Annotated in this window: 89 protein-coding genes, 1 pseudogene, 2 riboswitches and 1 other annotated feature (1 of these 93 running past the window's edge); of the genes and pseudogenes, 14 read left to right on the top strand and 76 right to left on the bottom strand. The window is 52.6% G+C overall.

Annotated features, from left to right (window positions below; genetic code table 11):
• The 11 genes from ABE504_RS03295 to ABE504_RS03245 form a co-directional block, all read right to left on the bottom strand.
• Positions 1-4,387 carry the 5' portion of a family 16 glycoside hydrolase gene (locus tag ABE504_RS03295; RefSeq protein ID WP_430084408.1) on the bottom strand. Its footprint begins 26 nt before the window's first position, so only the first 4,387 of its 4,413 coding nucleotides appear in the window; its start codon is at positions 4,385-4,387; its stop codon lies off the left edge, out of view.
• Between the two features lie 2 nt (positions 4,388-4,389).
• Positions 4,390-6,069, bottom strand: a complete 1,680-nt coding sequence (locus ABE504_RS03290) for an S-layer homology domain-containing protein (protein WP_430084405.1) — start codon at positions 6,067-6,069, stop codon at positions 4,390-4,392.
• A 507-nt stretch (positions 6,070-6,576) separates the two neighbouring features.
• On the bottom strand, positions 6,577-8,862 hold the full coding sequence (locus ABE504_RS03285; RefSeq protein WP_430084402.1) for a helix-turn-helix domain-containing protein: 2,286 nt from the start codon (positions 8,860-8,862) through the stop codon (positions 6,577-6,579).
• A 106-nt stretch (positions 8,863-8,968) separates the two neighbouring features.
• A complete protein-coding gene (locus ABE504_RS03280) occupies positions 8,969-10,510 on the bottom strand; it encodes an extracellular solute-binding protein (RefSeq protein WP_430084399.1) in 1,542 nt (513 codons plus the stop codon).
• Between the two features lie 54 nt (positions 10,511-10,564).
• Positions 10,565-11,449 (bottom strand): carbohydrate ABC transporter permease, encoded by an 885-nt coding sequence (locus ABE504_RS03275; RefSeq protein ID WP_430084396.1) that lies wholly within the window; start codon positions 11,447-11,449, stop codon positions 10,565-10,567.
• Positions 11,450-11,491: 42 nt separating this feature from the next.
• Positions 11,492-12,403, bottom strand: coding sequence for an ABC transporter permease (locus ABE504_RS03270; RefSeq protein WP_430084759.1), 912 nt, complete (start codon positions 12,401-12,403; stop codon positions 11,492-11,494).
• Positions 12,404-12,773: 370 nt separating this feature from the next.
• Positions 12,774-15,866 carry a right-handed parallel beta-helix repeat-containing protein gene (locus ABE504_RS03265; protein WP_430084393.1) on the bottom strand — a complete coding sequence of 1,031 codons (3,093 nt, stop codon included), beginning with the start codon at positions 15,864-15,866 and terminating at the stop codon, positions 12,774-12,776.
• A gap of 82 nt (positions 15,867-15,948) precedes the next feature.
• Entirely contained in the window at positions 15,949-17,025 is a 1,077-nt protein-coding gene (locus ABE504_RS03260; RefSeq protein WP_430084390.1) for a hypothetical protein, read from the bottom strand.
• Positions 17,026-17,190: 165 nt separating this feature from the next.
• A complete protein-coding gene (locus ABE504_RS03255; RefSeq protein ID WP_430084388.1) occupies positions 17,191-18,891 on the bottom strand; it encodes a hypothetical protein in 1,701 nt (566 codons plus the stop codon).
• A 113-nt stretch (positions 18,892-19,004) separates the two neighbouring features.
• Entirely contained in the window at positions 19,005-20,618 is a 1,614-nt protein-coding gene (locus ABE504_RS03250; protein WP_430084386.1) for a response regulator transcription factor, read from the bottom strand.
• Entirely contained in the window at positions 20,593-22,365 is a 1,773-nt protein-coding gene (locus tag ABE504_RS03245) for a histidine kinase (RefSeq protein ID WP_430084383.1), read from the bottom strand. Before ABE504_RS03245 ends, ABE504_RS03250 begins: the two co-directional genes overlap by 26 nt.
• A 161-nt stretch (positions 22,366-22,526) precedes the next feature.
• On the opposite strand from ABE504_RS03245, the gene ABE504_RS03240 reads away from it, so the two are divergent.
• Together ABE504_RS03240 and ABE504_RS03235 are read left to right on the top strand one after the other, a co-directional pair.
• Positions 22,527-23,450, top strand: coding sequence for an ABC transporter permease (locus tag ABE504_RS03240; protein WP_430084756.1), 924 nt, complete (start codon positions 22,527-22,529; stop codon positions 23,448-23,450).
• Positions 23,451-23,476: 26 nt separating this feature from the next.
• Complete coding sequence (locus tag ABE504_RS03235) at positions 23,477-24,355, top strand: carbohydrate ABC transporter permease (protein WP_430084380.1); 879 nt, start codon at positions 23,477-23,479, stop codon at positions 24,353-24,355.
• A gap of 137 nt (positions 24,356-24,492) precedes the next feature.
• Here the strand turns inward: ABE504_RS03235 and ABE504_RS03230 are convergent, their stop codons facing one another.
• From ABE504_RS03230 to metA, 12 genes are all read right to left on the bottom strand, one after another.
• Positions 24,493-26,121 (bottom strand): cellulase family glycosylhydrolase, encoded by a 1,629-nt coding sequence (locus ABE504_RS03230; protein ID WP_430084378.1) that lies wholly within the window; start codon positions 26,119-26,121, stop codon positions 24,493-24,495.
• Between the two features lie 224 nt (positions 26,122-26,345).
• On the bottom strand, positions 26,346-27,326 hold the full coding sequence (locus ABE504_RS03225; protein ID WP_430084376.1) for a DUF1861 family protein: 981 nt from the start codon (positions 27,324-27,326) through the stop codon (positions 26,346-26,348).
• Positions 27,327-27,373: 47 nt separating this feature from the next.
• Complete coding sequence (locus ABE504_RS03220) at positions 27,374-28,933, bottom strand: extracellular solute-binding protein (RefSeq protein ID WP_430084373.1); 1,560 nt, start codon at positions 28,931-28,933, stop codon at positions 27,374-27,376.
• Between the two features lie 77 nt (positions 28,934-29,010).
• Positions 29,011-29,877 carry a carbohydrate ABC transporter permease gene (locus ABE504_RS03215; RefSeq protein WP_430084371.1) on the bottom strand — a complete coding sequence of 289 codons (867 nt, stop codon included), beginning with the start codon at positions 29,875-29,877 and terminating at the stop codon, positions 29,011-29,013.
• Complete coding sequence (locus ABE504_RS03210) at positions 29,871-30,590, bottom strand: ABC transporter permease (RefSeq protein WP_430084368.1); 720 nt, start codon at positions 30,588-30,590, stop codon at positions 29,871-29,873. The genes ABE504_RS03215 and ABE504_RS03210 overlap by 7 nt, the downstream gene beginning before the upstream one ends.
• A 301-nt stretch (positions 30,591-30,891) precedes the next feature.
• On the bottom strand, positions 30,892-32,550 hold the full coding sequence (locus ABE504_RS03205) for an extracellular solute-binding protein (protein ID WP_430084365.1): 1,659 nt from the start codon (positions 32,548-32,550) through the stop codon (positions 30,892-30,894).
• Positions 32,551-32,589: 39 nt separating this feature from the next.
• Positions 32,590-34,179 carry a response regulator transcription factor gene (locus ABE504_RS03200; RefSeq protein ID WP_430084362.1) on the bottom strand — a complete coding sequence of 530 codons (1,590 nt, stop codon included), beginning with the start codon at positions 34,177-34,179 and terminating at the stop codon, positions 32,590-32,592.
• Positions 34,142-35,995, bottom strand: a complete 1,854-nt coding sequence (locus ABE504_RS03195) for a sensor histidine kinase (RefSeq protein ID WP_430084359.1) — start codon at positions 35,993-35,995, stop codon at positions 34,142-34,144. Before ABE504_RS03195 ends, ABE504_RS03200 begins: the two co-directional genes overlap by 38 nt.
• A 508-nt stretch (positions 35,996-36,503) precedes the next feature.
• Complete coding sequence (mqnC, locus tag ABE504_RS03190) at positions 36,504-37,640, bottom strand: cyclic dehypoxanthinyl futalosine synthase (RefSeq protein ID WP_430084357.1); 1,137 nt, start codon at positions 37,638-37,640, stop codon at positions 36,504-36,506.
• Positions 37,641-38,034: 394 nt separating this feature from the next.
• On the bottom strand, positions 38,035-39,192 hold the full coding sequence (locus tag ABE504_RS03185) for a trans-sulfuration enzyme family protein (RefSeq protein WP_430084354.1): 1,158 nt from the start codon (positions 39,190-39,192) through the stop codon (positions 38,035-38,037).
• On the bottom strand, positions 39,189-40,358 hold the full coding sequence (locus tag ABE504_RS03180; RefSeq protein WP_126142226.1) for an aminotransferase class I/II-fold pyridoxal phosphate-dependent enzyme: 1,170 nt from the start codon (positions 40,356-40,358) through the stop codon (positions 39,189-39,191). Before ABE504_RS03180 ends, ABE504_RS03185 begins: the two co-directional genes overlap by 4 nt.
• 41 nt (positions 40,359-40,399) lie before the next feature.
• Positions 40,400-41,344 (bottom strand): homoserine O-acetyltransferase MetA, encoded by a 945-nt coding sequence (gene metA / locus ABE504_RS03175; RefSeq protein WP_430084351.1) that lies wholly within the window; start codon positions 41,342-41,344, stop codon positions 40,400-40,402.
• A 115-nt stretch (positions 41,345-41,459) separates the two neighbouring features.
• A riboswitch (SAM riboswitch) is annotated at positions 41,460-41,585 on the bottom strand.
• A gap of 230 nt (positions 41,586-41,815) precedes the next feature.
• Between metA and ABE504_RS03170 the strand changes: the two genes are divergently transcribed.
• Positions 41,816-42,043, top strand: coding sequence for a hypothetical protein (locus ABE504_RS03170; RefSeq protein ID WP_430084348.1), 228 nt, complete (start codon positions 41,816-41,818; stop codon positions 42,041-42,043).
• 393 nt (positions 42,044-42,436) lie between these two features.
• Complete coding sequence (gene corA / locus ABE504_RS03165) at positions 42,437-43,372, top strand: magnesium/cobalt transporter CorA (protein ID WP_430084345.1); 936 nt, start codon at positions 42,437-42,439, stop codon at positions 43,370-43,372.
• Positions 43,373-43,477: 105 nt separating this feature from the next.
• Here the strand turns inward: corA and ABE504_RS03160 are convergent, their stop codons facing one another.
• Positions 43,478-44,485 (bottom strand): HRDC domain-containing protein, encoded by a 1,008-nt coding sequence (locus tag ABE504_RS03160; protein ID WP_430084342.1) that lies wholly within the window; start codon positions 44,483-44,485, stop codon positions 43,478-43,480.
• Between the two features lie 196 nt (positions 44,486-44,681).
• On the opposite strand from ABE504_RS03160, the gene ABE504_RS03155 reads away from it, so the two are divergent.
• Both ABE504_RS03155 and ABE504_RS03150 read left to right on the top strand, forming a co-directional pair.
• Positions 44,682-44,975: a DUF3055 domain-containing protein gene (locus ABE504_RS03155; RefSeq protein ID WP_430084339.1), complete on the top strand. Its 294-nt coding sequence runs from the start codon at positions 44,682-44,684 to the stop codon at positions 44,973-44,975.
• Positions 44,976-45,028: 53 nt separating this feature from the next.
• Positions 45,029-45,325, top strand: a complete 297-nt coding sequence (locus tag ABE504_RS03150; RefSeq protein WP_430084336.1) for a hypothetical protein — start codon at positions 45,029-45,031, stop codon at positions 45,323-45,325.
• A gap of 75 nt (positions 45,326-45,400) precedes the next feature.
• Here the strand turns inward: ABE504_RS03150 and ABE504_RS03145 are convergent, their stop codons facing one another.
• Positions 45,401-46,888: a tagaturonate epimerase family protein gene (locus ABE504_RS03145; protein WP_430084333.1), complete on the bottom strand. Its 1,488-nt coding sequence runs from the start codon at positions 46,886-46,888 to the stop codon at positions 45,401-45,403.
• A gap of 177 nt (positions 46,889-47,065) precedes the next feature.
• Between ABE504_RS03145 and ABE504_RS03140 the strand changes: the two genes are divergently transcribed.
• On the top strand, positions 47,066-47,926 hold the full coding sequence (locus ABE504_RS03140; protein WP_430084330.1) for a helix-turn-helix domain-containing protein: 861 nt from the start codon (positions 47,066-47,068) through the stop codon (positions 47,924-47,926).
• On the opposite strand, the gene ABE504_RS03135 is transcribed toward ABE504_RS03140, so the two are convergent.
• The 38 genes and pseudogenes from ABE504_RS03135 to ABE504_RS02950 form a co-directional block, all read right to left on the bottom strand.
• Positions 47,927-51,463 (bottom strand): carbohydrate-binding protein, encoded by a 3,537-nt coding sequence (locus ABE504_RS03135; protein WP_430084328.1) that lies wholly within the window; start codon positions 51,461-51,463, stop codon positions 47,927-47,929.
• A gap of 97 nt (positions 51,464-51,560) precedes the next feature.
• Positions 51,561-53,162: an extracellular solute-binding protein gene (locus ABE504_RS03130; RefSeq protein ID WP_430084326.1), complete on the bottom strand. Its 1,602-nt coding sequence runs from the start codon at positions 53,160-53,162 to the stop codon at positions 51,561-51,563.
• A 69-nt stretch (positions 53,163-53,231) separates the two neighbouring features.
• Positions 53,232-54,101: a carbohydrate ABC transporter permease gene (locus tag ABE504_RS03125; RefSeq protein ID WP_430084323.1), complete on the bottom strand. Its 870-nt coding sequence runs from the start codon at positions 54,099-54,101 to the stop codon at positions 53,232-53,234.
• Positions 54,102-54,162: 61 nt separating this feature from the next.
• Positions 54,163-55,089 (bottom strand): ABC transporter permease, encoded by a 927-nt coding sequence (locus tag ABE504_RS03120; RefSeq protein WP_430084320.1) that lies wholly within the window; start codon positions 55,087-55,089, stop codon positions 54,163-54,165.
• Positions 55,090-55,248: 159 nt separating this feature from the next.
• Positions 55,249-56,904: an extracellular solute-binding protein gene (locus tag ABE504_RS03115; RefSeq protein WP_430084317.1), complete on the bottom strand. Its 1,656-nt coding sequence runs from the start codon at positions 56,902-56,904 to the stop codon at positions 55,249-55,251.
• 37 nt (positions 56,905-56,941) lie between these two features.
• Positions 56,942-58,474, bottom strand: coding sequence for a response regulator transcription factor (locus ABE504_RS03110; RefSeq protein ID WP_430084314.1), 1,533 nt, complete (start codon positions 58,472-58,474; stop codon positions 56,942-56,944).
• Positions 58,455-60,296 (bottom strand): sensor histidine kinase, encoded by a 1,842-nt coding sequence (locus ABE504_RS03105; RefSeq protein ID WP_430084311.1) that lies wholly within the window; start codon positions 60,294-60,296, stop codon positions 58,455-58,457. Before ABE504_RS03105 ends, ABE504_RS03110 begins: the two co-directional genes overlap by 20 nt.
• Positions 60,297-60,539: 243 nt before the next feature.
• Positions 60,540-61,415, bottom strand: a complete 876-nt coding sequence (locus tag ABE504_RS03100) for a 5'-3' exonuclease (protein WP_430084308.1) — start codon at positions 61,413-61,415, stop codon at positions 60,540-60,542.
• 162 nt (positions 61,416-61,577) lie between these two features.
• The gene (gene ssuE, locus ABE504_RS03095; protein WP_430084305.1) at positions 61,578-62,123 is read right to left on the bottom strand and encodes an NADPH-dependent FMN reductase; all 546 of its coding nucleotides are present in this window, start codon (positions 62,121-62,123) and stop codon (positions 61,578-61,580) included.
• 25 nt (positions 62,124-62,148) lie between these two features.
• Positions 62,149-65,442, bottom strand: a complete 3,294-nt coding sequence (locus ABE504_RS03090; protein ID WP_430084302.1) for a phospholipid carrier-dependent glycosyltransferase — start codon at positions 65,440-65,442, stop codon at positions 62,149-62,151.
• Positions 65,443-65,532: 90 nt separating this feature from the next.
• Positions 65,533-65,760, bottom strand: a complete 228-nt coding sequence (locus ABE504_RS03085) for a DUF7667 family protein (RefSeq protein ID WP_126142206.1) — start codon at positions 65,758-65,760, stop codon at positions 65,533-65,535.
• A 145-nt stretch (positions 65,761-65,905) separates the two neighbouring features.
• Entirely contained in the window at positions 65,906-66,094 is a 189-nt protein-coding gene (locus ABE504_RS03080) for a hypothetical protein (RefSeq protein WP_430084299.1), read from the bottom strand.
• A gap of 255 nt (positions 66,095-66,349) precedes the next feature.
• Positions 66,350-67,525: a DNA sulfur modification protein DndB gene (locus ABE504_RS03075; RefSeq protein WP_430084296.1), complete on the bottom strand. Its 1,176-nt coding sequence runs from the start codon at positions 67,523-67,525 to the stop codon at positions 66,350-66,352.
• The gene (locus tag ABE504_RS03070) at positions 67,525-68,679 is read right to left on the bottom strand and encodes a DNA sulfur modification protein DndB (RefSeq protein ID WP_430084294.1); all 1,155 of its coding nucleotides are present in this window, start codon (positions 68,677-68,679) and stop codon (positions 67,525-67,527) included. Before ABE504_RS03070 ends, ABE504_RS03075 begins: the two co-directional genes overlap by 1 nt.
• Positions 68,680-68,771: 92 nt before the next feature.
• Positions 68,772-69,950 (bottom strand): aminotransferase class I/II-fold pyridoxal phosphate-dependent enzyme, encoded by a 1,179-nt coding sequence (locus ABE504_RS03065; protein WP_430084291.1) that lies wholly within the window; start codon positions 69,948-69,950, stop codon positions 68,772-68,774.
• Positions 69,951-69,977: 27 nt separating this feature from the next.
• Positions 69,978-71,075 (bottom strand): site-2 protease family protein, encoded by a 1,098-nt coding sequence (locus ABE504_RS03060; RefSeq protein WP_430084288.1) that lies wholly within the window; start codon positions 71,073-71,075, stop codon positions 69,978-69,980.
• Positions 71,076-71,081: 6 nt separating this feature from the next.
• Positions 71,082-71,447, bottom strand: coding sequence for an arsenate reductase family protein (locus ABE504_RS03055; RefSeq protein ID WP_430084285.1), 366 nt, complete (start codon positions 71,445-71,447; stop codon positions 71,082-71,084).
• Positions 71,448-71,574: 127 nt separating this feature from the next.
• Positions 71,575-72,516: an RluA family pseudouridine synthase gene (locus ABE504_RS03050; protein ID WP_430084282.1), complete on the bottom strand. Its 942-nt coding sequence runs from the start codon at positions 72,514-72,516 to the stop codon at positions 71,575-71,577.
• Positions 72,513-73,082, bottom strand: coding sequence for a cob(I)yrinic acid a,c-diamide adenosyltransferase (locus ABE504_RS03045; protein WP_126142198.1), 570 nt, complete (start codon positions 73,080-73,082; stop codon positions 72,513-72,515). Before ABE504_RS03045 ends, ABE504_RS03050 begins: the two co-directional genes overlap by 4 nt.
• A 1-nt stretch (position 73,083) precedes the next feature.
• Positions 73,084-74,706 carry a cobyric acid synthase gene (locus ABE504_RS03040; protein ID WP_430084279.1) on the bottom strand — a complete coding sequence of 541 codons (1,623 nt, stop codon included), beginning with the start codon at positions 74,704-74,706 and terminating at the stop codon, positions 73,084-73,086.
• A complete protein-coding gene (gene cobD / locus ABE504_RS03035) occupies positions 74,696-75,814 on the bottom strand; it encodes a threonine-phosphate decarboxylase CobD (RefSeq protein ID WP_430084276.1) in 1,119 nt (372 codons plus the stop codon). The genes ABE504_RS03040 and cobD overlap by 11 nt, the downstream gene beginning before the upstream one ends.
• Positions 75,815-75,836: 22 nt before the next feature.
• Positions 75,837-76,661, bottom strand: coding sequence for an adenosylcobinamide-GDP ribazoletransferase (gene cobS, locus ABE504_RS03030; protein WP_430084273.1), 825 nt, complete (start codon positions 76,659-76,661; stop codon positions 75,837-75,839).
• Positions 76,628-77,632, bottom strand: coding sequence for an adenosylcobinamide-phosphate synthase CbiB (gene cbiB, locus ABE504_RS03025; protein ID WP_430084270.1), 1,005 nt, complete (start codon positions 77,630-77,632; stop codon positions 76,628-76,630). Before cbiB ends, cobS begins: the two co-directional genes overlap by 34 nt.
• A 290-nt stretch (positions 77,633-77,922) precedes the next feature.
• Positions 77,923-78,483 (bottom strand): annotated as a pseudogene (gene cobU / locus ABE504_RS03020) (bifunctional adenosylcobinamide kinase/adenosylcobinamide-phosphate guanylyltransferase); the annotation flags it as partial.
• Between the two features lie 813 nt (positions 78,484-79,296).
• Complete coding sequence (locus ABE504_RS03015; protein WP_430084267.1) at positions 79,297-80,484, bottom strand: nicotinate-nucleotide--dimethylbenzimidazole phosphoribosyltransferase; 1,188 nt, start codon at positions 80,482-80,484, stop codon at positions 79,297-79,299.
• A 20-nt stretch (positions 80,485-80,504) separates the two neighbouring features.
• Complete coding sequence (locus ABE504_RS03010; protein ID WP_430084753.1) at positions 80,505-81,281, bottom strand: heme ABC transporter ATP-binding protein; 777 nt, start codon at positions 81,279-81,281, stop codon at positions 80,505-80,507.
• Between the two features lie 2 nt (positions 81,282-81,283).
• The gene (locus ABE504_RS03005) at positions 81,284-82,324 is read right to left on the bottom strand and encodes a FecCD family ABC transporter permease (RefSeq protein ID WP_430084264.1); all 1,041 of its coding nucleotides are present in this window, start codon (positions 82,322-82,324) and stop codon (positions 81,284-81,286) included.
• On the bottom strand, positions 82,324-83,340 hold the full coding sequence (locus ABE504_RS03000; RefSeq protein WP_430084261.1) for an ABC transporter substrate-binding protein: 1,017 nt from the start codon (positions 83,338-83,340) through the stop codon (positions 82,324-82,326). The genes ABE504_RS03005 and ABE504_RS03000 overlap by 1 nt, the downstream gene beginning before the upstream one ends.
• Before the next feature lie 156 nt (positions 83,341-83,496).
• Positions 83,497-83,666, bottom strand: a riboswitch (cobalamin riboswitch).
• Between the two features lie 33 nt (positions 83,667-83,699).
• Positions 83,700-84,227, bottom strand: coding sequence for a hypothetical protein (locus ABE504_RS02995; RefSeq protein ID WP_430084258.1), 528 nt, complete (start codon positions 84,225-84,227; stop codon positions 83,700-83,702).
• Positions 84,228-84,287: 60 nt separating this feature from the next.
• Positions 84,288-84,554, bottom strand: a complete 267-nt coding sequence (locus tag ABE504_RS02990) for an aspartyl-phosphate phosphatase Spo0E family protein (protein ID WP_430084256.1) — start codon at positions 84,552-84,554, stop codon at positions 84,288-84,290.
• A 150-nt stretch (positions 84,555-84,704) separates the two neighbouring features.
• Entirely contained in the window at positions 84,705-85,907 is a 1,203-nt protein-coding gene (locus ABE504_RS02985) for an aminotransferase class I/II-fold pyridoxal phosphate-dependent enzyme (RefSeq protein ID WP_430084253.1), read from the bottom strand.
• Positions 85,908-85,922: 15 nt separating this feature from the next.
• A complete protein-coding gene (locus tag ABE504_RS02980) occupies positions 85,923-86,414 on the bottom strand; it encodes an Lrp/AsnC family transcriptional regulator (RefSeq protein ID WP_126142244.1) in 492 nt (163 codons plus the stop codon).
• Between the two features lie 189 nt (positions 86,415-86,603).
• Positions 86,604-87,515, bottom strand: coding sequence for a cysteine synthase A (gene cysK / locus ABE504_RS02975; RefSeq protein WP_430084750.1), 912 nt, complete (start codon positions 87,513-87,515; stop codon positions 86,604-86,606).
• A gap of 78 nt (positions 87,516-87,593) precedes the next feature.
• A complete protein-coding gene (locus ABE504_RS02970; RefSeq protein ID WP_430084250.1) occupies positions 87,594-88,811 on the bottom strand; it encodes an MFS transporter in 1,218 nt (405 codons plus the stop codon).
• Between the two features lie 123 nt (positions 88,812-88,934).
• Positions 88,935-89,435, bottom strand: coding sequence for a hypothetical protein (locus ABE504_RS02965; protein WP_430084247.1), 501 nt, complete (start codon positions 89,433-89,435; stop codon positions 88,935-88,937).
• Positions 89,436-89,571: 136 nt separating this feature from the next.
• Entirely contained in the window at positions 89,572-89,991 is a 420-nt protein-coding gene (locus tag ABE504_RS02960; protein ID WP_430084244.1) for a DUF350 domain-containing protein, read from the bottom strand.
• A gap of 91 nt (positions 89,992-90,082) precedes the next feature.
• A complete protein-coding gene (locus tag ABE504_RS02955) occupies positions 90,083-90,763 on the bottom strand; it encodes a PspA/IM30 family protein (protein ID WP_430084241.1) in 681 nt (226 codons plus the stop codon).
• Positions 90,764-90,858: 95 nt separating this feature from the next.
• A complete protein-coding gene (locus ABE504_RS02950; protein WP_430084238.1) occupies positions 90,859-93,222 on the bottom strand; it encodes an endonuclease MutS2 in 2,364 nt (787 codons plus the stop codon).
• A 170-nt stretch (positions 93,223-93,392) separates the two neighbouring features.
• On the opposite strand from ABE504_RS02950, the gene ABE504_RS02945 reads away from it, so the two are divergent.
• The 3 genes from ABE504_RS02945 to ABE504_RS02935 all read left to right on the top strand — a co-directional run bounded on the left by ABE504_RS02945 (position 93,393) and on the right by ABE504_RS02935 (position 95,064).
• Positions 93,393-93,761 (top strand): phage holin family protein, encoded by a 369-nt coding sequence (locus ABE504_RS02945; RefSeq protein ID WP_126142182.1) that lies wholly within the window; start codon positions 93,393-93,395, stop codon positions 93,759-93,761.
• 165 nt (positions 93,762-93,926) lie between these two features.
• On the top strand, positions 93,927-94,304 hold the full coding sequence (locus ABE504_RS02940) for a cupredoxin domain-containing protein (protein WP_430084235.1): 378 nt from the start codon (positions 93,927-93,929) through the stop codon (positions 94,302-94,304).
• An 88-nt stretch (positions 94,305-94,392) separates the two neighbouring features.
• The gene (locus ABE504_RS02935; RefSeq protein ID WP_430084232.1) at positions 94,393-95,064 is read left to right on the top strand and encodes a DUF559 domain-containing protein; all 672 of its coding nucleotides are present in this window, start codon (positions 94,393-94,395) and stop codon (positions 95,062-95,064) included.
• A gap of 268 nt (positions 95,065-95,332) precedes the next feature.
• Here ABE504_RS02935 and ABE504_RS02930 read toward each other — a convergent pair whose 3' ends face one another.
• The 4 genes from ABE504_RS02930 to pheS form a co-directional block, all read right to left on the bottom strand.
• Positions 95,333-95,893 carry a CvpA family protein gene (locus ABE504_RS02930; protein WP_430084229.1) on the bottom strand — a complete coding sequence of 187 codons (561 nt, stop codon included), beginning with the start codon at positions 95,891-95,893 and terminating at the stop codon, positions 95,333-95,335.
• Positions 95,894-95,899: 6 nt separating this feature from the next.
• Positions 95,900-98,593: a cell division protein ZapA gene (gene zapA, locus ABE504_RS02925; RefSeq protein WP_430084226.1), complete on the bottom strand. Its 2,694-nt coding sequence runs from the start codon at positions 98,591-98,593 to the stop codon at positions 95,900-95,902.
• A 93-nt stretch (positions 98,594-98,686) separates the two neighbouring features.
• Positions 98,687-101,149 carry a phenylalanine--tRNA ligase subunit beta gene (gene pheT, locus ABE504_RS02920; protein WP_430084224.1) on the bottom strand — a complete coding sequence of 821 codons (2,463 nt, stop codon included), beginning with the start codon at positions 101,147-101,149 and terminating at the stop codon, positions 98,687-98,689.
• Between the two features lie 27 nt (positions 101,150-101,176).
• Positions 101,177-102,211 (bottom strand): phenylalanine--tRNA ligase subunit alpha, encoded by a 1,035-nt coding sequence (gene pheS, locus ABE504_RS02915; RefSeq protein WP_430084221.1) that lies wholly within the window; start codon positions 102,209-102,211, stop codon positions 101,177-101,179.
• A gap of 69 nt (positions 102,212-102,280) precedes the next feature.
• Positions 102,281-102,533: a binding site (T-box leader), on the bottom strand.
• A 200-nt stretch (positions 102,534-102,733) separates the two neighbouring features.
• Between pheS and ABE504_RS02910 the strand changes: the two genes are divergently transcribed.
• Positions 102,734-103,162, top strand: a complete 429-nt coding sequence (locus tag ABE504_RS02910) for a MarR family winged helix-turn-helix transcriptional regulator (protein WP_430084218.1) — start codon at positions 102,734-102,736, stop codon at positions 103,160-103,162.
• 20 nt (positions 103,163-103,182) lie between these two features.
• Positions 103,183-104,838 (top strand): MDR family MFS transporter, encoded by a 1,656-nt coding sequence (locus tag ABE504_RS02905; protein ID WP_430084215.1) that lies wholly within the window; start codon positions 103,183-103,185, stop codon positions 104,836-104,838.
• A gap of 47 nt (positions 104,839-104,885) precedes the next feature.
• On the opposite strand, the gene lepB is transcribed toward ABE504_RS02905, so the two are convergent.
• On the bottom strand, positions 104,886-105,437 hold the full coding sequence (gene lepB / locus ABE504_RS02900) for a signal peptidase I (RefSeq protein ID WP_430084212.1): 552 nt from the start codon (positions 105,435-105,437) through the stop codon (positions 104,886-104,888).
• Positions 105,438-105,549: 112 nt separating this feature from the next.
• Between lepB and ABE504_RS02895 the strand changes: the two genes are divergently transcribed.
• Together ABE504_RS02895 and glsA are read left to right on the top strand one after the other, a co-directional pair.
• Positions 105,550-106,470: an aldo/keto reductase gene (locus tag ABE504_RS02895; protein ID WP_430084210.1), complete on the top strand. Its 921-nt coding sequence runs from the start codon at positions 105,550-105,552 to the stop codon at positions 106,468-106,470.
• A 21-nt stretch (positions 106,471-106,491) separates the two neighbouring features.
• Positions 106,492-107,445, top strand: a complete 954-nt coding sequence (gene glsA, locus ABE504_RS02890) for a glutaminase A (protein ID WP_430084207.1) — start codon at positions 106,492-106,494, stop codon at positions 107,443-107,445.
• 71 nt (positions 107,446-107,516) lie between these two features.
• Here the strand turns inward: glsA and ABE504_RS02885 are convergent, their stop codons facing one another.
• The 8 genes from ABE504_RS02885 to ABE504_RS02850 all read right to left on the bottom strand — a co-directional run bounded on the left by ABE504_RS02885 (position 107,517) and on the right by ABE504_RS02850 (position 114,149).
• Complete coding sequence (locus tag ABE504_RS02885; protein ID WP_430084204.1) at positions 107,517-108,257, bottom strand: AAA family ATPase; 741 nt, start codon at positions 108,255-108,257, stop codon at positions 107,517-107,519.
• A gap of 78 nt (positions 108,258-108,335) precedes the next feature.
• Positions 108,336-110,006 (bottom strand): copper resistance CopC/CopD family protein, encoded by a 1,671-nt coding sequence (locus ABE504_RS02880; RefSeq protein WP_430084201.1) that lies wholly within the window; start codon positions 110,004-110,006, stop codon positions 108,336-108,338.
• Positions 109,999-110,406: a DUF2203 domain-containing protein gene (locus ABE504_RS02875; protein WP_430084198.1), complete on the bottom strand. Its 408-nt coding sequence runs from the start codon at positions 110,404-110,406 to the stop codon at positions 109,999-110,001. The genes ABE504_RS02880 and ABE504_RS02875 overlap by 8 nt, the downstream gene beginning before the upstream one ends.
• Before the next feature lie 72 nt (positions 110,407-110,478).
• Positions 110,479-110,943: a nickel-responsive transcriptional regulator NikR gene (gene nikR, locus ABE504_RS02870; RefSeq protein WP_430084196.1), complete on the bottom strand. Its 465-nt coding sequence runs from the start codon at positions 110,941-110,943 to the stop codon at positions 110,479-110,481.
• 126 nt (positions 110,944-111,069) lie between these two features.
• On the bottom strand, positions 111,070-112,746 hold the full coding sequence (locus ABE504_RS02865) for a diguanylate cyclase (protein WP_430084193.1): 1,677 nt from the start codon (positions 112,744-112,746) through the stop codon (positions 111,070-111,072).
• Positions 112,747-112,901: 155 nt separating this feature from the next.
• Entirely contained in the window at positions 112,902-113,276 is a 375-nt protein-coding gene (locus tag ABE504_RS02860) for a response regulator (RefSeq protein WP_430084190.1), read from the bottom strand.
• A gap of 102 nt (positions 113,277-113,378) precedes the next feature.
• Positions 113,379-113,753, bottom strand: a complete 375-nt coding sequence (locus tag ABE504_RS02855) for a gamma-glutamylcyclotransferase family protein (RefSeq protein WP_430084188.1) — start codon at positions 113,751-113,753, stop codon at positions 113,379-113,381.
• A 108-nt stretch (positions 113,754-113,861) separates the two neighbouring features.
• The gene (locus ABE504_RS02850; protein WP_126144708.1) at positions 113,862-114,149 is read right to left on the bottom strand and encodes a CD3324 family protein; all 288 of its coding nucleotides are present in this window, start codon (positions 114,147-114,149) and stop codon (positions 113,862-113,864) included.
• Positions 114,150-115,343 lie beyond the last annotated feature (1,194 nt).

Genomic DNA, 115,343 nt, shown 5'->3' with positions numbered 1-115,343 from the left:
ACGCTGCCGGTAAGCTGTCATTCAAAGCGCTCCAATCGCTGACCACAAACACACGAACGTGATAATCCGCGTTGTCGGGATCAGTCACATCGAAGTGCCCGGCTGCCTGTTGTCCCCCAGTGAGATCGCTCTCTACTGCCGTATAAGCAACGGGTGTCGTGCCTTTGAGCAGTTGGAAGAACACAATTTCCGAACCCGCATGATCCGCGGCGCCAGCCGTGCGATTCACCGTCACGTTCGCGGTCAGCCCGCCTGTTCTGCTAAGCGTGCCTTGCAGGGTAAAAGCGGGCTGTTCCACCGGAGGATCGACCGGAGGTACGACGACGTCCGAGATTTCCGTTACTAGGAAATCATCGATTCTCGCAAGCTGGTTCGCCACGCGAATCCCGGATTTGCCTTTCGTCAGCGCAGGCGGATTGCCCGAGAAGAGCGTGCCGTTGTCGATCTCGTCGAAAATGAGATTGTCATCGACGTAGCCCTTGATCCGGTTGCCGTCGACAACCAGTCGCAGTTGATACCAATTCCCGACAATGTAGGGGTACGGGATTTTTTTGCTGTCGAGCTCTTTGAGGCTGCCATTGACGACGCGACCGAGCGCGATATAGCCCGTGCTGCCGCCCGGCAGGCCGTTGGTGCCGTTATGGATGCGCAGCATATAGAAGTTTTTGCCGTCATCGGACGCGCGGGCAATGATGCCCGGCAGCGCCGTGCCGACCTGCGCCTTCACTCTGGCGCGGACATCGTAATTCGTCCAGTCGCTTTGGCCGACGGTGAAGGCCATGCTCGTTGTGGTATATTTTTCAAGCACCTGCCCCTGATCCTCCGTCACCACGCGCAGATGCGAAGCGGCTGCATTCGGTGTGGCGCCGTTGTTCCAGCCTGTAACACTGTCGGCGTTAAAGCTGCCGTTTTCAAAATCCTCTTGGTAGAGCACCGCCCCGATTGGCGCTTCAGCGTTCGCTACAAGATGGAGCGTGTAGACGGCGGATGTTCCCGCTTCCGAGGTGACGGTGACGGTCGCCGTTCCAGTCCCGTTCGACATAACGCCGTCGGTGATGTTAACCGTCGCTACGTTGCTTGCTGTCGCAACCGCTTCTGCCACTTTCACATATTTTGTTCTGGACGGCACATGGATCGTGTAATCCGTCTGTCCCGGCACAAGGGTAATGCTGGAGGCCGGCATTTGGCCCGGCGGCGTCAGCGGGTCAGTGACCAGCGAAAGCCTTAAGGAGCTGAGCGACGTATCGGCGCTCGCTTGCTTGAGCCGTACCGTGTAATAGTTCGCACCGTTGCCTTCGCTGGATAGCGCAGCAAGGGTGTAGGTCTTCTCTTGTCCGACCGTATCGAAGGTCACTTGACCGGAGGCGGGAGCAACTACGATGCTGCCGGTTCCATAAGCGGAGCCCGTTACGGTGACGGTGTTGGTCGTCATCGGCACAAGCACGGTATAGCTGTTAATCCCTGGATCGAAGCCATTGATCGGAACGCCATCCACCTGGATACCGCCCAGCTTCGGTACGAGCGGATACACCTTCACATCGTCGAAAATCGCCAAAGCTTCATGGCTGCGCAGCCCGATTTTGCCGGAGGTGCGGCTTGCATCCGTTACTTCGAGGACCTGTACGCCGTCGACGAAGGCTTTGATCGTTGAGCCTGCCGCTTCCAGATTGAGCTTATACCATGTTGACGAATCGATCGGTGCAGGTAAATCATACGTGCCGAGCACCGTCGTCGTGCCGCTGATCCGTTTTTCCAGGATCGCTTGATTCTGCGTGCTGGTCCGCTGCAATTTGAAATAATACTGGCTGTTGTACGTGCTCGCTCTTGCCAGCAAGCCCATCTGCACATTGCCGGTGTAGGAGCTGTCCGCCACCTTTACGCGAGCTTCAACCCCGTAATCTTTGAGATCGTCTCCGAAAATCGCAAAACTTGGCGTGGACGGATATGTGCTCACCGGAATCGCGTACGTATTGTTCGTTACGCTGTCTGTCGCGAACGTCCATGGCGTAGAGGCGCTGCTGTAGCCCGTCATCACCCAACTGGAGGTATCTCGGTCGGCGACAGATTCGAAGCCGTTTTTGTACATGGCTTCCGCAAAAACCTTCACTTCATTGATGGACAGCGGTCCATCGTAAGTGGAGCCCGTCACCGTAAGCTTGACGTAGCGGGCTTTCTCATTGAACCATTCCAGGCTGTTGCCAACCTGCGGAACGTAGGAAGGATCAGAGCTCTTGTCGACGACTGGCGTGTACGTCACGCCATCCAGGCTCGTCTCGATTGTGTATTTGTAGCCTCTTGTCGCGCTGCTCGTCCATTCGATGCCCATGCCCGCAAGGGAATAGGCTTTGCCCAGATCGACCTGAACCGTTTGCGGATAAGCGTTCGTTGAAGCTAAGGCTGCCGTCGCCGCGTTGCCATCCACCAGGTTGGCGCCGCCGGTCATGCCGGAGGATACGGTTACTGTTTTGCCCGCAGATACAATGTTCTTAATGCTCGGATCCACGGCTTCCAGCTCGATCAGCATCACCGCGTTTTTCTCCAGTGTCTGGCTGAGTGTGAGACTGTCTGTAACGTTTACAATGCCCTCATCCACAATTTGCAGATCATCGATTTTGTTGTAAGCATAATTGCTGTGCGTTTCGTCGACGAGCACTTTTTTGTAGCGCACGCTTTTGCCTTGGAAGCCGGCAGGCAGGTTTTTCACCTGAATTTCGACATTCGCGGACGCGCTGCCGTCGCCTTGCTTGTTCCACACCATCATCGTCGCTTTCGTATCGCTGTTCTTCGTCGCCAGCATGCGCGTGCCGTAAATGTCCGTGCTGCCGCCGCTCGTGTGAATGCGCGTATCCCCCAGCTGACCGAACATGCGCATGGTGTTGAAGTACGGCGTGAAGAACGTGTGGCCAAGCACCTCATAATAGTGAAGTTTATCGGCAGTGCCAATCAGTTGGAACGTATTGATGTCCGCATTGCCCCACAGGATGTCGACACGGGCGATCGCCGGAGCGTTAGGCCCCAGATCGAACTTCAGCCACGTCCAGTAATCGGATTGCGTGAACTGCGTAGCCTCATCTCCATCAGTCACAGCTGCAATCGCGGGATCACCCGCCGTATTCGGAATCGGAATCGGGTTATTGCTGCTGTCGAAGAAGCGGATTTCTTTGATCTTCATCGGCTTCGACGTGGACGCGGATTCGCGCCAGCCTCTTAAATTCAAGTATTGCAGGGATTTCGGGTCGCTGTTGGTAAAAGATTGCCAATTCGTCGTATCCCCGCTGCTCAGCGCGTAGTCGACATCGAACTGGTTTTTGAAATAGGCGTTCAGCGTGTGCACCGCCACCCAGTTCATCGGAATGTCGGTACCGCCGCGTGCAAAAAAGTACGCCGCATCCGTCATAAATGCCGCCTGCTTCGAGAGGCCCACGTTATTGGTCGGATCGCTGAGACCGCCGCCGCCTTTCCAGCCATACTCGCTCACAATCGTCGTCGCGTTCGGATAGAACTGGTGCAGGTACGTTTTCATCTCGATTTCCTGCGTCTCGTTCATCCGCACATCCTCTTGATAACGATGCCAAGACACAAAATCCACCTGATACCCCTTCGCATACGCGATGTCCACGAACTGCTTCTGCTTCTCAAAGTTGTAGCCGGATAACACCGGTCCTCCAACCTTTACCGGCTGCCCTGCAAGCCCCTGGGTATTCACCCATTTGACCGCTTCGGACATCCCTTCATACATGCGCATATAGCCTGGAATATCGTCTTTCGTATGTCCATAAAACGCCGGCTCCAGGTTCGGCTCATTGCCGACCTCGATGTATTCGAGTTCCGGATTTTTTTCCTTCAAGGTCAAAATAATCTTCTTCATCGCCTTATCGAATTCCGGCCAATTCATCGTCGTTTCGCCAGCCAGCAGGCGGTTCTTGCCGGGGTTCGCGTCACCGCCGTACGAGTACGCCAATGAGATCAGCAAGGAATCCGAGAACTGCGACATGAAGTCGTACGTCTCTTTGCGCGCACTCAGCAGGTCCGGATTGTCGGCATTCCGCGGATCGTCGATGGAATAGGCCAGGTAGTCGCTGTTCGCGTTGTCCTTGTTGTAGTACCAGTTGATTTTGACAAAATCGCGGACGACTTTCGTCTTCAGCCCTTTCAGTTCATCTACGACATGAACGGGCAGCGGCGTGTAGTTCGTGTTGTTAAATTGCTCCGTGCGGACGAGCGGCCCTTCGGAGACCGCGTAGTCTGCTTCGAATGTGGCGCCTGCGGCATGCGCAGCTTGCGGCGGCGTGAGCACGGCAGCGGTAGATGCGATCAGGAAGGCGGCTGTCAGCGCCGCAATCTGTTTTTTGAAGCCTCGCACGCGCGAGGCTGGTTGGATTCCCATTCTTAGTTCCCTCCCGAAGATTGATAGATACGGTAGAGCAGTACGGCTGTTTCCGCGCGGCTCGTACTGGCCAGCGGCCTCAGGAAGCTGCCGTCGCCCTCGATGATGCCCAGGCGGATCAAGGCGCTGATACTGGCTTGGGCGTAGCTGGCCACGTCGCCGGCGTCTTTGAATCCGGCCAACGATGATTGGGTCGTGACAGCAGGCAGTTGGCCTGCGGCTTGCAGCGCCCGCGCTGTAAGCGTCATCATTTCCTGCCTGGAAATGGTTGTCTCGGGCTCGAAGCGGTTAGCGCCGGTTCCGTCGGTGATGCCGAGCGCCCGCGCCGTTTGAATCGCATCGGCGTAGTAGGTGCTGGCAGGCACATCGATGAAGCCTTGCGACGACTGCGCAGGGAAGCCCAGCGTCCGCATGAGCAGGAGGATGAAATCGGCGCGCTTAATCGCCGTTCCCGGCGAGAACGTGGTCTCGGAGGTGCCAGCGATGATGCCTTTGGCGGCGAGCGCTTCGATCTGCTTCTGCGCCCAGCTGTAGCCGGTAAGGTCGCTGAACGACTTCACGACGTAGACAACCGCATAGCTGCTAAAATGCGTCGTCGAGAACGTGACCGTTCCCGTACTCTCATCGTAGCGGCCACTCGTTACTGGCGTTGGCTGTCCGCTGTCGTTGATGTACCAGACCGTGATGCCGTCCGGCTGACTCCGCTCCACCTGCGTCGGCTGGTAAGGAATCGCCACGTGCACCGGCGCCTTGGGGTTGTTCCATGCGGCGGCTTTGCCATCCAGCATGATAGTAATATCGATAACCGGCCGATCGCCGATCGCCGTTTTGACGTCGTCGGAGAAGCCGTCCGTACCGACCTGCTTCACCATAACGGACACGTTCGTCTTCCCGGCCGTTTCTCCGTGTGTGAACATATCATTCGGCAGCGTGATCGTGCCGAACTCGGTTTGCAGCGCCAGCTGGCGTGCTGCGCTGCCTTCGGTCAGCAGCGGCGCCGGCAGGGCCGCTTCATAGGCGCGTGCGCCCTCGACTTTCGGGAAGTCGAGTGTCAGCGTGCCTCCCGGCGCTCCTGCGAGCGCTTGCTCGATCGCCGCTTGCGTGGCGGCGGCTTTCGCAACGCCTGCTGCATCGGGCGAGCTCGCAGTTGCGAGCTTCAGTGTCGCATCGCCAGCAGCAGTGCCGTCCCCAGTGCCGGGGCCGGAGTTGTCGCCCGGATCCGTTCCCGAATCTGTCCCGGGGTCCGTTCCCGGGTCTGTCCCTGGATCCGTTCCTGGGTCGGTTCCAGGATCTGTTCCCGGGTCTGTCCCCGGATCCGTCCCCGGATCGGAGCCCCCATCCCCTTTTGCCGCAACCTCAAACGTAATCGCTGCATAATCGTCACCCTCGCCTGCCTTCACGGTATAGCTCCCCGTCGGCGTATCGGACGGCAGCGTCACCACCATTCCCGACAGCAGCTCGCCTTTGGCCAGTTGATCCATGATCAGCAGTGTGCCGTTCGGCCTGAACACCTGCACGATGACGTGCTGCAAGCTCGTCGTCCCTTGGATCAAGACGGCATCACCCTGCTGCTTGGACGGGATCGCCGTCAACGCCGTTGAGGGGCCAGCAGCCTGTATCCAGCTAGCTGGAACCAACATCACCAGAAGCAGAAGCATGCTTATCCATCGTTTTCTTAACACTCCAAAACCTCCTTTTCACATACGTATAGTTGGTTATTATGCAAAACCGCCGTGCCTACGAACGCCTTCCTCCATATGGGAAGCGCTTTCGCAACTTCTTATTCAGCTTCACAGCCCACTACCTGCAACTATAGGGGATTTTGATTCTCGCCAATGAGTGTGCGTTGCGTGGCCGAGAGGCATCAAAACCTGCAAATAAGCAGGGATCTTCCTCGTTACCCTCCTGATTCTATGAAGAGCCTGCAATTCTGCAGGCTTTTCCGACAAACACCCGCTTCTGAAGCACGCTCAGCCCCAAAAACTGCTTTCTCGCAGGAATTTCGCTGAAAACGCCACTTTTGCGGAAAATTCCTGCTTTTTCGCAGGAACTAGCCCGTTCACCTCGACAGGTACCTAAGCACTTACCCTAATCACAGTCATTCGCCTGCGCCCACCAATCTTCCCTCACCCACGCCTCGACAAAGGGAACCTTATTCAGCCCCTCATTCGAGCTCCCAGCCATCTCATCTACCTCTCCGGCTTCTCCCGATATTGCCCCGGCGTAATGCCCTCCATTTTGCGGAAATAGCGGATGAAATTCGCCGGATTGTTGTAGTTCAGCTTCTCCGCGATGTCCGTCACCGTCATGTTCGTCTCCCGCAACCAGCGCTTGGCGACGCCTAGCCGGTATTGCGCCAAATACTCGGCAAAGTTAATGCCGGTCTCCTGACGAAACACGCGCGAGATGTATTGCGGGTGGTAGTTAATGCGCGCAGCGCATTTTTCCAGCGTCAAATCCGTGTCGAACGCTTCCTCGATCAGCCGCTTCACCTCGTCCGAGATCGTCCGGAACTGCGTATCCCGCCGTTCCTCGAGCAGACCGATGCTCGGCTCTACGATCCGCTCGTAGAACCAGGCCTCGATGTCGCGCGCAGCGTGTAGATGCAACAGCTCGTCGAAGAGCGTCCGCTCCCGCTGGTTCAGCGCGTACAGCGAAATGCCGGCATCCTGCAGCAGACGAATCAGATCCACGAGCAGCCGAACGAGCGACAGCTGGTAATCGTTATGATGCTCAGCCGACTTCGAGGCGTTGTCGATAAAATCGGTCAATGCCTCCCGCGCCCGCGCCTTATCGGACGACTGAATCGCGTCGATGACCTGCGCAGCGGACTCCTTCGGGTACGCCATGTCTTTGCTTTTTTTCGGCTGCACATCCTCACTGAACAAGACGGCTTCGCGCCCGAGCTGCACCCGGTATTTCAGCGCCGCTACGCACTCTGCGTACCCCTGCTCCGCTTCCATCCACTGCGTAAAGCTGCGGGAGATGCCGACGCTGGCCTCCACGGACAAATACCGCTTGACCTCCTCCTGCACGGAAGCCGCCATGTCGTACACCCGCTCCTTGAACGCTTCTTCGGAGACGGCTTGCGCGCCGGTAATGAGCAGCACCGCATCCTGAAAAATGATCGGCGCCAGCCGCGACTCGCTCGGTACCAGCTCCGACACCATGTTGCCGATGGCATAGAGCAGCAAGTCTCGATCCTTCTCGTCGAACCGACTCTCCGTCAGATCGTCGATTTGGAACAGAAGCACCCGCATGCGATCCCACTCGAGCGTATAGCCGTAGTACTGCAGCCGCTCCTGGATCTCCGACGATTTGGCTTCGCCGGTGACCATTTTGCGGACGAGCAGCTCGGTCATGTGCGCCTGTTGGCCTTCCAGTTGAAACTGCATCCGCGACTGCGTCGAGAGCAGCGATTGAATGCCTTCGGAGATAACGCCGAATTCGTCCTTTGCTTCGCGCGACGTTTTCGCGCCGGCCAGCGAGCGGTAGATGCTGCGGACAGGCCTATACACGCTGCGCGTCCCCAAGACGGCAATCACAATCGACGTGCACAGCGCGATCAAGCTGACCCAGAGCGATGTCCAGGCAATGCTTTTGGCCCGCTGCGTCATTTCGCTGATCGGCAGCACCGACACATACGTCCAGCCGTTATACGTCGATTTCCGGTAGGAGACCGACATGTCGTCTTCTCCCACCTTCGCCTTGAACAGCCCCGTCGCTTCCTGTGAGGCGACAATTCGCCCCATAAACTCCTCTTGCGACAGATCCTTGCCGATCAGCGAACGATTCTGGTGAGCGACAAGCTTACTTGTCTCATCTACGATGTAAATCTGCCCCATATCGGCATCTTCCAGATCGATCAGGTTGTTCGTTTCCTTCCCCGACAGCAGAATCGCCATAAGTCCCTGGGGATTCTGGGAATTGATCGGCCATTTTTTCACATTCATGATCGTATAATTATTGCTCACAATCGGCGACTCCGTATCGTAGCGACCGGAAAGATCGAGACTGACCCACTTGGAACCGGGCTGCATGGTCGTAAAGCCGCGCAGCAGCTCTTTCATTTTGACCTGACTGTCCTCGTTAAAGCCCGAATTGCTGATCAGCCAGTCGTTCTCCAGACTGAACAGGAACACGTCCCTGATCCCCAGCTCGAATGTCTGAATCCCGAGCAAATTATCGTAGAGATCGTTGATCATATCCGTATCCATGATCGTAAGCCGTTTGCCGATCGCTCCCGCCACCAGCGGTGTATTGAGCATCTGTGACGCCGTGTAGTCGATCGTCTTGAGCGTCTGCTCAACACGCAGCTGCGTCTGCCGCAAAATCTGTGCGTTGCTCTCGTTCACCTTTTCCAGCACCGTATGAGAGGAATATGTATAGGAGTACCACCCCAGAATCAGTACGGGAAAAGCCCCCACTACGAGCGTCAGCACGATTAATTTGCGTAAATAGGAATGTGACTTCATGCCCCGGTTGTCTCCTTCGTCAGGTTAATCTAGGTTTATGTCATGCTTCCAGTATACCAAAAAGGGTCTGCGTCATGGGGGCGAACACAGACCCTGACAGCGATTGTTATTTCTTGACGGCTTTGTTGTACTCGGCGGTATACTCGTCAATCACTTTGCTGCCGCCCTGCTGCTGCCACTGATCAAGCACTTTGTTCCAGCCGTTCTCATCAATCGAGCCCATGATGAATTTCGTTCTCGCATCTTCAATCAGCTTGTCAAGCTCTTTGCCTTTATCGCTGTACGTATCGGAGATGAACGCATTGACCGGATTCTCGATCGCGATCTTTGCATTTTCTTTCCAAACGTTGTCGCGTTGGTGAACCAGCTCAGGTCCAAACGTCGTTACCTGGTCTCTCAGCACAGCTAGCTGGGAAGAATCACCCATGCCGTACTCGACGAGCAGCTTCGGATCAGTCGTTTTCTTGTATTCGCCGTTTTCCACCGTATATTGACGGCCTTCAATTCCGTTGTAGAGCATATTCTGCATCTCTTTATCGGACAACTTGTCAAAATAGTTCAAGATTGCTTTCAGCTCAGTTTCCGTTTTCACCGTTGTTTTCGGAATCATGAAGATGCCGTAAGAACCGCTGCCCGCCACACTGCGAAGCCCCTTAGGCCCTTGCAGCGCTCCGATCAGCGTCACCTTCGCTTTCGGATCCACCTTCTTCGCCTGCTCTTCAATGCCGTTCGCATCGTTCAGGTTCGCCACCCAAGCGCCGGCCGTTCCTTTGTTCATCACCTGACGGCCGTCTTTGACAACAGCGAAGTCGAGGTTCATCAGCTTCTCGTCATATAACTTCTTGTAGAACTTCATAGTCTCCAGGTAAGCCGGCGACATGTGCGCTGGGAGCACTTTGCCGTCGCGGAATTCCCAATCCGCTGGTCCGCCGTGCCAGATTAGCATATCTCTCCAGCCTGCAGGCGTTTGCTGTTCGACAAGGCCGATCGTATCGTTTTTGCCGTTTTTGTCCGGATCGTTATTCGTAAAGGCTTTCAACACATTGTAAAACTCATCGATCGTCTTCGGCTCTTTGAGACCAAGGTTATCCAACCAGTCTTTGCGCAGCGTCACACCGTCCCGTGCCAAATCGCGCTCCCGATAGATGCCGTACACTTTGCCGTCAATGGAAATCGCGTTGAGGGCGATCGGATTCATCCGGCTCAGGTTCGGATAATCTTTGAGATAAGGCCCGAGCTCCCAGAACATGCCGGAACGAACGGAGTTGATAATGAATGGCGCTTTCTGGTTCAAAACCGTAATGACCGTCGGCAGCTCACCCGAAGCGACTGTTGCACTTAACTTATCTGTATAGGTTGCCGATGGCACCCAGTTCAGCTTTAATTCCGTGTTGGTTACGCTTTGTATCTTTTTGAAAATCTCACCGTCCGTCGACATCGGCTCCGGGTTGAAGCTCGGCAGCATGATCGACATTTTGTAAGGCGCCGACGGGGTCGCTGAAGCAGCGGCCGCAGGTGCTGCCGTGCCGCCTGTGCCGGCAGCCTCCTTGCTTCCTTCTCCGCAGCCTGCGGCTACGCCGGCCGTCAAGGTCAGTACGGCAATCAGTGCGATGGACTTGCTCGTTGTCAGTTGTTTCAAATGTTTCATGTTTACGTCCTCCCTTTATCTATGATACATCTATCGAGAAACTGTGGAAACAGTTTACCCTTTAACGGAACCGAGCAAAACGCCTTTGGCGAAATGCTTCTGCAAAAACGGATACACCAGCAGGATCGGCAGCGTCGAGATGACAATGACCGCCATCTTCACGCTCTGCTCGGGCGGCTGGACGAAATCGGCGCCCAGCGCCGTCGAATCCCCGAGGCCCCCGCCGTCGGACATGATGACAATTTGCCGCAGCAGCACCTGAATCGGCCATTTGGCCGCATCGTTGATGTACAGCACGGCGCTGAAAAACGTGTTCCAATGCCCGACCGCGTAGAACAGCGAGAACGTTGCAATCGCCGGTAACGACAGCGGAATCGCGATGCGGAATAAAATGCCCGGATCGGAGCAGCCGTCGATTTTGGCTGACTCCTCCAACCCATCCGGCAGCTGCTGGAAGAAGTTGCGCATAATAATCAAATTGAACGCTGAAATCGCGCCTGGAATGAGCAGCGACCAGTACGTGTCCATCATGCCAAGCTGTTTGATGACCAGAAACGTCGGGATCATGCCGCCGCTGAACAGCATCGTGAAAATAACCGCCATTTGAATCGGTCTGCGGTAATCCAAATCTTTTCGAGCCAGCGGATAGGCCATTAAACAGGTCATGACAATATTGATAAACGTACCTGCAACCGTAATAAAAATCGTAACGCCCATACTGCGCATCAGCGTACTCGTGGAGAAGATGAATTCATAAGCGCTGAGCGAGAACTCCGTCGGGAACAAAATAAACCCTCTTTGCAGCAGTTCCTTCTGAGTCGCAAACGAGCCAGCGATGATGTAAATAAAAGGGATAAACGTGATCAGCGCGAAAATGAGCAGCAGCGTCACATTGGTCACGTCGAACAAGCGACTGCCAAATGAGCGATCCTTGACCATGAGATGGCCTCCTTTCTAACTTTGTGAACCTTGGTAGATCCTCTACACGACGCCTTCTTCTCCCATCTTTTTGGAAAAAAAGTTCGAAGCGACGACAAGCACCAAACCAACCACCGATTTAAACAGACCAACAGCCGTACTGTAGCTGTACTGTCCGTCCGAAATCCCCGTCGAGTATACGTAGGTATCGAACACCTCGCCGACTTCGCGGTTCATCGCATTCAGCATCAGCCAGATTTGCTCGAAGCCGGTGTCGAGGAAATGACCTAAGCGCAGGATGAGCAAAATCACGATCGTTGAGCGGATCGCCGGCAGCGTCACGTGCACCATTTGCTGCATGCGGCTTGCACCGTCTATGCGGGCGGCTTCATACTGCTGCGGGTCCACCCCCGCCAGAGCAGCCAGGAAGATGATCGTGCCCCACCCGGTTTCCTTCCAAATGACTTCCGCGGTAATAAACGCCCGGAACCAATCCGCGCTAACCAGGAATTGAATTTTGTCCCCGCCTAGCGCTTTGATCGCCTCATTCACCAGCCCCCCTTCCGTTGTAAAGAAGAGATACACGATTGAGACAATAACGACCCAGGACATAAAGTGGGGGATGTACACCAGCGTTTGAATCGTCCGTTTCAGGAATTCCTTGCGCAGCTCATTCAGCATAAGCGCGATGACGATCGGCAGCGGGAAAAAGAACACAATGTTGTACAGCGCCAGCACGAACGTGTTGCGCAGTAGCCGCCAGAACAGCGGATCGCCGAAGAAACGATCAAAGTGCTTCATACCAACCCATTGGCTGTCCCAGAAGCCGAGGAACGGTTGGTAATTTTTGAACGCGATCAGCACGCCATACATGGGAATGTATTTAAAAATAAGAAAAAACAAGATGCCGGGGAGCAGCATCAGATACAGCCACCGATTCCGCAGCATGCGTTTCATTTGCTGCTTGCGATACATCGCTCTCTCCTGCTTGGCCGAGAGCCTAACTGCGGCTGCCGCAGATTGCGTCTGCATAACGGGCACTTCCTTTCTGCCAAACTGTTGTGTCGGCTATCATGATGGTAACGCGCTGCTTGCTACCTCTGCATCATAGGGAACGCCTGCCGTTGCCGTCCATAGTCATTCCTGCACGTCTTGACTGAGGTGCTGAAAAGCCAGGCAGGACAAGGGTTCTCGCCGCGTTGTAGTCATCATCAAACCAGGGATAGTCATTGTTTTACCTCGGGAAAAACGCAAAAACGCCTGCCCGTATCGTTCCCGCGGTGGGTTCGATAGGGACAAGCGTTGTTTTTTGTAACTGAAGTTCGTTCGTGCCGGCGTACATGTACTACTGAACTTCTGTCACACTTACATTGTCGATCGAGAATGGTTGATTATAGGACCTTGCTCCAATTTTACCGCTGCTAAACGTTGTATCCGTAACAGTGATTTTGGCTATACCGTTCACATACCCGGTCAACGTAGATCCGTTCAATTCCAGCTTCAGCGTGTATGTGGTGTTGGACGTGATGGAAGAATCGCTAACTTGGCTGAGCAGGGTAAAGGTTCCGCCCACTCGTTTGTATAACTGCACTTTGCCGGGCAGATTCAGCCTGAACATATAGAAGTTGTTGTTGTCGACGTAGCGGGCCAAAATACCCGATCCGGTGTCTATCGCATTATTGTTCAGCTTTATGTCCGCTTTCACAGCATAATTCGTCCACGAAGCATGCCCCGTGCTGGTGATGGCTTCATTACTTGAACTCGTTTGTTTAAGAACTTTTGTGCCGTCCGTTACCACTGACCAAGTACCGTTCACTGGCGTCCAGCCCGTGGAGTTCCCATCTTCGAAATCGTCGCTGAACAGCGCTGGCTGTGTGACGTGGAAATAATCAAAATTCGCTGTAAGCCCCGTTCCTGCAACAGCGAGCAAACCAACTTTGAGATCGGTCAAGCTGGCTGTTTGCGCCGTTCCGATCTGCGTGTACGCCATACCGTCTGCGGAATAGTACGCGCTGTAGCTGTTACCGCTTTTCACAAGGCGCAGATAGGATACTGTCGAAGCGATGGTATCGGCTACCTCCGTATGTGTGCGCACGCCAGCGATCTGCTTGTCGAACTGGAATTGATTCCCGCTGCCGTATAACCGGGTTACACGCAGATACGTAATATCATCCACATAGACAATCAATCCGCCTTGAGACCATTGGGAGGATGGCTTGCCGTCGAGCTTCGTTTCGATCGTCCAATCGCCTGCAGGCGCTCCGGTAAGCAATACGTTTTTCGCATCCGCTCTCCCCGCCAGGTCTCCCGCTTCGCCAATGATCTGCATATAGCCGGGATTCGCACTTAACGACCACTTCGCGTTATTCTCTCTGATCCACCGCCACTGTGCCGTCAACGTCGTGTTGTTGAATTCGTCGTTTGATCCCTCGACAAACACAGGTCCCGTACCGCCCGGCGCCGCACTGTACTGGTACAATTCCAGATCGTCGAAGTATACATCACCGGTGACGCTGCCTTTGTACAGGTAAATGGTCGCACTCGTATTCGAGCTGCCCGTCGTGAAGGTAAGTTCTTTCCTCGAAGATGTGGATGAGGTCACATGGACATCGATGGCGGTTCCACCGTAATTTTTCACACCAAACACCGCATCTCCGCCGCCCGCACTAACACCCCATGCATACAATTTATAGATTGTATTCGGATATAAGCCCACGACGGTTTGCTCGATCCCCGCGTTAGCTCCCGTCACTTTCGCCGCATACGTGCCGGAATGCGCGTTCACCGTGCCGATCGAGGATCCATTGTAATGATTCGGCCAATAGGTGAAATCCCCCGTTTCAAATCCGGGATTCTTCAGCAAATTCACGTCCTCCGGCGGCGTCGGCAGTGGCGGAAGGTTATTCGGGTCGAGCCCTGGTCCTCCGTACGCACCGATATTCGGAGCGGCTGCAGCGGATACCGTATTGCCGTAATAGTCTCTGCCGCCATTATTCGCTACCACTTTCCCCGTGCCAATCGCTGGAGACGTATTCAGCAGATTATAGCCGATTAAGGAATCTCTGCCGATCCCGCCGGAGCCAGGAGAAGCGAGCTGCGGATCTGTCGTGATTTTATACGGATCGGCCGGCTCTGTCGTCGGATGGTTGCCGTAAAAAACGTTATGCTCGAAGACATTGTTCGTGCTGGTGGCAAACGTGTAACCGCCCGTTCCTAAATTGTAGATGATGTTATTGTAGAAATACGTATTCTTAGCATACCCGCCCCAATTTGAATGGTTGATGACCTTAGCTTGCGACGCTTTAGGCAAATAGATGGTATTGTTGTACACCGTCGTCGTATCCGGCGTTCCGTTGAAGTTGAACACAGCGCCGCCGTCGTTCTGACTGACGTTGTAGCGAATGACGGTATTCGTGTTAAAATTACTCGTCACCGTGCCGTCGTTGACGACCAAGAAGCCGCCTCCAGCATTGTTATGGCTGTAGTTATATTGAATGATCGTTCCGTCGCTTTTATAATCTGCATCATAGGCCATGGCGTCACCGCCTGCTGCCGTATTATAAACCTCATTGAATTGAATCACATTGTTCTTGGCCGCAAATACCCAGAGCGGCACATGGTAACCGCTTGCTCTTACGTGAGTGTCATGGACAACGTTGTTCTCGATCAGACCGTTCGTCGTATTTAATACGAAAGCTCCATCGGCGGCTACGTCATAGATCAAGTTATTCGTCACTTTCAGATTCGAGGAATACGAGGTTTGGGCACCGTTCAGATAGATGCCAACACTGTCCACCGTATAGATTTTGCAGTTGTTGATCGTCACGTCAGCAACATGATAGTCCCAAGTCGTCCCCCAGACGATAATGCCGCCGTTGTGAGCGTAGTCCGTGCCGACATCGCCCTTCACGTTGTGAATGTCCAAATTTTCCAATACAAAATGCTGGTATACCTTCGGATTTGTCCAGGTACCGCTGCTGCCGTCCAGATGGATCCCTCTACGCACTCCTTTGGTCGCTGCATCGTTGGTGATCTCCAGATTTCGAATTTCCCACTGCTCCTGATTGTAAAAATAGAGTGTCGACGCAGCGCCGGCACCGGCAATCAACGGCTTGCTGCCCGTGCCGTACTTGTCGATCTTGATCGGACTGCCTGCCGTGCCTGAGCCCTGCGGTGACAGCGTGCCGGTCCATACGCCGCCAGACTTGAACAAAATCGAATCGCCCGGCTGGAAAGTGATGCTGTTTACTTTGGCAAGTGTCTGCCAAGGCGCCCCTGTGGATGTACCGGCATTCGCATCGTTCCCGCTAACAGCATCCACATAATACACGGTGCCCGCTGCATGGACAACAGATGGGCCGGTCAGCGGCATGAAGCACGCCACCGCCATAGCCAAAACCAGGATCATGCTGAAAAGCCTGACATTCTTCCACTTCACTTCATTTCCTCCTCACATGGTTTAGTTATCTAAAAAGCGGCTCTTTCATTCCTTTTCAGAGACCGCTTTCAAGAACGATCGATTACTGCATCACAATCCTATCGTAGTTTTTAGGGTTAATTTCAACCTTAGCTTCGTCGGCGAGCTTAGTTAAGTAGGCTGAATAGGCCGTGTCTACATAACTTTTCCGGACATCATTCTCGGCTTTGTCAAAGCTTTTATACCCGGATGCTTCCCGTCCCGTTATCTGAATAAAAACATATTCGCCTAGTATGGCTTCATCAAAGACACCGCTAATCTCGCCTGCCTGAAGGCCGCCGGCCAGTATGGAGAACAGTGTCGGTTGCGTTTTGAAATAGCTGCCGGCTGTATTCGCATTCAATTCTTCTTCGGTATATCGAATCGAATGACCAGCGCTATCGGCTTGCTGCACCTTAGCCGCTTCACTCATCGGTATGCCTTGATCCGCACGCTGTCGGATGGCATCCAGCCGTTTTTTTGCCGCCTGCTTCTGTTGATCGCCGCTGCCGCCTGATTGGGCATCTCTGTATGAGACCGAAATCTTCTGGAACCGAATCCTATCCTCGTCAATAAACTGGGTATCCTTCACCTGCTCATAATATCGCTTTAATTCCTCATCGCTCGCTTTCAGTTCGCTCTCGGACAGCATCTCTTTGAGATTGATCCGAAGCTTAGATATGTAAACATTTCGAAATGCGCTCTCATCCAACTGAACAGGACCGTAAATCGGTCGATTCGCTTTCAGCGCTGCTTCTCTTTGTCCATTCTCCTTGTCCATCTCGCGCTGTAAATCCTCATCAGAAGTTCCCTGGACCAGACCGTGCTGTTCAGCGAGCTCCAGTTCTACCTTAAACTTGACGATTTCGTCTAAGGCTTTCTTCTTAACAGCAGCCTCAGGCGTCTCCCCGTTGTAGCTAGTCTGCCAGAAATGACTACCGTACTCCGCTCCATACAAGCGGCGAAAGCTATCGATGACTGAAGCTCTTTGCCGCTCCAACTCGCTTCTGAACGCCTTCACGGTGACCGGGCTTCCGTTCACCTCCGCAACTAGAGCCCGATCGGATAATCGGCCCGCCAACGTCAAATAGATGGACAAGCTAGAAATTGAAATCACGGCTAGAATTGCAGCGATCTTCATTTTACGCTTCAACCTCATCACCCCGATTTCATCATATTACAGCGCTTACATTTGGATAAGAGATAAAGTTTTAAGATCGTATGAGAAAATGTTAAGATCCGAAATGTTTCAAAAAGAGCCCGTTTCCATACGAAAAGGCCCGCTGACCACCAGCGGACCCCCCGTTTATTTTTTCGTTTTTTGATAGGCTTCATTGACTTCTTTTGTGATATTCTCGCCGCCCAGACTCATCCATTCCTTGACAAAGTTGTCGAACTCGTCGACAGGCTTTTTACCGTAGATGATGCTCAAAAATGTATCGCCTTCCAGCTTCACCAGAATACCTTGTTTGGATTGCATCGTCGGCGTGCTCGATCCCATGTAAGCTTGCGGAACATAGATGCCCGCTTTCCAACCGTCATCAACAATGCGCGCGGCAATAAGTCCGTCTTTGACTCCCCCAGCCACTTTTTTCTCGGATGGCGTTACAGGCGTCTCCCCTCGGGCTATTTTGGCCCTGATCGTCATCCCCAAGAATGGATCTGTCGGTGCCATTAAGAAATACTTGGAAGGGTCCACTTTTCCACCCGGAATATCTTTGTCTATGGATGACAAGGTTCCGTCCGATTTAATCGTATAATCGTAATCCTTGAACCAACCGTTCACGAACTCGCTGTTCTCATCCGGATTGACCCCGGCAAATAGACGGTTCAAGTACAGGAACAAAGCATCTGCATGCTGGAAGCCTTTCTTGACAAGCAAACCGCCATTTAAGTAAGTGGTGTCTTTGGCCACAGCTTTACCGTTAAGTGTTGGGATCGGGTAGGGCTTCATGATGGATCCCGGGATATTTTTCTGCATATCCGTTTGCGGCCAGCCGGACATCCAGGAAGGCGCCACCACGACACCCACACGGCCTTGAGCAATCAATTCACCCAATTTATTCTCGTCTTGAAGCCCTGCTTCCTTGGAGATGTAGCCTTTGTTATACCAGTCCTTCAACTTAGCCAGACCGTCCTTCATCGCAGGCAGCGTCGAGCCATGCACCAGTTTGCCATCCTTCTCCAACCATTGGTACGGCACCGTGCCATAAGGGCCGAACACCCACGTCGTCTCGCCAAGCCAGCTCGCGAACGGATTCGGTGAAGAGCCGCCAGAACCGAAGCTGACACCGAGCGGAATCACGTTATCGCTGCCACCCGGCTTCTTGTCCAGAAAAGCTTGCATCAAGGTTTCCAGTTCTTCAAAGGTTGTAGGAGCTTTCATCCCCAGTTTATCAAGCCAATCCTGTCTGATCCACATGACCGCATTGTCGTTCCCTGCGGTTCTAAAATTCGGAAGCGCCATCTTCTTTCCGCCGATGGTAACTTGTTGCCAGTTCAGCGGGCTCGAGTTGTAGATTTGCTTCACTTTTGGAGAAGCATATTTCTCGAAGTCAGCCGTGATATCCTCATATTTACCCGATTGCATCAGCTCTTCCATCAACGCCCCATCCATGGTCATGAGCACGTCAGGCAGCGATTCATTAGCGGTCAGCATCAGCCGCAATTTCGTATTAAATTGATCGCCCGGCACCTGCCACAAAAATTTGAGGTCGATCCCCAGTTGATCGTGCGCCCATTTGGTATGAACGTTGTTTTCCATGGTCTCCCCATTTTTGAATTTCATGGTGGAATCCGTTGCTTTGACGGTTGTAATCGTCACCGGCGGATCAAACTTGTAGGTCCCCTGCTGTATCGCTTGGACTGCGGCTTCCTGCTGTGTGTTAGGCGCAGGCGAATTCGCTCCTGTCTTTTCTCCGGCATCGGTGCTTTCGGAACAAGCGGATAGCCCCAGCGAAAGCACAGTGACTGCCGCAAGCGCGATCATCGATATTTTTTTCCCCATCTTTTTCAACAACCTCCCCTTAAAATTGTGCTGTTCTGCTCCTTTATCTTATTACAGCGCTTACAGCCCGATAAGAGATAAAGTTTTAAGATGGCATAGAAAAATGTTAAGGTTTATGGGGTCAAGCGGTCCCTGTATTCCTGCGGCGTCACACCATAATACTGCTTGAACAATTTACTGAAATACGGCGGATTTTGAAAACCCAGCTCACTCGCAAGCTCATAGATCTTGATATCCGTCGTGCCAAGAAGTACCCGCGCTTTGTCCATCCGGTAGCGCATAATGTAATCGCTGATGTTTTCATTCATCTCCTGTTTGTACAGCGCGGATAAATAAACCGGATGAAGTCCGACATGGTCTGCGATCGTTTGCAGCGAAACATCATGCGCAAGGTGAGCTTCAATGAATCTGTGAATTTTGGCGATCAACTGGTTCTTGCCATCCCTAAACTCCCGCGTACTCCCAGCTTCAATGCCATCCAGCAGCTTGGTCGCCCACTGCAACATCCGATCCGAACGACTGAGCGTGCGTAAGTCCGCCGTCATATCTACTTCCCAGCCGGACAGCTCCAGCAGCGTCTTATTTTGAAGGTGCGCCGTATACAAGAATGCATTCATCAAAGTATAGGCGACCTCCATTGCATGCTCTTCCGTATCCAGCTGCTTCGCTTGCATCTCCTCCATCACAGCGTTCAGCTTAGCTCTCGCATCCTGAAAGCGTCCAGCCTCCAGAAGTTGAGTAAAACCTGGCGGACTGTACAGCGCAGACAACGATTTGGACTGAGCGCGCGGCTCCAAAGCCTTGATAATCACGCCCTGCTCACTTCGAGGAATTTTCCGGAACTCGTTCAATGCCTTGTAGTAGAGTTCCACGACTCCCTCGGGAAACTCCCCATGCTCGCTAATCAATACCGATATGCAGCCCTTCAGATACCCCGACACTTTCAGTTGGAGGTCGTGAACCGCTTTATCGAGCATTTTCTCCTTCTCCAAAGCAACTTCACGGTCTTTCTTCTTGCTCTGAAGCAGAAAAATCATATAACCGAAGGCGTCCTTACAAGTCCAGGTGTCATAATCCGCATGCAAAATTTCACAGGCAATATTGTGGACGGCGAATTCATACAGCAACGCATCACCCGGCGTCCGCCCGAATCCATCCTCCATGCGGATCATCATCACGGCACACTCGGAGCCCGTCATAAAGGGGAGTCCGTACTCGTGTATCCTCTCATTCAACGCGTTAGCCGACGTGCTTACCCCGGCGAGGAGGTCGTTCAATAAATTCGATTTTAACAGCGGCAGATTGACGTGCAAGGTTTGTTTGGCCTGTTCTAACGAACCGATTTCCTCCCACTCCTGCTGGATGACTGTTCTAACCCTGGCGACCTCCGCTAGCAATTCTTCGTCTTTGATCGGTTTAAGCAAATAGTTCACTGTCCCATACCGAATCGCCTGTTGAGCATATTCGAATTCCCCGTAGCCAGACAAAAGGATGCATTTCGTATGCGGATAGTGCTCTTGAATGTGCTTGCATAGCTGCAGCCCATCCATCCCAGGCATCCGGATATCTGTCACGACAATATCAATGGGCGTGTGTCTCAACAGCTCCGCTGCCTCCAGCCCGGAAGCCGCCTGAAACACCTGTTGCACCCCAATGCCTGGCCAATCATTGGCAATCATACTTTTCAGAATGACCGGTTCGTCATCTACCAGCAAAAGTTGTGTCATAACGGTCTCCCCCCTCAGCATCATCTTCCTCATCTTTCCAACTGAGCCTTACACACAAGCCTGATAACTGTTTCGAAGGCTCTATGCAAATACCGGCCCCAGGCCCGAATCGTTGTTTGAGCCGTTGATGAACGTTCCACAGCCCACAGCCAGTACTTTCATCCATGGGCTGTTCAAGACGGCGCATATACGCCATGATGCGATCTTCCGTCATGCCCATGCCGCTATCTTCGACTTGCAAGATATTCCACCCGGATGATTCGCGCCGTCCGGATATCCGCACACTTCCTCGCCCAGGCTTTGGTTCGATCCCGTGCATCACCGCGTTCTCCACGACGGGCTGCACAATCAGCCTCATGACCGGAGCGTCCAGCATGTCCGGCGGTACATCAATCTGGTAATCGAGCCTCTCGAGCCGCAGCGCGTAAATTTGCAAATAATGCCTGACAAGGTCGATTTCCTCTTTTAACAGCGGCATCTGATTCTCCACCCGGGTCGTGTAACGATAGTAACCGCCAAGATGGTAGGCCATCTCTTTGATCGTATCCGTTAAGCCTGCTTTCGCGCAGCCGGCAATGAAGGATAAGCAGTTGTACAGGAAATGCGGATTGATCTGTGACTGCAACTGCTTTAAGGTCGCCAGGCGGGAACGGTTCTGTTCCTCGTAGACATTTTGGATCAAATGCTGGATCTCCCGTCCCATATCGTTAAACCGCTGCATCATGTAATCAAACTCATTATGAAACCGCTTGTTGATCCGGAACGCATAATCCCCCATCTCAAAATGCTTCAAGCCCTTCATGATGAGCGAAATCGGCTTTTGCACGTGCAAATATAACAAATAGGACGCCACGAAACCAAGGACAACCAGTACCAACATGCTCGCGTAGAATAAGTTTCTGCTTTGGACAATTGGCGCGTGGAACACACTCAGCGGAACGTAGTCGATTAACCAGGCGTCAAGCGCCGGAAGGTAAGCATAGCTCAAATAGGTCTGCTCCCCCTCAAACGCCAAAGATCGGTGCCCGATGTCGCTTAATTCGCCTTGCAGCAGCGATGCGCCAAGACCGGCAACAGCTGTATCCCCTGTTTCGGAGTTCGAGAACACGTGACCTGACCGTGTCAATAGGAAGCAGCCGCCCGGACTTTCCAACTTGTAGTGCTGCAGCATTTTACGGATATTATCCAGACCGAATCTCACCTCATAGACCGCGTTGACCGGCGTTGAATTCTCTTTCGAGAAATACGGATCCCAAATCAGCAGTTGATAAAAAGGAGCTTCATTGCCGCTTCCCGGCTGAAATTGCCACTTGCCATTGGCGGCTTTGTCGAGGTCGCCCCCATTATAGCCCTCACTCAGATTCGTCGATATGCGGGTCTGCAGATCTGGCAAATAAACGGATATCGTATTCGTCCAGTTGCTGGAAAAACTTTGTAAATACAGCTTCTCTTTCAGCTGCATTTGCAGATCGATCATCCTGTAATAATCCTTCGTCAGCATACTTACTTGCAGGTTCAATACGGATGAGTCCCGCGTCAGCACACTGGAGGACAAGGCAAGACGTTCGGCGCCAAGTTCGATTTGGCTTTTCAGAAATAGCAGTTGGCTTTCGTTGTAATTCGATATTTGCTTATCAATCACATGAAAGCTCGTTTGGCTAAAATACGTGTAGAGAAGCACAATGGGAAGCAAAAGAATAAGGATAACCCCCGTTATTTTCACAAAAATCGGCCTGTTCCCTTGCATAGGCTTGCCCCCTCTTAGCCTTAAAATATTGATAGTCACCTTGAATATGTATTCTACAAAAAAAAACGCTTCCATCTTACAATGAAGTACATTAGACGTCAACGTGGGGCCCCAGAAGAGCAGGAGGAATCTGAATGAAGAATAACGCAATACAACCATCTATGACAAGTCCAGCAACGAAAACAAGCACCAAAAAATTTCGACCTTTTCGCAAAACATGGCGGCTTCACTTAATGCTGCTGCCCGCCTTCCTGGCCGCGCTCGTTTTTAAATACGCCCCAATGCCAGGCATCATCATGGCGTTCCAGAATTTTAAGCCCTGGCTCGGTATTACCGGGTCTGCCTGGGTCGGCTGGGACAATTTCCGCATGATTTTTACGATGCATGGGTCGGTGCAAGTCATTCTGAATACTTTGCTGATTTCCGTGCTTAAAATTGTATTCGGCTTGCTTGTGCCGGTTGCCTTCGCTCTGCTTCTCAATGAATTCCGAAACATGGCGTTGAAACGGACGGTACAAACGTTCGTATACTTGCCCCATTTTATGTCCTGGGTGATCTTGTCCGGCATTTTGCTCGATGTGCTCTCGCTGGATGGCATTGTCAATCGGCTGCTTACCTTCCTGCATCTAGAGCCTGTTATGTTCCTGGGCGATGGCAATTGGTTCAGGGTCACGGTTATCGTGAGCGATTTGTGGAAAGAGTTTGGCTTCTCCGCCATCGTCTTCCTGGCCGCGCTGTCGGGCATTAACCCGGATCTGTATGAAGCTGCCGAAATCGACGGCGCTGGCCGCGGCCAGCAAACGCTTCATATCACGCTGCCTTCGCTGCTGCCCATGATGTCTGTCGTATTCACCTTGTCGCTTGGCAGCATGTTAAGCGCGAACTTCGACCAGATTTACAACTTGATTAATCCGCTCGTGCTGCAGCAAGGGGATATTATCGACACATTCGTCTTCCGCAATTTCCAGGCGGGACAATACAGTCTGGCCGCGGCGGTAGGCCTGTTCAAGTCGGCCGTCGGTTTCATTCTGATCGGATGCGGCTATTACGGCGCCTACAAGTGGACGAATTACCGTGTTTTTTAAATTGAGTATTCGCGGAGGTAACCCTGATGTATTACAAAAATCCGTCCTACAAGGTCTTTTACGCGATTAACGTGACCCTTCTTCTTCTCGTTTCCATCCTCTGTATTTTGCCGATGGTGCATATTTTCGCCGTTTCCCTCAGCGGGAAATCGGCGGCCGAAGGGAATCTCGTCACCTTTTTCCCCATTGATTTCAACCTGGAAAGCTATGTGAAGACGTTTGAGAACGATAATTTTATCAACGCGCTGCGGATTTCCTTAATGAGAAGCGTCGTCGGCACAGCGCTCGGTATGATTGTAACCGTGCTGGCCGCCTTCCCTTTGTCTCGTAGCAGCATCGACTTCAAACCGCGCACGTTCTATGTTTGGTTTTTCCTTATCATTATGATTTTTGACGCTGGACTAATCCCTCACTACTTACTGATTCAGAAGATCGGATTAGTCGGCTCTTTCTGGGTATACATTTTTCCGCATCTGCTGAGTGTATGGAATATCATTCTCATGATGAATTTTTTCCGAGCGCTTCCGAAGGAGCTCGACGAAGCCGCCATTATGGACGGAGCTACTTCTTTTAAAATTTTGACCTCCGTCTATTTACCGATTTCCATGCCGGCGATCGCAACGCTTTCCTTATTTTCACTCGTCGGACAGTGGAACAACTGGTTCGATGGGATCCTGTATATGCGATCACCAGAACAATGGCCGCTCGCCACACTGCTGCAGACAATTATCGTTGCACAAGATTTGAGCAAGACCGGCATTGATTTCGAGGATTTGGAACTGTTATCAAACCGCGGGGTGAAAGCGGCTCAAATCTTCATTGCCATGCTCCCCATTCTCGCCGTGTACCCACTCTTGCAGCGTTACTTTGTCAAAGGCATTGTTCTCGGGGCCGTTAAAGAGTAAGCGCATAGATACGAATAAGAGGCTGACGTCGATATGCATCGACGCCAGCTTTCTTTTAGCATATCAGAACGTATATCCTCGAAGTGGCTCTATGCCATCAGTAAACGCTCCCGTCCTTGAAAGGACGGCGAAACCGTTTATCTTTGCCCGATTTCAAGCCACTCAATCCCTATGGGATTCCGCTCTGCCTGGATAACCAACTTCCCCCTTCCTGAGTTCGGAAGCTGGTTAGCTTTGAGCTCAATTTGCTGCCACGCGCCTTCTTTCCAATCGACTGCTACACGGCCGATTTCCTTCCCATTCACCGAAAGCTTCACACAAGCGCCTGCTTCTAGCATGGCCCCCATCTTCAAACGAACCGTGTACGCCGCCGATTCTGACCTTTCCATCGTAAAGTCATAAGCAAGCCAATCACCTTCTGCCAATTGAACAAACAGCCGCTTGTCGGTCTTCCCCTGTCCTTTCCAGTAATTAGGAAACATCTCCCCGCACTCGTAGCTGCGAATATCTGTGCCATCGTTCGTCCGAAATACCGACTGACGGTCCTCTCGCACCGCCGCTCCAAAGCTGATGCCCTCTCCTTGATAACCATAGAAGACGGCTGGAATCCGAATCGGAGCTCGGCGGAAAAGGGAGCGAACGACATCCTCGTGATAGACACAACGATCCAAAGGAAGACCTTCTAGAAACGACCACAACATGCGCTCAGCCGTGGCGGCGTCCGGACGTTCTCCACCCTCCAGATAGTCGATTATCAAATGCCAATCGGCCGGCATAGAGATGGAGCAGGGGGCATTGGAGGCATCCAGCTTCTTCCACGGCCAGAAATTCCACGAAATGCCGTGATCTTCGAAAAGCTGAAAAGCTCCGGCGTACCAATCCTTTCCGTTTTCCCCGCCCTCGCCCATAAAAATAGGGACGTTCCACTCGTCTCGCTTATCCAAATAAGGACGCAAGCTTTCTGTATCCGGAGCGCTCCAGTATTTATGAAATTGAAGCATCAGATTATCATCGATTTTTTCCGTAAAAATAGACCAGTCCGTCGCCCAATGAGCACCCTCCAGAATGATCAAATGACGCTGATCCACTTCTCGGATTGCCGAAACGATCTCCTTATACAGGGGAAGTAAACGGCTGTTATAGGTCGAAAACCAATCGGGCAGCGGCTCATTGAGCAGATCGTACCCCGCCACAATCCATTCGTCCTTGTACCTGTCTGCAAGAAACCGCCATAACTGGACGGTAAGTCGCCAACAGGCATCATCCGTAAAAAGATCAGGATGATCCTTTTCCGAATCATCAATATTCGTGCCCGTTTGTCCACCTGGCGCGCCATGCAGGTCCAGAATGACATAAAGACGATGCTCCTTGCACCAGTCGATCACCCTGTCGATATACGCTAGACAATTCTCTTTGATCTGCAGCGTTTCTCCATCCTTCAGCAGAAATCGCGCATTGACCGGGACACGTATCGAATTGAAGCCCTCCGTCGCAATCCGCACGATGTCAGCTTTTCCGATGTATCGCTCATAATAAAGCTCCCAGAAATGCTCCGCTTTCCTAGGACCCATTAAATCCTTGATCATTTGCTCAATTCTTCGCGGGCGATCCCCTTGCTGTGGAAACTTCCACATATATCCTTCTGGGAGCAGCCAATTGCCGAGTCCGACACCCCGCAGCAACACTTCCCTGCCTTCCCCGTTGACCAGCCTGGTTCCTTCCGCCCTCACAAAGCCAATAACATCACTTGCAAGTTGATTCTCCACAGATCCTCACTTCCTCCCCACGCTATCTGGCTAAAAAAGTAAAATGTCACCTTTATTTTATTACAGCGCTTACATGACTGATAAGAGATAAGATATTAAGATGATCTATGAATTTGTTAAGACAAAAAAACGCTTATCCACGTATCATCCCTCCGAAGGGGATGATCGTAGATCAGCGTTGTGATTTTTGCATGTAATTCATGCGTACATGAAAGCACGGAGTACTAGGCTCTAGCCAATAATGACCCGTGACCTGCGAAGGGATAATCAATGGTTATGCGCCCTGTCTGACAGTCGCCTATGCCGCTGTACAGATCGGCTTTCCCGTCCGGCCGCATGACAATGCCTGAGGCGAAGACACAATCTGTCAAGTAAGGCTTTTTGGCCGGCCCAGGCGGGTAGCAGGAACGGCTGCCGATGAGATGAAGATTCGCGGACTCGCGAGTGACCGGATCGAACACAAAAGCCATGTTCAGGTATACCCTTTGAGTTCCTCCGCATTCATCCTGATCCAGATAACAGATATGGCCAATAATACCGATCTTGCCGCTATCCAGCAAATACGCTTGATTGACGCCTCCCCATTCGCCTTCCCCGAAAATGCCGTAAAGATATGGGGCATTGGCAATCACATCGGCGGTCAGCTCATCCAAACTGTTGATGGTGGTGAAGCCGATCATGGACTCACTGCCATACTTGACTCTCAAATTGCTGTTGCGCGGACGAGAAAAAACGCCAATCTTGCCATCCGCCAGGGGAACAAGACGAATGTCCTTCATTTTGTCCGGCCCAGTCGTGAAATAGTACAAATCATGGAGGTTTGTTCCCCGGAAAAAGTAGCCGAAGAACGTGCTGTATGATCCACGATCGTATTGCACATGTGTCCCGCCCAGCACCAACTCATCGCCAATTTCCGTGATATAAGGATCCTCAAGCGTATAAATCATACTATTTTCCACGACTGTCCATTTATCCTGTCCCGTCTCCTCGAACAGCCGAACCCAAGAGCGAGCCCACTCCTCCCGGCGTTCCAACCGCCCGAACATATAGCGTTTCCCGTTCCTAGTGAACGGAATGGATACATTGTACACATCAAAGCCATCCGCACCATGAAATCGCAGTATAACACTTTCGTAGATACGTTTCTGAACTTCAAAATTCGCTCTGCGCTGTTTCAAGGTCAACCGTACCCACCCCACATTCATCTGAATATTATTCCTCTTGTTCGTCGGTCAGACCCCTATATCGTTTGCTATTTCCCCAACTTGTTCATAGCTTCGATATATTCCTTCTCCGCATCTGCTGTGGCGGGGTACCATTTCTTCTCCATGAAGCTTTTCAATTGCTCCACGGTAATCTCACCTGTGATGTACTTCTGCTCTTGCTCATCCTTCTCCTTGATCAGATCGGGAATTGTGTTGCCGAGGTTCAACAACTTGGGCGAACGGACAGCGGGTACATTCACTGTCGTCATCTTCTTTTGAGCAGTAGCCCACTGCTCCTTGAACTTGGCCAACTTCTCGGGCGAATCGGCATTCTCGATAATGGCCCCCTCCCCGTTGATCGCGTTGGCCAATGTCATGTATGTGCTGGTTAGTGAATTCACCTTGGTGGTTTGCTCCGTACTGCGGACAAGAGCTTTGCTTGAGGGATCATAGCTGTCGTAGGTCAGATCCTTCAGCCCGATTTGAAACAACGCATTGGCTTCCGGCGTATTCCCCCAGTCCAGGAAACGCAGCACTTCATCCGCATTCTTGCTATTCTTGCTGATCATCCAGCCCCCCCAGGTGGCAACGGTCACTAGACTCCTCGCTTCCCCCTTGCTGTTTTTCAGTGGGGCCTGAAACGTAAACTTCTTGTCCGCATCCTTGTCCCGGCCCAGATCGGCCATGACCCCATATTGATGGGAGGGAATGATTCCCACCTTGCTCTGATTTAACTTCTCCAAATCCACATAAGACTTATTAATAATAAACTCAGGATCCATAATTTTCTCACTATACAACTGCTTCAAGTAGGTCAGATAAGGGATATACCCGGACATCTTCTCCTTGATCTTGTAGTTTCCATCCGTATCCTTCACACCATTTGTCAGGGGCAGATCGAAGGCGTTGGCAATGAAGTTAGAGGGCGCCCACACACCGACCTGGCTTATCCCGTACGTATCCGCCTTGCCATTGCCATCCGGATCGTTCTTAGTGAACGCCCGCAGCACATTAGTCAGCTCATCCAGGGTTTCCGGAGCCTTCAGCCCCAGCTTATCCAACCACACCTGATTGACCATATAGCCCCAATGGTTGACGATATTGGTTTTGGGGATCATATAGATCTTGCCGTCATTCACAGACTTGACGCTATCCCACATTTCTTTCGTAATATTCTTCATCAAATTGGGATACTTGGAAATCTTGTCATCCAAAGGAAGCAGTAAGCCGTTCTGCGCCCAGGTTTCCATGCTGGCGTCGGCGCCGCCCCAGTTGTAGATCAGGTCCGGCAGCTCACCCGATGCCATCATGACCTTCAGCTTATCCGTGTAATTGTTAATCGGAGGCGCTTCGATGGACAGCTTCACATTGGCCAGCTTCTCCGCTTGGGCAACTACCGGGTTATTCTCCAGGATAATCCCGGCGTTCACCCGGTTGAACATCTTGATTGTGACCGGCGCTTTGGCTGCCGGACTTGATCCAGCGGAAGCAGCCGGATTGGTTGCACCTTCACTTTTTTTGTCATCGCTTCCACATCCGGTCGTAACTACAGCCAAAACCAAGGCGGACGCCAGTACACTTGCTGAAAGCCTGTTTGATCTAGTCAACGTAAATCTCCCCTTTATCCTGATTATCTATTACAACCGCTGCCTGCGCAGTTATAACCAAGTCAACGCTGAGCTGCTTATCCTTTGATGGACCCACCCAGCAAACCTTTCATGAAAAACCTTTGCAAGAACGGGTAAACCAAAATAATAGGCAATGTAGCAAATACAATTATCGCCATCTTAAGGGTAAATTCTGTTACACTGCCGCTATCCATCATATCCCGGGCCAACCCTCCGTCCTCTACCACCAAGTCCCGCAGAATGAGCATCAACGGCCACAAGCTGCGTTTGGAGGTATAGATAATTGCGGAGAAGAACGTGTTCCACTGACCGACTGCATGGAAAATAACGAATGTGGCAATGGCCGGTTTGGACAGCGGGATAATGATCCGGAACAGCACCTTAATCTCGTTGGCGCCGTCGATATAGGCGGATTCCTCTAGGCTGGCAGGAATGGAACCGATGAAATTTTTCATCAGAATTAAGTTATACGCCCCCAATGCCCCAGGCAATATCAAGCTCCAGAGTGTATTGTATAAGCCCAGCGTTTTTATCAGATAGAAGTTAGGGATGAGGCCGCCGTTAAAGAACATGGTGAACACGATGAACGCCAGAATGACATTCCGACCCTTCAAGTCCGGCTTGGACAGCGGGTAAGCGGAAATCACCAGCAAGAAGATGTTCAGCGCCACACCTGCAAGTGTAATGTACACTGTGACCTTATAGCCGCTCCACATCAACGGCATCTGCAGAATTTGCTTGTAAGCGCCAAACTCCAAGCGGCTCGGAATCATCCTCAAAGGATGCTCAAGGTACTCGGCATAAGGCGTTACCGATAAGGCAACCACATAGAGGAAGGGAAACAGGCAGGCCAAGGAAAACAGCGTCACAAATGTATAATTAATCACACTGAACACGCGATCACCTATACCATTGTTTACCATATGCCATCCTCCTTCATCAGTTTGGCCAGGCGGTCGCCCAATATCAGGAAGATCATGCCAATAACAGAAGTGAACAGCCCCACTGTCGTTCCGAAGGAGAAGCGGCTGCCTAGCAACCCGACCCGGTACGAATACGTCTCGAACACTTCGGATACGCTCAAATTCATCGGATTTTGCAAGACGAATATTTGCTCGAAGCCGTTGCCCATTATATGTCCCAAGCGGAGAATGAACAGCACCATAATGGTGGACTTGATGCCGGGAAGCGTCACATACCAGATGCGTTGCAGCCGGCTGGCGCCGTCTATACTAGCGGCTTCGTACAATTCAGCGTTAATGCCGGTAATAGCGGCAAGGAAAATGATGCTGCCCCAACCGGCTTCCTTCCAGATACTGCTCAGCACCACAATAGGGCGGAAATAATCCGGATCAGCCAAGAAGAAGATCGGTTCGATGCCCAATTGTTTCAGAAAAATATTGACAATTCCCCAACTGGGGGACAGGAAGTTCACCAGAATGCCGCCAATGACTACCCAGGAAATAAAGTGAGGTAAATATATGATGGTTTGGGTCAGACGCTGATACATCACCTGGCGAATTTCGTTGAGAAAAAGCGCCAGCAAGATCGGAAAAGGAAAGGTGAATACAAGCCGCAGCAGCCCCAGATAGAACGAGTTCCAGAACACCTGGTAGAAATCACTCAATCCGAACATGTACCTGAAGTGCTCCAAACCAACCCAAGGACTGTGGATAATCCCTTTGGAAAAGTTGAAGTCCTTGAACGCAATAATAATTCCATACATGGGAATATAATTAAAGATAAAAAAATACACAACACATGGAATAAGAAGGATATAAAGGTATTTCTTCCTATCCAGATAACGTAAAGCATTTTTGGTCCTTGCCGATTTCACAATCACTTTGCTCCCCCCTCTGATTTTCAGTATACCGTCAGGGGAATGGACAAACATTCAGAAATCATCGGAAAACAGATACGATTTTTCGATTATCATTTCATTTTCCTTGGGCGGCGCGCTGCTCTCTGAATATCTGGTAGATATCCTTCGTCATAATCGCCTGATCCCTGTCATGGGCATAGAAATTTCGGTACCATTCATCCACTTTCTTCCCGCCGGCCTGCTCCCACAGCGATTCAGCCTCCTTGCGGGCTTCCCCGGGAGAATAGTTCGGAGTCAAAATTGCCTTAAGCCAGAGGTCCCCGTCTGTGCCGACAACGCCTGTTATTTGGTTTAGAATCCCCTGCAAGTCCTGGGGCAGTCTGGGCATTTGCTCCGCATGGGTAGGACCCGCTGTCTCCAGAGAGAAGTTCACATAGGAGGAATTCAGCTCGAACATCTGCTGAACCTCACGCTGCAGTGGTTCCTTCTCGTCCAGTTTTTCTGTACCGAAATAACAGCGGCCGGCAAGGGTGGGAGAGGTCAGCATACCGAAATCCCCGACTCCGTAATTAAACTCCTTGCGCCACTTCTCCATGCCTGTCAGTTTAGGGCAGCCGTCAGGCGCCACCGTGTGATGAATACCGGCAAAACCGAAATACATCGTCTTCATGAATAGCTCCGAAACGGCGAAATCGACGTACTGCATTACTGCCTTCGGATTGCGGGTCGCGGCATTGACGACGCCAGTCATCTGCACAGGGTTAACGAATACCGGATTGAACTGCCCTACCGGCGTAACCGGATAAGGAATAACCGTAAGCCGGGCATCGGGGACATTCCTTTTTAGGCGCATATAGAAGTCGTTATAGAAGGCGGTCGGAACATTGAATTGATCCATATAGATTCCGATCCGCCCACGCAAAAAGTCTTGTCTGGCACGATATCCATTCTTGTCGTTCCAGAATTCTCGATCCGCCAGCCCTTCATCATATACCCGCTTCTTGAAAGCGGTAACCGCTTCAATATTGTCCCAGCCATGCACCAATTCCCCGTCGCGAACCACGTAATCCGGATAAATTAATCCGAACATCTCGTCGATCACAACGCCGGGAGTGCCTGCCAAGGCGATGCCATATGTATCCCGCTTGCCATTGCCATCCGGATCCTGTTCAGTGAATGCTTTGGCAACTTGAAACAGCTCCTCCGTCGTCTGCGGAATATCCAACTGCAGCCGCTCCAGCCAGTCCGTACGAATGAACGCTGCCCGCATAGGCACCGTCTCGTTGATCCGGCCAAACTGGTACAGCCGTCCATCCTCACCAGTCCCCGCTTTGCGCAGAATAGGATAACGCTGCAATCTTTCCTTATAGGTGGTACTGTACTGTTCGATCATATCGTCAATTGGCCGCAACAGCCCTTGGTCGATGAGCGTATCCTTGATTTGCGGAGCATACTCCATAATTAGGTCAGGAGCTTCTCCTGCAGCGAACAATCCATTCAGCTTCTGCTCGGATTGCGTCCGCAGCACGGGAACGAACTCTACATTTACAGGACCTGCTTCATTGATCCAGCGAGTGATCTTGTTGCTAACAATAGAACCTTCACTGGACGGAACATTCACCCGGTCGTAGACGGAAACCTTGATCCGCGGCTTCGGCTTTGCAGTTGATGGATCGCCGCCGCTTGTTCCGCAGGCAGTCGTTCCTAACGCCAGCAGCATAAGCCCGGTTAAAAGCAGCCTGCAACGACGTCGCTTCTCCTTCTGTCTGTTCAATTTGTTCCCCTCCCAGCTTATTCGATGGATGCCGCCTGTCTATGACTGATGTTGCTTCCGGTATTCCTTGGGGGTCAATCCGCTGTGTTGCTTGAACAGTTTGGCAAAATAATTAGGCAGATCATACCCTACAATGCTCGCCACCTCTGTCACGTTCAAGCTCGTACCGGCCAGAAGCTGCTTCGCCTTTTCCATCCGCATTTCGATCAGGAGGGTAACAAAGCTGCGACCTGTTTCCTTCTTTAACAAATGACTAAAATAAGCTGGGCTCAGGTGGGCCTGGCCGGCCACATCCGCCAGTGCCAGTTGCTTGCTCGCATAGTGCTCCTCCATGTAACGGATAGCGGCAGCCACAGAACTCCCGCCATATTTGTTCTGCCACTCTGCCAGTTCCTCCAGTAAATGTTCTATCGCCTCCGCCAGCCACGACCGCAGCTCTTCCAAGCTGCCGCATTTATGAAGACGCTCTATCCGGGCTGTCAACAGCCCAGCGTCAGATTCTGACTCCAACTGTTTTCGGGCCGTTTGCTGCAAGGCAAAAACCAGTGACAGCGCCTCCAGCTTCCGTACCACCGGGTTGGAGGCGCACACAGCTTCGGTTAACTGCTCCAGGCATTCCTTCAATCCCTTTAGGTTCCCTTCCCGAATCAGTTCGGCCAACTGCTCAGCGATCATCTGCTGCTTCATCCTGCTCGAGCCTTCGTCGGGAAGGGATTGCTCGACCTCCTCCCGGGACAACGACGATGCGGGAATACCGCCAAACACTGCTCCGCTCCGCCAAACGCCAAGCCGTTCCTCGTACAGATCCGGAAGCTGTTCGAGAGCGGTCACGGCAACCGCCTCCTGCAGCTCCGTTCGCAGGCCAAGGAAGCTCCACAGGCTCCCCGCAATGGCGCTCTGCAGTTGCCGCTCCTGTTCCGCTGCCAAATCCTTGACAAACAGGGCAAAACAACCTGTCTCCACGATCAGCAAGCAGCCCGCCGCATCTCCTTGAACCTCCCTCATCACCTCGCCGACAATATTCAGCACAGCAAATTGCAAGAGCGGTATATCCTTCTTCACATATTGCTTGTGGGTAGGAGAATAGTCGGCGATATAGAGCAGGATCAATTTCGTGCCGTATATCCGGCGCTGCAGGACTGCCTCAATGTCCGGGCGGCAGGGCAGCCGCAAAAACAGCTCCCGCAGTGCATTGTCCAACCGCTGGGCTTCTTCCCACTGCTCTATGCCCCGCTGCTGCCGCTTGACGGCTGCCGCCGCTTCCGCTTTATCCAGCACAAGGCAAATGTCCTGTTTGCTGCAGGGCTTCACCAGAATATCCAGTGCACCGCAGCGCAAAGCAGATTGGGCATACTGGAAATCCTGGTAGCCGGTAATCACAATGACCTCGATGTCGGGATGGGCAGCCTTCACCCGCTGCAGCAGCTCCAGACCGTCCATCAAGGGCATCCGAATATCCGTAATGACCAGATCCGGACACAATTGTTCCACGAACTGCTCCGCTTCCTCGCCGTTCTCCGCCTCCCCGCATACTTCCCAGACCGTATTCAAACCAGCGATCATCTTTGCCAGACCCTTGCGGAACATAGGCTCATCCTCCACCAGTAAAATCCGCATCCTCCGGTTCATCCATTTTCTCCTCCTCCACGATAAATGGCAGCTTAAGACTTACCTGCGTTCCCTCTCGAAGAGGATGAATCTCAAGACCATAAGCGTCTCCATAGACCAGATCAATTCGTCTGATCACATTGTGTATGCCGATACTCTCTCGTTCCTCGGGTCTCCTGCCCGCCGCAGCAAGCCGCTTTCTCAGCAGCACATGCAGATTCTCCGTCGGCATGCCGCAGCCGTTATCTTCGATATCAATCCGCAGCCTATCCTCTCCTTGCCTGAAGGCGCGGATGGAAAGCCGCTTTTCCCCGGACATGTCCCGGAACGCGTGAACGAACACATTCTCCACCAACGGCTGCAGCAAAAGCCGCTGCATCCTCCCCTGCTCCAGCCCCTCCTCCATGGTGATACTGACATGGAGATTGCTTCCGTAGCGGGCCTCCTGGATATTAATGTAATTGCGAATCTGGGCCAGTTCCTCCTGCAACGTGCTGGGGGTGGAAACAGGCTCCAACGAATACTTCAGCAAATTCGACAAGCTGGTGACAAGAGATGCCGTTTCCTCATCATCGTATAGCAGCATGATTTTCCAATAAATCGTATTCAACGTATTATGCAAAAAATGGGGATTGAGCTGTGCCTGCAGCGCTTTCAACTCCGCTTCCTTCTCGCTGAGCTTGCTGACATACGCCTCCTGTATCAATGTATCGATATGAAACATCATCCGATTGAAGCTGTCCGTCAGAAAGCCGAACTCATCAGCGGACGCCTTGGGAATGGCCACCTGAAAGTTGCCATCCCGAACCCGGTGCATAGCCTTCACCAAGACCAGCAAGGGCTTGAGCATTTTGCCGCTTAAAAAGGAAATGCTCGCTGTCATCAACAAGATGCTGATGAAACCCGAGACCAGCGCCAGCTTGTACACATTGCGTCCCTTCTCCTTGATCCCGGACAGAGAGACGCTGCTTAACAGCTTGAAATCCCGAGGTTCATACACGCTGGTAACAGTCAAGTAATCTGCTGTGCTGTTGCTTTGAATGAAGGTTCCCGCTCCTTCCTCCAGCTCAGGCATCATGCCGGTGGGTTGCCTAGGCTCGAGGCTATACAACAGACGGTTGTATTGGTCATACAGATGCACTCCCGTAGCCCGAGCTGACATTAGTGGATAGAGGGATTCCTCGAATAGCGTTTCATCGATAATCAAAATAATCGTACCGTACTGTCTGTACTGTTTCGTAGACATCAATTTCCGGGCTGCAACCAGATAGCTCTTTTCTCCCGATGGTTCCAGCTCATCCTGGAGCTTCAGCCTCTGCCAGACAATCTCTGCCGAGGAGCCCGGTATTCCTTTTTCCACCTGATTGTAGAACTCCGGGAACTGAGGCGGAACCAGCATATTCGATTGGCTATAGAACAAATTGTTGCCGCGCACATCCGTGATGTACACTGCCCGGATATAGGGAGTCTCGCTTTTAATGGGCAAGAGCACCTTAGCCAACACCCGCTCCAACTGATAATTGCGGTATGCTGCGCTTTCATGCTCCCCGGCTTCCGCCTGCATGTCAAGAACAAGCTGCTCCACATAAGGGTGAAAAAAGATGAAGTCCGTTATCCGATAGATGTCCTGAATTTTGTACCCGATCTGCTCCATCGTCTGCTCGCTGGTCTTCAGGTATTGGTTGCTGATCTCGTCTTCAAATAATTGAAGATTGATCCGGTAAGAGATATACCCGATTACAACGGAACAGACCGTAATAATAACGGATAAGCTGATAATGAGCTTTACCTTGAATTTTTGGCGGATATATCGAATAAGGGAACGCCATTTCGTCATCTGGAATACCTCCGAATCACAAGAAGGCGAGAAGCTGCTCAAGCTCTTCCGCCTCATAGGGACTTGCCGATACGTGTATTGTAGCACCGCCTGACGCGAGCCAGACAGCAAAAATCCACGGATAAACGGATAAAATCTTACGGTTTTCAACGAAGCAATTTCACCAAATGGGGTAATAGAGTACCTCCTTGGAAGATAATTATAAAGCGAGAAAATCGTGGAATATAGATGTTAATATTGTTATTTCTAGTAGAATCTTAATGAGTTTATCAAAACACCATCTGATCGTTAATATCCGGAAATTTCAAGTTTATTCTTCCCGTATATCCCTGCCAGACGCCAAAAAACGCTTATCCATACCATCCCTCCAAAGGATTAGATATTAGATAAGCGTTGTAGTCTACGCACACAATTCACATGGTGAAAACACTATTTTGTGTCGTTCATACACGCAAATTTAGTTATGAAGTTTTTACCCTATTCTCTCCATAATTCCCCTGTCATGCCCCTAATTCTGCATCACAAAATCCTTATCAACCTTCGCGTTCTCATCGTCGAACACACGCAGAATCTCGTACTTCGTATTCCGCTGAGCTGGGATTTTGCCTGCCTGGCGGATGATGTCCAGCGTGGAGCCGATGTTGACTTTGTGGGTGGTGCCCGCCGCGGAGACTACGTTCTCCTCGATCATCGTCGAGCCGAAGTCGTTGCAGCCGTAGCTGAGCGTCAGTTTGCCGATCTCAGGGCCCATCGTCACCCAGGAGGACTGGAAGTTCGGGACGTTGTCGAGCATGATGCGCGAGATGGCCAGCGTCTTGAGATACTCTTCCGGCTTCACTTTCTCGGCCTTCATGTTGGTGTTGTCCGGCTGGAACGTCCACGGGATGAACGCCAGGAAGCCCGGCGTGTTCAGTTGCTGCAGAAGCACATCGTCCTGCGCGTCGCGGATGCGCAGCATGTGAAGCGCGCGCTCTTCGAGCGATTCGCCGAATCCGATAACCATCGTGCCCGTGGTATGCATGCCGATCTTATGCGCGGTTTGCATGACGTTCATCCAGTCGCGCCACGAGCCTTTGAGACGGCTGATCTTGCGGCGTGTCCGGTCGTCAAGAATTTCCGCGCCGCCGCCAGGCAGCGAGTCGAGTCCCGCTTCATGCAGCTGGCGAACGACTTCTTCAAGTGAAAGTCCTTCGGAGACGTCTTTCATTTTCATGATCTCAGCAGGAGAGAAGGAGTGCATCGTAATGTTGAAGCGTTTTTTAATCTCACGCAAAATGTTTGTATAATAGCTGAAAGGAAGGTTCGGATTCGTCCCGCCTTGCATGAGAATTTCGGTGCCGTCTACATCCAACGTTTCTTGAATTTTCTGGAAAATCGTCTCATCCGGCAGCACATAGCCTTCTTCCGAGCCAGGCGCACGGTAAAACGCGCAGAAACGGCAGTACACGTCGCAAATGTTCGTGTAGTTGATATTCCGTCCGATAACGAACGTCGTGATTGGATCCGGATGCCACTTTTTCATAATCTGGTTGGCGGTGTCGCCAATTTTCTCTATTTGATCGGACTCAAAGAGGGTAATACATTCTTCCACATCAATACGTCCGCCTGCTTGTGCCTTCGTTAAAATACGATCAATCGGTTTCACAGCAGCTCAACTCCTTCGCTTTCTCTTTTTCGCTCATATTTATTCATTGTACCATAGAAATGCTCAAGGTTAAACGGCTTGGCTGTTCCGTGGCTCGCCAGGCCATGCCGCGGATGAGCCGCAAGAAATAGTGGGGGCAGACCACTTCTATTTCATATTAATTCGGTGTTCATCCGAAAATAAGCGTACTAAACCACTTCTATTAGGTGAAAGGAGGCCTCAATTCCGCAATATTTGCACGCATAGCAGCGGTTTACCGCTCTTATTTTCACGCGATGCCGCGAACCGCGGCAATAAGCGTGGTTTACCACTCCTAAGCGCGGTCACGTCTACAAGGAAAACTACCCAAATGTAAAAAAAGCAGCTCATCGCTGCTTTTTCCACTAACTACCAACTATCCGCGTAAAGCCTGCTCCAGATCCGCAATAATGTCCTCGATGTCCTCGAGACCGACCGAGTACCGCACCAAACCGTCCGTAATGCCGCGCTGCAGCCTTACTTCCCGCGGCATCGACGCATGCGACATCATCGCCGGATACGACAAAATGCTCTCGACCGCGCCAAGGCTCACCGCGACGAGCGGAATGTGCACGCGGCTCATGAGCTGCTTCGCCCGCTCGCCGGAGCCAACGTCAAAAGAGACGACCGCGCCGTAGCCGGTGGACTGCTTCTCGTGGATCTCACGGCCCGGATGGCTTGGGAGGCCCGGGTAATACACGGCTTCGACGTCCGCCTGCTCGGACAGCCACTGCGCCAAACGGCGGGCACTCGTCTCCGAGCCCTCCATCCGCGCTTTCAACGTCTTCATGCCGCGCATCAGCAGCCAGGAATCCTGAATGCCCAGCACGTTGCCCATGCCGTTCTGGATCATCTTCATGCGACGGCCGAGACTGTCGTTCGCGACGACAGCCAGCCCGGCCAACACGTCGCTATGGCCGCCAAGGAACTTCGTCGCGCTGTGCAGCACGATGTCGACGCCAAGCTCAATGGGACGCTGGTGATACGGCGTCATGAACGTGTTGTCGAGCATCGTCAGCACATCGTGCTCTTTCGCAATTGCCACAATCGCGGCGATGTCCGTGATTTTCAAAGTCGGGTTCGACGGCGTCTCGAGGAAAATCGCCTTCGTGTTCGAACGCAGCGCCGCGCGCACTTGCGCCAGATCCGTCATGTCAACGAACGTGGACTCGACGCCCATCCGGTTCATGATCGTCGTCAGCAGACGGTATGTACCGCCGTATACGTCTTCCGTGCAGACGACATGGTCGCCCTGCGACAACAGCATCAGCGCGGACGATATCGCCGCCATGCCGGAGGCGAATGCGAAGCCGCGCGTGCCACCTTCGAGCAGCGCGATATAATCCTCCAGCGCTTGGCGAGTCGGATTGCCGGAACGCGTGTAATCGTACGGCTGATTCGCATCGACGTCCTCTTGGTGGAACGTCGACGCCTGGTAGAGAGGCACTGAAGAGGCGCCGGTCGCTTTATCAATTTCAGCGCCGAAATGGATCAATTTCGTCGCGAATTTTTTGTTTTCTCCCTGATGGCTCATGCTTGTGAAGCTCCTTCCAATTCAGCTTGCGCGGCTTCCAGCGCGCGGGACAGATCGGCGATCAGATCGTCCGCATGCTCGATGCCGACAGAGAAACGCAGCAAACGGTCGTCAACCCCAACCTTCTCGCGAATCTCAAGCGGAATGTCCGCATGCGTCTGCACAGCCGGGTAGGTCATCAAGGACTCCACGCCGCCAAGGCTTTCAGCGAATGCGATCAGTTGAATGTGGCGAAGGATCGGCTCGACCAGACGAGCATCCTTCACTTTGAAGGAGAAAATCCCCGTGTTGCCGCTCGATTGTTTATTTTGAACCTCGTAGCCCGGATGCGTCTCCAGCGCCGGATAGAACACTTCATCGATCAGCGGATGCGTCAGCAGGAACTTTGCAATCGCCGTCGCGTTGTATTCGTGGCGCTCCATGCGAAGCGCGAGGGTTTTCATCCCTCTCATGAGCAGCCAGCTGTCTTGCGGCCCGAGAACCGCGCCAATGGAGTTGTGCAGAATAGCCATCTGCTCGGAAAGCTCTTTGCCCTTGGTCACGATCAGCCCGGCCAGCACGTCATTGTGCCCGCCGAGATATTTCGTCGCGCTGTGAATAACAATGTCCGCGCCTAGCTCGATCGGACGCTGGAGATATGGCGTCAGCAGCGTATTGTCGACGATGGAGACGATCCCTTTTTTGCGGGCCCATGTACAGACAAGCTCCAGATCCGTGATCATCATCAGCGGATTCGTCGGCGTTTCAATGACAAGCCCCTTGGTGTTCGGCTGATAAGCGCCTTCCAAAGCGTCCAGATCGTTCGTATCGACATACGTCGCCGTTACGCCAAAGCGAGCCATGATGCGCTCCAGTAGACGATACGTACCACCGTAGAGGTCTAAGGAAACGATGAGGTGATCCCCCTGGCTGAAATAAGCGAAAATCGTTTGCAGCGCAGCCATGCCTGACGAGCAGGCAAAGCCGGCATCGCCGGACTCCAGCTGCGCAATGGCGTCTTCAAGCACTTTACGCGTCGGGCTTTTCGTGCGGGCATAGTCAAATCCAGTGCTTTGACCAAGCTTCGGGTGACGGAACGCTGTCGCTTGATAGACGGGGAAGCTGACCGCTCCTGTCACAGGTTCTTGGATCGAGCCAATTTGGGCGAGACGACTTTCGATTTTCAACGGGAATTCCTCCTAAGAATTTAAGTTCGATTAGTTGCTCTTTATAGCTGTGCACTTGCCAAGCTTTCATTAATATTCGCAGTCAATTCATAAGGCGTTTCTTGATACACATAATAGTTCAGCCAGTTGGAGAACAGCAAGTTCGCATGTGCACGCCATGTATTATAAGGCAATCTGCTCGGATCGTTGTTCGGATAATAGTTTCTCGGAATCGCAATCGGCAAGCCTTTCGAGACGTCCCGGTCATATTCCCATTTGAGGGAACAAGCGTCGTACTCGGAGTGGCCTGTGACAAAAATTTGCTTGCCATCCTTCGTCGCAGCGATATACACGCCGGATTCCTCGGATTCGGATAAAATCTCGAGCTCCGGACATCGTACAATATCTTCGCGGCGGACGTCGGTATGGCGGGATTGCGGCACGTTGAACACTTCGTCAAAGCCGCGGAGCAGCTTCGTATTCGGCACAGCAACCGTGTGCGGGAAAACGCCGAACATTTTCTCCTCAAGCCCATACTTTCTCACGCCGAAATGATGGTAGAGCCCAGCTTGCGCGGCCCAGCAAATATGCAGTGTAGAGGTCACATTTTCCTTGCTCCACTCCAAAATCTGCGTAAGCTCCTGCCAGTAGTTCACGTCCTCAAAATCCATCTGTTCTACCGGCGCGCCGGTGATGATCATGCCGTCGAGCTTATCTTCCTTAATATCGTCAAATGTTTTGTAGAACATTTCAAGATGCTCGGCAGACGTATTCTTCGATGTATGGGTCTTCGGATGCAGCAGAACGAATTCCACCTGCAGCGGTGTATTGCCGATCAGGCGAAGCAGCTGCGTTTCCGTCGTTTCTTTGGTCGGCATCAGGTTCAACAATGCGATGCGAAGCGGGCGAATATCTTGGTGGTACGCGACAGATTCGTCCATGGTGAAAATGTTCTCTTGGTTTAGTATTTCTTTGGCTGGCAAGTTGTCAGGAATCTTAATCGGCATCCTGTTCACTCCTTCTCATTCATTCTGATTGAGCCGTTTCAAATTCGTATGAAATGCAAAAATGACCTTCTCTGGAATCAGAGAAAGGCCATGAAAAATCAGTATCAATGTCCTTCTCTTATCTCCCAGACGTGCTGTAGCAGCATATCCGCAAGAATTAGCACCGTGCAGTCCTTCTGATAAAGGATTGTCGGTTGCCGGGTGTCATAGGGCTAGTCCCTCCACCTACTCTTGATAAGAAAATGAAACGTATTCAGTTAATCTCATCATACTATAAATCAGATCATTGTCAAGACCGTCTTGCTTGGCCAAAATTTCCCGCTAAAATTGCAAAATTGGGAGCATCTGAGTTATAATTGATACATATCGTATCAAGTTTTAGGTTTCAATCGTCCCGTTTTGGGGGACATAAAGGAGAACAGGATAAAATCCCTTCTTACAAAATTTTTGTAAAGAAACGAGGTCATTGACATGCCTGCTCAAACAACCGATCAATTCTCCGCCTTTGCTTCCTTGCACCGTTACTTCACTCTAATTGAAACAGAAAAACCGACCCTGGCGCAAGCCGAAAAAGCTGCCGAGCAGCTGTACCGGATCTTCGGAGCGGACAGCGAAGAAGATTTGCTGCGTCGAGGGAATGAAGAGATCATCCAGACGTACAACGAAATCAAGCAAAAAATAATTGCCGCCGCCATCTGACATGGCGGCTTTTTCTTCACAATTGGAGCCATTTTTCCATACGCTATCACATCAATAAATTCGTCAAGTTCCCGTGCGCTTTTTGGCTTGAAACGCAATATATGAACGGGTATACTAGACAAGTATTCGACACGCAAAGATAAACGACTTCGCCGTCCTTTCGGACGGAGCGTTTACTGATGGCATAGAGCCACTTCGAGGATACACTTTCTGATATGCGAAACAAAAGGAGGGCATTACGGTTGGACGGAGACCCGAGGAGTTGCACCTATAGCGCTTTTCAACAATTTCATAGCGTAGGAACGCAGTCGGTTATTCCTTCATCCTGAGCCTTTTGACGACCCGGAATGAACATAACCGGCTGCTGCTTCCATGCTTCAAAGGGGTGGACAGATGAAAACACGGTTGGTTCAGAACGGTATTTTTACGCTGGTGGAAGACGTGACTGCGGCCATATCTCCGCCGGAGCACGGCTTTTATTGGATTGACGCAGGCATTGAGGATTTGGAGCTGCTGCAGCCCTTGTTCCATTTGCATGATTTGGCGGTGGAGGATTGTCTGAGCGAGGAAGAGCAGCGTCCGAAAATTGAATTTTACGATTCCCATTATTTTATTGTAATAAACAGCATTCGTTTCGACGACGAAGAAATTTTTCTCCGCGGCCTTAATATTTTCTTAAGCAAACATCTCATCATTACGGTTACTCGTCAAAAAATCAATGAGCTCCGCGCTCTGAAACCTTTCCTCTGGGAAGAGGAGGTCAACAGCGCAGATCGCTTCTTATATCACCTCGTCGACCTTGTGGTCGACAACTACGTGGCGGTCGGCGACCGAATCGAAGCAAAGATCGAGAAGCTGGAGGAAGACATTCTTGTCGCCACCAAGAAAACGCACTTGAGTGAAATTATCGGGCTTCGCTCCGAAATTTTGTGGCTCAAGAAGGTACTGGTCCCGCAACGCGACGTGATCGGCACGCTGAATCGAAAAGAACTGCGGCTCATCGATCATCAGCTCCAAAAATACTTCGGCGACGTTTATGAAAATGCCGTCAAAATCGTTGATACGTTTGACACGCTGCGCGACCTCATGGGGAACTTACGAGAAGCGTATCAGTCCAGCGTTGCTAACCGAGCGAACGAAATCATGCGCGTGTTCACCGCGTTGACGACGATTTTCATGCCGCTGACCTTCATCACAGGCGTATTCGGAATGAACTTCGATAACATTCTCGGCCTGCATGTCGCGCACGGCGATGAATTCGTCCTCGCCTTTATGGGCTTCCTCGGTATCGCCATGTACATTCTATTCCGCAAAAAAGAGTGGCTATGACACCCTCGTTCCTTTACAGAGGCTTCTTGCCGCAGCCTGACGGGCTGTCGCAGGGAGCCTTTTTTGCCGCCCGTCGACGGTTTGACCTCAATCGATGCAGCTCGACTAACTCGCCGCCTGCGCCGACAGCTTCTCGCGGCGGAAACGGATGCGCAGCAGTCGCAGCCATTCATACGCGCGATCCAGCTCCTTGCCCTTCAGCTCTGCTTCCCCTGTCAGCCGCTGCAGCACCGGCTTCAGATAGCGGTCGCCGCCCGTTTCAAAGGCCTGCCACGCTTTGATCTGCTCCTCTTCCGGAATCGAAGCCAGCTCCGCTTCAACAAGAGGCTCCATATCGTAGCCCTCTTTATCCAGCTCCTCGACCCACAGCAGCAGTTCTCTGCGCGGCATGTCAAGACTTACCTGCAAATCGGCGAGCGTTCCGCCGCCGGAGACGACTTCCAGCACCTTGCGCTTGCTGACCTCGCGGTCCAGCTCCATGCGCAGCTTTTGCTCTTTTTGCGCGAGCAGCCAGCCCTCAAACTTCACCAAATCTACAACGCTCACTACCCAGTCCAGCGGGAACTCATGCATGCGAACTGCGGGCATCGTAATTTGCAGAATATCTTGGGCGTAGATGGCCGCCTTCTGTTCGCCAAAGCCGGGAATTTGCAGCAATTCCTCCTTCGTCTGCGGCAAAAAGACAGAAATCATGCGCAGCACGCGATTCGTCGCCAAAATATACGGCGCCTTCTTCTCCTTCACCGCTTGCTCCCGCCGCCATGTGCGCAGCGCCTCAAAAACCTCCTCATTCGGATGCTCTTCGCAATAATAACTGAGCATTTGCGACGTCCGCGCCTTGTTCGACATGCCCTGCGACAGCTCCACCTCTGTCTGAACAAGCGGTCGATAGCCGTCTTTCATTTTCTCCCGCAAGCCCTGCCGGAACACATGCAGCATCTCATCCCAACTAATGCCCTGATACCAGAGAACAGGCTCTTCCTCCGTCGCGGCGTCCGTATCTTGCCAATGCACGCTCCATACGCCCTGCTCCTCTCCAATCGAAACTTGCGCATTACAAGCCTCCTGCTTGTCTGTCCCCCGCTCCAACGTGTTCAAAAATACAATATTCATACGACGACCTCCCAAACCATGAATTTAGCGTAGAAAAACGAAAAAGCACCTCTCCCGCCTCTCGGCAGAAAAGGTGCTTCCCTTTTTCCAATATCCAAATCATACCATGTTTGTAAGATGGGCGCAATAGCTGTTTTGTAGACGGGCCGACATCGGGTATAATGGTCTCATACTAGGAATTTTGGAGGACTTATCAATGAGTGAATTTGACTTTTTATATGATCACAAAGAAGAAACGACGACCCGGTTTGTCTGCTTTGTCGGCAAAGCCCTGCACCGCTTCGATTTGGCCATTATGACTACCACCCGTTATTACGGCAAAAAGATGGTCATCGACCTGCAATCCGGCCGCAGCGCCGTCATTGGCCCGGACGATCTGGCGGAAGAAGGATACCTGGAGTACGCCTTCAAACTGAACGAAGAGCAAGCGCAAGAACTGACTGAATTTTTATCCGAAGTCATCGGCTCGATCCATTTTACGGATATTTAAGGCTGCCGCGGGGGAAACTGGACTAAGACCTTAACCATGAAGGAGGCTTAGCCATGCGAAAAGACAAACGCACCCATCTCCCCGATCTGCCAGGTTATATTTCGGAAGACCGTCTGCCTTACACCGACTTGAAATCCGTTGAATCGCAGCGGAACAACTTGATTCCCGAGGAGTTTCCGGAAGGCCCCTATGGTACGAGCATGGCCTATGAAACGCTCGGCAAAAGCACGCCGTGGCGGGAAGAGCAGCACTGGACGACCGCTTACTCTTACGAAAATCAAGAGCTGCACAAAGACATCCCGCGCGGGTATCCGGGCGAAGACGATACGCTGCAGTCAGAAGATGTGTAGCTAGATGACGTTATGATAAAAGACGCTCCCACCCCTGACGGATTGGAAGCGTCTTTGTCGTTGTCTTCGTATGCCTTACTTGCCCAGCAGCTCCAAGTGGCGGCCGATGTGCGAGCGCAAGCCTGCAGCGAACACGTCTTCTTGCTCTGCCAACGTTTGGAAGAACTCGTCTGCGAATGTCAGGCTGCCGTCTGCATTTTTCGCTTGCAGCAGCAAACCGTACGTAATGTGCAGTAATTGACGCGCATTGTTCTCGTTCATGTATTCCGGAAGCTGTGCGTCCGACACTTCGCCAAGCGGAGCGATTACGCTCAGATCGGTTGTGACGTGGTAGTACGCCGTCGCTTCTTCAAAATGATCCAACGCATATTGGTGCATGCGGCGGTACAGATCAGGGTTCACTTTCGTTACGACGCGTACCGCTTCAAGCCAGTTCGTGCCGGCTGTTTTGATGTGGAACAGACCGTTCGTATATTGACCGATCAGCGGGAACACGCTGAACTTGTCGCTGCCGGAGTGAATGCTGAGCTTATAGCCAAAATGAACCGCAATCGCCGCATGGCTCGCCAATTCACGCTCAAACTGCGCGATGTCGCCGATGTAGTCGATGCCTTTTTGGAATTCGCCGCAGAAACGAGGCGCCATCGAGAAAATGCGGACGCCGCGCGCTTGCAGCTCGTTCGCCACGAGGTAGTGCGCCTCAGGTGAAGTCGGCGTCGCTGTTTCGTCGATGGAGATTTCGAAATCGACTTCGCGGTCCAAGCTCTCGATGTAGCGACGGTAGATCGCTTCCATGAAGTTGATCGCTGCGTCGTAGATCAGCACGTCTTTTTTCAGCGCGAGCGCGGTGTAGTTCAGCGATGCGCCAGGCACGTTCGGCGCGGACGCCAGATAGCGCGTTTCATAATGGCTGCGCAGCTCTGCAGGCAGCGCTGCGTACTTGGCATCCACTTCCGCTTCGCTAAGCGGATCGATTGTATTGTCGATGTACTCGGAGCAATCGAGCGTCAGCATCGTAAAGCCGAGGCGCAGCGCGTACTCGATGTCCGCTTCTTTTTTCAAGTGGTCGCCGTCAGCGCCGTAACCGTCTTTGTAGCCTTCTTGCAGCACGGCGTAAGCCGCTGCATCCAGCACGTCTTCATACGTGCGGCCTGTCAGGGCCAGCTCACGAATACTTTGCTGCGCCAGCACCGGACGGATGTCTTTGCCGCGAAGCGTTTGGATATGGCCAGGGCTGGCAATGCCCAGACGGTCGCCAAGACCCATCGTCGCAACTTTTGTGCCGAACGCTTGCGGCGCTGTGTACGGCAGGAAGCGATTCAGCGTCAAGCGGTTCGCGTGGGACAACGGAGCCACTTTGGCACCGGCAGCCGCTTCTTCGCCTTGGAGCTGGTCGAACAGCTCACCTTCGCCGACCGCGATCAGCTTTTTCCCTTCCGTTGTACGTACAATTGCAATCGTAGTGCCCCCTGCAGTTGTCAGGGAAGCCGGGTAGACTTTCAAGCCCTCGCCTTTGAAATCGGCGATATTTCCAGAACGAATAGCTTCAATAAGTTGCAGCATTTTTATTTCCTCCTCAAGGGTTGTAAGCGTCTACTTTATTCATGTATAGGCTTATCATATCGCAAACAAAGATAGTTTTCTCATCATATCCTCCTATATTCGCGCAAAACTATTCATATTTTGCACTCTCATATGCTAGGATGAGAAGATCAATCTCTTGCGGAGGAGCATGCTGCCATGTCGCGCACCATTACGTACGGAAATGAAAATGAAGGGCCGTTGTATATCCAGCACATCCATCGCACCGGTTCATTCGAGCGAACCCAGCATATGCACGATATGTATGAGTTGTATTATTTATACGAAGGAGAAAGGATGTATTTTATCCGCGATCGCTCTTATCTCATTTTGCCCGGTGATCTCGTCCTTATTAACCAGCGGGACCTTCACGCAACCTCCGATTCGGAAAAATTGGGCCACGCGCGCGTCGTCATTAACTTTGCGGAAAGCTTGATCGCGCCTGCTGCAAATGAAGCGCCGTTTTTGCTGCAAGCCTTCACCCACGCCTCGCCGGTGCTGCGGCTGGATTTGCCTGCACGCCGGGCCGTGGAAGGCATTTTGGATAAGCTGCTGCATGAAGCGAAAGACGGGATGCTCGGGCAGGCTTTTGCCATCCGTCATTACTTGAGCGAGCTGCTACTGTTTACCGCCCGCTTCGTGCAGACGCAGCCCGTTGCCTCGCCTGAGCATGTCTCCCCGCTTCACCGCAAAATTTCAACCATCGTGCGACATATCAACATGCACTTTGACAGCCCGCTGCGGCTGGAGGAGCTGGCCGAGCAGTTCGACATCTCGCCGGCCTACTTGAGTCGGATGTTCAAGGAAGTCACGGGCTTCTCCTTCGTGGAGTACATGAACCTCGTACGCGTACAGGAGGCGCAGCGGCTGCTCGTCTGCACCAAGCTCAAAGTCATTGAAATCTCCGAGCTTGCCGGCTTCGGCTCCCTCGTGCAGTTCGGCCGCGTCTTCCGTCAGTTGACGGGGATGACGCCCCTCAGGTATCGGCAGCAGGCTGAACGTCCGCCGCTTTCAAGGTAATCAGTTCACTCTCGTCAATTCCAACGTGTCGAATGCCAACGTATAGGCGCTGCTGCTCGGATCTTTTCCTGTAATCTGAAACTTGAACTGCTTGGTGCCCGATGAACTGAATGTCACCTCTCCCAGTCCCACTACCTCATAGCCTTGCACGCTTTGGGCAAGTTCTAAAGGATTGCCTTGAACAAGACCGTCTATATAAAGCTGGGCTGTTCCTCTGTCAGGATGCTTCTTGACCCTTGCACTTACGGAATACGTCCCTGCGTCCGGAACGGGGATTGCATACTGAACCCAATCGCCCACGCCATTAAAACCTGCGAAGCTAAGTGCGCCCCCGCTGGCAGAAGCATCGTTGGCTAGTGTAAACGAATCTCCGGCTGAAACTGACGTGCTGAGACTTTCAACCTCGTATTGAAGCGGCTGCTTGGTCAACGAGATATAGTCTGTCGCCAGCGTGTAGGCATTGCTGCTCGCATTCTTACCCGTCACTTGGAATTTAAACTGCTTGTTCCCCGGCGAACTGAACGTGACATTGCCCAAATCGACGGCAGCATAACCTTGCGTGCTCTGATATTCATCAATCGGCACACCTTGTGCAGCTCCATCGATGTATAATTGAGCCGTTCCTCGGCTGGGGTGCTTTTTAACCTGCACGTTGACGTTATAGGTTCCAGATGCCGGTACGTTGACCGCGAACTGCACCCAGTCGCCAACAGCGGTTGCGCCAGAGTAAGCCAGGGCCTTATTGCTTGCTGCAGAGTCGGAGCCTATTGTTAAAGAACCGCCTGCGGAAACGGTTGTGGTCAGGCTCTCCGCTTCGTATTTAACGGGCTCTGGAACCGCAGGCGGTAAAATGACATCGGGCGATTGGTACGTCAGCCGTACGTAATCGGTCGCGAGTCCGTAACCGGTACTTGCGGAATTCTTACCTGTGATCTTGAATTGAAACACTTTGTTCCCGGCAGAGTTAAAGGTGACCGTTCCCAAATCTAATTCCACATACCCTTGGGTGCTGGCGTATTCGTCGATCGGTGTGCTCTGAGCGATTCCGTCGATGTAGAGCTGGGCGCTCCCGCGGCTTGGATGCTTTTTAACCTGTACTTTCACATTGTAGGCACCCGCTGACGGGACATTGAGTGTATACTGCAACCAATCGCCTACCGAATCAAATCCGCCATAACTTAACGATCCGCCGCTGGCGGCCGAATCGTTCCCCAGCGCGTAGCTGTCTCCACTTGAAACTGCAGTCGTCAAGCTTTCCGCTTCGTATTTGGTACCAGATTCAATCGTCGCGCTGCCTGTTCCATTCGCGCCAATCGTCACACTGCTGGTCACGGTTTTGTGTGCCGTCCTGTCATACACAATGATCTTGCCCGTGGTATTCGCAGCTCCGGTGACGTTAACGGTCAGGTTCGACGAACCAGGGCTTTGCGTGTACGACGTAATTTTGTCGTCCGCATACAGGACTTGCATACCGGCTCCGTTGTCCTCCTGAATCCATAAGGCTTTGCCTCTGGAGGTGTTCTCAGCTAAATTCACGCTAAGCCCCGGCGACTTGAGCTGAGCCCCAGTAAATCTTCCCTTGTAGTTGTAAGTGGAGGTGCCATTGTCATCCATCGTAATGTCTTCAACGAGATAGGTTTTACTGCTGTCCAGCCATCGCATATTTAGGGTCAAATCGTTCGCGACTCCTGTTTCTCCCGCTGCTGTCACAATCACGAGTGCCTTGCTTTTATCGTCGGGCATATACATCCAAGCAAAAGGACCGGATGTATCGAAGTTCGGACCTGCATAAATCGGCCTCGTCGTTTGATCAGTCAGCGCTTTGATCCGCGGATTTTTTCGCCAATCATTGAACTTCTTCAGCAAATCCATGCCTGACGCGCTCCACGTAGCGGGATCGGTATTGAACTTAATTACCCTTGCCAGCATCAAGGAGTAGTAATCTTCCATCTTGCCTGTCGGAGAACCCCCATAATACACGGAATTCATAGGTAAGTAACCGAAGCTGTACATCGCGATTTTCATTTTATCGTCGACGTCGCCTTTGGAAGAGACAAAGCCGTTGTCAGCAATATGGAGCAAGCCGATGTTCCGATCCCCCTGTGTCGGGTATAGATCCACTTCACTGGTCAGTTTGCCGAGAAAATCAGGGTGCCGGGAGACAAGATCGTTCAAGTAGTTTCGGACGAGTACGTTCTTCCGGTACACGCTGTCGCTTGGATGCGAAGTTGAGGTCGCAGAGGGATTGGGCCAAAATTCCGTTAAATCAACCATCTGATGAGACAGATGGTACTGCGGAATCATGAAATCTTCCACTTGGCTCCTCTTGAATTCGATATTGGCCGGATCGGCCAAATCTCTGCCCAGATTGTGGTTGTCGCCTGTCATGCTGAACCAAAGTCCGAATCGCATCCCTTGCGACACGATATAATCCGTCAAGGATGGGAGGTTCGTTGTAAAACTGCTTACCGGCGTTATCGTATCTCTTGTCGTATTCCATAAATCATCCAGCATGATCATATCCATGCCTGACTGCACCGCTTTCGGAATTACTGTATTCCGGTAATAGGCATCCGTTCGTTTGCCAAGCCAATCCCAATCATTCGTCGTAGCCACGGACGTGACATCATGATATTTATATCTTTTACGGAAATGCTCTTCCATCGCCATCTTCCCGTCCAGAACATCCCCTTTGAAAACGGTCATATCCACAGAAATGTACTCAAATTCTTCGCCCGGAAACAGAACCAACTGCAACGCCTCGGCATTCGTGGATACTTTAACGTTGGAAATGCCGCTCCACACATTCACATTCGCAAAAGGAAGACGGTTGGGAGCTCCTTCGGTTTTCCAGTTCATCTCCGGTTGTATGACCCAGCCGTCCCCCGTATTGTAATTGACGACGGCATTGCGTCCTTCATTCGGCGCAAGTGGGCCTGTTGTACTGTACCACGTCATATTAGGGGCATAGTGGATGGTATGAGGATCATTCGGAAAGTTGAGGGCAATGATATCCGAATTTGTAATGGTTTTTTCCGAAGATGAGTTGTTTTTGATAAAGTTGGCGTATTTGAGGCCGGCACGATCGTTGTAGATTTCAAATTTCAGAGTTACCGTGAGGTTCTGCGGCGTACTTCGCGTGATTGGAATCTGCACTAATTTGCCCCACGTTGTCCCAAACTTGGAGATGTCCGTAATCGTACTGGTACCTAACGTCCATCCGCCGTCATTGGCATAGAGATCGCTGCCTCCATAGTTATAGTAGAATAAATAATTTCCCCCGCTCCCCGTCAAATATTCTTTGCCCGCTTCTTTGTTGTAGAAGCTGGTCATTTGGATACTGCCGTTTGAAAAAGAGATTACGGCCCGGAGCACATCGTTTTCAAGCATCCACGTATTTCCCGATTTGGTTGCCAGCGATGCGGCTGCTTCTGCCGTCTGGATGCCTAGCTGTCTAGCGATTGGCATCCAGCTGGACACTAACGATATAAGGATCATAACGCTCAACAGCAAGCTTATCTTTCTTATTTTCATCATTTACACGACCTTTCCCCTCGTAATAAAGCGCTTACAATCCACTTGTAGAAAATAACATGCACTCCCTCCCCGAACGAATCGGGAAGGGAGGATGTGATTATTTTCCTACTTTATTCATGTAGTCAACGTATTCCTTCTCAGCATCAGCCGTTGCCGGATACCATTCTTTATCAAGGAAGTCTTGGAACTGCTGCAGCGAAATCGCACCCGTCATGTATTTCATCTCCTGATCGTCCTTCTTCTTCACGAGATCCGGAATCGCGTTGTTCAGGTTCAAAATTTTCGGTGCCCGCACGGCTGGAATATTGATCACTTTCATTTGTTTGAGCGCATCATCGGTTTGCGTCTTGTACTTGGCGAGCCGCTCTTCTGTATCCGCTCCTTCAATGGTAGCCGCACTTCCGTCGATCGCGTTGGCGATCGTCATGTACGTGCTCGTAAGTGTTGCCAGCTTAGCCGATTGATCCGCCGTACGGACGATTTTCTTCGTCGCCGCATCATAACTATCGTATGTCTGACCTTTTACGCCGATTTGGAACAAGGTATTCGCTTCGGTTGTGTTGCCCCAATCCAGGAACTTCAGAACCGCGTCTACATTTTTGGTGGACTTGGGAATCATCCAGCCTCCCCACGTTGCAGGTACGACCCAGTCGGACGCCACACCTTGGCTATCCTTAAGAACAGCGTGGTACGTTAACTTTTTATCCGACTCCTTATCTTTGGACAAATTGGCCATAACCGCATACTGGTGCCCGTAAATGATCCCGACTTTGCCTTGATTCTGCTTCTCTTGGTCAACATAGATTTTGTTGATCAGAAACTCAGGATCGATCAATTTTTCATCGTTCAATTGTTTCAGATACGTCAGATAAGGAATGTATCCGGACATTTTCTCGCGAATTTTATACGTGCCATCCTTATCCTTGGCCCCGTTTACAATTGGAAGACTGAATGCGGAAGCAAGGAAGTTCGAGGCGTTCCAGATGGAATTGTTGCCAAGCGTCGGATTCGAGAAGCTGACACAATACGTATCGGCTTTGCCGTTGCCGTCGGGGTCATTCTTCGCAAACGCCTTGCAAACGTTCGTGAACTCCTCTAGTGTTGTCGGTGCTTTTAATTGAAGCTTATCCAGCCATTGCTGATTAATCAGGTAGCCCCAGTGATTGACGACATTCGGTCGCGGGATCATATACGTCTTGCCATCGTTCACCGACTTGACGCCGTCCCACATTTCCTTCGTAATGTTTTTCATCAGATTCGGATATTTGGCAATTTGGTCATCAAGCGGCGTGAGCAGGCCATTCTTCGCCCACGTTTCCATATTGGTGTCGGCGCCGCCCCAGTTATAGACAAGATCGGGCAGATCGCCGGAAGCCATTAAAACCTGCAGCTTATCCACATAGTTGTTGATCGGAGGCGCTTCGATGGAAAGTTTGACATTCGCCAACTTCTCCGCTTCTGTCACAATCGGATTGTTCTCCAGAACGATGCCTGCATTAACTCGGTTAAACATTTTAATCGTAACAGGCGCCGCCGGTTTTGACGTTGCCCCTGTGCCAGTCCCGGAACTCGCATTTGGCGATGAAGAAGAACCGGATGCATTCCCCGAATTCCCGTCTCCACAAGCTGTTGCAAGAGGGACGATCAATGTGAGCGTTACTGCTGTCATTGCCGCACGTCGAGCCATCTTTTTCTTCATATTAGCACTCCCCTTTGAATGATGTATTACAACTGCCCGAGTAGGCAGAGGTAAACGAGTGAATCGTAGTCAGCCTTTAATCGAACCGACTAATAAGCCTTTCATGAAAAACCGCTGCAGAAACGGATAGACGGTAATGATCGGCAGCGTGGCGAAGATGATGATCGCCATCTTAATGGTAAATACGGTGACACCGGATCCTGTATCCATGATGTCCTTCGCGATGCCGCCATCGTCGACCACCATGTCACGCAATATGAGCATGAGCGGCCATAAGTCCCTTTTGGACGTATAGATGATAGCGGAGAAGAACGTGTTCCATTGGGTTACGGCATGAAAAATAACGAAAGTAGCGATCGCCGGCTTGGAGAGCGGCACGATAATTCTAGCTAGAATCGTAATTTCATTGGCTCCATCAATCTTGGCCGATTCCTCCAGGCTCGTGGGAATTTCAGCGATGAAATTTTTCATCAGAATCAGGTTATAGGCACCTAGCACACCCGGTAAAATCATACTCCACAACGTGTTGTATAGATGCAACGTTTTGACAAGGAAGAAGTTTGGAATAAGTCCACCGTTAAAAAACATCGTGAAGGTGATAAACATTAACACGGTATTGCGGCCCTTAAGATCTCTCTTGGACAGAGGGTACGCTGATATGAGCAGCAAGGCAATATTCAATGCCACGCCAATGACAGTGATGAGGAGAGTATTTTTGTACCCTGACCACATGAGCGGCATTTGGAGAATTTGCTTATATGCGCCGAATTCCGGATGGCTCGGAATCAATTTCAGCGGATTCTCTAGGTACTCCGAATACGGCATGACCGATAAGGAAGCGACGTAAAAAAAAGGAAACAAGCAAGCTAGGGAAAACAAGGTAATGAATGTATAGTTGATTCCGTCAAACAGCTTGTCTCCGATCGATCTGATTTTCAATGCAATTACCCCTTTCTGGCGGATCCCTGCAGACTGCCAACATGCCTGGCATCAGCCTCTTTTACCAAATACCGTCTTCTTTCATCAGTTTGGCGATTTTGTTGCCGATTAGCAGGAAAATCAAACCGATTACAGATGTAAATAGCCCAACTGTGGTGCCGAAAGAAAACCTGCCGCCAAGAATGCCGACGCGATACGCATAAGTTTCAAACACTTCGGAAACGCCCAGATTCATCGGATTTTGCAGGACAAAAATTTGTTCAAATCCGTTGCCCATCATTTGACCGAGCCGCAGGATGAACAGTACGATGATCGTCGATTTAATGCCCGGTAATGTAATCGACCACAGCTTCTGTCTGCGATTCGCGCCATCGATACTGGCGGCCTCGTACAGTTCCGAGTTAATGCCTGCAATCGTGGCCAGATAAATAATGCTTCCCCAGCCGGACTCTTTCCAGATGTTGCTTAGGACAACAATGGGCCGGAAATAATTTTCATCTGCCAGGAAGAAGATAGGCTCCACTCCCAGCTTCGCCAAGACCATATTGACGATTCCCCATGTCGGTGAAAGGAAATTGACAAGAATGCCGCCTATAACGACCCATGAGATGAAATGAGGCAGATAGATCAGTGTTTGGGCCGCTCTTTGATAAGCGAGGCTCCGAATCTCATTCAGAAACAGCGCCAGCAAGATCGGAAACGGGAACCCGAAGACGAGCCGCAAGAAGCTTAAGTAGAGCGAATTCCAGAACACATTGTAAAAATCGCTGAGTCCGAACATGTACCGGAAGTTGTCCCATCCCACCCAGGGGCTGCCCAGAATGCCCTTAGAGAAATTAAAATCCTTAAAAGCCATCAGGATGCCGTACATTGGAACATAGTTGAAAATTAAAAAATAGAGGACGCACGGGGCTAACAGTATGTATAAATATTTGTTCCGATTTACATAGCGTAGCCCCTGCTTCCAGCTTGATTGCCTTGCTCCCATCGCATTCACCTCTTGTTCTTGTTGCTTGATCTTAGTTTACGTTTTTCTGCCAGAACGAACATCTAAGAACTTTGGAGAAATGGATACGATTTTTGGAAGTCGGACATTCTTCGATACAAACAAAAAAAGCCCCGAACTTGGGGGCTTTCTCCTTCTGAATTAATTCGCGTTCTGCGTAGCACGTTGTTCCTGGAAGATGTGGTAAATATCCTCTGTCAGGATGATTTTCGACTTATCAGTGGCATAGAACTTCCGGTACCAATCATCCACTTTTTTACCTCCAGCCGACTCCCATGCAGCAACTGCATCCTGCCTAGCCTGCATCGGTGAGTATCCCGGCGTTAGGACAGCCTTTATCCAGATGTCCCCTTCCATCGAGCCAACGTGTTTCGTCATATCCGTGAGGATCTGTTGAAGTTCCTTCGGCGGTTGGGGCATCTGCTCCGAATGCGTCGGACCGGCTGTCTGCAAATTGAAATCTACATTCAGAGAGTTTCGTTCGAACATCTCCTTGACGCGCCTCTGCAGCGGATCGTCATTGCTTAATTTCCTCGTACCATAATAACAGTTGCCTGCAAGGATTGGCGAAGCTAGCATCGCAAAGTCGCCAGAGGCATAGTTGAATTCTGTTCTCCATTTCATCAGATCCGTTACTTGCGGACAGACGCCAACTTCCGATTTGCTATGGATGCCTTCAAAGCCGTAGTACATTGTTTTCATAAATCGTTCCGAGGAAGCGAAGTCGACATACTTCATGATGGCCTCCGGATCTTTGGCCTTGGCATTCACAACCCCCGTCATTTGAACCGGATTCACAAAAATGGGGTTGAATCGTCCGACCGGCGTCTCCGGATACGGCATGATGGCGAGATCCGCTTCCGGTACATTCTTTAACAAGGGCATGTAAAAATCGGTTAAGAATGTGACGGGAACGTTAAACTGTTCCATGAAGATACCGGTCTTGCCATTCAGGAAATCCTGCTTCGCCCTCGACCCCGTCTTGTCGGTAAAGTAGCTTCTGTCCACAATTCCTTCCTCGTACAGCCTTTTCTTGAAAGCCGTGACTGCCTCAATATGATCCCATCCGTGAACAAGTTCACCATTCTTGACGACATAATCAGGGTAAGTCACACCAAACATCTCATCCAGAATGGCTCCGGAATTGTAGGACATCGCGATGCCGTATGTATCCTTCTTGCCGTTCCCGTCCGGATCCCGTTCAGCGAACGCTTTAGCTACGAGATACAACTCATCCGTCGTCTTCGGTAAATTCAACCCGAGTTTTTGAAGCCAGTCCTTCCGAATAAAGACGCCGCGCTGCGGAATCGTCTCGTTAATACGGCCAAACTGGTATAACTGACCGTCGGCGCCGGTTCCTACTCTTTTCAAAATCGGATATTTACTTAGCAGCTCTTTGTATTCGGTACTATAAGCTTCAATCATTCCCTCTATCGGCTGAATCAGCTTTCGGTCAATCAGTGTATTTTTGACTTGCGGCGCATATTCCAAAATCAAATCCGGCGCTTTCTCAGCAGCAAATAGGGTGTTGAGCCCCTGTTCCGATTGGGTGCGTGACACCGGAATAAATTTGACTTCGACGGGACCGGCCTCGTTGATCCATCTCGTCATGATGTTGTTATCGATGGTCCCTTCACTGGCTGGGGTAATACCACGGTCATAAATGCTTACGGTAATGCTCCCCCGCTTGGCCGCGCCTTGGGAAGGCACTGGCAACTGGCCATCGCCCGTCGCGCATCCAGCACTTGCCAGAGCAAGCAGCACAAGTAACGCTGCGTATCTGCATCCTTTAATCATCCAGACGCCTCTTTTCCTGAAGACTTGTTCCCCTCAGTCATATCTGATTTTGTTTCCGGAACTCCTTTGGGGAGAGCCCTGTACACTGTCTGAACAATTTGGCAAAGTAATTGGGCAGATCATACCCAATTGCACCTGAGATTTCTGTAATGTTCATATCGGTGTTCGCGAGCAATTGCTTCGCCTTCTCCATGCGCATCTCAAGGAGATACTGAACGAAGCTGAAGCCGGTCTCTTTCTTGAAGACATGGCTAAAATAGGTTGCGTTCAAATGCACCTGAGCGGCTACCTGCTGCAGCGACAGCGATTCGGTATATCGCTCCTGCATATAGCGAACAGCTCGAGAAATGGCGCCGGCACTATGTCTGTTCTGCCACGCTTGAAAAGCGGTCCAAAACCGCTCCAGTTCTTCCTTCATCCATGCCCCCGCTTCATCCTTTCCATGACAATCGTGCAGCTTGCTAATCCGATCCGTCAAGGAAAGCGAGTCCGACTCCTGACCAAATTGCTTGCGCATCGTATCCTGCAGCGCAAAGCTAAACGATAGGGCTTCGATCCGCCAAGCTTCCTCGTTAATGCCGCTAATTTCTAATGCATGCTGTTCCAAATACGATTTCATGGCGTCAATTTGCCCGGAAGAAAAAAATGCGGCCAGTTGAGCACTAATCAGTTGCTGTCTGGCCCGATTAATCGCCATAGCCGCTTCCTGTCCATTCGCCTTATCTACTGGAATTGACGCTTTCAACTTCTCCAGTAACGACTCATAGACATCCGGCAGTTGTGTCCACTCTCCAACAAGGCCGGAACATGCCGCGCCCATCGGCAAACCGAGCAATTGCTGCACGGTTCGGCAAGAAGCCTCTACGAAAGGCTCCTCTTTAGCAGCCGCATCGAACAAGAGAGCGAATCGTCCTGACTCTATGCCCAGCAAGGTTCCCGTGACGCCATAAATGTCCATCATTTCCCCTATAATGTTCAGTGCTGAGAATTGCAGCAAAGAAACATCCTGCTTTCGGTAGGCGCGATGAACCGGGAAAAAATCCATGATCTGGATCATCAGCAACCGGTACGAATCGGGCATGCCCTTCAGCTCTTCCAGCATGCCCAATGCGTAGGGAAAGCGCAGCATAACGGCTCGAAGCGTATTTTCCAAGAGCAATTGCTTGTCACTCGCCGCTTGACGGGCGACAGCCTCTCGCTCCGCAAGCAGAACCTCCACTTTGTGCAGAACATCAAAAATATCTTGCATGCTGCAGGGCTTAACGAGCAAATCCAGTGCACCGCTGCGCAGCGCAGTCTGGGCATAATGAAAATCCTGATACCCCGTAACCACAATAAACTCGGTTGAAGGAAAATGAGCTTTCGTTTGTTTAAGCAGCTGGAGTCCGTCCATCGCAGGCATGCGAATATCCGTCATCACGAGATCCGGCCGCAGTTCCTGAATCATCAGCTCCGCCACCTGACCGTTCTCCGCTTCTCCGCAGACGGTCCATCTTGTTCCTGATCCTGCTATCATTTTGGCGAGCCCTTTCCGGAATAAAGGCTCATCCTCAACCAACATGATGCGCATGCTGTGTCTCTCCTTCCTTGGGCGGCTCGAGCTCGAACGGCAGTCTAAGTACAATCCGTGTTCCCTGTTCCAACTGTCGAATGTCCATACCGTACGGCTTCCCATGAACAAGGTGAATACGTCTCATCACATTGCGAATGCCGATGCTTTCCCGCTCTTTGCGGTCGTCCTGTATACTGCGGTCATCATGCAGCTGTGCGATTACTCTGTCTGGCATTCCGCAGCCGTTATCCTCGATTTCAATGCGAAGTTCGCTATCTACGCGGCTAGCCCGGATTGACAAACGCTTGTCTTCTGACTGATTCGCAAAAGCATGAACAAACACGTTCTCCACCAAGGGCTGCAGCAGCAGCCGCTGCATGCTTCCCTCCAGAATAGCCTCTTCAACTTCGAGGCAGACCGTTAATTCCTCTCCGTAGCGCGCTTCTTGAATCGTCATATAGTTTCGGATTTGCTTAAGTTCTTCCCTTAGCGTACTGGGGGCGGAGATCGTGCCAAGGGAGTATTTCAACAACTCTGACAAACTGGAGACCAACGAGGCCGTCTCGGCATCTTCATATAACAATATTATTTTCCAATATATGGTATTTAAGGCATTATGCAAAAAGTGAGGATTGAGCTGCGCCTGCAGCGCTTTTAGTTCCGCTTCCTTCTCGCTTAGCTTGCTGACATAGACTTCTTGAATGAGCGCTTGAATATCTGCAACCATCTTGTTGAAGCTGTCCGCCAGAAAAGCGAATTCGTCCTTAGATGTCTTGGGGATGGATTCGCGGAAATTCCCTTCTCTTACCCGCTGCATCGCACGTACTAACTGGTGTAGAGGCCGGAGCATCTTGCCGCTAAAGAACGATACGCTGATGGCCATTAGGGCAACGCTGACAAGCCCGGAGATAAGCGCCAGTTGATATACACTGCGGCCCTTGGCTTTAAGATCTGCCAGCGATATGCCGCTGGTCAGCGTGAATGAGCGCGGCTCGTACACGCTTTTGACAAACAAGTAATCGGTATTGCCAATATGACGAATTAATCGCCCGTCCATGCCAGCTTTCAGCATTTGGGGCTCGTAGCCCTGCGCATTGGCCGCTTCCTTGCTGTACAGCAGCTTCCCATGCTGGTCATACAAGTAGGCCCCCGTCGTTCTTCCTGCCAAAAGCGGTTCCAAGGAGTTGCTGAAGAAGGACTCATCCAAGATCAGTATGATCATGCCGTACTCCGTCTGTTGCTTCGTCGATTTCAGCACACGCGCCGCGACAATCGTACTTTTGAATCCCGACGGTTCCGATGTATCGGGAATGAGCGTTCGCTGCCAGACGATTTCCGCGGACGATGGATTCATACCGCCCTTAATCTGCGTATAGAAGTCGGGAAATTTGATCTGAATGGATGCGGCTGCCTGACTAAAATAAACATTGTTCCCCTGCTGATCGACGATGTACAGGGCGCGGATCTGCGGCGTTTCATTTTTGAGGGGAAGCAGGATGCTGGCCAAGTCGCGCTCCAACATGAAGTTGCGGTAAGCCTCGCTTTCTCCGTCTTTGGGAACCGCATTCATCCCCTTTACAATTTCCTCCACCATCGGATGAAAGAAAACAAAGTCGGTTATTCGGTATATATCTTGAATTTTAAACCCGATCTGCTCCATCGTCTGCTCGCTCGTCTGAACATATTGCCGACTGATTTCGCTTTCGAATAGATTAAGGTTTATCCTGTATGAGACGTAACCGGTTACAAGGGAACAAAGGATAATGATGACGGACAAACTTAGGATAAGCTTGACCTTAAAATGCTGATTAATATAATTGATAATCGATCGATGCTTCATGCGGCAGAATAGCCTCCCTGAGCCAACTTGCACGGTGTCCGAACGAAACTTGGCGACCGCTTTATCAGCGGTTCCTGTAGATGATTAGAGCGTTGGCTTAGGCGGCCCGATGCCCCTATTCTAGCCGTTTTCCCCTGACCGGACAGCTAACTTCCCTAGATAAATGGATAAAATCTTTAGAATCTCGATCGTCATTCGAGGAATAAGAAAAACAAGACCCCTCTCAGGATCTTGCTCATTTATTTAGCCGATTAATTTCATAAGTCCCTTAAATTCCAATTCCTCGAATTTGCTGATCACTTTCTCCCGCTCCATCGCCCAGTTGCAATCCTCCAGCGCGCAAGCGACCGGCGCATCCAGACGTATCGTTGCGAGATCGCGGGAGAGATGCAGCATCTCCAGCTCCGCTTCGATTTTGGCGCGTACGCCTTTGGGCAATTGTGCCAGGTTCTCCAGAATCCCATCAATCGTCTGGTACTCGTTCAGCAGCTTGACCGCCGTCTTCTCGCCAATCCCCTTAACGCCCGGATAATTGTCCGCCGTATCGCCCGTCAGCCCCTTCAGATCGATGATCTGCGGCGGCGTCAAGCTCTTTTCCTCCATGAGCGAGTCGAGGTTATAGACCATGTAGTTGGAGTGGCCTTTTTTCATAATAATGACTTCCGTGTTCTCATTCACCAACTGCAGCATGTCGTGATCGCCGGTCAAAATCTGTACCTTCATCGACGCGCTGTAGTGCGTAGCGAGCGTCCCGATGCAATCGTCCGCCTCATATCCGCTGACCCCGACATTCGGGATGTTAAAGCTGGCCGTCACTTCTTTGACCAGATCGAACTGCGGAATCAGTTCTTCCGGTGCCGGCCCCCGGTTGGCTTTGTAGTTTTCGAACTTCTCGGTACGAAACGTCCGGCTTCCCATATCCCAGCAGCACGCCACGTGCGTGGGCTTAAAGGTCTGGATCGCATCCAGCATGTAGCGAAGGAAACCATACACACCGTTCACCGGTGTGCCATCACTTGTTCTCATTATGTATCCGCCAGAGGAAGTGGCATAGAAACCGCGGAACAGCAGCGCCATCCCGTCCACGAGCAGCAAAGATTCAGACTTATTTTCAGACAAACGAATTGCTCCCTTCGTTCAACAACTTATTTCAACGCAAACATACTGATCCTAGTATATCACGCCGCTTCCAACCCGGCATTAACAAATCCCGCCAACCTCACGCCTGGCAAAAAAAGAAAACCGCTTCCAGCACGATGTGCTGGAAGCGGTCTTAGTCAACTACGAGCGGCTCGTATGCCACTTCACTTCCTGAATAAAATCCTGCACAGCCTTATCCAACCGCTCCGTAATTTCCTCATCGAGAATCGCTTGCCCGCCTTCGCCCCACGTGACCTGCTTATCGAGCACGAAGACGCCTTGTAAAATATTTTGCGCACCAAGCGCGGACAGCACCGGCTTTAGTGCATAATCAATCGCCAGCAGATGTGACTGCGTGCCGCCGACCGCGATCGGGAGTACGACTTTGCGTTCGAGCCCTTTTTGCGGGAGCAGGTCCAGGAACGCTTTGAGTACGCCGGTGTAAGACGCTTTATACACAGGCGTTGCCACTAGCACCGCATCTGCGCTTGCCACGATGCTGTTCGCGTTCACGATCGCTTCGCTGCCAAAGTTCGCGTACATGAGATCTTCAGCAGGAATGTCTCGCACTTTAATCCAATCGACTTCCAGTCCAGCCTGTACGAAGGCGCTGCGAGCAATCTCAATCACACCGTGAATTCTTGAAGTCGGGGTCGGACTGCCGGAAATAATGACGATTTTAGCCATGAACGTTCACGCTCCATTTTCATATTTAGAAGAAATTCCAACCCGGCAGCCAGCGCAGGAAGAACGAATATTTCGCCGGAATGATCATGCCGGACAGAATCGGATAGAACAGGAAGAACAGCAGCAGCACGCCGCCCAGATAAACGAGCACCCATTGCCGCCGCTTCGGCGGACCTTGCTCCAGAAACTGCTTGATGTAGAGCGTAAGGATGAGGACCAGGAAAGGAACCATCGCAAAATAGTGATAAATAAACGTGAGTCTCGGCACCAGGATCCACGGCAAGTATTGCGAGCCGTAGGCGATCAACAGCAGGCGCAGCCGCTTATCGTTATTGATGAACACCATATACAGCGAGAACAGAACAGCGATAAAACCAGGCCACCACACGAGCGGATTACCGAACGACACGATGCTCGACAGCGTGCCCGCAGGCATGAATTTCGCCTGATAATACCAGATCGGCCGCAGCATCATCGGCCACTCCCACCAAGGTGAGGAGAACGGATGCGTAGCGACGAGATCCTTATGATACTTATACATATGTACCTGGTACGTCACGACATCCTTCAGTCCATGGCCGGGGCCCGGCACCATCATGAACGGGATGTACGACAAGGTGTAGATGGTCACAGGGATCAGCACAAAGGTCAGCACGCACCAGAGCAAGGTCCAAATGGTCCCAGGCACAAAACGCCGCTTCACATGCTGCAACTGCATGCTTTCTTCCGGAGTAAGACGTTCCTCCAGCACCATTGCTTCCGCTTCGGGCGTCTCGTAAGCTAGCGCTTCTTCGCTATCCGCTCGCCTCAGCAGCTTTTTCGCAAACCGATACTCCATGTATCGCTCCCATAACGAAATCGCAAGCAATACGGCCAGCCCCGCGCCGCCATAGATGACTATCCACTTGGAAGCCGCGCCGATACCGAAGAACAGCCCGGACAGCCCTAGCGGAATCAACGTCGCCCATAGCCGGTGACGATAGAAACTTCGCGTCGTGTAGCGATACATGAAGAAAAACATGAGCATGATGAAGAAAACGCCGTACACATCGATCGTTGCAATCCGCGTCTGAGCGAAATGCATGAAATCGAACGTAAATAAAAAAGCGGCAATGAGTGCGTATTCCGGTCGGCCAAACAGCCGTTTGGCGAACACATACATAATCGGGATCATGCCGACGCCGAACAGCGTGCCGACAATGCGCCAGCCGAACGGGTTGAGCCCGAAGAGATAGATGCCGATGGAGATTAGAATTTTGCCTAGAGGCGGATGCGTGCTCTCATAGGGCTCGATTTTATGCAAATGCTCCCAGGCTGTTCGCGCATGATAAATTTCATCGAAATACGTGCCGTTCATATAGGTCGGGCTATAAGGCACATCCTGCGGCTCGTCGAACAGACTCGCGGGCGCTCCTTCGTCAGCCGGGTTGACATTCAAGTCTTTGACCTGCTGAATGTGCAGCGGTGTCGTCTGCCCCTCCCCGAAAATGCCGATCTCATGCAGATGCAGCGCCGCCGATTCCTGCGTGTCGAACACCACTTTGATATAGCGTGCCTCTTTCTTCGGCTCCTCCGCGTGCCACGTGAGCACTTGCGTATGGTCGGACTTTACGGCGATCTGATCTTGCCAATTCTCACCGTCCTGTGAGAACCAGTAGGAGTACGCTCCTTCCCCCACACCTGCAAAACTATTGATACGCGTAATCTGATGCGAGCTGCCCAGGTCCACAACCGCGGCCTCTCCGCTCATTGCCGGCTTCCAGAACGTTTTGGGATCCGTATGCCCGCCAAGGTGGAACAGCGCGATGATCGTGTAGACAACGACCAGTGCGCCAAGATAAAGCCAATCTTTGCGAGTGAACCACCGTCCGCGACCGTGCTCACCGCTGTCTATACTCCCCTCCTCACCTTGAAAAATAGACTTCCACAGCTTCGTTTCCCGGAAAGAAACAGGACCTGACTCCGTTTCGTTCGATGCGTGCTGCCCCTCCTGCGAAATATCCTCTAACGAAGCCGCCTGCTCCGCCGATGCGGTCGCATACTGCTCCTCCTGCCGATCTTGATCTGATTTCACAAAAAGCCTCCATCCCAACTGACATGCATAAATAAACAGTACCACATTTGCCGCCGACACAGTGAGCATAAGCGGGTCATACCTCGGTATGTGATAGTCTTGATGGAAGCTTCGCAGCAGCACATCCGCAATATTGATAAAATGCGTCGCGCTGAAGCCGATGAACAACCATAGAATCCGCCTGTCCCGGATATAAATAAAGCTCAGCAAGGCCAGTACAAGACCGTAATGCAGGTAGCGCTCATGCATTTTCGTCATGCACATGAAGACCGCCGTAATAAACAGGAACGACAGGTACAGCACGGCGCCGCGCCGCTGATGCCCCAGCAAGTAAATCAGGCAAATATAAATAATGGCGAGAACCATCAACACAAGACCGATCCACTGATAAGGAATATGTAGAAACGTTTGATTCAAATCGATAAAATTGCCACCAAGCAGCGCCAGCACGTTAAACGCATTCAGTGAGCCGTACGGATAGGATGCCAGCGTTCCGGAGTACAGGCCAACTAACCAGCCATAGCCTCTTCCAATGGCAAAAGGAAGCGAGACGACAGCCATCGTCGCAAGCCCTGTCAGCACGCACAGCAGCCACGTCATCCAATTGCGCTTGCGGGCGACGTCGATGAGCAGAAATACGCCAAAGAGCAGCGCTTGGGGCTTGAGGAGCAGCGCCAACGCGATAAAGAAGGACGCTTGCTGCAGCTTGCCCCGCTGTTGAAACAGCAAGGTTGCCGAAATAAACAGCATGAAAAACGAATCCACCTGCCCCCAGACCGCCGAATTCGACCAAATGGCTGGGTTAAACAGATACAGCGCCGCGAGTCCCAGCGCCTGCGTCCATGTCCGCAGACCGCCCTGTTTGCTGAGCGCTACGCGAACCAATACCACCGCAGTTGCAATGTCCGCCAGCATGGCAGGCAGCTTCAGTATGAGCAGCGAGCCTGCACTTTCCCAAGGAATGGAAAGCTTATGATGGAGCATGCCGACGATATAAAGCACATACATATACCCCGGAGGGTAATCGAGAAAATAATCTTTTGCATTCGTATACAGTCCGTTTAAGCCTACGGTGTAAGCGCGATCAGCCCACGCCAGAAAAGTCCGGACGTCGGTATCATAGCCGATCCAGATCGGAGCCACGAACAAACGAAGCAAGAGCGCCGCCGCCAGCATTACGCCGAACAGCATGATACCGGAAGGCGCAGAGCCCTGTTGTTCCTGTTGCTTATACAAGCTTGCCATGTGACAACTCCTTAGCTTCATATAACTCCTCTCTATTATACTCGTCCACACTCTTCCAGAAAAGTAAAGAAAAAAGCACCGACCTTCAGGTCAGTGCTTGGGACCGAGCTTCTCCATCCGCTCGCAGATATCGTGCAGCCACTCATAATCCGCCGTCATGGAGGCGCACAAAGATAAATTTTCCAGCTTCAATCGATTCCACACATAAGTCGCGTTCGCTTCCATGCAGAGCATCAATTCGTCGTGCTCCGCTTGCGTCAGCTCGCGCCCTCTGCGCAACGTCCACAATTCAGCCATGCGCTGATGAATGGCCAACATGCCTCGTCTGCCCCCCGCCAGTCAATTCGTTCAACTACTAGCAGTATGGACAAAGGAAATGGGAATGAAACCTGCCCGCTCCCCGGCGGCAAAAAAAGAAGGCAAGAGCGCACCCGCTCATTGCCTTCTTTGACCGTTAGTATGATTAAGGAATGTGGATGACAGCAATTTTTTCAATGTTGATAAAGAAGATTGTGTTTCCGCTAGCCATAACAACGTTACCATTTTCAATGCCCATAAATCTACCCGTGTGGTTAGGAGTTGTGCCTGCATGAACCGTGATCACTGTACCAAGTCCAATACGAGCCAGAGTCGCATAAACGGAGCAATTCATCTATAATTCCTCCCTTCGATATTTATAGAATATTCTATTCTAGCTCGCTAGTTTTGATATAGACGAATGAATAGTAGAAAGCGTATATTTTGAGATTCCGTGCTAGAAACCAAAGATAAACGGCTCCGCCGTCCTTCCGAGGACGGTAGCGTTTACTGATGACATGGAGCTGCTTCGAGGAAATACTTTCTGACATGTACAAAGAACCTTCAAGCCCCTGCCTGAGCAGTTGCTGAAGGTTCTTTGTCCTAACATTTAAGCGGTGCTGACTTCCTCGCCGCTCTCCGCCGCATCCGTGCCTTCCAGGAAGAACTGGACGAGCTTGACATGCTTTTTGAGCGACTTCTCATGAATCAGGTTAATCTTGCCGTTATCGAGCGCGCCGAAAATGTAGATCAGTTCCTCGTTGTCATGCGACCAGTCGAAGCCGTCTAGCATTTGGAGGCACTTCGTCCACTCCTCGTTGTACTCGCCGTCCGGGAACAGGAAGCGGCTTGCATAGAGCGCGATGCTTTCCTGAATCACACGGTTCGCCGACGTATACTGCGCAAGGCCCGGCTGTTCCGGCATCATCGGCAGGATCGTATTGAAGAACTGGTGCAAAATCTCCACATATGTCGATGGATCGTGACGAATTTTGCGCTGCAGCTCGTAAGACGGTTGCATTCTGCCCGAGAAGAGCATCGTCGCCGTCGCATACAGCCAGCTGAAGCATGTAAAGTTTTTGTTGAACGAAGTCAAATTACTTCTGCGCTCAACACCGGCCGCTTTCAGATAGACGTTATGATCAACGACTTGCTGAATGACAAGGTTAAGCGGATCGATCGAGTCGAAAGAGTGGCCGAGCTCTTTGCTCACGAGCTGCACCTTCGAGTTGATGTCGCCGAACAGCTGCTGCTCTTCGTCCTCGGTGAGACCGATATAGATTTGCACCGCCAGCTGCGTTTCCATCAAGTCAAGACGGCGGCCTTCGAGCTGATTGATCGTGCCCTCAGTTTCTTCCACTTCCTGCTTCACGTCCGCATCGTCCGGCATTTTGCGCTGTTTGATTTTGAGCATCGCCAGCTTCTTCTCGTAACGGCGCACTTCTTTTTGCATCTGGTCGTTCACATAGCCAAGCGCCAAGATCCGGTGCTGTCCATCCAAAATGGAAAGCTTCGAGCCGTGTCTGAGCAGAAACTCATTCGCGCCTTTGGACAGTTGGTTCACTTCGCGCAGCGACAGCGTAACCGGACCGAAGAAGACGTGATCAAGCTCGCGCTCCTGCAGGTATGTGGAGATTTTACGACGCTGCATATTGCTCAGCTTCCGCTGCACCATCGGATCGATCATCGTATAGTTAAGCAAATCCTGAACGCGCAAAGCGACGGTCGCAAGACCGAACTTTTCGCAAAAAGGATAAATCGTCATTTTCAGGCGCAATCCTTCCATTAGCCTACGTCCTCCTTCTCTTTATAGCTGTCGCTGTCCCCGATCAGGAACGCGTTCTGATCCTGATAGAAGGATTTGATATGGTTAAAAGCTTTCACGATCCGCGTCCGGCGAGGCAAACGGTCTTTCTCTTCACCGGCGTAAATCGCATTCCAATTGACATGCGGTAAAATTTTCAAAATATGCTCCATCGCATAGCGATTGAAGCTGCCGGTCAGCGTCGCTTCTCCGTGCATGAAGAGCGCCAGTGCGATCTGGATATTTTCCGACCAGACGATTTCACCTTTGGACGGAGCAGGCAGGTAGTTCAGCAAGCCGTTGAAATATTGCCCGGCCAGCGTCACCAGTTCCTGCAAATCCTTCTCCTCATAGGTGTAGTTGTTGTTGCGCGCCGCCGATTTCATCCGGCCTTCGAACAAGGCCACCAGAATTTCGATCAGCAGGTGGTACGAGAACAAGTACTCCGGCGATTTGCCGCGTTCCGAGAACATGTCGACCGTCAGCTTCTGCATCGCAGGCGCCTTCGCCGCCAGTTCTGTCGCCGCCACATGATAAAATCTGCGTTGGTCGCGCAGCACCGCCAAGTTGCCACCAAGCTTGCGAGGCAGCTTGTTAATGTCGGAGAACAATTGGCGCTCCTGACGCGCGTTGATGTCCAGATACGTCATCGTGGAAATCGGGAACGCATAGAGACGGCGGAGCTTCTCCGTAATCTCTTCCATTTTGTCATATTCCCTGCGGTCCTTGGCGCGCGCCATTTGGCTTTGCAGCGTTTCCATAATACGTTGGAAAGCGGCCAAACGATGCTGTCCGTCTACGACATAGAGCTTTTCAATCGGCTGCAAACGCAGCGCTTGCTGGTCTTCATCGTAGTAGCCTGCGCCACGCGCAGAGAAAATGATGCCTGGAAAATAAATCGGCTGACGCTCTTCCAGGTATAAGTTAATGTAATCGATGAGTTTGGATAAGTTGCGCGGAATGATCGCGCGCTGCACTTCCAAATCTACCTCATAAATCGAGAATAATTTGCTAATCGGCAATGTTGCCGCAATCGTCGCTTGCCCGAACGTCTGTCCCAAATTCCCCGGAATTTCTACGTACGAGGAAGGTTTCTGATCGGCGAGCAGCTCGGATAGGGAAGAAATCGCATCCATAGGCGTACCCCTTTCAATATGTGAAATAATTTTTTGAACTACCTCTAAATTGGTTTCTCTCATTCTCCTATTTTTACCAAACTCGCTATATTTCATTCTTTCGTAGCTCGAAGCCATTCCCCAATGCGTCTTGCCGCTTCAAGCAATCGCTCTTCTTCTTGCACAAGGGCGATCCGAACATACCCTTCACCTTCCGCTCCAAACGCATCTCCTGGAATCACGACAACCCCGGCCTCATACAACATTTCCCGGGAAATTTGTCGAGACGTCCACCCGGCAGGTATCGGCGCCCAAATAAACATCGTCGCCTTTGGCGGGGGAATCACCCAACCGGCAGCCTGCAAGGCCGATATAAACAGATTGCGTCTTCGCTCATAGATGCCCGAAACGGAATGATCATGTTCCATATCCTCTTCCAAAGCTGCGATACCGGCAGCTTGAATCGCGCCGAATACCCCATAGTCGATATTCGATTTCAGCGTTCTCAGCGCGCCGACAGCGGCGCTGTTCCCCGTCAGGAAAGCGATGCGGCAGCCTGCCATGTTGAAGCTTTTGGATAAAGAATGGAATTCGACGGAAACCTCCTTAGCGCCTTCTATTTCCAAAATGCTCATCGGCTTATAGCCGTCAAAAGCCATTTCGGAATAGGCAAGATCATGTACGACAAGCAGGTCGTGCTTCTTGGCATAAGCGACAAGCTTTTCAAAGAAAGCGCGATCTGCAACGGCGGAAAGCGGATTGCTCGGATAGTTGAGCAGGATGAATCTTGCTCTGGCAGCCACTTCAGCCGGAATGTCTTCAAGTTTAGGCAAGTACGCATTGTCAGCACGAAGTGGGATCAGGTAAGGCTCCACTCCCGCCAACGTAAGACTCGCAGCATATATCGGATAACCCGGATCCGGCACGATCGCCATGTCGCCCGGATCACAGAGAGAAAGCGCCAAGTGAGCAAGCCCGTCCTGTGATCCCATTAATGTTAAAATTTCGGAAGCCGGGTCCAGCTTAACGCCAAACCGGTGAGCGTACCATTTGGCAACCGCTTCGCGAAATGCCGGACTTCCTTCCGAAGTTGGATAGCCATAGTAGGCAGGATTTTGGACCGCTTCCACCATGGCGCTCACGATGCGCTGCGACGGCGGCAGGTCAGGGCTGCCTATACCTAAATCTATGACGTCAACCCCTTGCTTCATAACCTCGCTCTTCCACTGCGCCACTTCCGAGAAAATCGCGGAACCGAGCTGGTTAAGCCTGCGTGAGCCTGTTATTGTCATCTGTCCATTCTCCATTATGTCGTGTAGTTATGCGATGCCAATCTGATGAACCACCCTAATCATATACAGCAAGAACAGTGCCAGAACCAAATAAGCGGTACCGAACAGCCATCGCGTACGGGTTGGCACCTCGTAGTAGCTGTCGTTAACAGCTGCAAGCGGCGTATATTCGACCTGCACTTGCAACCCCAAAAAGAAGCCGTTTTCCTTCTCCAAACGATCGACCTTCACCACCTGAACCTTGCGAATCAGCGATTGCGTCGGCATGTACGCATGGCCTTCGAAGCCGATCCCCTGCCAATACATAATAATCGTTTGGCGCCCGTCCGCAGCTCCCTGGATATCCGAATAGGTGGCAAACTCCAGTTCTCGGGTGTGATTTTCGCCAGGTATCCCATAGCTCTGCCCAAGCAAATGATTCGCCGGGTGCTCAAATCGCGTCGAGACGGTAACTCTTTCTTCCTTGTGACGGAACCGTACAAATTTCTTGTACAAATCCCATGCGAACATCGCCCAGACCACAAAGAAAATCAGTTTATTAAGCGGCTGGTCGAGATACCAGATGAACACAAGACCGCCGATCAGCCCAATCAGCCACAGCCAGCGGGTGACAGCCGTCGCAATGCGTCCGCCATCGAGCGGATGAATCGGCAGCAAGTTAATCAGATTCAGATAAAAGGAGGCATAGGCCACGGAGAGGAGCACACCCGAATCCAGATACATCCCGACTCCAAAAACCGCCACACCCCCGAGCGTGCCTGCAATAGGTCCTGCAATCCCGATATACGCTTCGGTCGCCGCATCGGTCGGGTGCTTTTTCATCGCGATAAGCGCACCTACGAAAGGAATAAATACGGGAGCGGAGACAGGAAGTCCCTTTATCCTAGCCGCCAGCACATGGCCCAACTCATGAATCAGAATTAACAGCACAATTCCGATCACAAATGGAAGGGGAGCCAGCAAAGCGTAGGCCCAGATCGTGACAAACATCGAAATGATCGCACCGCCGACTTTGCCAAGCTTTAGGGCAGCAAGCACCAGCTTGCCTTGCGATAGGAGAACAGCGAGGAAACCGCCGATAGCAAGCGGCGATTTTTTGCGGGAAGTCTTCCGCTTCTCATCCAACGTGCCTCACCCTTTCGCCCATACACCCTCAAACTCATCTTCCTTAAAACCAACTGTCACTTTCTTGCCGTCCGTGACGATCGGACGCTTGATCAACCTGCCGTTGGAAGCCAACAGCTCTAGCATTTGCTCCTGCGTCATACCTGGCAGCTTGTCTTTCAAATTCATTTCTTTGTAGACTTCGCCCGATGTGTTAAAAAACTTCTTGATCCCAAACCCGCTTAATGCCAGAAGCTCCGCCAATTCCTGTGCGGAAGGCGGCGTTTCAAATAAAGGAACCTTCTCGGAAATCTCAACTTGGTGCGTGTTCAGCCACTTGATCGTACTCCGGCAAGTCCCACATTTATCGTAACCATACACTTTGACTGCCATGTTGCAAACTCCTTTTATGCGGTATGATGAAAAATACAGAACTATCTAAAATTTTGGGCTAATTGACAAGGAAAGTCAAGCAATTGCAAAGAAAAACCATCCATAATTTGGGATGGTTCTTACATTTTTACGATTTTTCTTGCAGCCAGCGATGAAGTTCGCACAAATCGCCCGGAAGCGGCGCCCGAAACTCGGTCCATGCGCGCGTTCCCGGATGCTGGAAGCCCAGCATATGCGCGTGCAGCGCTTGACGCGACAAACGCCCGCTCGCCTCCAGCCCTTCGGCCTCCGCCTCATATTGCGGCAAGGTGTACATCTTGTCCCCCAGCAGTGGATGGCCAATATGGCGCATATGCACGCGAATCTGGTGCGTCCGCCCCGTTTCCAGCCAAATGCGCACTAGTGCAGCGGACGCAAATTGTTCCACGACCTCATAGTGCGTCACAGCCGAGTAGCCGTCCGGCGTCACGATGCGCACATGCGGCTGCTCAGGATCGCGGTCGATCGGTCCCGTGATCGTCCCCTTCGGCTCAGCCACGTTGCCCCATACGAAAGCCAGATATTCCTTTTTCACTTCGTGGCGAATCATCTGCTCGGAAATCTGTTGATGCACATACGGATTCTTGGCAATGCAAAGCACGCCGGACGTTTCCTGATCAAGCCGGTGAATCGGCCGGAATCGGCAGGAAACGCCCATCTGCTGCCAATGATACACAACGCCGTTGGCGATCGTATTCATGTAATGTCCATGCGTCGGATGCACAATGATGCCGGCATCCTTCGCCAGAATGAGCAGTTGCTCATCCTCATGCAAAATGTGCAGCGGCATGTCCTGGGGCAGAATGTCCTCCGACACTTCGGCTTCCATACGAATTTCGACCCGGTCGCCGGCGTTGACCTTGACATTAATGTATTTCCGCTCTCCATTCACCGTAATGCCCTGCTCGGTCAATTTAATGCGGGAGAGCAGCTTGCGGGACACCATCAACCGTTTTTGCAGCACCGTTTTGAGAAGAAAACCCTCCTCTTCCTCCGGCACAATATACACTAAAGGCTCATAATAGCTCATGATTTGCGTCTGAACACCTCTGCGCTTCGCACGTACTCCACATCCGGCACACCCTCGCGGAAATTCGCGGTTCTAGCTACGGTAAAGAAGAAATCCGACAACCGGTTCAAATAGCGGCGAACCTCCGGATTGATCTCCTGCGTGCGCGCCAGCGTAACGACAAGGCGTTCAGCTCGTCTGCAGACGGTTCGGCACACATGCAAGGTAGAGGAGACTTTTCCTCCGCCAGGCAAAATAAAGCGCGTAATATCCGGCGTTTCCTGATCGTATTTATCGATCCACGCTTCCAGCGCGTCTACCATCGCAGCTGTTACTTTATAAGGGCGCAGTTCCGGCTTCAGCAGCGCAAGATCGGAACCGCAATCAAACAGCTCGTGCTGCACCTGCAGCAGATCCGGCAGCAAATCCGGGTACAACTGCGGGTCCATAAAGCTCATCGCCTGACCCACGAAACAGTTCAGCTCATCCGTCGTACCGTAAGCTTCGACGCGATCATCGTCCTTATCGACCCGTCCGCCGATAACCCCCGTCTGCCCGGCATCTCCCGTACGCGTGTAAATTTTCATCCTAGCACTTCTCCTCCTTGTGTATGGATAAGGGCAGTTCTATCATCTCATAGATAGCGGCAAGATCCAAATGCTCCCGCACATGGTCCGCCAACCGGTCGAAAGCCGCCTCCCGCTTCGCTTTAAAGCGAACGCCAGCCGTTGCCAGCGTCATCCCTTTACCCGCACGGATATGGTTTAACCACGCCCGCCGGAAATCATCATTATGCAAAATGCCGTGCACATACGTCCCCCACACGCGCTGATCGAGCGCTGCCGCCCCGTCGGGATGCCGCTCTCCGTCAGCAGACGAAGTTTCGGCGATATGAAACGGCGCGTCGACTTCGCAAGAATACCGCGTGCGGCCCATATGAATTTCATACCCTTCAATCTCATAGCCTATTCCATCTTCCGAAAAAAGAGAAGTGACCCCGGCCACTCGCACCGTTCTTTTTTCCGGCGTGAAAAAGGTTTCCGTCGGCAATAAGCCCAATCCCCGCAGCCGCACATGGTCGGATTCAAAGCCGTCCGGATCGTGTAAAATCCCCCCTAGCATCTGGTATCCTGCGCAAATGCCGGCGACATGGCCCTGCTCCTCCTGCGCAAATGCCTGAATACGGGCGGCAAGCCCGCTTTCCTTCAGGTGGTAAAGATCGTCCATCGTGTTCTTGCTGCCCGGCAGAATAACCGCATCCGGCGTTCCCCACTCCGATACGTGGGAAATGTAACGAAAGTGAACGTCCGGCTCCTCTTCTAACGGATCGAAATCCGTAAAATTCGAGAGCCTCGGCAGCCGAATCACCGCAATATCCAGCTGATCCGGCCCCTTCTCGCGCGCCTCGCGCTGCTTAAGGCTGCGCTTGCTATCGAGAGAAGCGGAATCTTCATCCTCAATGCCAAGCTGCGGCAAATAAGGAATCACGCCGAGCACCGGCTTACCGGTTTTGGCTTCCAACCAATCGAGTCCTGGCTTCAGGAGGGAGACATCACCGCGAAATTTATTGATGATAAACCCTTTGACCCGGTCCCGTTCCTCCGGCGTTAAGATTTCCAATGTACCGACGATCGACGCGAAAACGCCGCCCCGGTCAATGTCCGCCACCAGCAGCACCGGCGCATCCGCCCAGCCTGCAAGGCGCATGTTGACGATATCGCGATCTTTGAGATTGACCTCCGCCGGACTTCCCGCACCTTCAAGTACGATCAAGTCATGCTCCGCGCGAAGGCGAGCCAGCGCCTCCTTGACGATGCCTTCCGCTACCGCCAAGTATTGCTCCCGATACGTGCGCGCATCCAGATCCGCATACGGCTTGCCGTGCACGACCACTTGCGCCACCATATCCTGCTTCGGTTTGAGCAGAATCGGATTGTGATCCGTCGTCGCGAGAATACGGCACGCATCCGCCTGCACGCCCTGCGCCCGGCCGATCTCCTTGCCGTCATACGTGATGTACGAATTGAGGGACATATTTTGCGATTTAAAAGGCGCCGTCCGCCAGCCATCCTGTACAAAGATGCGGCACAGCGCTGCCGTCAGAATGCTTTTGCCGACATCGGAAGCCGTTCCCTGCACCATCAACGTGGCCGCCTGCGCTTGGTGAGGCTTCGCTTGCATCACGTCATCATTTCCTTCCTCATGCCTCATGGTGAACACCTCCTCTTCCACCAGAGATGGGAAACGCTTCCAGTATTGTTGAGAGCGCAACAACCAAATTTTCGTTATCCGCTCTCAGCCTCACGGCTGCCCGGCAAAACCGCTCGTCCAGCCCTTCGAAGCGAGAAGCGTCCCGGATGAGAATGCCCATCTGTCCCAGAAGCTGCTGCGCTTTGGCTGCCGTCATCCCCGTTGCCTTGGGGAACGAGAACAGCAGGAAGTTCACGTCGCTCGGGATGACTTCGAGTCCCAATGAGCCGAGCTGCGCGCTAAGCCATGGCTTCTCCTCGCTTAACCAGCGACGGCTTGCCGCCTCGAACGGCTCGTCCTCCAACACCGCACAACCGATGCGCTGCGCCAGGTCGTTCACGCTCCACTGTACTTGCAGCCGGCGTGCCTCGCGAATAAGCTCCGGATGCGCGACCATGAAGCCGAGGCGAATGCCAGGAATCGAATAAAACTTCGTCATGGAGCGAATGACGATCAGTTCACGGCTTTGCGAGGCGAGCCGAAGCATCGAATGCGCCCCCTCATCCTCAATGAAATCCATGAACGCTTCATCCAGCACGAGTCTGCGCTTGCTGCGCAGCAGCATATCCAGAACGTCACGCGAAATCAACCTGCCTGTGGGGTTGTTCGGATGGCCAAGAAAGAGCAGATCCGTGCTCGAAATGGCGAGCTCCAGTTCAGGCTCAGCTAATGCGAACCCGTTCCCGGCTAGCAGCGGGATGCTGAGCAGCTTCCCATCTGTCTTATGCACCGCTTCCTCGTATTCGCTGAACGAAGGTCTGGCCAGCCCCGTTCGTTCCGGCTTCAGCACGCGAACGATCAGATCGATCAATTCTGCGGCCCCGTTGCCGACCAGGATGCTTTCCGGGTCAATCCCGTATTTATGCGCCAGCTTGCCTCGTAAAGCCCGAACCGCCGGATCGGGATATTTGTGAATGTCCTTCCATCCCTCTGCCACAATTTCCCGCACACAAGGCGGGGGGCCGAGCGGATTCATGTTCGAGCTGAAGTCCGTAAAGCGCTCTTTCGGTAGGCCGAACGTCTCCTGCGCTGTCAACAGGTCGCCGCCGTGCCCATATCGTTCCAGCATGCCAATGTCTCCTTTTCACACGCTAAATATGAAGCATAGCGATTATAGATCCTAGTAAAATCACACTTTCCAGCAGCTCGTTGAGCGCCCCGTACGTATCCCCGGTCTGCCCACCCAGCTTGCGGGCGAAATAAGCGCCGATCGCGACACCTGCCAACACGGTGAGGAGCGCTGCGCCAAGCAGCAGCTGGGAAGCCTCGCTTACGCCTTGGCCGGCGATGCACGCCACAAGCGTAGTGGTGAGCAGGGCTACGCCCAGCGAAGCTGAAGTGAAGCGCGGGGTGACGCTTTGAAACAGGCTGCCTAGCCCCGCCTCTTTGCGGGCATACGGCCAACCTTGGATCGCCGCCACCATAAACCAGCGGCTCCACATCGGCGCGAGGATGATCCCAAGCCGCCAACTGCCTCCAGCGTCCGACTTCAACATTTCAAGCCACGTATATAATAATGACAGCTTCACAAGCACATGCATCACGCAAACAATGACACCCATCGCCCCGACGCGGCTGTCTTTCATAATTTCCAGCATCCGCTCACGCGAGCGGTGGCTGAGCACACCATCGGCGGTATCCATCAGGCCGTCGAGATGAAGGCCGCCGGTCAGGGCGATCCAAAGGCCGAGCAGCAGCGCAGCGGCGGGCAGCGGCGGCAGCAGATGCGTCAGCAAGGCCCCTGCGCCGTACAGCAATCCCCCAATAACCGCCCCGGCGAGCGGATAAAAAACAACGCTTCGCCGAAACACCGCTTCGTTGTAATCGATCTGCAGCGGAATCGGCAGGCGGGTCAAAAACTGAAAGGCGGCGACGCACGCCCTCAGCCAATCCATGCAAAGACGAGTAAGGCGCACAGCAATCCTCCCATCATGACATAACTGACGCCGTAGAGCATTCCTACGGCGTACCTGATATCCCGCTGCGTCCGCGGACGCAGCGGCCACCCGAGGCGCGCGCGCTCGCTGGCGACGCCGCCGTACACATTCAGCCCGCCGAGCTCAATCCCGAGTGCGCCGGCGACCGCCGACTCGGGTATGCCGCTGTTCGGGCTGGGGTGCAAGTGCGCGAAGCGGCGCACGGCCGCCGCCGCACGCCTCGCCGAGAGGCCCGGCTTCGCCAGGGCCACGAGCACGAGCAGCATCCCGGTGAGACGCGCCGGGATCCAGTTCATGACGTCGTCCCAGCGGGCCGACGCCCAGCCGAAATGACCGTACCGGTCATTTCGGTAGCCCACCATCGAATCCAGCGTATTCGATGCCCGGTACAGCATGGCGAGCGGTGCGCCGCCAAGCAGGGCGTAGCAGAGTGGCGCGACGACCGCGTCCACGATGTTCTCCGCGACCGTCTCCACGACGGCGCGCGTCAGCTCCGGCTCATCGAGCGCCGCCGTGTCGCGGCCGACGATGTAGCCGGTGTATTTGCGGGCGTCCGCGAGGTTGCCCGCCTGCAGCGGGACGGCGACGAGGTACGCCGCGTCCTTCAAGCCTTTGATCGCCACGGTTGTCGAGATGAACCACGTGGACACCGCATAACCAAGCCATGGATGAATGGCGTCTGCCGTCCATACTAGCGCAGCCATCACAAGAAAGATCAGCAGAGTCGTGGACAGCATCAGCACAATCCCTCTGGCGCGAAGCTGCTTGTCTGAGTAAGCGGTGATGGCGGCTGAGCCCAGCTTGTTGTAAAGCTTCCCTTCCACCCACCGGATCCAGCGGCCGATAAGAATAACTGGATGCGTCGGCCATTTCGGATCGCCGACCAGCCAGTCGATAAAGATGGCGGCTCCCGTCATGCAGAACAGTTCCTGCCAGGAATACATCCACATGGACATCACCGCCCTTGATCTGGAGAAAGCACCCTTGGCGCAATAGTATGCGGAGCTGACGCTTGCGAGCTTGAGGCTTGCTTGTCTGGCATTTGCTTGTCTGGCATTTGCGTGCCAGGCGTTTGCGTGTCTGGGTTTTGCATGTCTGGCGTTTGTGTGCCTCGCGCTTGCGAGCTTGGCGCTTGCGTGTCTGGCATTTGCTTGTCAGGCGTTTGCTTGTCAGGCGTTTGCGTGTCAAGCGTTTGCGACGGCAGCCGTGAGTCCGCCTGCCCCGTCGCTGGGTCATTCCCGATCCGGTAAGCGATGCTTTTCAACTCAATCGGAATGCCTGCCGTCACAAGGAAAACCTCCTCGCACACCTCGGCCAGCCGTTGATTCATCCAGCCCGCAAGGTCGCGGAACTGCCGCCCGAGCGGGTACTCCGGCACGATGCCGTCCCCGACTTCATTCGTCACGAACAGCAAATGTCCACTGTAGGAGGATACCGCAGTCGCCAGCACCTTGATCTGCCGCATGACCAGTTCCTCGCAGTCCGGCTCGCTTTCTACCTTCAGCAGCCAGTTCGTCAGCCACAGCGTCAGGCAGTCCACCAGCACGACGGCCTGCGGGTCTTCACCGCCAAGCCCCCCCGACGTCAGCAACTCTTGCAGCGCCAACGGCTCCTCCCGTGTCATCCACGGGAAGCCTGCCGTCTCACGCTGCCGCCGATGATGGCTCACCCGCTCGCGCATTTCCTCGTCATAAATTTGCGACGTCGCGATATAAATCCCGTGCGTACCGCGATGCATCGCGAGCCGCTCGGCAAAGCCGCTCTTCCCACTCCGCGCGCCTCCCGTTATTAGAACAGCCACGAAAAACCTCCTCTTTTGTTACACCGTGGAACTAGCCCGATTCTCCGAGCGCTCGCCTGCGTGAAATTCCATTCTTGTGGTGCCTCGCGTACCGCAGTAAATTCCTGCGAATAAGCAGGAACTTCTCGCAAAAAGGGCTCTTTCAGCAAAATTCCTGCGATAAAGCAGTTTTCCCCCCAGAGTCTGCTCAAAAAGGGGATCCCAGCCAAAAATTCCTGCTGATTCGCAGGAATTTTATTAAATCAGGTGAAGATCGAGGGAAATTCCTGCTTTTTTGCAGCTTTGGAAGCCCAATCTGGCCCGAACCCCTGAACTCCAGAACTCTCGAAACCCACACTCAAATTCTCAAGCCTTCGAACCCCCGACACCCGCACACGATACCATCGATCTCTCATATTCCCGCATCCCGACCTCAACTCACAATCCCTCAAACTTCCCGCCTTCCGATCCCACTACTTCCAGAACTCCCCCTGCATGCATGACAGACTAGAAAAAGCAGCTCATCACGAGTATACATAAGGAGGGATCGCGGCTTGACGTGACAACATAGCGGGAAAGCCATGAAGAAGCTGTAACGGATACCAGCGTGCTTATTCTCCCGAAAAGCGGGCGGTTTTGAATCTAACGGTCACCACCGCGCTTATTTCAAAGAAATCTAGTTAAATCGAGCCGAATTCATAGAAACAGCCTCTGTGGCGCCCGTTAGCGGCAGCGACGGGTCCACCGTAACGTGCTCACGCCGCTAACTACGCTCCATTCGGTTAGTGGTATGGAGAGCAGGTGAGGCATACAATAGCTCCTCTCTCCGAGCTGTTACCCCCTCGACACGCCCGCACTCTCAAACGTCGCCATTTCCTTCATGATTTTACCGGCCGCTTCGATCATAGGGAACGCCAGCACGGCGCCGGAGCCTTCGCCCAGCCGCATGTCCATATGCAGCATCGCGCTGAGTCCCACCGCTTCCAGCAGCTTCGCATGCCCCTGCTCCTGCGATAGGTGCGAGGCCAGCATGTACGACGCGCTGAGTGGAGCCAGACGGCTGGCAACCAAAGCAGCTGCCGACGAGATGAAGCCGTCGATCACGACCGGGCAGCGATGCTGCGCAGCGCCGAGAATGACGCCGACAAGTCCGGCGATTTCAAGGCCGCCCACTTTTTCCAGCACCTCCAGGGCCCGTCCGCTCGCCGCCTCGATTGCCTTGCCACTGATCTCATCACTTACCTCGCCACCTACCTTGCTGCCTATCTCATCACTTACCTCGCCACCCACCTTGCCGCCCATCTCATCACTCATCTCGACGCTCTTCTCACCACTCGCCCCACGCAGTCCGTGCAGATCGAGCACGCGATTCACCACGCCCTGCTTATGCAGCCATTTGGCGTCGTCGATGCCTGTCCCCCGGCCAACCGCTACACCAGCGTCCAGCCCCGTCAATGCGCATAAAATCGCTGCGCTGGACGTCGTATTGCCGATGCCCATCTCGCCCGTGGCAAACAGCCGATAGCCCTGTGCGACAAGATCGTTCACCACCTCAACGCCGGCCATCACCGCTTGCAGCGTTTCCTCGGATGTCAGCGCAGCCTCTTTCGCCATATTGCGCGTTCCCTTCCGCACCTTGCGGGATAGGAGTCCCGGATGCTCCAGATCAGCGTTCACGCCCATATCGACGCATACAACGTCTGCCCCGGCATGCCGTGCCAGCACGTTGACGGCAGCGCCGCCAGCTAGGAAATTCAGCACCATCTGCGGCGTTACCTCCGCCGGGAACGCCGAAATGCCTTCCTCGCACACCCCGTGATCGCCGGCCATGACGATAACGGCTTTTTTCTCAAAAGCCGGCATGATCTCCCCTGTGATCCCTGCAAGCTGTCTGGCAATATCCTCGAGCTTGCCCAAGCTGCCGGGAGGCTTAGTCAGTTGGTTCAAATGGTCGTCCGCCTGTCGAACAACCTCATCCTGCAAAGGTTGAATACGGTCAATTACGGCTTGCAATTGTTTCATTCTTGTCACTCTCCATTCCTTTATTGGCCCGGTTGAAGCAGCACCTGCGGCACTTCGCTAACCGGATGCTTCAGAATAATTGGGGTCGTCCCGTATACTTGAGCAATTAATTCGCTGGTCAAAATTTTCTCGGGCGTCCCCACTGCAACGGCGCACCCATCGTGAATGACGAGCAGGCGCGAGCAGTACTGCGCTGCCAAATTCAAATCGTGGAGCACAGCTACGGTTGTCAACCCGGTTTCTTTTTGCCAGTTCGCGATGTAATCCATCATTTGAATTTGATAGCCAATATCGAGGAACGTCGTCGGCTCATCCAAAAGCAGCAAGCCCGGCTGCTGGGCCATCACTTTGGCCAATGCCGCCCGTTGCCGCTCGCCTCCGCTGAGCCGTTCAATCGCGCGTTCCGCCAGGGCCGTCAGCTCCAGCTTCTGAAGAATCGCCGTAATGAGCGCGTCGGCGTCTTCCTTTTCTTCCCCGAGCCAGTTCTGAAAAGGAAACCGGCCCATCTCCACGACCTCGCGCACGGTGAATCCGACTGGCGGGAGCGCGTCCTGCTGAAGCACCGCCAGCCACTTCGCCAGTTCTTTGCGGGAATAGCTGCCGACAGGTTGGCCTCCAAGCCGCACCTCGCCGCTGCGCACCGGATCTACGCCGGACAATTGGCGAAGCAGCGTCGATTTGCCCGAGCCATTCGGCCCGATGACGCCGAAAAACTCGCCCTCCGAGACCTGAAAGCTGATCTCCTTCAAGATAACCTGATCTTTGATTTTATAAGAAAGCTGCTTTACGTCGATCATGCTCATGCGCCTCTGACCTTCCTTTTTTCCTTATACAGCAAGTAGGCAAAAAATGGCGCCCCCAGAAACGCCGTCACCACACCCAGCGGGATTTCCGTAGGGCTCAACAGCGTGCGGGCTACTGTGTCCGCCCACAGCACGTAGATGCCGCCGCCCAGCGCGGATAACGGCACGATAAGCCGGTAATCCGGCCCGACGACCAACCGTACCAGATGCGGCACGATGAGCCCGACAAAGCCGATTACGCCGGCTACCGACACGGCTGCCGCCGTAATGAACGTCGCTGTGACGAGCACGACAATTTTGGTGCGTTCCACATGAACGCCGAGATGCGCCGCCTGCCGCTCGCCCAGCGCCAACAGGTTCAACGACCTCGCATTACTAAGTAAAATGATAAGACCAATAACGACATAAGGCAAAATAATGCCAACATACGCCCAGCCATGCATCGCCAGGCTTCCCATGAGCCAAAAGACGATTTCGTTAATAACCTGCTTGGACATCGAGATCAGGAAGGACACAATCGCGCCCAGAAAAGCTTGCATCACGACGCCGGACAGGATCAGCGTTTCCATCTTCAGCTTGCCGTCCATTTGCGCGAGCCGAACAACGAGGAACAACGTGATCAGCCCGGTACCAAACGCTGCAACCGGAATGGACCATTGACCGAGCCAAGCAGCCTGCAGGCCAAAATAAATGATAAAAGCCGCTCCCACCGACGCGCCTGACGACACGCCCAGCGAATACGGGTCTGCCAGCGGATTGCGCAGCACGCCCTGGAACGCCGCACCGGCGAGCGAAAGCCCTGCGCCGACCAGCACGCCCAGCAAAACCCGTGGCAATCGCACCTGATTCATAATCTGCTCCGAGGATTTGGGCCACGTCACCTCGATCTGGCTGCCGAGCCACGGCACATGTTTGCCCAAAATCGCTACGATTTGGGAGATCGGGAGATGAGCCGACCCAATAGATAAGCTTACCACAATAGAAAGAAGAAGGAGAATAGCTCCTCCTCCTCCCGCCAGCACTAATTTTCTTTTCATTATTTCACCAATTCAGGGTAAATCGCTTTCGCCATCGCAAGCAGACCATCGGTCAGACGAGGGCCGGGGCGGCTTAGCGTGTTTTGGTCAAGTCCGACTACTTGCTTGTTCTTCACCGCAGCAATCGCATTCCACCCGCTGCGCGTTTGGATAATATCCTCAAGCGGCTTCTTCGTCTTGGAATCTACTACACCGCTCGCAAACAAAATAACAGCCGGATCCTGCTGAATAATATTTTCCTCGCTAATTTGGTAGTAGCCCGATTTTTCAGTCGCCACATTAACACCGCCGGACAGCTTGATCAGCTCATCCATGAACTCGCCGCTGCCGACCGTCCAACCTGGTGCGAACTCGATGTACACTTTCTTCTTGTTTTCCTGCTTCACGTCTTTGACAGCGCTTGTTACTTTCTCGATGTCCGCTTTCATTTTGGCGACAACCTTATCCGCTTGCTCTTGGTGATCTGTGATCTGACCATAAATTTGAATATTTTTGATCACATCATCCAGCGTTTTCGGCTCCACTTTAAAAATGTTCACTTTCATCTCGCGCAGCTTCTCGACCGTATCGGCTTTCATCGACACGCCGGTGAACACGATGTCCGCATTCGTGGCGATGACGGCTTCCGTGTTTGGCTTCGTAATGCTGCCGAGCTTCGGCTTCGATTTCGCCGCTTCCGGATAATCGTCAAAATCGGAAACCCCCACGATGTTGTTCTCAAGCCCAATCGCGAACAACGCTTCCGTCTCAGCCGGCGATACGGATGCAATCTTCTCCGGCGCCTTGGTGAACGTAAACTCCATGCCTGTCGCATCCTTCACAGTCAGCGGGTATACCGTCTTCTTAGACGCCGCTGCTGGCGATGTGCTTACTGTCGGCGCTTTTGTCCCTTCGCCGCCCAGCTTCGCCGGATCGGAAATACTCGTCTCGCTTTTGCCGCACGCGGCCAGGCCTAGCATCATCGCCATCGCCAAAGAGACGATGAGCCCCTTTTGAACCCCATTCCACTTCTTCATCCTGCTTTTCTTCCTCTCTGCTCCTATGTTTTCGATTGATCCGACAAAAAAACTCCTTGACCCAAACGGATCAAGGAGACGTAAATCGCGGTTATAGGCAGCTAGAAATAAGAAGCCGCTTCCTGATTTAACGCGATCCTTTCCTCGAAGGATTGTCGTACGCACCGCAAATAGGCAGGTATCTGACTGTTCAGCGCATGAACGAACTTGGCGCTCGGACATGGCTGAATTACAGTGGCGGGACCGTGCCGGACTCTGACCGGCTTCCCTTTTAAGCTCATCACACAAACACTGTGCGACTGAGCACCTATCGCTGACATATGAACCTATCAATCTAATGGTCGATTATAGACGTTTTTTTATTTTTGTGCAATCACTTTTAGCACTTGTTTGGCCTCGTCCATTTTCGGCGCATTCGCCGGGATAAACGCGACAAGCCCTTTGCCTTCGTAGCCTTGATCCTTCATCCATTTGTTGCCTTCCAGCGGAATGCCGTACAAATGCTTCTCGGCCGGCTTGCCCTCTTCCTGGATTTCGACAACGCCGCTTGGGTAATCCGCAGGATTAATCACTTCATCGAGCGATACAAAGCCCGCTTGCGAGCTCAACCCTTTAAACTGCTCTTCCGGCAAAATAAAAATGCCGTTCCCGCCGGCCGCCAGCTCGACGATCATTTTTTCCATGGAGAAAATCGGAGAGGTATTCAGCTTCACCGAAGGCACTTCGCCGATTTTGGATTTCAACGACGCTTCCATCTTCTCCGCCGCCTCGGTCGGGAAGCCATTTGGCCCCATAACAAATACAGACACATCCACCTTCGGCCCGCCGCAGGCAGAGAGGACAAGCATCATGCCTAGCATGACCGCCAGTACCCATTTCGCTTTCATTCGTGGTTCATTCCTTCCTCATATCCGTTTTGGCCTTTATTTCGGCAGAAAAGCCGGTTTTCACCGACTTTTCTTTCCGCTCGCCATATATTCATTTATTTTAAGATCTAATTGCGTGCTAAGCAAGACGACCTCTTCTGATGTCATTTCCCGGCCGTCCATGACTAATTGCTCCATTTTCCGCCGCAACGCATGAATTTCTTCCTCTAGTACGCTGAGGGTACTGTGCTTCTTGGCGCTTCTGCTCAACCAACGTTGACCGAAGTCTTGTTCACAAATTTGCGGCTGTCGTTGATAGCTTGTTAGTTGATACTCCAGAAAAGCCATGCTCATCCCTCCTCGCTTTAGCATACCAGTTTTCCGAATATTTGAACACCCTTTTGCGCATTTCAGCAGAAAGTATATCCTCGAAGAGACTCTATGCCATCAGTCCACGCTCCCGTCCATGAAGGACGGTGGAGCCGTTTATCTTAACCGCTATAGCTTTCTCAGAAAATTCCCGATCCGCTCCAGTGCTTCATTCAATTGCGACACGCTGTACGCATAGGAGCAGCGCAAATGACCTTCGCCGCCAAGTCCGAACACGTCGCCAGGCACGGCCGCCACCTTGGCTTCATGCAGCAAGCGCTGCGCGAATTCCTCGGAGGTCAAGCCTGTTTTGGTAATGCTCGGGAACGCATAGAACGCGCCTTGCGGCTCATGACAATCGAGGCCGATTTCCCGGAACCCACGTACGATAAGGCGTCTGCGTTGGTTATAGGACTCCATCATGCGGTCCTTTTCTTCCAGCCCGTTCGTCAGCGCTTCATGCGCTGCAACCTGGCCCATAACCGGCGCGCACATGACAGTGTATTGGTGAATTTTGGTCATCGCCGAGATCAGCTCTCTGTGGCCGCAGGCATAGCCCATCCGCCAGCCTGTCATCGCGAACGCTTTGGAAAAGCCGCTGACGAGAATCGTCCGATCCTTCATGCCCGGCACTGCCGCGAAGCTCACATGCTTTTGACCGTAAGTTAATTCTGCATAAATTTCGTCGGAGATGACGATGAGATCGTGTTCCTCGACGACTTTGGCAATGGGAAGCCAGTCTTCATAAGTCATGATGCCGCCCGTTGGGTTGCTCGGATAACAGAGAATTAGAATCTTCGAACGCGGCGTAATGGCAGCGCGCAAAGCTTGCTCCGTCAATTTGAACTGATCCTTCGCATACGTTTCAATGCCAACCGGCACCCCGCCGCTAATGCTCGTAATCGGGGAGTAGGAGATGTAGCACGGCTCTGGAATCAGGATTTCATCCCCAGGCGTTACCAGCGCACGCAGGGCCAAATCAATCGCTTCGCTGCCGCCGACCGTCACCAACACTTCGTTCGATGGCTCGTACTTCACTTTGAATGAGGTATATAGATAGTTCGCAATCGCTTCGCGCAGCTCGGGAAGCCCAGAGTTCGGCGTATATTTCGTTTTGCCGCGCTCCAAAGCGTGCACAGCGGCTTCCCGCACGTGCCATGGCGTGGAGAAATCCGGTTCGCCAACACCAAGGGAAATTATGTCTTCTTTGCTGTTGCTGACCAAATCAAAAAACTTCCGAATCCCGGACGGCTTCATATCGCGTACCGCAGGCGCAAGGTAATCCTGCATGGATTTGGGGTTTAAGCTTACTTTTGTCTCATCTTTTATCATGGCCATCCCTCTTCCTTACGGCGACACAAGCATCCGGTGATCATCTTCCTGATCCTCGAAAATAATGCCGTCTTGTTTATATTTTTTTAGAATAAAGTTTGTTTTCGTAGAAAGTACGCGGTCGATCGGCGACAACTTATTGGACACGAAGGCCGCGACTTGCTTCAGGGAATGCCCTTCAACCTCGACAAGCAGATCATACGCGCCTGACATCAAGTAGACTGATTTTACTTCTGGATATAAATAAATCCGTTCCGCAATCGCATCGAATCCGCGTCCGCGTTCCGGTGTAATTTGCACCTCTATAAGGGCGGTAACTTTCTCATCATCCACTTTGCTCCAGTTGACAACCGTGGCGTATTTGACGATGACCTTATCCGCTTCCATCTCGCTTATCGCTCGCGCCACTTCGGCCTCCGTCGTACCCAACATGGTGGCGATCAGATCCGCACCTCTGCGGGCATCTTCTTTCAGTAATTCGAGAATTTTAAGCTTCAAAGCATCCATAGTCAAACCTACCTCTCCAAAATGTTTTCGTTCATCCATTCATCTTACAATGAAAGGCCGTCCTAATTCAATTCCTCCTTGCTGATCTTTTCCTGATTATTTGCTTATATTTGAAAATTCTTTATCGTCAGAGTGTGCAAAACGCGCAAAAAGGCCGCCAAGGCTCGTCACCCTGGCGGCCTCCAGCCGCTACTCCCAAATATCCATGCTCAAATACCGCTCGCCTGTGTCCGGCGCGATGCACAGCACGCGCTTGCCACGCCCCAGCTCGCGCGCCACCTGCAAACCCGTCCACACCGACGCGCCCGCGGACGGCCCGACAAGGATGCCCTCGCGGCTCGCGAGCTCGCGCATCGTGCGGATCGCGTCCTCGTCGGCGACCTGGACGATCTCGTCGTAGACGCTCGTGTTCAGGATCGCCGGGACGAAGCCCGGGCTCGTCCCCACGAGCTTGTGCGGGCCCGGGCTGCCGCCGGACAAGACCGGCGAGCCCTGCGGCTCCACGACATAGATGCGCAGCCCCGGCAGGCGCTCCTTCAGCACCTCGCCTGTCCCCGTGATCGTCCCGCCGGTGCCCGACGTGGCGACGAAGGCGTCCAGGAGGCCGTCCATCTGCTCCAGCACTTCGAGCGCCGTCGTCGTCCGATGAATGTTTGGATTCGCCGGGTTCTCGAATTGCTGGGGAATGTAACTGCCTGGAATACCGTCCCGCAGCTCCAATGCCTTCTTGATCGCCCCCGGCATGCGCTCGGCGGCCGGCGTCAGCACCACCTCAGCGCCGTACGCCTTGAGCAGGTTGATCCTCTCCTTGCTCATGTTGTCCGGCATGACGAGAATTGCTTTATAGCCCTTCGCTGCGGCATTCATCGCAAGGCCAATGCCCGTATTGCCGCTCGTCGGCTCGATGATCGTCGCGCCCGGCTGCAACAGTCCGTTCAACTCCGCTTGGTGAATCAAATTATAAGCAGCCCGATCCTTCACGCTGCCGCTCGGATTAAAATACTCCAGCTTCACATACAGCTCGGCATCGTCAGGCCCAACCAGACGGTTGATACGCACGGCCGGCGTTTCGCCGATCAGCTCTGCGACACTGTTGAACATTTTCTGAGTCTTCAAGGATGTCCCCTCCTCTTTCCACTTGCCAACTGCTTCCATTGTCACAGGGAACCCTCACCGATGTCAAGATTTCGCAGTCGAAAACCGCCGCCGCATGAAGAGCCACGAAATAAACGTCGAACTCCCGATCCCCAGCAGCAGCACATTGATGACCAGCGGCGCTTTGCTCCAGGAGATGACCAGATTAAAGACCAGCACGCCCAGCACACGCCCCACATTCAGCGACAACTCCCGAAGAACGATGTACTCCTCCCTTTGCCTCGCACTCTCTTCATCCGCCCCGATCAAGTCGAAAACCGAAGAGACCATCGGCACAGAATACAAAGGAAAGAACAGCGCAGAACCTATGCCGAAAATCAGCAGTGACCCAAACGACATACGCCAAAAGAACGGAAAAATCGCCGCTACGACCATCACCGAACCGATCAGCATGCTTATTCGGCGATAGCGGGGTTTAATAAACCGCCCCGTCAGCCAGAAGCTCACAAGCGAAACCGCCGACGTAATCAGCGCAAAATTCCCGAGACTCGCCTCGCTCGACGTCGAAATGTAAACGAGGAGCCCGATCATGAACCCAAAAACGCCTTCGCGTACGCCTTGGAACATCAGCGCAACCGACACACGTTTCCACGGCGTCTCCGCCTTGCGAAAGATCCTTAGAGGCAGCAGCCATTCATAGGTGCCGCTCACTTTCCGTTTTTTCAGGAAAAAGGAAAGAACCACACCCGCCACAAAGATTCCTAGCGAAATGGAAAAAATCAACCGATATCCCGCCAGATCCCCCAGGCTGACGATCAGCATCCCCGAAATCCATGGCGCCACAATGCCCGCCCCGGCCGCCAGCAGCCCGACGGTGCCGTTAAACTTGTCACGGTTGTCCGGGTCCGTCACCTCGAAATAGACCACATTGAAAGAAAGCCAAAAAAATCCAACCGACACGCCCTGCACCATGCCAAGCCACACAAAGTGGTTGACACTGCCTTTTCCAAGCCAAAGCACCAGCATATAAAAGCAGGCCGATACAAAAACGCCCGCGCGCAGCACGTTCATTTTGTTATGCTCCTTGACCCATTTGCCGGCGAGCCAGAACGTCACCATCATCGTCAAATGCGTCATAAGCGTAAACCAGCCGACGATTGTAAAATCATTTTTCGCCTTCCACATATACACGCCGACGAACGTGCCGGACAAAGCATTCGCGCTGCCGAACAACGTGTGCACGATCAGCAGCAGAATCGCTTGCGAATCCAGCTTGCCGCCGCTTGCCTTCACTTGCTCCATGCGCCTCCTCCTCTTTGCGGGGGTAAAAAGCTTTAGTTAAGCTTCCCCATTCGAGGGAAAATATGAGGATACGCCGCACAAAAAAACCGACTCCCTTAGGAATCGGATTTCGTTCTATACCGCTTAATCGTTCTTGATGCGCTCCACCATCAGCAGGCGGTCCGTATCGGACAATATTTTCTCCACGCGAAAACAGGAAGGACACACGTATACGTCGGACGTGAACGGCCCCGTCAGAAAGGCGCTGCCCAGCGTTCTCGAAATGACCGGCGTAAACGCCGTTTCGCTCGTCACTTCTGTGCCAGCATGCAGCATGAACTCATGACAACTCGGGCATTCCGGCGCCTCCTCCTGTTCATCGGAGATTAGCTGAACCTTCTCGCCGTATTTATCAAGCGGTTCGTCCGAATCATCCCACGCCAACGCCAGATCCTCTTCCGAATCCGCATACTCCTGCTCGTTGAAACGCAGCTTCTGACCGGTTTGCTTCACTTTCAAGTCAATCGAACGATAATCGTTTAATTCGTTAAAGCAGTGCGGGCATTCATCCTCAGGACCGATCTCCGGATCCCATACGATTTCGGTCTGGCACCAAGGACAAACGATTTCCTCATGAGCACTCATTTCTCTATCCTCCACAACTTCCCATCATGCATACTTTATTACATAATAAACCCCTATCGCCATAAAAACAATCGCCAGGGCAAATAGGGTCCCCCACAGGTATTTCATCGTTCAAGCCTCCAAGAAGTTGTAACTACTAGGTTACGCATGCGCCTACAACGTACGACAGTGAGACAGAGATGATCAAGGAGAGGAAGCCAACCGCACGATTGTCGTTCTTGATTTCAGCATCAATTTTGAAAAATGGCGTTAAAAACTCAAAAATAAAATATGCCACCAGCAGCAGCAAGAACCCGTATCCCGCCCAAATGAGCGAGTGAATCATCGTATCATTGTTTAAAATGGCAAATCGGAACAGGTTGCAGATACCGAAAATTTTGCCCCCGGTCGCCATGGCAACGGCCAAGTTCCCTTTTTTAATCTCAGCCCAATCATCGTACTTCGTTACCATCTCAAATATCGTCAAGAAAATGACCAACGCGACGACAGCCACTGCAAAAAATGCAAGCGTCGCCAAATACGGGTTGCTAAGCAAGACATCCACCTCTTCGTTCATTATCGTCTCCTGCCTTCCTGTATAAAAATCCCCATACATGATAGTAGAGACTGAGTTGCCTCAGTCTCTCGCAGGTCGTTCTAGTATAACATTAAGATTGTTTCTTTTCAGCCAATTTCGCTTTCATTGCGGCAAGCTCATCGTCAATCGCGCCTTTGCCTGCGCCCAGACCGTCCAGCTCGTCGTCAAGGCTGCGGTTCTTCGCGCGGATCTCACCGCTCGCTTGTGCTTCAGCTTCCATTTGCAGCACTTTTTCGCTCATGCGGTCGAAGCCTTTCGCCGCGTTATCCGTACCGAAGCCGGACATCGCTTGGTTGATTTGCTTTTGCGCTTTCGCTGTTTCTGCGCGGGCAATCAGCAAATCTTTCTTGTTTTTCATTTTTGTAAATTCGTCTTTCATTTCGCTCAATTGAGCGCGAAGCTGGTCAGCATTCGTTTTGGCCAAATCATATTGCTGCTTAAGCTCGTCATAACGGGATTGGTGCTCTTTCTTGTCTTCGAGTGCGCGGCGGGCCAAATCTTCGTTGCCTGCTTCCAGAGCTTTCATTGCTTGCTCCGTACGCTTCGTCACCATCTCTTCGGACTCTTCGACTTGAAGCTTGAATTTCTTCTCGATCGCGATCTGCTTCGCTACCGCAGCTTCAGCTTCCATAATGTCTTCTTCCATGTCGCGAAGAAATTGGTTCAGCATTTTAACCGGATCTTCCGCTTTATCCAGCAAGTCATTGATCGAAGCCATTGTCATATCGCGAAGTCTTTTGAAGATACCCATTTGTGTATTCCTCCTAAAATTAATTACTGTTTTTATATCTCTTTCATACGTAACTTCGCGTTCGGGGTTTCAAAAAAGAAAAAAGATTTTGTCGTTTATTTCAGCTCGACTACAGTAACGCCTGCTCCGCCTTCGTTGTAGTTACCCATGCGGTAGCTTTTGACGTGTTTGTGGCGGCGCAAATACTCCTGCATGCCCGTGCGCAGCACGCCCGTGCCCTTGCCGTGAATAAGGTATACTTGCCCGAAGTTGGCAAGGAACGATTCGTCGAGGAAGCGGTCTGCCTCGATCATCGCCTCCTCCATGTTCATGCCGCGCATATCGAGCTCCATCTTGGCGTTGTCGTCGCGCGTCCGCTTGACAGAGGATGATGCTTTCGGCTGCTGTGAGGCGGCCTTGGGTGCGCTGCCGAGCTTCTCCAGGTTCGCGATCGGCACCTTCATCTTCATAATGCCCAGCTGCACGCTCGCTTCAGTCGCGCTCACAATCTCGACGACGTGCCCCTTCTGTCCGAGGTTCACCACCCGGACCTCGTCGCCGGCCTCGATCGTCTCCTGCTTCTTCTTCGCGGTGCGCACCTGCTTCGCGCGCAGCTCCGGCGTCGCCTGATCGAGGCGACGCTTCACATCCACGAGGCGGTGGTCCTTGACGGCCCCCCGCTCCTCGAGCGCCATGCGGCGCAGGTCCGCGATGACCTCGTCGGCCTCGCGGCGCGCCTTCGCGACGGCGTCACGCGCGTCGCGTTCCGCTTTTTCGAGCAGCTTGTCGCGCTGCTCGTCGAACTTCAGCTGCTGCGCCTCGAGCGATTTCCGCATCGCTTCGGCCTCTGTGCGCAGCTGTTCGGCTTTGCGGCGATCGGCCTCCGCGAGGAGCCGATTCTCTTCGAGCGAGGCGATCATCGACTCGACGCGCTGGTCTTCTTCGCCGACCTGCGTGCGCGCATGGTCGATGATCCGCTTCGACAAACCGAGCCGCTCGGCGATGGCAAAGGCGTTGCTTCGGCCCGGAACGCCGACCAGGAGGCGGTACGTTGGGCTCAGCGTCTGGATGTCGAACTCCATCGAGGCGTTGATCGTGCCCTGCTTTTGGTACGCGTAAGCCTTCAGCTCGGAGTAGTGCGTCGTCGCAATCATGCGGCAGCCGAATTGATGAATGTAGTCCAGGATGGAAATGGCTAGTGCCGAACCTTCCGCCGGATCGGTACCCGCGCCAAGCTCGTCGAGCAGGACGAGGCTTTTCGGCGTCATGTCTCTTAATATGGAGATAATATTCGTCATATGGCTGGAAAATGTACTCAAGCTCTGCTCAATGCTCTGCTCGTCGCCAATGTCGGCGTAGATGGCATCGAAGACACACAGCTGCGTGCCCTCTTCGGCAGGGACGAACAACCCGGACATCGCCATCAGGCTGAGCAGGCCGACGGTTTTGAGCGATACCGTTTTACCACCGGTATTCGGTCCTGTGACGATAATCGTCGAGTAGTCGTTGCCGATTTCGAGATCGAGCGGCACGACGACGTCGGCCGGAATGAGCGGGTGGCGGCCGCGTTTGATTTTGATAAAGCCGCGGTCGTTGAGCCGCGGCAGCGACGCTTTCAGCTCGCGGGCAAGTCCTGCCTTGGCGAAAATGAAATCTAGCTCCGCCAACTGATCGACGTCGTAGACGAGGATATCGACTTGCTCGGCGACCAGCGCCGTGAGTGCGCGCAGCACCTTCTCGATCTCGGCTTCTTCCTTGAATTTCAGCTCGCGGATTTTGTTGTTGAGCTGGACGATCGCGTCAGGCTCGATATACAGCGTCGCACCGGATGCGGACTGGTCGTGAATCATACCGCCAAAGCTGGAGCGGTACTCCGCTTTGACCGGAATGACGAACCGGTCGTTCCTGATCGTGATGAGGACGTCTTGCAGCATTTTCTGCACGGAGGAGTTGCGGATCATCTGCTCCAGACGCTCGCGCACACGGCTCTCACCGGTACGCAACTCACTGCGGATGCGGCCGAGCTCCGGGCTCGCGCTGTCAACAACGACGGCGTTCTCGTCGATGCAGGCGTTGATTTTATCCTCGAGCGGTTTGTTCTCGGTGAGCAGTTCGACCTTCTCTTTTAGCATCGGCAGTGGATACTCTTCATGAACGGCAAGGATGAACCGTTTCAGCCTCCGCGCACCGAACATCGTCGTCGAAATGTCGAGCAGTTCCGTCGGATTAAGCATGCCGCCAATTCTCGCCCGGTGCAGCGGGGCCCGGATGTCGCGAATGCCGCCGAACGGCGCATTGCCCTTCAGCCGCTCCACGTTGACCGCTTCGTCCGTCGCTTGCAGGCGCAGCTTGACCAGTTCGAAGTCGCCGCTCGGCTCGAGGGATTCCACCGCTTCTTTTCCCAGGGATGTCGCGGCGTGATAGGCTAATTTATGTAAAATCTTTTCGTATTCCAGCGTTTTGATAATTTTTTTATTCACGTTGTCCAACCTCTTTTCTTCGCTTCACCCCATAGTATAAACCAAATTGGAGCCGCTTAGCTATGGAGACATTGATTATATGGAAGAATCTCCCGCGATAAACGGTGGCCAGTTGGGTAGACTAAGCTGTGAATCTACATCAAGTGCCATTATGAAAAGGAGGTTCACACATGCATCTTCTTGGACATCTGGTCAGATTTATCGTTTCAGCTTTAGTTCTTATGTTTGTCAGTTGGTTGGTTCCTGGGTTTAGCGTCGGCGGGTTCTGGAGCGCCTTCTTCCTCGCACTGGTGATTGCCATTGCGGCCTGGATTATCGAGGGCATCTTCGGTAAGCAAATCACCCCGTTTGGCAGAGGCATCGTCGGATTCTTGGTTAGCGCGCTAGTGATCTGGGCCGCACAATTTGTCGTCACAAATGTATCGACGAGCATAATCGGTGCCATACTAGCTGCATTAGTCATTGGTATCATCGACTTGTTCATTCCGGTCAAAACCCCTTTCGAACAAGGGCTGACAGGAAGAGAAGATCGTCGTTAATACGGAAACCTGCTTTGCCGTATAAAAAGGTCGGCCTGCTGCGAGTATACATCGCCGGGTCGATCTTTTCTCTTTTGACACGTTTGTTTCACGAGTTTGTCACTGCTTTTTGAAAGCAGGTCGTGTAGAATAAAGGGGAAATCCAAATTGTGGAGGGGTTCCCTTATGAAAAAAGCATTGGTTCTACTCATGGGCATTGCGCTCGCTATCGCCCTTGCAGCATGTGGAAATAAAGAGGACAAGTCTGCGGCAACTCCAGCGGCGGGGGCGCAAGCGTCCGGTCAGCAGGTTGTGCTGAAAGCGACGAATTTTAAGTACGATCAAACTGAGTATCATGTCAAAAAAGGCGAGCCAGTGACGATTACACTCGATAATACGCAGGGTGTTCACGGTGCGTCGATTAAGGATTTTAAAATCAACCTCGATAATGGCAACAAAACTGCAACATTCACGCCAGATAAAACAGGCTCGTTCCCGATCACATGCTCAATCATGTGCGGTGTAGGGCATGCAGATATGAAAACTGTTCTAGTTGTTGAATAAGTTGTATAGGGTCGTGAAGCACACAGACCGCTCTCTCCTTTGGAGATGGGCGGTCTTTTTTATTAATTTGAGATGGAGGGGTGATTAATTGAAGTTTGATGTTACGTATGAAACGTTTATGGAAGTGCAGGCCAGGTCGCGGTCGGGAGAGGCACTGCGACGGCTGTTGGAAGGACATCGACATGCGGAGAAGCTTTTCCTCGAGGAAGTTTGGTGGCCCGCTGTTGGCCGATTCGATGATCTGCATGCCGAGTATGAAATTTCGGATTTTAAAGACGGCGTCCGCTATTTGGATTTTGCTTATGTTCGCGGAAATTATCGCGTCTGTATTGAAATTGACGGATATGGAGCCCACCATAGGGAACTGAATCGTTGGCAGTTCGCAGACCAATTGACACGGCAAAACCATCTTGTTCTGGATGGGTGGAAAGTGCTGCGTTTTGCCTATGACGACATTCGGGAGAAGCCGCGGCGGTGTCAGCAGTTGATCCTGCAGATGCTGGGCAGTTGGTTTGGGGAGGGTCAGGCGATGATGACGCTGTCTCTGGAGCAGAAGGAGATTCTTCGGATTGCCAGCCAATCGAGCGGACCGCTGCAGCCAGCAGAAGTCATCAAGCGGCTTCAGGTCAGCCGGAACTATGCCGGCAAGCTTCTACGCTCGCTGGTTCAATTGGGGCTGCTGCAGCCTGCTTCTGGTAGCCGGCGTATACGGTCATACAAGTTGACGGGGAAGTACGTAGGGCGAGACGGAGCGGTCTAGCGCGGCCGGTGGATTCATAAGCACTCGCGGAGTGCTTATTTTGAGGAATTCGCGGCTTTGTGGCCGAATAAGACCACAGGAAGTGCTTATTGTGGCGATATGACCTTGTCGCGAGCCATTTTAGATGAAATAAGCACTCGGGAGGTGCTTATTCGCCTCAAAATGATGAATCATACATAAATAAGCACTCGCTGTGGTCTTATATTTCCCCGGTGCCATCGAGCGCACGAAAAAGACGCCCTCTCCACACGCTGCGGTGGATCAAGCGTCATTGAGAGGTTAGGCCGGTTTGCTTCCATAGATCGTGGAGCTTGCCGGCCACCTGCGGCAGTTCGTTAATAAAATAAGGCGCGATGGATGACTCCGCCATCAATTGCTGCACGCCGTCCGAGGGGAGGATCGTCATGACGTTAACGGCGATGGTGACGATCAGCAGCGCCTCAGCGAGGCCGAGCAGCGCACCGCTCCAGCGGTTCAGCATGTTAATGCCGGGCGTCTTTGCCAGCATATTGAGCGCCCGGCCGATGACGACCAAAGCGATCTTCACACCGAAGAAGAGAACAGCAAAGGCTAATGCGTTAAAGAAGTACGTGTCCAGATTTAATCCTTTGACGATGAACTCGTATTGCTCGTAGTTTTGATAGGTCGGTGTTGCGATAGCGTTTCGCAGGATTGGCGCCGTATCTTTGTAAAAGTAGAACGCCACCAAGTAGGCGAGTACAAAACCGGCAATGGACACGATCTGGGCAACGAATCCGCGAAAATAGCCCAGCAGGAGTCCGATTACAAGAATCGCAAGCAGCGCGTAATCCAGAGTATGCAAGCTCACAAGCGGTTACCGAATCGGACTGTCGGCTTCTACAAGCTCAATCCATTCATTATACTCCGATTGAAGCTTCCGATACTCCTCTTGCAGTTTCCGATAATCTTCCTTGATCGCCAATAGTTCCTGCTGATGCTCATCGCCAGCGCCGGTCTGCTGTACCAACGTTTCCATCTCTTTGCGAACTTGGTTGAGCAACTGCTGCTTCTCTTCCTTGAATTGCGCTTCGCGCGCGCTTCGCTCCGCATTAATTTGAGCGATTAACCCGTCAAGCTGGGCCTGATACTGCTCAATGACCGTTCGTCTCTGCGCTTCCAATTGCTGAATAATATTCGATTGCTGCTGTTGGTATTGAAGGATAATGTTTGCTTTCTCGTCTTCAAAACGACGGAAATTGCTCGCTGTTTCCTCCTGCATCATTTCATTCAACACGGTCACTTCCTCATCGAGGCGGGCCGCGGCAGCTTCAAGTTCAGCATTGTGCTGTTCGGAAAGAGCAGCCAACTTCATCTCATATACTTCTTGCGCTTCGGCAAGTGCCAATTCGTATGCCTCCTGCGCCGCTGCAAGCTCAGCTGCCAGCTTCACTTCGTATGCCTCACGCGCTTCTGCAAGCGCCGCTTCTTGCTCCTCCTGCGCGGCTGCTAGTTCAGCAGCTAGCTTTGCCTCGTACGCCTCTCGCGCTTCCGCAAGCGCCGCTTCTTGCTCCTCCTGCGCAGCTGCCAGTTCCGCCTGCAAGGACGCCCGAACCTCCGTAAGCTCGGCCTGGTGCACTTCCAGTGCGACCGCTGCTTCCGCAAAAAGCTCATCTTCACGCAGCGCCAGCTCGGCCTGATGCCGCGCGTGGAGGGCTTCAAGTGAGATCTGATGATCGCTCGTGATTTTGTCGATAACCGCTTGATAGTTTTTCTGCAGCGTTGTCCGTTCAGTCAGGTACGTGTCGCTTAAGGCAGCCAACTGACCTTGATGCATTTCACGCAAAGATGCCAATTCCTCCTCATGCGCGGTCTGGAGTGCAGCAATTTCTTCATGATGCATATGTTTCAGGGTACCAATTTCTTCTTGGCTGTTAATCTTCAAAGCGGCAATCTCATCCTGGTGGCTTTGCGTCAGCGTTTCTATTTCTTCTTGATGGCTCTCTGTCAGTGCCGCAATTTCATCCTGATAGTGCGTTTGCAGAGCGGCAAGCTCCGCTTGATGGTTCACTTGATGATCTTCAAATTCAATTTGACGCTCATGCGTATATTCAGCCAACTCGGCTTGATGCGCTTCCTGTAAAGCGGCAAGTTTCTCTTCGTACTGCTCCGCAAGCAGCCTCTCCTGCTCAGCATGCTGAGCACGCAGCTTGGACAGTTCGTCTTGAAGCAGAGCGGCTGATTCTTCTTTTTCCTGCTGATGCAGTTGAATCAGTTCTTCCCGCTCCAACTGCGCCAAGGTTTGCAGCTCTTCACTTTGCAGCAGATGACTCTCGGCAAGCGCCTTGATCTCCAGCTTATGCTGCTCGTTCAGCTTTTGCAGGCCCTGCGCTCGCTGTTCGAGCGCCTGCTCGTACTGCTGCGTGCTCTCGGCATGCTGCTTACGCTCTTGCTCTAGCGTCAGCTTCGCTTGTTGATGCTGCTTACGCTCTTGCTCCAGCGTCAGCTTCGCTTGCTGATGCTGCTTGCTCTCTTGCTCCAGTGTCAGCTTCGCTTGCTGATGCTGCTTGCTCTCTTGCTCCAACGTCAGCTTCACTTGCTGATGCTGCTTACGCTCCTGCTCGAGCGTCAGCTTCACTTGCTGATGCTGCTTGCATTCCTGCTCCAGCGCTTGTTTCGCCTGCTCCAGCTGTTTCTGAAGCTGATCTTGCCCCTGCTTGACTTGGGCGAGCTGCTGACCAGCCTGCGTCAGCTGTTGACTCGTGCTTTGCAGCTTCAGGTCAAGTCCTTGACCTTGCTGCATGACGCCCTGCAGCTGCTCTTCAAGACCTTGACTATGCTGCTGCGCTTCCAGCAGCTGCTTCTCAAGACCCTGCCCCTGCTGCTGAGCTTCCTGCAGCTGCTTCTCCAAGCTCTGCGCCTGCTGCCTTGCGCTTTGCAACTGCTGCTCCAAACTTTGGCTGCGCTGCTTGGCATTCTGCAGCTGCTGCTCAAAGCCCTGCCCTTGCTTGCTCGCGGTCTGCAGCTTCTGCTCCAGGCTTTGCCCTTGCTGCTTCGCGCTCTGCAGCTGCTGCTCCAAGCTCTGTCCATGCTGCTTCGCACTTTGCAGTTGCTTCGCCATTTCATCGAACTGCGTTTTCAGCTTTGTCTGCTCCTGCACAACCTGCTGCATCCGTTGCTGCAACGCCTGCTCATTTTCCTGCGCTTGCTGAAGCTTGCCAGTCTGCTCGTCCACAAGCGCTTGCTTCTTCTCCTGCTCCTGTTGCAGCTCGCGATACTGCTCGGAGAGCTTCTCATATTCGGCTTTCCGTGCTTCCTGCTCCTTCTGGATTTTGCTGAGTTGGTCCAGGACTTCGTTCATTTTAAAACATTCGTCGGCCATATTGACCGCCGCCAGCACAGCAATACGCTGCGCGTCCAGGCGAGGATAGCTTTTGGCGATCGTGAACATCTGCTCGTCCACGAAGGCGGCCACATTTTTCATGTAGTTGGTGCTGGTGCTGGCTTTGAGTTTGTATTGGTGCCCATATATGTCAACGGTAATTTTCGTTTTATCGTCTTCGATCGTCACAGTGATTTCCTCCCTTAAAATAAAAGGCTGATCTTAACGAAAGAAATTCGCTAAGACCAGCCTGTTCTCCTGCACCACACAAGGAAAGTTGCACTATTTTCTTAATTCCGCCCCAAATTGCTGTTCAAGAGCGGCGACGACTTTGGCATGAAGCTCTGTAACCTCTTCATCCTGCAAAGTTCGCTCCGCGTGACGGTACACGAGGGCGATAGCAACGCTCTTCCGACCGGCGCCGAGACGCTCGCCCGTGTAGATGTCGAACACTTGAATGGACTCAAGGAGTTCGCCTGCAACCTCAGAAATCGCCTTCTCCATGGAGCCTACCGGAACACCGGCGTCCACCACAACCGCGATGTCGCGACCGACCGAAGGATAGCGCGGCAACAGCTTGTAGACAATCGCATCTCCCGCCGCTTCAAGAATCGGCGTCAGCTCAACTTCGAGCACATACGTGTCGTCTAGATCACGCTGTTGCTGCACAGTCGGGTGCAATTGCCCGATGCGGCCGATGACGCCGACGCCCGGCAGGGAAAGCTCGGCAGTACGCCCCGGATGGAAGCCTTCCGGCGCAGCCGATGTATATGTCAGACCTTGAACGCCCAGATACTGAACCAAGCGGTCAAAAATCCCTTTCAGGTCGTAGAAATCGACCGCCTCGGATTTGGACGCCCAGTGAGCGCCGCGGCGTTTGCCAGTCAGCACGATGGAGAGCAGCAGCTTCTCCTGCGGCAGCCTTGTCAAAGCAGCTTCATCCGTGACAAAAGCTTTGCCGATCTCAAAAATCGCCACATCATCCATCGAACGGTTACGGTTATAGCTGACAACTTCCAGCAAGTGCGGCACCAGGCTCGTTCTCAGCTGGCTGCGCTCCTCGCTCATCGGCATCGCCAGACCAATCGGTTTCGCCTCAGGATACAAACCTGGAATTGCCGCAGCATCGCCTTCCACTTGCCCATTGGCGCGCGGATGCGTGAACGCGTACGTGATGACTTCATGCAGACCGCTTTGCGTCAGCACATTACGCGTAATGCGGCGGATCGCTTGTTCTTTTGTCAAAGAGCCTGGTGTCGTCACGCCGGTCATCAGCGTTGTCGGGATGTTGTCGTAGCCGAACAAACGAGCTACTTCTTCGATCAAGTCCACGTCGCGCGTAATATCGCCGCGGCGGCTCGGCACATGCACAAGCAGCTTGTCGCTACCTGCCGATTCAAATGTGAAATGGAGACGTTTCAGGATCGCTTCAATATCGGTCACAGACAACGCTGTGCCGAGATAGCCGTTCACACGATCTACCGCCAGCTCAATGCTGACCGGCTTGGTGGACCCGCTCACAGCTTCCACGATGCCGTCTGCGACTTGGCCGGACGCGTACTGCGCGATCAAAGCAGCGGCACGGTTCAAGGCCGGAATGACAGATTCCGGGTTCACTTCTTTTTCGAAGCGAAGGCTCGCTTCTGAGCGAAGGCCCAGCTGGCGCGACGTGTGGCGCACGGAGCTGCCGGCGAATTTGGCCGACTCCAGCAGAATGCGAGTTGTACCGTCCGTCACTTCGGAATTGGCGCCGCCCATGACGCCAGCGATTGCAACAGGCTTCGTGCCGTCGGTGACGAGAAGCATGTGCGGTTCCAATGTACGCTCGACGTCGTCGAGTGTGGTCAGCTTTTCGCCGGCCTTCGCGAGACGCACGTCGATGTGGCCGTTATGCAGTTGATCCGCGTCAAACGCGTGCAGCGGCTGACCATATTCGAGCATCACGAAATTGGTGATGTCGACAATGTTGTTGATGGGGCGCACGCCTGCGGCCATCAGACGGTTTTGCATCCAGAGCGGCGAGGTGCCGACGCGCACGCCTTCGATCAGGCGAGCGGCGTAGTGCGAGCACTGTTCAGTCGCCGTGATCGCAACGGAGATGCGATCAGCAGCTTTTACGCCGGCCTTGGACGCTTGCAGCGCGGACTCCGCATCCGGCAGCTTCACGTCGCGGCCGAGGATAGCTGCAATCTCGTAAGCCGCGCCGAGCATGCTGAGACAGTCCGAACGGTTCGGCGTCAAGTCAAGTTCGAGCACTTTATCGTTAATGGCAAGCACATCCAGAATGGACGCGCCAACCGCTGTATCTTCCGGAAGCACCAGAATGCCTTCCTGAATTTCTTTTGGCAGCAGCTTGTCGTTCAGACCAAGCTCTTTTGCGGAGCAGATCATTCCCTGCGATTCCACGCCGCGCAGTTTCGCGCGCTTGATGTTCAGGCCGCCCGGCAGCACGGCGCCCACGACCGCTACGGGCACCTTTTGCCCGGCATCAATATTTTTAGCCCCGCACACGATTTGCAGATCTTCACCTGTCCCCACATCGACCAAACATACGCTCAATTTGTCCGCGTCCGGATGCTTGTCGCGCTTCTTCACAAAGCCAACGACCACGTTCGAAACCCCTTGATTACGATCCTCGACGATGTCGACTTCGATCCCGCTGCGGGTTAATTTTTCAGCTAATTCTTCGGCTGTGAAGCCGGTCACGTCCACATATTCGGATAACCATTGATAAGAAACGTTCATGCCTAACCCCTCCTTCTCCTAAATAGCCTACACATGTAAAAACTGCTTCAAGAAACGCAGATCGTTCGTATAGAAGTGACGAATATCTTCAATGCCGTATTTCAGCATCGCAATCCGCTCCACACCCATGCCAAAAGCAAACCCTGTATACTCCTTGGGATCGTAGCCGCCCATCTCGAGCACACGCGGATGCACCATCCCTGCGCCGAGAATTTCAAGCCAGCCTGTTTGCTTGCACGTACGGCAGCCGGAGCCTTTACACATTGCGCAGCTGACATCGACCTCAACGCTCGGCTCCGTGAACGGGAAGAAGCTTGGACGCAGACGGATGCGCGTCTCTGGGCCGTACATCTCCTGCACGAATTGCAGCAGGGTGCCTTTCAGGTCGCTCATGCGCACATTGCGGTCGATGACAAGACCTTCAATTTGCGTGAACATGTGGGAGTGGGTCGCATCGTCGTCATCGCGGCGGAACACTTTGCCTGGGCAAATGATTTTGATCGGCACATCGCCTTTACGCTTTTCCATCGTGCGAACTTGCACGGGAGACGTCTGAGTACGCATCAATATTTCTTCTGTAATATAGAAAGAATCCTGCATGTCCCGCGCCGGGTGATCTTTCGGCAGGTTCAGCGCTTCAAAGTTGTAGTAATCCTGCTCGACTTCAGGTCCCTCAGCAACGGTATAGCCCATGCCAATGAAAATATCTTCAATCTCTTGGATGACCTTGCTGAGCGGATGCACAGCCCCTTGTTGTGACGGGCGGCCAGGCAGTGTAACGTCGATCATTTCCGCGCGCAGGCGGTTTTCGGTTTCCTGCTTGGTGTAGGCCGCTTGCTTCTCTTCGATCACCGCTTCAATCGCCGCGCGAACGTCGTTAGCCACTTGGCCGATGATCGGTCTCTCTTCAGCGCTCAGTGCACCCATGCCGCGAAGCACTTCGGTTAACGGGCCTTTTTTGCCCAAATATTTGACTCTCAGCTCATTCAGTTCCTGCTGACTCCCTACTGCGCTTAGCTCTTGCAGCGCTTCTTGCTTTAACGCTTCTAACCGCTCTTTCATTGGATACCCCTCCTGATTATCGTCTTACGGTTGCCTTGGAACAACGCAAAAAAGGCTTCCCGCTCCCTCACAAGGGACGAAAAGCCGTGGTACCACCCTAATTAGATCGTCTATGTGGACATGCCGAATAAACGAATCTCACTTCATTTCAGATAACGGACGATAGCCCGGTTCCTCCTACTAAATGCTCTTTCAAAGCTTTCGTTCAAAGGACTGCTCAGGAGCGAACTTCAGCAGCCTGATTCTCGGAGAAAGCTCTCAATCTCTGGCTTTCCCTCCCTGTCAAGAAGCACTGCATACTCTTCTCCGTCAAAGCATTTCAACGTATATGTACCAGTTATTATATGCAAGATAAGGGCGATATGCAAGTATGCCTGTCATTCCCTCTTAAAATTCTATTGACGGCAGCAGCCAAACGGATTATATTTTATTTAAACAATTTAACTATTATTCAATTTAATAATTTCATTGTTTAATATCTTAAAAATTCAAACAATTTAACTGATAAGGAGGTGCATTCACTTGGAAGACGATTTAATTTCCTACACCAATCGCTTCCGTACCGCCTATGAGATCGCCCATCGCAAAATTCATCAAGCGGTTTTTGCCGAGCTTGAAACGGAGCTTACGCCTCCGCAGCTATTCCTACTAGCGATGATTCATAAACAAGGCACCCCCAAACAGAGCCATTTAGCTGAACTTATGGGCGTTAAGCCAAGCGCGATAACGGTCATGATCGACCGTCTGGTGCAAAGCGGTCATGTCGCGCGTCTTCAACACGAGACAGACCGTCGCATCGTGTTGGTCGAAGTGTCGGAGAAAGGCAAGCGCATGTTTGACCAGGCTTCCCAAGTTACCCGTAATGTGATGGAGCGCGGACTCAAGCAGCTTTCCAAGGATGAACTTCATACGATGGTTTCCGCTTTTGAGAAATTTACTGCAACCTATTAAGTCAGAGGAGAGGATACTTCATGGAATCAGTACCGCACACAGACTCGGATACGAATGCCGAGAACAACACGGCCCATTTTAAAAATAAAGGGCTGCTTATTACAGGACTTATTATCGCTATGCTGTTCGGCGCACTGGACGGCACCATTGTCGGCACTGCCATGCCGCGGATCGTCGGTGAATTCGGCGGGCTCGGTCTTATGGCTTGGCTGACCACAGCGTACATGCTGACATCAACCGTTGTCGTTCCAATCGCCGGTAAACTGGCGGACTTGATTGGCCGCCGCGTCATTTATGTAACAGGACTTATTATTTTTATCGTCGCTTCAGCGCTGTGTGGCATGTCGCAGAATATGACAGAGTTGATCTTGTTCCGCGGTCTTCAAGGCCTTGGCGGCGGGATTATGATGCCGATGGCGATGATTATTATCGGGGACATTTTTACAGGTAAACAGCGTGCCAAATGGCAGGGCGTTTTCGGGGCCATCTTCGGACTTTCGTCCGTCATCGGCCCGCAAATCGGCGGCTGGATCGTCGACGCGTGGAACTGGCGCTGGGTGTTCTATATCAACTTGCCAGTCGGTATTCTTGCCGTTATTCTCATTGCATTCGCACTTCCTAAGCACAAAGCGACAGGCAAAGTTACGTTCGACGTTCCGGGTATCGTGACGATGATCGTCGGTGTTGTCTCCCTGCTTCTTGCTTTGACATTCGGTGGAAAAGACTACCCTTGGAGCTCGTGGCAAATTATCGGCTTGTTCGTACTTGCGGCGGTCTCCTTAATCGCCTTCGTTCGTATCGAGAGCCGCGCCAAAGAACCGATTCTTCCTGTTCGCCTGTTTAAAAATAAAATCTTCACGACTCTCAATGGCGTTGGCTTCCTGATGTCGGTCGGCATGTTTGGTGCTATCATGTTCGTACCGCTGTTCATGCAAGGCATCGTCGGTATCTCCGCCTCGGCCTCCGGCACGGTGATGACACCGCTGATGGTCACGATGATTATCGCCAGCATTGTCTCCGGCCAACTCGTCTACAAGCTGGGCGTTCGCAATCAGATGCTGATCGGGATGCTAGTCATGGCCGTTGGGTTCTACATGCTGAGCTCCATGGGCATTGATACAACGAAGCTGATGGCTTCAAGCTACATGATCATTCTCGGTCTGGGTATGGGCCTTGTGATGCCGATTCTGACGCTTGCGCTGCAAGAGAGCTTCCCGAAATCAGAGCTTGGCGTCGTCACGTCGTCCTCCCAGTTCTTCCGGCAAATCGGCGGTACGTTCGGGATGACCATTCTCGGCGCGATTATGAACCACAAGTCGACAGTGCTCCTTGAGCATGATCTCGAACCTGTCGTGAAACAACTGCCCGCGGAATCGAGCCAACTGGCGAGTCAGATGACGGACTTGATTCACACGAATCCGCAAGGCCTGTATTCCTCGCTGCTTAACCCGGAAAAACTGGCGGAAATGCCGAAGGAATTCGTGGAACACATGGTGCCTATGATCAAAAACGCACTCGTCACCTCGCTGCAAAACGTTTTCCAGATCGGTCTGGTGTTCGTCATCCTGGGTGCCGTACTTGCGCTCTTCATCGGCAATATGAAAATTACCGAACGCAAGTCACGCAAGAAAGGCGATAAACCGGATGACGGCGATCTCGCGGCAGGCATGGCTTAATAATAAAAAGCTCCTTCCTCTTCACAAGAGGACAGGAGCTTTTTGCCTTATTCAATCGTTCCCAGATGATTGAGCGGGAAGAGCCGGAATACGGCCTTGCCGATGATGTCTTTCTCCGGTACGAACGGCGTTGGCCACAAGTGGGCATCATAACTGTCGTTGCGGTTATCGCCGAGGAAAAAGTAATTGCCCGCAGGCACGGCAACTGGACCGAAGGTGTATGTCATTTTATCTTTCACATAAGGTTCCTCGACAGCTTGGCCGTTACGGTACAAAGTGCCGTTCTTAATTTCAATTGTATCGCCGGGCAGACCGATCAGCCGTTTCACATAGCGGTCTTTGTTGCCTTCGAGCGGCGGCCAGAAGACGACAATGTCGCCAAATTCAAAATCGGTGAGCGGCTTCATTTTTTCCACGATAATCTCGTCTTTCAGCTGAATTGTCGGCAGCATGGACCCCGATGGTACGGTCATGGCCTGCGCCACGTACGTATTGATGACCAACGCAAGGAGGATTGCAAACGCGATGGTGGGCACCCATTCCTTGGCGAATTTCCAGATGGAGGTCGATTTCAAGCGGATCAGCTCCCTAATCTTCATAATCTCTTAACGCTTCTACCACCTTACCCTATTTCCTCCCCGTCTGTATTAATATAAAATAAATTGTTGTTGTATAATGAGTGGAGACACACAAAAAAGGAGCGTGTACACATTGAAATTTCGCAGACTTGGCAAAACCGATCTTAAAGTTTCCGTCGTCGGCGTCGGCACCTGGCAATTCGGCGGCGAGTGGGGATTGAACTACACGCAAGATGAAGTTGACCGCATCCTCGACCAAGCGGCAGAGCTTGGCATTAACTTGATCGATACGGCGGAATGCTACGGCGATCATCTGTCGGAGTCATTCATCGGCAGCTACCTTAGCCGCCGCGACCGCTCCAAATGGGTCGTCGCCACGAAATTCGGCCATCATTTCCACGATTTATTTACGCGTACGGACGATTACAGCGCACAATCCGTCGTTCAGCAGTTGGATGCGTCCTTGAAAGCTTTACATACGGACTACATCGATCTCTACCAGTTCCATTCGGGACCGGACTCGCTGTTCGATAATGACGAACTCTGGACGACCCTTGATAAACTGACCCAAGCGGGCAAAATCCGCCATCTCGGCACCTCGATCGGCAGCAATGCCAACATCCATCAGACGGCGGCTTCCACCAAAGTCGGCTCCAAGGCGATTCAGGTCGTGTACAACCGTCTGGACAGAGCGCCGGAGGAGCAAGTATTCCCGTCCTGCGTGGAACAGGATCTCGGCGTTCTTGCGCGCGTACCGCTTGCCAGCGGCTACCTGAGCGGCAAATATAAGCCGGGCGCTGTTTTCGCCGGCAACGACGTCCGCCATCGCCACGATGCGGAAGCTGTGAGAAAGAAGCTCGAAGAGGTGGAACGCATTCAGCGGGAAGAAGTGCCGCAAGGCATGGATATGGCCAAATGGGCGCTCGCCTGGTGCCTCAAGCACGATGCTGTCACGACGGTCATTCCGGGCTGCAAAAACCCTGAGCAGGTCATCGCGAACGCCGCGGCGACGGAGCTTATTTCGGACGTGCATCCGCAAGCTTGGAAAAATTAATGCAGAGAAGGATGACTCCTCATGGGACACCAGCAGCACCCTGATACTTGGCAGCAGCTTCAAGCGCATCTTGGCGAGTGGGTCATCCAAAGCAAGGCGCAAGCGCCAGAAGGCCACGTCGCCACCTACATTCCCGAATTGGCGAACGCGTCTGAGGACTCGCTTGGCATCTGCATCATGGACGGCTCCGGCGCCACGGTGATAGCCGGGGAGACAGACTGTCTGTTCACCCTGCAAAGCATTTCCAAGGTGTTCACGCTGATGCTGGCCTTGATCGATCACGGCGAAGCCATCGTGTTCTCCAAGGTTGGCATGGAGCCAACCGGGGACGATTTCAACTCCATGCTGAAGCTGGAGCTGGTGGAGCCTGGGATCCCGTTCAACCCGCTGATTAACGCGGGGGCTATCGCGATCTCCTCCCTGATCGGCGGGGATACGCCGGAGAAGCAGATTGAGCGGGCCTTGGCCTTTTTCCAAGATATTGCGGACAATCCGAGCCTTGCGATCAATCAGGCGGTGTTCAAATCCGAGTCGGATACGGCGCACCGCAATCGGTCTTTGGCTTACTTCCTCAAGGATAACGGGGTGCTGGACGGCAAGGTGGACGACATTCTGCGTGTCTATTTCAGTCACTGCTCGATTGAGGTATCCTGCGAGGATCTTGCCCGGATGGCGCTGGTGCTCGCTTTCGACGGCGTCGATCCTATCCGGAATAAGCGGCTGATCCCGCGGCGCTATGTGCAGATTGCCAAGACGTTCATGATTACATGCGGCATGTACAATGCCTCTGGCGAGTTTGCCATGAACGTCGGTCTGCCGGCCAAGAGCGGCGTCTCCGGCGGCATCTTGACGATCGTGCCGGGCCGTTACGGCATCGGCGTCGTCGGGCCTGCGCTGAATCGCAAAGGGAACAGCACCGCGGGTGTACATCTGCTGGAGACACTCTCCCAGGAATTCGATTGGAGCTTGTTCTAGGGTTCGAACAGAATTAATAAAGCGGCAACACCGACATGATGTCATGTACGGTTTGCCGCTTTTTTGCATGTCTATTCCTCGTCCCGAAACAAATCCGCCAAAAATTTATCCGTCCGGTTCAAAAATGATTTCGTGATCTGGTAATGCTCCGTCTCCTCGTAGGAGATGCGTTCAACCGCAGAGGAATCGAAGCTGTAAATATGCGCGCCGGGAAAGCCCAGCAGAATCGGTGAATGGGTCGCGATAATGAACTGCGACTTGCCGCCATTCACCAGGTCGTGCATGATTCGCAGAAAAGCCAGCTGTCTGGCCGGCGACAGGGCGGCCTCGGGCTCGTCGAGCAGATAAATGCCTTTACCGCCGCCAAACCGATTAATAAATAGCGATAAAAACGACTCGCCATGCGATTGCTGATGCAGCGATTTGCCCCCGTAAGCTTGGTACCTGAACGTCGGGTCTTCTCTCGCCAGCTGGTCGAGATGCGAGGCAAAGTGGTAAAAGCTCTCCGCCCGCAGGAAAAATCCCTGCGTCACCCGCGGCAGCCAGGACAGGCGGATGAAATTTCCCAGCGCCGACTGAGACGCATCGACGTCATACACATTATTTCGGCCGCCCCCGCCGAGGTTGAAGCCGCACTGATCGGCGATCGCCTCAAGCAGCGTCGATTTGCCCGATCCATTTTCCCCAACGAAAAAGGTAACCGGATGCTTGAAATCGAGCCGCTCGAAGCCGCGAATGGCCGGGATAGTGAAGGGATGCGACTGACGGTCCGTCACTTTTTCTTGCAGCAGCGTCATACTTCGCAGAAACATTCAATCCACACTCCTTGAACAGCAGATTGACGAATACAAATACGCACAAGACCGGAGCGGCCTTGTGCGCTTCTTTTTCTAATACACGATGAAATCCCTCGTATACACGGTCTCATTATCGTCCGAGTCCATGACGCGCATCTCCACTTGCCAATTGCCGCGGAACGGCAGGAACGCGCCTTGTCCTTTATAATCGTACTTGGCCAAGTCTGTGCCGTAACCGTCCACCTGAAGCTGAACACTGTCGACGTACGGCTCAAGCGGAACGGAGATCGGAGAAATCGTCTCGTCGTCCTGATTGTGAAGAATCATGAGCACCTGCTTCGGTTTGCCCAAGTTTTTGGGCAGCCACACGGAGGCTTCAAACGTATTCGTTCCCGGTACCTTCGGAGAAATATCGACGGATACGTGCACCTTTTCGCCCATTTGATGCCAGGTAAACGGTTGGTTGGACGGAATCGGCGCCATGTACGTGATCAGTCCGACTAACGCCACAATGACGACCATCAGCGACAGATCCAGCTTCACCCAGATGTGCGTTTGCTGAATGCCGCCCTTGCGCAGGAACAGGCGAATGACGAATCCGACCACAGCGACAAGCACGACAACACCGACTTTTACAAGCAGCAGCTTACCCCACGTCGTATACAGCAAATAGTGCAAATTCGGCAGGAACAGCAGCACGGAAAGCACGCCGCTCACCGTCAGCACGACAATCGAAATGAACGCCATCCGCGAGAAGCTGCGCATATAATCGCCGAGCTTATCGTCTTTCTTCCGCCACAGAACGAAGAGCAGCACAAGTCCCCCCGCCCAGCAAGCCGAAGCCGCCAGATGAACGAAATCAAGCCCGATCGTCAGCCATTTGGGTGAAAAGGAAGCTGCGTGTCCGCTGAAGCTTTTGGCCGCGAGCAGCGCAATCGCCCACACGACGTCCAGCCACAATCTCCGGCCGACCAGCAGAAAACCGGCGAGCGACAGCGCAAGCAGCAGCACCCACGAAATGCCGATCGTCGTCGCGCTGATCAGCTGCCACAGCTCTTCCACACCGCCACCGCCCAGCAAATCTTCAATGTGGGTAAAAATCAGCAGCAGGAGCGCCACCAAATGCCCCCGCTGCAAATTCAGCGTCCAAGCGGACAGCGTTCCATTCGCCAGTAAGCCCTTCGCAGCTGGCATGCGCAGCCACAACATCCAACCGGTCAACACGAGCAGCGTCAGAAACCACAGCCCGCGCGAAGCATACTGCAGCAAGCCCTTGGTCGTCAGCGGTCCCGAGCCGTGATCGTGATTGTGCAGCGCCGGGGATGAAGACAACTCGTCCGACTCCGGCGGGTTCCCGACCGTGAACGGATAGCTGCCCCCGACCGGGTGTCCATCCGCCGAAATGATGTGGTAACTGATCAGATAGACGCCGTCCTCCAGTTTGGGCAACCCGATCGCGATGCCGTTGCCTTGCTCGTTCATGTGCGCTTTGTTCGACGTAATTTCTTTACCGTTGTTGTCGTACACCTTGATGTAATAAAGTCCGCTGTCCAGCTCTTCATTAAACGTAATCTTAATCTCAGGCGGCGACTGAGACAACCTGGCGCCAGACACCGGCACGGATTCCACTAACGATGCGTGCGCAGATACGGATTGCGGAGCCACCGTGCCTAGGCTTACAGCCAGGAGCATGATCAGCAGCCCCAGCATCGCGAGCGAAAGCGATCGCCGACATCCCTTAACTCTCATAATCCCCTTATTCATCGGCTAACGGCCTCCGTCCGGCAAATCCATCGTGCAGGCCGTGGTAGAAACGAATCCGATCCTCGCCCTGTCGCCAGCACAGCAGCACTTCCTCGCCATCCAGCATCGCCGGAAAATCGACAAGCCCCGTATCAATGTCCTTGAGTTCAATTCCTGTTCCTTGAAAATGTTCAATAAGTCCACGCGCTTCAATCTGTAAAAACTCCAGCGCCGCTTCCTCCACGAAAAACGGATCTTTTTCCGTTTGCTGCCGTTCTGCGGCCTCATTCTTGAGTCGGCGCAGTTCCATATATTTGTGCTCGAATTCGCGCTTAATCGCTTGCATCTTCGTTAGTTGCTGATCAACAAACGGGAGCAAGCTATTCGCTTCCTCGAGCGTAAACCATTTTTTAGCAGACATTGTGCACCTCCCCCGCTTATTGTAGCAAACCTGCCGATGAACTTCGAGTTTTGCCGCAGTCCTTTCATCTGCCTAATGATGCTCTCCGTTCGCATGCCCATGCCCGTGATCGTGGCCGTGCTCGTCCACATGCGTCACAGAAAGCTCCGCGTAAGTGACCCCTTTGAGCACCTGAATGCGCTGCTGCAAATCCCGCAGCTTCGCCACTTCCCCGCGCACGACGAGAATCTCCAGACACTGCGCATGATTGAGATGAATATGCATCGTAGAAATAATAGCATGATGATAGTCGTGCTGGAGCTCCGTCAGCGTAATCGGCAGATCCGTGCTGTGATGATCGTAGACCATCACAATCGTGCCGGCGACCGTCTCGTCCGGCTTCATTGTACTGGAGGTGAGCAGCGCCTTGCGCGCCAAATCACGAATCGCCTCCGAGCGATTATCGTAGCCCTGCTCCGCAATCATGCTGTCGAACTGCTCAATCAGCGACTGAGGCATCGAGATCCCGAAGCGCACCAAATTTTCTTTTTCCGACAATGAAAACGACTCCTTTATGTACCCTGGTTGCGAATACTTCCATTATGACGAAAACGGGGACGGGGTTCAAGGTGGCTGCAGCTCAACGCCAAAAAGAGGCCAGCTCACGCCTGCCCCTTCCCGCATTTACCCGATATTCATAAGCCGCTTCACACGTATCTCCAGCTCCACCAGCGAGAACGGCTTCGTCATGTAATCGTCCGCACCCAAATGCAAGCCTCGCGCGATGTCATCCTCTTTCTTTTTGCCCGAAAGCATCAACACTTTCAAATCGGCCTGAACGTCGCCGGCTTCCCGCTTAATTCTTTCCAACAAGGAAAAGCCGTCCAAGTTGGGCAGAACGCCATCCAGAATGCACGCATCAAACGATTGCTGTGTCAAAAGCGCCCACGCTTCTTCGCCGTCCGAGATCTGCGTAATCGCAATCGGCAAGTGCTCAAGCTGCGACGTCAAAATCGCGCGAAGAATCGGATCGTCATCGACGATCAGCAGCTTCTTCTTCTGAAGCTGTGCCTGCGCATGGGAGACCAGCTTCGTAAACTGCTCGTTCTCCCCTGCCGGCGCTGAACGCCGAACCTGATTTTTGCCGCCCTGCTTCGCTTGGTACATCGCATCGTCGGCTTTCGTAATCCACTCGTTGACAAGCAGACCCACCTGATACTCCGCTACGCCGGCCGAGAATGTAATGTGAAACTGTTGGCCGTCGTATTGCGCAATCGTCCGCTCACGGACCTTCTCCAAAATCTGCTGCATAATGCCGACCGCCTGGTCTGCCGTCGTATTCGGCAGCACGATCACAAATTCTTCCCCGCCGAATCTGGCCAGCAGATCGGTAGACCGAAGATTGACTTGAAGCACATGTGCCAGCCCTTGCAGGACGAGATCGCCGACATGATGCCCGTAGGTGTCGTTGACGTTTTTGAACGAGTCAATATCGATGAAAACAAGCGAAATCGGCGCCGGATACCGCTCAATGCGCTGCAGCTCCAAACCAATCTGCAGCTCAAAATAACGGCGGTTGAACACACCGGTGAGCGGATCGCGGAACGCCAGCTGCTCGAAGTTTTTGGTCCGTTTGAGCAGCGCGTAAATGCGCACGGCCAGTTCCTCGTACTGGAACGGTTTCGTCACGTAATCGTCCGCGCCCAAATGGAAGCAGCGCACCTTGTCGCTGAGGTCATCCCGTCCGGACAGCACGATAAGCGGCAGCCATTTGAGCGTTGGATCTTCTCGCAAAAAATCAAACAACTCATAGCCGGACTCGGGATGCATCAGAAGATCGAGCGTCACCAGGTCGTACGTGTGCTCGCGCAGCAGTCTTTTAGCCGTAACGACGTCACCCGCTTCATGCACGAGACAATCGTCAAGCTGCAGCCTCCGGGTCAAATAAGTGCGCAGCGAATCATCATCGTCTACGAGCAGAATCCGGCCTTTCATCGTCCGAAGCAGCGAACTGCCGCCCTGCTCCTTCTGCTCATCCATGCTTAGCTCCGTCAAGCCGATCTCCTGCTCCATCTCCAATTCGCGAAAAAGCTCTTTGCTGCGCAGCAGACTCTCGTCAAGCGGATATAGCGTGCGCAGCAGCACTTCCTGCGATTCTTCGAAAGATTGCGTCCATTCCCAGGTGCGAACCAGCTTTTCCGCGAGTCGACCGATCCGGGTATAGCCGAAAATCGGTGCGCTCCCTTTTAACGTATGCACAATCCGATAGACGCGAAGCAGCCCCTCCTGCGCAGGCTCCCCGTCCTGAAGCATGAGCATAAGCGTGCGCAGCTCAACCAGCTGTTTTTCAAATTCGCCCAAGAAAACCTTCTTGCCTTGTCTTAAAATGCGAGCCCCCCGTTCATCAGCACTTTCGGAGCTCCTGAGTGTCTGATGTTGCGTATCGTTCATACCCCACAATCACCCTTTTTAACTCAAAAGTATCGTTGCTCTATCGCGCAGCCCGGCCAGCTCCGCTATTTCTGCAGCAAGTGTTCAACCGTGTCCAGCAGCTGCAAGGGACTAAACGGCTTTACAATATAGGTCGTAACACCGGCGGCTTTCGCTTTTTCTTTGTCTTTTTCCAGCGCTTTGGCCGTCAACAGAATAACAGGAAGGTCCCGATTCCCGTTATCGCTCTGCCTAAGCCAGGTGCACACTTCCACGCCGGTCCGTTCCGGCATCATATAATCGAGAATCACCAAATCAAACTCGTGCGTGCTGAGCAGATCAATTGCCACTTGACCATCCTCCGCTTCCGAAATGACATATCCTTCGTCCGATAGCGTTTCGGTTAGCAGAAACCGCAGCGCGACTTCGTCATCTGCCAGTAAAATTTTATAAGACATCAAAGCGCTCCTCTATGCAGTCTTCTTTTACCAATTATAGCATCATCCTAAAGCCCAAGATAGAACACTGTCGAAAAATAGCCAAAAAGATAATATTATGTCGAATTACTTTTTTCGATAAGCCCTCCAGGAAGTTCCGTCAATGGGCGGCAAGTCTTCCGGCGGCCCTGGCCAGTGGTACACCCAACCTTCCCGCTCCCCGGAAATGTCCCGCACCCAGCTGCGTTCGTACTCGTTGTCAGGATGCCCCGGACCGAAATACCACTCAAGTTCATCCATTGCCTGAAGACCTTCCTCCGTCACATCGAGCCATTCCCCCTCAACGATCCCTTCTTCCACGAGCAGCAGCGCCGGATAGTCGCCGACATCATATAAACGGCCGTGAACCGCGCCAGGTTGCACGTGCTGAACATAGGGTTTCGCAACAAAGTGGTTGTTTTCGCCCGTAAGCAGCGTGCCGTAGACAAACACAGAAACCAAAACCGCTCCCTCCTCTTATGGCGCTAGCGTTGCTTTCCCCTTTTTTCGACATCCCCTTTGCCAATTCCTACTTAAAAAAAGAAAAGCAGCACCACGAGGGGGCTGCCGCTATACTTGATTCGCTGTTAATTCGCGAGTTTTCACAATAATTTTCCGAATGCTGTCCTCCGAGAGGTGGAACGTCTTGATCAGCTCCATCACCGTAGAACCGGTTTGATACATGCGGTAAATCTCCCGATTTCTCCGCTCAATGATAATGCGAGTCCCGTTGTTTTCTCCCCAGCCAGCGCGCTTCTGCTCTTTCTTAGGGATATACACGATTTCGCCTTGGATATATTCTTGCAATTGTTTTAACAGGCTCGGGGGAAGAACGTCTTTCCCGTTCTTGTAACTCATGGATGAAAACCTCCTCAAATTGTCGAAAAGCCAAAGTCCTTTTTGACTGATTTGCAGAGTGTCCTGAGCGCCCCGTAACCTCCTACCATTCTCATAAAATGGAATAAAAAAAACACGACCATAATCGTGCCTGTCGGTTGTATATTCAGTTATACAAATTCAGGTGAACGGTTATTCCACGAATGATATTCAGTTAGGAGACGCGTACCTCTGCGGTTGCCGCTACAATCATCGCTACTGTGGTTGTCATTGTGTTCATTTGATAACACTCCTTTCACCTAATTTAGGAAATTTGTTGTTCATGTACATTATATGTAAAAAGCAAGATGCTGTCTACTCGTGGTCAAAAAAACTTCTTGGCTCTGTGGGAAGAGAAATTCGTCATGATGCGGGAGGCCTTCGCCTTAGTAGACCAATCCCCTATGATGACAGATGACTTCTTAATTGTCATGATGCGGGAGGCCTTGCGGCCCCCCGACTTTAACAACGGGGTTTCTGCATTACGCAGAAACCACCTCTGCATTTGTTGTAATCACCTCGATCACTCCTTTCCGAAGGATTTGAGCCGGCCGGCTACATTCCTATTAACTCATATTCAGGGATGAGCCTCAAGTGAAAGAATGGTTATAGGGATTCTTTCCCTGGGAGGGGAGTGTCAGCGGCAAGAATGAGCGGCGGGCAAAATAAGATAACAGCTGTATCTTATTTTGCCGATTAAACCGAGGTGAACGGAGATAAGTTAGGTGAACGAACTTATTTGCTGCCCATGTGCCCGAAACACGATGAAAACCAGCAAATAAGATAAGACGGTTATCTTATTAGGGGAAATCAAGGGCAATCCGCGGAAATAAGGTATTCGGGATAACTTATCTCGAAAGACCGCCATTCAAATGAGGAAGATGACCTCTGCCACCTTAGCCGGATAGCCTTTGGGGGGCGGGCAGTTTTAAAAAAACTGGCGGCGGCATGCTTGGGCATGCGTGGGTTCAAGAGCCGATCGGAGTCGCGCTGTCGGTATGGTGACTTCAAGGTCGAGCGGCGGCAATGCTTGGGCATGCGCGGGCTTAAGAGCCGATCAGACTCGCGCTGTTGGTAAGGCGACTTCAAGGTCGAGCGGCGGCTTGCCTGGGCATGCGCGGGTTCAAGAGCTGACCGGACTCGCGCTGTTGGCAAGGCGACTTCAAGGACGAGCGG

It is taken from the genome of Paenibacillus oryzisoli (assembly GCF_050467285.1).
Lineage (GTDB): Bacteria > Bacillota > Bacilli > Paenibacillales > NBRC-103111 > Paenibacillus_E > Paenibacillus_E oryzisoli_A.
Note: the sequence above shows the minus strand (reverse complement) of the source record. Positions and strands in the feature narration are given on the sequence as shown.

Excerpts from the sequence above, each read along its gene's own strand:
- ABE504_RS03195 (WP_430084359.1), bottom strand. The coding sequence starts at position 35,995 with ATGACGAAATGGCGTTCCCTTATTCGATATATCCGCCAAAAATTCAAG.
- ABE504_RS02885 (WP_430084204.1), bottom strand. The coding sequence starts at position 108,257 with ATGTTTCTGCGAAGTATGACGCTGCTGCAAGAAAAAGTGACGGACCGT.
- ABE504_RS03250 (WP_430084386.1), bottom strand. The coding sequence starts at position 20,618 with ATGACACAACTTTTGCTGGTAGATGACGAACCGGTCATTCTGAAAAGT.
- ABE504_RS03150 (WP_430084336.1), top strand. The coding sequence starts at position 45,029 with ATGCGAAAAGACAAACGCACCCATCTCCCCGATCTGCCAGGTTATATT.
- ABE504_RS03115 (WP_430084317.1), bottom strand. The coding sequence starts at position 56,904 with ATGATTAAAGGATGCAGATACGCAGCGTTACTTGTGCTGCTTGCTCTG.
- ABE504_RS03140 (WP_430084330.1), top strand. The coding sequence starts at position 47,066 with ATGTCGCGCACCATTACGTACGGAAATGAAAATGAAGGGCCGTTGTAT.
- ABE504_RS03075 (WP_430084296.1), bottom strand. The coding sequence starts at position 67,525 with ATGGAAGGATTGCGCCTGAAAATGACGATTTATCCTTTTTGCGAAAAG.
- ABE504_RS02965 (WP_430084247.1), bottom strand. The coding sequence starts at position 89,435 with ATGAGTGCTCATGAGGAAATCGTTTGTCCTTGGTGCCAGACCGAAATC.
- ABE504_RS03130 (WP_430084326.1), bottom strand. The coding sequence starts at position 53,162 with ATGAAGAAAAAGATGGCTCGACGTGCGGCAATGACAGCAGTAACGCTC.
- glsA (WP_430084207.1), top strand. The coding sequence starts at position 106,492 with ATGGGACACCAGCAGCACCCTGATACTTGGCAGCAGCTTCAAGCGCAT.
- ABE504_RS03240 (WP_430084756.1), top strand. The coding sequence starts at position 22,527 with ATGACAAGTCCAGCAACGAAAACAAGCACCAAAAAATTTCGACCTTTT.
- ABE504_RS02905 (WP_430084215.1), top strand. The coding sequence starts at position 103,183 with ATGGAATCAGTACCGCACACAGACTCGGATACGAATGCCGAGAACAAC.
- cbiB (WP_430084270.1), bottom strand. The coding sequence starts at position 77,632 with ATGTGGATGTATTCCTGGCAGGAACTGTTCTGCATGACGGGAGCCGCC.
- corA (WP_430084345.1), top strand. The coding sequence starts at position 42,437 with ATGAAAACACGGTTGGTTCAGAACGGTATTTTTACGCTGGTGGAAGAC.
- ABE504_RS03210 (WP_430084368.1), bottom strand. The coding sequence starts at position 30,590 with ATGTTCGGATTGAGTGATTTCTACCAGGTGTTCTGGAACTCGTTCTAT.
- lepB (WP_430084212.1), bottom strand. The coding sequence starts at position 105,437 with ATGAAGATTAGGGAGCTGATCCGCTTGAAATCGACCTCCATCTGGAAA.
- ABE504_RS02985 (WP_430084253.1), bottom strand. The coding sequence starts at position 85,907 with ATGATAAAAGATGAGACAAAAGTAAGCTTAAACCCCAAATCCATGCAG.
- ABE504_RS03170 (WP_430084348.1), top strand. The coding sequence starts at position 41,816 with ATGCCTGCTCAAACAACCGATCAATTCTCCGCCTTTGCTTCCTTGCAC.
- cobD (WP_430084276.1), bottom strand. The coding sequence starts at position 75,814 with ATGCTGGAACGATATGGGCACGGCGGCGACCTGTTGACAGCGCAGGAG.
- ssuE (WP_430084305.1), bottom strand. The coding sequence starts at position 62,123 with ATGGCTAAAATCGTCATTATTTCCGGCAGTCCGACCCCGACTTCAAGA.
- ABE504_RS03045 (WP_126142198.1), bottom strand. The coding sequence starts at position 73,082 with ATGAAAATTTACACGCGTACGGGAGATGCCGGGCAGACGGGGGTTATC.
- metA (WP_430084351.1), bottom strand. The coding sequence starts at position 41,344 with ATGCCGATTAAGATTCCTGACAACTTGCCAGCCAAAGAAATACTAAAC.
- ABE504_RS03135 (WP_430084328.1), bottom strand. The coding sequence starts at position 51,463 with ATGATGAAAATAAGAAAGATAAGCTTGCTGTTGAGCGTTATGATCCTT.
- ABE504_RS03185 (WP_430084354.1), bottom strand. The coding sequence starts at position 39,192 with ATGAGCCATCAGGGAGAAAACAAAAAATTCGCGACGAAATTGATCCAT.
- ABE504_RS02995 (WP_430084258.1), bottom strand. The coding sequence starts at position 84,227 with ATGAAAGCGAAATGGGTACTGGCGGTCATGCTAGGCATGATGCTTGTC.
- ABE504_RS03010 (WP_430084753.1), bottom strand. The coding sequence starts at position 81,281 with ATGATCGACGTAAAGCAGCTTTCTTATAAAATCAAAGATCAGGTTATC.
- ABE504_RS03105 (WP_430084311.1), bottom strand. The coding sequence starts at position 60,296 with ATGAAGCATCGATCGATTATCAATTATATTAATCAGCATTTTAAGGTC.
- ABE504_RS02875 (WP_430084198.1), bottom strand. The coding sequence starts at position 110,406 with ATGTCTGCTAAAAAATGGTTTACGCTCGAGGAAGCGAATAGCTTGCTC.
- ABE504_RS03200 (WP_430084362.1), bottom strand. The coding sequence starts at position 34,179 with ATGAACCGGAGGATGCGGATTTTACTGGTGGAGGATGAGCCTATGTTC.
- ABE504_RS03000 (WP_430084261.1), bottom strand. The coding sequence starts at position 83,340 with ATGAAGAAGTGGAATGGGGTTCAAAAGGGGCTCATCGTCTCTTTGGCG.
- ABE504_RS02940 (WP_430084235.1), top strand. The coding sequence starts at position 93,927 with ATGAAAAAAGCATTGGTTCTACTCATGGGCATTGCGCTCGCTATCGCC.
- ABE504_RS03015 (WP_430084267.1), bottom strand. The coding sequence starts at position 80,484 with ATGAAACAATTGCAAGCCGTAATTGACCGTATTCAACCTTTGCAGGAT.
- ABE504_RS03235 (WP_430084380.1), top strand. The coding sequence starts at position 23,477 with ATGTATTACAAAAATCCGTCCTACAAGGTCTTTTACGCGATTAACGTG.
- ABE504_RS02955 (WP_430084241.1), bottom strand. The coding sequence starts at position 90,763 with ATGGGTATCTTCAAAAGACTTCGCGATATGACAATGGCTTCGATCAAT.
- ABE504_RS03090 (WP_430084302.1), bottom strand. The coding sequence starts at position 65,442 with ATGGCAAGCTTGTATAAGCAACAGGAACAACAGGGCTCTGCGCCTTCC.
- pheT (WP_430084224.1), bottom strand. The coding sequence starts at position 101,149 with ATGAACGTTTCTTATCAATGGTTATCCGAATATGTGGACGTGACCGGC.
- ABE504_RS03280 (WP_430084399.1), bottom strand. The coding sequence starts at position 10,510 with ATGAAACATTTGAAACAACTGACAACGAGCAAGTCCATCGCACTGATT.
- ABE504_RS03065 (WP_430084291.1), bottom strand. The coding sequence starts at position 69,950 with ATGACAATAACAGGCTCACGCAGGCTTAACCAGCTCGGTTCCGCGATT.
- ABE504_RS02945 (WP_126142182.1), top strand. The coding sequence starts at position 93,393 with ATGCATCTTCTTGGACATCTGGTCAGATTTATCGTTTCAGCTTTAGTT.
- ABE504_RS03270 (WP_430084759.1), bottom strand. The coding sequence starts at position 12,403 with ATGTATCGCAAGCAGCAAATGAAACGCATGCTGCGGAATCGGTGGCTG.
- ABE504_RS03005 (WP_430084264.1), bottom strand. The coding sequence starts at position 82,324 with ATGAAAAGAAAATTAGTGCTGGCGGGAGGAGGAGGAGCTATTCTCCTT.
- ABE504_RS03215 (WP_430084371.1), bottom strand. The coding sequence starts at position 29,877 with ATGGTAAACAATGGTATAGGTGATCGCGTGTTCAGTGTGATTAATTAT.
- ABE504_RS03160 (WP_430084342.1), bottom strand. The coding sequence starts at position 44,485 with ATGAATATTGTATTTTTGAACACGTTGGAGCGGGGGACAGACAAGCAG.
- ABE504_RS03245 (WP_430084383.1), bottom strand. The coding sequence starts at position 22,365 with ATGCAAGGGAACAGGCCGATTTTTGTGAAAATAACGGGGGTTATCCTT.
- ABE504_RS03145 (WP_430084333.1), bottom strand. The coding sequence starts at position 46,888 with ATGCTGCAACTTATTGAAGCTATTCGTTCTGGAAATATCGCCGATTTC.
- ABE504_RS03080 (WP_430084299.1), bottom strand. The coding sequence starts at position 66,094 with ATGAATTGCTCCGTTTATGCGACTCTGGCTCGTATTGGACTTGGTACA.
- pheS (WP_430084221.1), bottom strand. The coding sequence starts at position 102,211 with ATGAAAGAGCGGTTAGAAGCGTTAAAGCAAGAAGCGCTGCAAGAGCTA.
- ABE504_RS03085 (WP_126142206.1), bottom strand. The coding sequence starts at position 65,760 with ATGTTGGCCATTCATCAGCGCATGGCTGAATTGTGGACGTTGCGCAGA.
- ABE504_RS03225 (WP_430084376.1), bottom strand. The coding sequence starts at position 27,326 with ATGAATGTGGGGTGGGTACGGTTGACCTTGAAACAGCGCAGAGCGAAT.
- ABE504_RS03070 (WP_430084294.1), bottom strand. The coding sequence starts at position 68,679 with ATGGATGCGATTTCTTCCCTATCCGAGCTGCTCGCCGATCAGAAACCT.
- ABE504_RS02980 (WP_126142244.1), bottom strand. The coding sequence starts at position 86,414 with ATGGATGCTTTGAAGCTTAAAATTCTCGAATTACTGAAAGAAGATGCC.
- ABE504_RS02990 (WP_430084256.1), bottom strand. The coding sequence starts at position 84,554 with ATGGCTTTTCTGGAGTATCAACTAACAAGCTATCAACGACAGCCGCAA.
- ABE504_RS03255 (WP_430084388.1), bottom strand. The coding sequence starts at position 18,891 with ATGGGGAAAAAAATATCGATGATCGCGCTTGCGGCAGTCACTGTGCTT.
- ABE504_RS03155 (WP_430084339.1), top strand. The coding sequence starts at position 44,682 with ATGAGTGAATTTGACTTTTTATATGATCACAAAGAAGAAACGACGACC.
- ABE504_RS03050 (WP_430084282.1), bottom strand. The coding sequence starts at position 72,516 with ATGAGCTATTATGAGCCTTTAGTGTATATTGTGCCGGAGGAAGAGGAG.
- ABE504_RS02850 (WP_126144708.1), bottom strand. The coding sequence starts at position 114,149 with ATGAGTTACAAGAACGGGAAAGACGTTCTTCCCCCGAGCCTGTTAAAA.
- ABE504_RS03110 (WP_430084314.1), bottom strand. The coding sequence starts at position 58,474 with ATGCGCATCATGTTGGTTGAGGATGAGCCTTTATTCCGGAAAGGGCTC.
- ABE504_RS02970 (WP_430084250.1), bottom strand. The coding sequence starts at position 88,811 with ATGGAGCAAGTGAAGGCAAGCGGCGGCAAGCTGGATTCGCAAGCGATT.
- ABE504_RS02960 (WP_430084244.1), bottom strand. The coding sequence starts at position 89,991 with ATGAACGAAGAGGTGGATGTCTTGCTTAGCAACCCGTATTTGGCGACG.
- ABE504_RS02880 (WP_430084201.1), bottom strand. The coding sequence starts at position 110,006 with ATGAATAAGGGGATTATGAGAGTTAAGGGATGTCGGCGATCGCTTTCG.
- ABE504_RS03055 (WP_430084285.1), bottom strand. The coding sequence starts at position 71,447 with ATGGCAGTCAAAGTGTATGGTTACGATAAATGTGGGACTTGCCGGAGT.
- ABE504_RS03260 (WP_430084390.1), bottom strand. The coding sequence starts at position 17,025 with ATGAAGATCGCTGCAATTCTAGCCGTGATTTCAATTTCTAGCTTGTCC.
- cysK (WP_430084750.1), bottom strand. The coding sequence starts at position 87,515 with ATGTTCAACAGTGTCGCAGAGCTGATCGGCGAAACGCCGGCCGTGCGT.
- ABE504_RS03285 (WP_430084402.1), bottom strand. The coding sequence starts at position 8,862 with ATGAAGTCACATTCCTATTTACGCAAATTAATCGTGCTGACGCTCGTA.
- ABE504_RS03040 (WP_430084279.1), bottom strand. The coding sequence starts at position 74,706 with ATGAGGCATGAGGAAGGAAATGATGACGTGATGCAAGCGAAGCCTCAC.
- ABE504_RS03120 (WP_430084320.1), bottom strand. The coding sequence starts at position 55,089 with ATGGGAGCAAGGCAATCAAGCTGGAAGCAGGGGCTACGCTATGTAAAT.
- ABE504_RS03275 (WP_430084396.1), bottom strand. The coding sequence starts at position 11,449 with ATGGTCAAGGATCGCTCATTTGGCAGTCGCTTGTTCGACGTGACCAAT.